The sequence below is a fragment of the Flavobacterium sp. RSP15 genome (assembly GCF_003968755.1).
In the GTDB taxonomy this organism is placed as follows: domain Bacteria; phylum Bacteroidota; class Bacteroidia; order Flavobacteriales; family Flavobacteriaceae; genus Flavobacterium.
In genome coordinates, this window is the sequence record NZ_RYDL01000001.1 from 1 (window position 1) to 115,343 (window position 115,343).

The 115,343-nt window shown below is 34.0% G+C and carries 97 protein-coding genes, 1 tRNA gene and 1 pseudogene; 44 read left to right on the forward strand and 55 right to left on the reverse strand.

Features of this window, described 5'->3' with window-relative positions:
• Positions 1–89: 89 nt before the first annotated feature.
• Both EKM00_RS00005 and EKM00_RS00010 read right to left on the reverse strand, forming a co-directional pair.
• The gene (locus EKM00_RS00005; protein ID WP_126451435.1) at positions 90–530 is read right to left on the reverse strand and encodes a KTSC domain-containing protein; all 441 of its coding nucleotides are present in this window, start codon (positions 528–530) and stop codon (positions 90–92) included.
• A gap of 172 nt (positions 531–702) precedes the next feature.
• Complete coding sequence (locus EKM00_RS00010; RefSeq protein ID WP_126514804.1) at positions 703–948, reverse strand: hypothetical protein; 246 nt, start codon at positions 946–948, stop codon at positions 703–705.
• A 266-nt stretch (positions 949–1,214) separates the two neighbouring features.
• On the opposite strand from EKM00_RS00010, the gene EKM00_RS00015 reads away from it, so the two are divergent.
• Complete coding sequence (locus EKM00_RS00015; RefSeq protein ID WP_126514805.1) at positions 1,215–2,837, forward strand: amidase; 1,623 nt, start codon at positions 1,215–1,217, stop codon at positions 2,835–2,837.
• 472 nt (positions 2,838–3,309) lie between these two features.
• On the opposite strand, the gene msrB (EKM00_RS00020) is transcribed toward EKM00_RS00015, so the two are convergent.
• Together msrB (EKM00_RS00020) and EKM00_RS00025 are read right to left on the reverse strand one after the other, a co-directional pair.
• Entirely contained in the window at positions 3,310–3,699 is a 390-nt protein-coding gene (gene msrB / locus EKM00_RS00020) for a peptide-methionine (R)-S-oxide reductase MsrB (protein ID WP_126514806.1), read from the reverse strand.
• A gap of 38 nt (positions 3,700–3,737) precedes the next feature.
• Positions 3,738–4,604 (reverse strand): alpha/beta fold hydrolase, encoded by an 867-nt coding sequence (locus EKM00_RS00025; RefSeq protein WP_126514807.1) that lies wholly within the window; start codon positions 4,602–4,604, stop codon positions 3,738–3,740.
• A gap of 153 nt (positions 4,605–4,757) precedes the next feature.
• On the opposite strand from EKM00_RS00025, the gene EKM00_RS00030 reads away from it, so the two are divergent.
• The 6 genes from EKM00_RS00030 to EKM00_RS00055 all read left to right on the forward strand — a co-directional run bounded on the left by EKM00_RS00030 (position 4,758) and on the right by EKM00_RS00055 (position 14,546).
• Positions 4,758–6,179: a glycogen synthase gene (locus EKM00_RS00030; RefSeq protein WP_126514808.1), complete on the forward strand. Its 1,422-nt coding sequence runs from the start codon at positions 4,758–4,760 to the stop codon at positions 6,177–6,179.
• Complete coding sequence (locus EKM00_RS00035; RefSeq protein WP_126451441.1) at positions 6,176–7,456, forward strand: glucose-1-phosphate adenylyltransferase; 1,281 nt, start codon at positions 6,176–6,178, stop codon at positions 7,454–7,456. Before EKM00_RS00030 ends, EKM00_RS00035 begins: the two co-directional genes overlap by 4 nt.
• 68 nt (positions 7,457–7,524) lie before the next feature.
• Positions 7,525–9,432, forward strand: coding sequence for a 1,4-alpha-glucan branching protein GlgB (glgB, locus tag EKM00_RS00040; protein ID WP_126514809.1), 1,908 nt, complete (start codon positions 7,525–7,527; stop codon positions 9,430–9,432).
• Between the two features lie 308 nt (positions 9,433–9,740).
• Positions 9,741–12,140, forward strand: a complete 2,400-nt coding sequence (locus EKM00_RS00045; RefSeq protein WP_126514810.1) for a glycoside hydrolase family 31 protein — start codon at positions 9,741–9,743, stop codon at positions 12,138–12,140.
• An 87-nt stretch (positions 12,141–12,227) separates the two neighbouring features.
• Positions 12,228–13,043 (forward strand): M48 family metallopeptidase, encoded by an 816-nt coding sequence (locus EKM00_RS00050; RefSeq protein WP_126451444.1) that lies wholly within the window; start codon positions 12,228–12,230, stop codon positions 13,041–13,043.
• Between the two features lie 183 nt (positions 13,044–13,226).
• Positions 13,227–14,546, forward strand: coding sequence for an MFS transporter (locus tag EKM00_RS00055; protein WP_126451445.1), 1,320 nt, complete (start codon positions 13,227–13,229; stop codon positions 14,544–14,546).
• Positions 14,547–14,564: 18 nt separating this feature from the next.
• On the opposite strand, the gene EKM00_RS15035 is transcribed toward EKM00_RS00055, so the two are convergent.
• Positions 14,565–15,008 (reverse strand): head GIN domain-containing protein, encoded by a 444-nt coding sequence (locus tag EKM00_RS15035; RefSeq protein ID WP_126451718.1) that lies wholly within the window; start codon positions 15,006–15,008, stop codon positions 14,565–14,567.
• Entirely contained in the window at positions 15,002–15,322 is a 321-nt protein-coding gene (locus tag EKM00_RS15040; RefSeq protein ID WP_126514811.1) for a GIN domain-containing protein, read from the reverse strand. The genes EKM00_RS15035 and EKM00_RS15040 overlap by 7 nt, the downstream gene beginning before the upstream one ends.
• Positions 15,323–16,040: 718 nt before the next feature.
• Between EKM00_RS15040 and lon the strand changes: the two genes are divergently transcribed.
• The 6 genes from lon to EKM00_RS00095 all read left to right on the forward strand — a co-directional run bounded on the left by lon (position 16,041) and on the right by EKM00_RS00095 (position 24,957).
• Entirely contained in the window at positions 16,041–18,491 is a 2,451-nt protein-coding gene (lon, locus tag EKM00_RS00070) for an endopeptidase La (RefSeq protein ID WP_126514812.1), read from the forward strand.
• 165 nt (positions 18,492–18,656) lie between these two features.
• Positions 18,657–19,679 carry a type IX secretion system protein PorQ gene (gene porQ / locus EKM00_RS00075; protein ID WP_126514813.1) on the forward strand — a complete coding sequence of 341 codons (1,023 nt, stop codon included), beginning with the start codon at positions 18,657–18,659 and terminating at the stop codon, positions 19,677–19,679.
• Positions 19,680–19,713: 34 nt separating this feature from the next.
• On the forward strand, positions 19,714–20,409 hold the full coding sequence (gene cmk / locus EKM00_RS00080) for a (d)CMP kinase (protein WP_126514814.1): 696 nt from the start codon (positions 19,714–19,716) through the stop codon (positions 20,407–20,409).
• A 75-nt stretch (positions 20,410–20,484) separates the two neighbouring features.
• The gene (locus EKM00_RS00085; protein WP_126451450.1) at positions 20,485–21,861 is read left to right on the forward strand and encodes a nucleoside permease; all 1,377 of its coding nucleotides are present in this window, start codon (positions 20,485–20,487) and stop codon (positions 21,859–21,861) included.
• Between the two features lie 385 nt (positions 21,862–22,246).
• Positions 22,247–24,031 carry a 30S ribosomal protein S1 gene (rpsA, locus tag EKM00_RS00090; RefSeq protein ID WP_126451451.1) on the forward strand — a complete coding sequence of 595 codons (1,785 nt, stop codon included), beginning with the start codon at positions 22,247–22,249 and terminating at the stop codon, positions 24,029–24,031.
• Positions 24,032–24,402: 371 nt separating this feature from the next.
• Positions 24,403–24,957 carry a fasciclin domain-containing protein gene (locus EKM00_RS00095; protein ID WP_126514815.1) on the forward strand — a complete coding sequence of 185 codons (555 nt, stop codon included), beginning with the start codon at positions 24,403–24,405 and terminating at the stop codon, positions 24,955–24,957.
• 179 nt (positions 24,958–25,136) lie between these two features.
• Here the strand turns inward: EKM00_RS00095 and pheT are convergent, their stop codons facing one another.
• Complete coding sequence (pheT, locus tag EKM00_RS00100; RefSeq protein WP_126514816.1) at positions 25,137–27,557, reverse strand: phenylalanine--tRNA ligase subunit beta; 2,421 nt, start codon at positions 27,555–27,557, stop codon at positions 25,137–25,139.
• 266 nt (positions 27,558–27,823) lie between these two features.
• On the opposite strand from pheT, the gene EKM00_RS00105 reads away from it, so the two are divergent.
• A complete protein-coding gene (locus EKM00_RS00105) occupies positions 27,824–29,329 on the forward strand; it encodes an aldehyde dehydrogenase family protein (RefSeq protein ID WP_126514817.1) in 1,506 nt (501 codons plus the stop codon).
• Between the two features lie 251 nt (positions 29,330–29,580).
• Positions 29,581–29,955, forward strand: coding sequence for a DUF779 domain-containing protein (locus EKM00_RS00110; RefSeq protein ID WP_126451455.1), 375 nt, complete (start codon positions 29,581–29,583; stop codon positions 29,953–29,955).
• On the opposite strand, the gene EKM00_RS00115 is transcribed toward EKM00_RS00110, so the two are convergent.
• The 6 genes from EKM00_RS00115 to recG form a co-directional block, all read right to left on the reverse strand.
• Positions 29,956–30,879: an AraC family transcriptional regulator gene (locus EKM00_RS00115; protein ID WP_126514818.1), complete on the reverse strand. Its 924-nt coding sequence runs from the start codon at positions 30,877–30,879 to the stop codon at positions 29,956–29,958. It abuts the gene before it with no gap.
• A gap of 75 nt (positions 30,880–30,954) precedes the next feature.
• On the reverse strand, positions 30,955–31,818 hold the full coding sequence (locus EKM00_RS00120) for a bestrophin family protein (protein WP_126451457.1): 864 nt from the start codon (positions 31,816–31,818) through the stop codon (positions 30,955–30,957).
• A gap of 153 nt (positions 31,819–31,971) precedes the next feature.
• Entirely contained in the window at positions 31,972–33,285 is a 1,314-nt protein-coding gene (locus tag EKM00_RS00125) for a TolC family protein (protein ID WP_126515093.1), read from the reverse strand.
• 52 nt (positions 33,286–33,337) lie between these two features.
• Positions 33,338–36,433: an efflux RND transporter permease subunit gene (locus EKM00_RS00130; protein ID WP_126514819.1), complete on the reverse strand. Its 3,096-nt coding sequence runs from the start codon at positions 36,431–36,433 to the stop codon at positions 33,338–33,340.
• Positions 36,434–36,493: 60 nt separating this feature from the next.
• Complete coding sequence (locus EKM00_RS00135; protein ID WP_126514820.1) at positions 36,494–37,564, reverse strand: efflux RND transporter periplasmic adaptor subunit; 1,071 nt, start codon at positions 37,562–37,564, stop codon at positions 36,494–36,496.
• A 375-nt stretch (positions 37,565–37,939) separates the two neighbouring features.
• A complete protein-coding gene (recG, locus tag EKM00_RS00140) occupies positions 37,940–40,048 on the reverse strand; it encodes an ATP-dependent DNA helicase RecG (RefSeq protein WP_126514821.1) in 2,109 nt (702 codons plus the stop codon).
• Positions 40,049–40,187: 139 nt separating this feature from the next.
• Here recG and EKM00_RS00145 point away from each other — a divergent pair, with 139 nt between their 5' ends.
• Positions 40,188–40,733, forward strand: coding sequence for a DUF1697 domain-containing protein (locus EKM00_RS00145; RefSeq protein WP_126451462.1), 546 nt, complete (start codon positions 40,188–40,190; stop codon positions 40,731–40,733).
• 408 nt (positions 40,734–41,141) lie between these two features.
• On the opposite strand, the gene EKM00_RS00150 is transcribed toward EKM00_RS00145, so the two are convergent.
• A complete protein-coding gene (locus EKM00_RS00150; protein WP_126514822.1) occupies positions 41,142–41,879 on the reverse strand; it encodes a diphthine--ammonia ligase in 738 nt (245 codons plus the stop codon).
• A gap of 97 nt (positions 41,880–41,976) precedes the next feature.
• On the opposite strand from EKM00_RS00150, the gene EKM00_RS00155 reads away from it, so the two are divergent.
• The 3 genes from EKM00_RS00155 to EKM00_RS00165 all read left to right on the forward strand — a co-directional run bounded on the left by EKM00_RS00155 (position 41,977) and on the right by EKM00_RS00165 (position 45,446).
• Entirely contained in the window at positions 41,977–42,306 is a 330-nt protein-coding gene (locus EKM00_RS00155; protein ID WP_126514823.1) for a transposase, read from the forward strand.
• Between the two features lie 129 nt (positions 42,307–42,435).
• The gene (locus tag EKM00_RS00160; protein ID WP_126514824.1) at positions 42,436–44,496 is read left to right on the forward strand and encodes a M1 family metallopeptidase; all 2,061 of its coding nucleotides are present in this window, start codon (positions 42,436–42,438) and stop codon (positions 44,494–44,496) included.
• A 50-nt stretch (positions 44,497–44,546) separates the two neighbouring features.
• Entirely contained in the window at positions 44,547–45,446 is a 900-nt protein-coding gene (locus tag EKM00_RS00165; protein WP_126514825.1) for a patatin-like phospholipase family protein, read from the forward strand.
• 3 nt (positions 45,447–45,449) lie between these two features.
• On the opposite strand, the gene EKM00_RS00170 is transcribed toward EKM00_RS00165, so the two are convergent.
• Positions 45,450–45,971, reverse strand: a complete 522-nt coding sequence (locus EKM00_RS00170) for a DUF7935 family protein (protein WP_126514826.1) — start codon at positions 45,969–45,971, stop codon at positions 45,450–45,452.
• Between the two features lie 129 nt (positions 45,972–46,100).
• On the opposite strand from EKM00_RS00170, the gene EKM00_RS00175 reads away from it, so the two are divergent.
• The 14 genes from EKM00_RS00175 (at position 46,101) to EKM00_RS00240 (ending at position 64,454) form a co-directional block, all read left to right on the forward strand.
• Entirely contained in the window at positions 46,101–46,868 is a 768-nt protein-coding gene (locus tag EKM00_RS00175; protein WP_126515094.1) for a sulfite exporter TauE/SafE family protein, read from the forward strand.
• Between the two features lie 119 nt (positions 46,869–46,987).
• Positions 46,988–49,324, forward strand: a complete 2,337-nt coding sequence (locus EKM00_RS00180; RefSeq protein WP_126514827.1) for an ATP-dependent helicase — start codon at positions 46,988–46,990, stop codon at positions 49,322–49,324.
• Positions 49,325–49,338: 14 nt separating this feature from the next.
• Positions 49,339–49,959, forward strand: coding sequence for an L-threonylcarbamoyladenylate synthase (locus EKM00_RS00185; protein ID WP_126451469.1), 621 nt, complete (start codon positions 49,339–49,341; stop codon positions 49,957–49,959).
• 1,012 nt (positions 49,960–50,971) lie between these two features.
• A complete protein-coding gene (locus tag EKM00_RS00190) occupies positions 50,972–51,190 on the forward strand; it encodes a hypothetical protein (RefSeq protein WP_126514828.1) in 219 nt (72 codons plus the stop codon).
• Positions 51,191–51,205: 15 nt separating this feature from the next.
• Positions 51,206–51,670 (forward strand): DUF2064 domain-containing protein, encoded by a 465-nt coding sequence (locus EKM00_RS00195; RefSeq protein ID WP_255416606.1) that lies wholly within the window; start codon positions 51,206–51,208, stop codon positions 51,668–51,670.
• A gap of 43 nt (positions 51,671–51,713) precedes the next feature.
• A complete protein-coding gene (locus tag EKM00_RS00200; RefSeq protein WP_126514830.1) occupies positions 51,714–54,689 on the forward strand; it encodes a TonB-dependent receptor in 2,976 nt (991 codons plus the stop codon).
• A 68-nt stretch (positions 54,690–54,757) separates the two neighbouring features.
• The gene (locus tag EKM00_RS00205; RefSeq protein WP_126451472.1) at positions 54,758–55,747 is read left to right on the forward strand and encodes a phosphotransferase; all 990 of its coding nucleotides are present in this window, start codon (positions 54,758–54,760) and stop codon (positions 55,745–55,747) included.
• Between the two features lie 6 nt (positions 55,748–55,753).
• The gene (locus EKM00_RS00210; RefSeq protein ID WP_126514831.1) at positions 55,754–56,716 is read left to right on the forward strand and encodes a nucleoside hydrolase; all 963 of its coding nucleotides are present in this window, start codon (positions 55,754–55,756) and stop codon (positions 56,714–56,716) included.
• A gap of 197 nt (positions 56,717–56,913) precedes the next feature.
• Positions 56,914–57,552 carry a peptide-methionine (S)-S-oxide reductase MsrA gene (gene msrA, locus EKM00_RS00215; protein WP_126514832.1) on the forward strand — a complete coding sequence of 213 codons (639 nt, stop codon included), beginning with the start codon at positions 56,914–56,916 and terminating at the stop codon, positions 57,550–57,552.
• A gap of 4 nt (positions 57,553–57,556) precedes the next feature.
• A complete protein-coding gene (msrB, locus tag EKM00_RS00220) occupies positions 57,557–58,087 on the forward strand; it encodes a peptide-methionine (R)-S-oxide reductase MsrB (RefSeq protein WP_126451474.1) in 531 nt (176 codons plus the stop codon).
• Between the two features lie 313 nt (positions 58,088–58,400).
• Positions 58,401–58,805 (forward strand): hypothetical protein, encoded by a 405-nt coding sequence (locus EKM00_RS00225; protein WP_126451475.1) that lies wholly within the window; start codon positions 58,401–58,403, stop codon positions 58,803–58,805.
• A 149-nt stretch (positions 58,806–58,954) separates the two neighbouring features.
• Positions 58,955–62,050: an efflux RND transporter permease subunit gene (locus EKM00_RS00230; protein WP_126514833.1), complete on the forward strand. Its 3,096-nt coding sequence runs from the start codon at positions 58,955–58,957 to the stop codon at positions 62,048–62,050.
• Positions 62,051–62,055: 5 nt separating this feature from the next.
• Positions 62,056–63,138 (forward strand): efflux RND transporter periplasmic adaptor subunit, encoded by a 1,083-nt coding sequence (locus EKM00_RS00235; protein ID WP_126514834.1) that lies wholly within the window; start codon positions 62,056–62,058, stop codon positions 63,136–63,138.
• Positions 63,139–63,143: 5 nt separating this feature from the next.
• Positions 63,144–64,454, forward strand: coding sequence for a TolC family protein (locus tag EKM00_RS00240; RefSeq protein ID WP_126514835.1), 1,311 nt, complete (start codon positions 63,144–63,146; stop codon positions 64,452–64,454).
• A 185-nt stretch (positions 64,455–64,639) separates the two neighbouring features.
• On the opposite strand, the gene EKM00_RS00245 is transcribed toward EKM00_RS00240, so the two are convergent.
• Both EKM00_RS00245 and EKM00_RS00250 read right to left on the reverse strand, forming a co-directional pair.
• Positions 64,640–65,326: a haloacid dehalogenase type II gene (locus EKM00_RS00245; RefSeq protein WP_126514836.1), complete on the reverse strand. Its 687-nt coding sequence runs from the start codon at positions 65,324–65,326 to the stop codon at positions 64,640–64,642.
• 74 nt (positions 65,327–65,400) lie between these two features.
• Complete coding sequence (locus EKM00_RS00250; protein WP_126514837.1) at positions 65,401–66,087, reverse strand: hypothetical protein; 687 nt, start codon at positions 66,085–66,087, stop codon at positions 65,401–65,403.
• A gap of 275 nt (positions 66,088–66,362) precedes the next feature.
• On the opposite strand from EKM00_RS00250, the gene EKM00_RS00255 reads away from it, so the two are divergent.
• Positions 66,363–66,605: a hypothetical protein gene (locus EKM00_RS00255; RefSeq protein ID WP_126514838.1), complete on the forward strand. Its 243-nt coding sequence runs from the start codon at positions 66,363–66,365 to the stop codon at positions 66,603–66,605.
• Here the strand turns inward: EKM00_RS00255 and EKM00_RS14670 are convergent.
• The 17 genes and pseudogenes from EKM00_RS14670 to EKM00_RS00335 all read right to left on the reverse strand — a co-directional run bounded on the left by EKM00_RS14670 (position 66,602) and on the right by EKM00_RS00335 (position 81,047).
• A complete protein-coding gene (locus EKM00_RS14670) occupies positions 66,602–66,766 on the reverse strand; it encodes a hypothetical protein (RefSeq protein ID WP_158614710.1) in 165 nt (54 codons plus the stop codon). The genes EKM00_RS00255 and EKM00_RS14670 overlap by 4 nt on opposite strands.
• A gap of 80 nt (positions 66,767–66,846) precedes the next feature.
• Positions 66,847–67,398: a carboxymuconolactone decarboxylase family protein gene (locus tag EKM00_RS00260; RefSeq protein WP_126514839.1), complete on the reverse strand. Its 552-nt coding sequence runs from the start codon at positions 67,396–67,398 to the stop codon at positions 66,847–66,849.
• Between the two features lie 88 nt (positions 67,399–67,486).
• Entirely contained in the window at positions 67,487–68,341 is an 855-nt protein-coding gene (locus tag EKM00_RS00265; RefSeq protein ID WP_126514840.1) for a helix-turn-helix transcriptional regulator, read from the reverse strand.
• Positions 68,342–68,747: 406 nt separating this feature from the next.
• Positions 68,748–69,014 carry a hypothetical protein gene (locus EKM00_RS00270; protein ID WP_126451485.1) on the reverse strand — a complete coding sequence of 89 codons (267 nt, stop codon included), beginning with the start codon at positions 69,012–69,014 and terminating at the stop codon, positions 68,748–68,750.
• A 28-nt stretch (positions 69,015–69,042) separates the two neighbouring features.
• The gene (locus EKM00_RS00275; RefSeq protein ID WP_126514841.1) at positions 69,043–69,627 is read right to left on the reverse strand and encodes a sigma-70 family RNA polymerase sigma factor; all 585 of its coding nucleotides are present in this window, start codon (positions 69,625–69,627) and stop codon (positions 69,043–69,045) included.
• A 20-nt stretch (positions 69,628–69,647) separates the two neighbouring features.
• The gene (locus EKM00_RS00280; RefSeq protein WP_126514842.1) at positions 69,648–70,994 is read right to left on the reverse strand and encodes a mannosyltransferase; all 1,347 of its coding nucleotides are present in this window, start codon (positions 70,992–70,994) and stop codon (positions 69,648–69,650) included.
• Entirely contained in the window at positions 70,991–72,463 is a 1,473-nt protein-coding gene (locus EKM00_RS00285; protein ID WP_199734565.1) for a cellulose synthase family protein, read from the reverse strand. The genes EKM00_RS00280 and EKM00_RS00285 overlap by 4 nt, the downstream gene beginning before the upstream one ends.
• Before the next feature lies 1 nt (position 72,464).
• A complete protein-coding gene (locus EKM00_RS00290) occupies positions 72,465–73,154 on the reverse strand; it encodes a glycosyltransferase family 2 protein (RefSeq protein ID WP_126514843.1) in 690 nt (229 codons plus the stop codon).
• 3 nt (positions 73,155–73,157) lie between these two features.
• Positions 73,158–74,749: pseudogene (locus EKM00_RS00295) on the reverse strand (4Fe-4S binding protein).
• Positions 74,746–76,047 carry an NAD(P)/FAD-dependent oxidoreductase gene (locus tag EKM00_RS00300; RefSeq protein WP_126451490.1) on the reverse strand — a complete coding sequence of 434 codons (1,302 nt, stop codon included), beginning with the start codon at positions 76,045–76,047 and terminating at the stop codon, positions 74,746–74,748. Before EKM00_RS00300 ends, EKM00_RS00295 begins: the two are co-directional and overlap by 4 nt.
• 88 nt (positions 76,048–76,135) lie before the next feature.
• Positions 76,136–76,891 carry a hypothetical protein gene (locus tag EKM00_RS00305; RefSeq protein WP_126514844.1) on the reverse strand — a complete coding sequence of 252 codons (756 nt, stop codon included), beginning with the start codon at positions 76,889–76,891 and terminating at the stop codon, positions 76,136–76,138.
• Positions 76,892–77,004: 113 nt separating this feature from the next.
• Entirely contained in the window at positions 77,005–77,697 is a 693-nt protein-coding gene (locus tag EKM00_RS00310) for a TIGR04283 family arsenosugar biosynthesis glycosyltransferase (protein ID WP_126451492.1), read from the reverse strand.
• Positions 77,690–78,493 (reverse strand): DUF547 domain-containing protein, encoded by an 804-nt coding sequence (locus EKM00_RS00315; protein ID WP_126514845.1) that lies wholly within the window; start codon positions 78,491–78,493, stop codon positions 77,690–77,692. The genes EKM00_RS00310 and EKM00_RS00315 overlap by 8 nt, the downstream gene beginning before the upstream one ends.
• Before the next feature lie 59 nt (positions 78,494–78,552).
• Complete coding sequence (locus EKM00_RS00320; RefSeq protein WP_126514846.1) at positions 78,553–79,425, reverse strand: sterol desaturase family protein; 873 nt, start codon at positions 79,423–79,425, stop codon at positions 78,553–78,555.
• Complete coding sequence (locus EKM00_RS00325; protein WP_126514847.1) at positions 79,418–80,035, reverse strand: TIGR04282 family arsenosugar biosynthesis glycosyltransferase; 618 nt, start codon at positions 80,033–80,035, stop codon at positions 79,418–79,420. The genes EKM00_RS00320 and EKM00_RS00325 overlap by 8 nt, the downstream gene beginning before the upstream one ends.
• Complete coding sequence (locus EKM00_RS00330; protein ID WP_126451494.1) at positions 80,025–80,525, reverse strand: rhodanese-like domain-containing protein; 501 nt, start codon at positions 80,523–80,525, stop codon at positions 80,025–80,027. The genes EKM00_RS00325 and EKM00_RS00330 overlap by 11 nt, the downstream gene beginning before the upstream one ends.
• A gap of 448 nt (positions 80,526–80,973) precedes the next feature.
• Positions 80,974–81,047: transfer RNA gene (locus EKM00_RS00335), tRNA-Arg, on the reverse strand.
• Between the two features lie 93 nt (positions 81,048–81,140).
• Between EKM00_RS00335 and EKM00_RS00340 the strand changes: the two genes are divergently transcribed.
• Positions 81,141–81,653 (forward strand): adenine phosphoribosyltransferase, encoded by a 513-nt coding sequence (locus EKM00_RS00340; RefSeq protein ID WP_126514848.1) that lies wholly within the window; start codon positions 81,141–81,143, stop codon positions 81,651–81,653.
• Here the strand turns inward: EKM00_RS00340 and EKM00_RS00345 are convergent.
• From EKM00_RS00345 to EKM00_RS00360, 4 genes are all read right to left on the reverse strand, one after another.
• Positions 81,650–81,790: an SsrA-binding protein gene (locus tag EKM00_RS00345; protein ID WP_091170625.1), complete on the reverse strand. Its 141-nt coding sequence runs from the start codon at positions 81,788–81,790 to the stop codon at positions 81,650–81,652. The genes EKM00_RS00340 and EKM00_RS00345 overlap by 4 nt on opposite strands.
• 79 nt (positions 81,791–81,869) lie before the next feature.
• Positions 81,870–83,543 (reverse strand): M56 family metallopeptidase, encoded by a 1,674-nt coding sequence (locus tag EKM00_RS00350; RefSeq protein ID WP_126514849.1) that lies wholly within the window; start codon positions 83,541–83,543, stop codon positions 81,870–81,872.
• Positions 83,544–83,566: 23 nt separating this feature from the next.
• Positions 83,567–83,935 (reverse strand): BlaI/MecI/CopY family transcriptional regulator, encoded by a 369-nt coding sequence (locus EKM00_RS00355; protein WP_126459340.1) that lies wholly within the window; start codon positions 83,933–83,935, stop codon positions 83,567–83,569.
• Between the two features lie 283 nt (positions 83,936–84,218).
• A complete protein-coding gene (locus tag EKM00_RS00360; RefSeq protein ID WP_126451500.1) occupies positions 84,219–85,436 on the reverse strand; it encodes an MDR family MFS transporter in 1,218 nt (405 codons plus the stop codon).
• 94 nt (positions 85,437–85,530) lie between these two features.
• Between EKM00_RS00360 and EKM00_RS00365 the strand changes: the two genes are divergently transcribed.
• The 5 genes from EKM00_RS00365 (at position 85,531) to EKM00_RS00385 (ending at position 89,184) form a co-directional block, all read left to right on the forward strand.
• Positions 85,531–86,133 (forward strand): DUF1684 domain-containing protein, encoded by a 603-nt coding sequence (locus EKM00_RS00365; RefSeq protein ID WP_126514850.1) that lies wholly within the window; start codon positions 85,531–85,533, stop codon positions 86,131–86,133.
• Entirely contained in the window at positions 86,133–86,798 is a 666-nt protein-coding gene (locus EKM00_RS00370; RefSeq protein ID WP_126514851.1) for a TatD family hydrolase, read from the forward strand. The genes EKM00_RS00365 and EKM00_RS00370 overlap by 1 nt, the downstream gene beginning before the upstream one ends.
• 17 nt (positions 86,799–86,815) lie before the next feature.
• Positions 86,816–87,529 carry a tRNA threonylcarbamoyladenosine dehydratase gene (locus EKM00_RS00375; RefSeq protein ID WP_126451503.1) on the forward strand — a complete coding sequence of 238 codons (714 nt, stop codon included), beginning with the start codon at positions 86,816–86,818 and terminating at the stop codon, positions 87,527–87,529.
• An 82-nt stretch (positions 87,530–87,611) separates the two neighbouring features.
• Positions 87,612–88,286 (forward strand): HAD family hydrolase, encoded by a 675-nt coding sequence (locus EKM00_RS00380; protein WP_126514852.1) that lies wholly within the window; start codon positions 87,612–87,614, stop codon positions 88,284–88,286.
• A gap of 52 nt (positions 88,287–88,338) precedes the next feature.
• Positions 88,339–89,184 carry a DUF2911 domain-containing protein gene (locus EKM00_RS00385; RefSeq protein ID WP_126514853.1) on the forward strand — a complete coding sequence of 282 codons (846 nt, stop codon included), beginning with the start codon at positions 88,339–88,341 and terminating at the stop codon, positions 89,182–89,184.
• A gap of 273 nt (positions 89,185–89,457) precedes the next feature.
• Here EKM00_RS00385 and EKM00_RS00390 read toward each other — a convergent pair whose 3' ends face one another.
• The 12 genes from EKM00_RS00390 to EKM00_RS00445 form a co-directional block, all read right to left on the reverse strand.
• Positions 89,458–91,182, reverse strand: a complete 1,725-nt coding sequence (locus EKM00_RS00390) for a sodium:solute symporter (protein WP_126451506.1) — start codon at positions 91,180–91,182, stop codon at positions 89,458–89,460.
• Positions 91,183–91,304: 122 nt separating this feature from the next.
• On the reverse strand, positions 91,305–93,836 hold the full coding sequence (locus EKM00_RS00395; protein WP_126514854.1) for a PIG-L family deacetylase: 2,532 nt from the start codon (positions 93,834–93,836) through the stop codon (positions 91,305–91,307).
• A gap of 163 nt (positions 93,837–93,999) precedes the next feature.
• Positions 94,000–94,539, reverse strand: coding sequence for a hypothetical protein (locus tag EKM00_RS00400; protein ID WP_126514855.1), 540 nt, complete (start codon positions 94,537–94,539; stop codon positions 94,000–94,002).
• A gap of 177 nt (positions 94,540–94,716) precedes the next feature.
• Positions 94,717–95,208, reverse strand: a complete 492-nt coding sequence (locus tag EKM00_RS00405; protein ID WP_126514856.1) for a hypothetical protein — start codon at positions 95,206–95,208, stop codon at positions 94,717–94,719.
• A 176-nt stretch (positions 95,209–95,384) separates the two neighbouring features.
• Positions 95,385–95,702 (reverse strand): hypothetical protein, encoded by a 318-nt coding sequence (locus tag EKM00_RS00410; protein ID WP_126514857.1) that lies wholly within the window; start codon positions 95,700–95,702, stop codon positions 95,385–95,387.
• Between the two features lie 377 nt (positions 95,703–96,079).
• Positions 96,080–97,900, reverse strand: coding sequence for a hypothetical protein (locus EKM00_RS00415; protein WP_126514858.1), 1,821 nt, complete (start codon positions 97,898–97,900; stop codon positions 96,080–96,082).
• A 63-nt stretch (positions 97,901–97,963) separates the two neighbouring features.
• A complete protein-coding gene (locus tag EKM00_RS00420; protein ID WP_126514859.1) occupies positions 97,964–99,193 on the reverse strand; it encodes an AI-2E family transporter in 1,230 nt (409 codons plus the stop codon).
• 180 nt (positions 99,194–99,373) lie between these two features.
• Positions 99,374–99,910, reverse strand: coding sequence for a mechanosensitive ion channel domain-containing protein (locus EKM00_RS00425; protein WP_126451512.1), 537 nt, complete (start codon positions 99,908–99,910; stop codon positions 99,374–99,376).
• A gap of 7 nt (positions 99,911–99,917) precedes the next feature.
• Complete coding sequence (locus EKM00_RS00430; RefSeq protein ID WP_126451513.1) at positions 99,918–100,502, reverse strand: Maf-like protein; 585 nt, start codon at positions 100,500–100,502, stop codon at positions 99,918–99,920.
• On the reverse strand, positions 100,495–101,364 hold the full coding sequence (locus EKM00_RS00435) for a geranylgeranylglycerol-phosphate geranylgeranyltransferase (RefSeq protein WP_233592216.1): 870 nt from the start codon (positions 101,362–101,364) through the stop codon (positions 100,495–100,497). The genes EKM00_RS00430 and EKM00_RS00435 overlap by 8 nt, the downstream gene beginning before the upstream one ends.
• 95 nt (positions 101,365–101,459) lie before the next feature.
• Positions 101,460–101,987, reverse strand: coding sequence for a KdsC family phosphatase (locus EKM00_RS00440; RefSeq protein WP_126451515.1), 528 nt, complete (start codon positions 101,985–101,987; stop codon positions 101,460–101,462).
• Positions 101,971–102,744 (reverse strand): Rossmann-like and DUF2520 domain-containing protein, encoded by a 774-nt coding sequence (locus tag EKM00_RS00445; protein ID WP_126514861.1) that lies wholly within the window; start codon positions 102,742–102,744, stop codon positions 101,971–101,973. Before EKM00_RS00445 ends, EKM00_RS00440 begins: the two co-directional genes overlap by 17 nt.
• A gap of 197 nt (positions 102,745–102,941) precedes the next feature.
• Between EKM00_RS00445 and ccsA the strand changes: the two genes are divergently transcribed.
• Complete coding sequence (ccsA, locus tag EKM00_RS00450; protein ID WP_126451517.1) at positions 102,942–106,160, forward strand: cytochrome c biogenesis protein CcsA; 3,219 nt, start codon at positions 102,942–102,944, stop codon at positions 106,158–106,160.
• 601 nt (positions 106,161–106,761) lie between these two features.
• On the opposite strand, the gene EKM00_RS00455 is transcribed toward ccsA, so the two are convergent.
• The 3 genes from EKM00_RS00455 to EKM00_RS00465 all read right to left on the reverse strand — a co-directional run bounded on the left by EKM00_RS00455 (position 106,762) and on the right by EKM00_RS00465 (position 109,161).
• On the reverse strand, positions 106,762–107,595 hold the full coding sequence (locus EKM00_RS00455; protein ID WP_126451518.1) for an OmpA/MotB family protein: 834 nt from the start codon (positions 107,593–107,595) through the stop codon (positions 106,762–106,764).
• A gap of 52 nt (positions 107,596–107,647) precedes the next feature.
• Positions 107,648–108,649: a glycosyltransferase family 2 protein gene (locus EKM00_RS00460; protein ID WP_126451519.1), complete on the reverse strand. Its 1,002-nt coding sequence runs from the start codon at positions 108,647–108,649 to the stop codon at positions 107,648–107,650.
• 65 nt (positions 108,650–108,714) lie between these two features.
• A complete protein-coding gene (locus EKM00_RS00465; RefSeq protein ID WP_126451520.1) occupies positions 108,715–109,161 on the reverse strand; it encodes a type I restriction enzyme HsdR N-terminal domain-containing protein in 447 nt (148 codons plus the stop codon).
• A 93-nt stretch (positions 109,162–109,254) separates the two neighbouring features.
• Between EKM00_RS00465 and holA the strand changes: the two genes are divergently transcribed.
• From holA to ettA, 3 genes are all read left to right on the forward strand, one after another.
• On the forward strand, positions 109,255–110,259 hold the full coding sequence (gene holA, locus EKM00_RS00470; RefSeq protein ID WP_126514862.1) for a DNA polymerase III subunit delta: 1,005 nt from the start codon (positions 109,255–109,257) through the stop codon (positions 110,257–110,259).
• Between the two features lie 65 nt (positions 110,260–110,324).
• Positions 110,325–110,507 (forward strand): CAL67264 family membrane protein, encoded by a 183-nt coding sequence (locus EKM00_RS00475; protein WP_126451522.1) that lies wholly within the window; start codon positions 110,325–110,327, stop codon positions 110,505–110,507.
• A 71-nt stretch (positions 110,508–110,578) separates the two neighbouring features.
• Entirely contained in the window at positions 110,579–112,273 is a 1,695-nt protein-coding gene (gene ettA / locus EKM00_RS00480) for an energy-dependent translational throttle protein EttA (protein WP_126451523.1), read from the forward strand.
• A gap of 253 nt (positions 112,274–112,526) precedes the next feature.
• Here ettA and EKM00_RS00485 read toward each other — a convergent pair whose 3' ends face one another.
• Positions 112,527–112,943, reverse strand: coding sequence for a thiol-disulfide oxidoreductase DCC family protein (locus tag EKM00_RS00485; protein ID WP_126514863.1), 417 nt, complete (start codon positions 112,941–112,943; stop codon positions 112,527–112,529).
• Positions 112,944–113,036: 93 nt separating this feature from the next.
• Entirely contained in the window at positions 113,037–115,202 is a 2,166-nt protein-coding gene (locus tag EKM00_RS00490; protein WP_126514864.1) for an endonuclease MutS2, read from the reverse strand.
• Positions 115,203–115,343 lie beyond the last annotated feature (141 nt).

Sequence of the window (115,343 nt, forward strand, 5' to 3'; positions counted from 1 at the left end):
CTTGCAAAAACGTTTTTGCAAGTGTTTAATTAAATATTTTTATCTAATAATCTGTATCGGTTATTCAGGACAAGACAACTTAAAAAAAATTAATCTTGATTGATTGTTTTTCTCCAAGTAAAGGAATTCAGGATGTGTCTTTTTGCAAATCTTCCAGGAGATTCAGCATTTACCATTTTTACGTAAGTAGCTTTAGGCACACTAATATATTCGTAAACACTTCCATTTGAAAAATTGATGATTAATCGTCCTTCCACGAACTTATAATCTGTAATTTTTGCAGTTGCAATAGTTTCAGTGTATTCCGGTAAGTTTTGTTTTAGAGTTTCAGGATTGATACTCACTAAGAAATGATAAGCTTCAATAATTTTTTTACTGTTTTCTTCAGCTGCTTTTAAACCAGTTTCATCTCCTTGAAATTTATCAGGATGCGCTTCTTTCATCGCATTACGATATATCGTTTTCAAATCTTTCAGCTCTGCAGTTTTGTCTACATTTAGCAGTTTTCGGTATTCAACTATTTTTTTCATAAATAAGGTAACTACTTGTCTTTTACTATAAAATCAATGTGATTTAATTTCAAAAAGCGACAAATTTTTTGCAAAGGTACACTTTTTTTTATTTTTTTGGTTTCAGACCAATAGATTTTTAAAAAAAAGTCTTTTGAAACGATATATTTAAGGAATAAAAACTAAAAAAGTTTTATTGTTGGGGCTTATTGTTTGCTTTATCGAAATTTTTGGATTTTTTCGGATATTTATTATAACTGATATCACTCGGATTTTCGATGATTGATTTTATCGTAATCCAATCTCCAATACTGTGTTTTTGAGCCATTTTATAGTCCAGAAGATAGGTACCACAGAAAAAATTTTTGTTTTCATCTTTTTCTATGATTCCTGTATAAACTCCTTTTTGCAGCATTTGTTCTTGTGAAGACTTTGTCATATCAATTTGATTTTATATAATTCTAATTGGCAAAGTTAATCAATTATTGAATGTATTGCTACAATTAAGCCTGACTCTATTGCTTTTAGTATTCTAGTTTTTTATTCCAATTTTATTCCACTGTAAACTTTAACTTTTATTTCATTTAATAATGAACTGATTTTATCAAAAAAAAACTAATTTAGAAGTTAAATTGAATGCATCTATTTCAAACAGCGTTCAATGTTAACGAAATTAAAAGTATATAAATATTTATTTGACAATCTATGAAAAGAAGATCTTTTTTAACTACCGCAACACTTGCATCTGCAGGTTTAACTACTTTTTTGATTACAGGCTGTACCTCCGGTACCAAAAAGAACGAAAATTTAGTATCTGTTGAAGATTTTAATGCCGTTTTTGAACTAGACGAAGAAACCATCAGCAGTGTTAGGGAGAAATTAATTTCTGGTAAATATACTTCAGAACAATTAGTGCAATTATACTTAAAACGGATTGAAGCTATTGATACCAATGGGCCTCAATTGCATTCAGTCATCGAAGTCAATCCAGATGCATTGGCTATAGCTCTTGCAATGGATAAAGAGTTAAAAGCAGGTAAAAGCAGAGGTCCTTTGCATGGAATCCCCGTTTTAATAAAAGACAACATAGACACAGCGGATAAAATGCTAACCACGGCTGGATCTTTGGCAATGGCAGGAAATAGTGCTTCAAAAGATGCTTTTGTCGTTAAAAAACTCAGAGAAGCCGGCGCAGTAATCATTGGAAAAACAAATTTAAGTGAATGGGCTAATTTTCGTTCTACCCAATCCTGTTCCGGTTGGAGCAGTAGAGGCGGTCAGACTAAAAACCCCTATATTTTAGATCATAATCCGTGCGGTTCCAGTGCTGGTTCAGGAGCAGCAGTCTCAGCCAATCTTTGTGTTGTTGCTGTTGGGACAGAAACGGATGGTTCTATTGTTTGTCCAGCTTCGGTAAACGGAGTTGTAGGGATTAAACCTACTGTAGGTCTGGTTAGTCGATCTGGGATTATTCCAATTTCAAAAACACAAGATACGGCTGGTCCAATGGCCAGAACCGTAACGGATGCTGCTATTTTATTAGGCGTAATTGCTGCTGTAGACCAAGATGATACTGTAACCCTTGAAAGTAAAGGGAAAGCACAGAAGGATTATACAACTTTTTTAGATAAAAATGCTTTGAAAGGCAAGCGTATTGGTATTGAAAAAAAGCCACAAGGAAATAATAAATACATTAATGCACTTTTAGATGATGCTGTCAATCTGCTAAAAAAACAAGGAGCTATTATTATCGAAATTGACTATTTGGAGAAAATTAATGCTTTGGGTCAGGCCGAATTCGAAGTTTTACAATATGAATTTAAAGATGGATTGAATACCTATTTGGCTACAGCCAATGCAAAAGTAAAAAGTTTGAAAGATGTTATCGATTTTAATACTGCTAATGAAGATAAGGCAATGCCGTATTTTAAGCAAGAAACATTAGAAAGTTCTAATGCTAAAAAAGGATTAGAGGACAAAAAATATCTGGAAGCATTAACCGTAAGTTTCGAAGGAAGTAAAAGTGTGCTAAATACAGTTTTTAAAGAAAATAAATTAGACGCTATTTGTGGAATCACCATGGGACCTGCTTGCAGTATTGATATGATCTACGGAGATCGTTGGGGAGGATATTCTTTAACTTCTCCTGCTGCAGCAAGTGGCTATCCACATATTACAGTTCCTTGCGGACTGGCTTATGATCTACCCGTTGGTTTATCATTTTTTGGTATGCCGTATACAGAAGGGAAATTAATAGGATTGGGCTATGCGTATGAACAAGTATCTAAAAAGAGAATAAAACCGGGACTTAAACCTTCTTTTTTATAATATTTCATAGGTATTTAAAAGGGTAAAAGGGTGAATTACCTTTTACCCTTTTATTTTTTTTATAATACTCACAAATGGAATTAATCGGGCATTCCGGACATTTGTGCTGAGGCCCACAAATTTCTCTTCCTAAAAAGAAAATGGCTCTTCCCAATTTCGTCCCAGATTTCTTTTGGTAAAACTTGCAAGAGTTGTTTCTCAGCTTTGATTCCGTCTTCGGATTCTGGGATTAATCAAATTCTGGGCACTACTCTAACTCCAACGGATGTTTTTTGCCTATATAAGTAAGTCGAAAGTTTAAAAGTCGTAAAGTCAAAAGAATTAACTTTAAGTAAAACAGCTTTAAATCAGATTGTTACATAATTTTATCCTGATTTTAAAATACGACATTATACCATGGTTATTACTTGTTTGTTATAATGATTCTAAATTTTTATCCCATTCCGTTGCATTTTCAAATAAATCCGTATCACTATTCTTTGAAGTCCACTGATAAAGAATTCACGCAATAGCGTTGTCCGGTTTTTGTAGGTCCGTCATCAAAAACGTGTCCTAAATGGCTGCCACAATTAGCACAAAGGATTTCAGTGCGTTTCATACCAAGTGTTACATCAGAAATATATTCTACTTTTCCAGGAATGGATTCGTCAAATGAAGGCCAACCGCAATGGGCATCAAATTTAGAGTTGCTTTCGAACAAAGATTCACCGCAGGCACCACAGCAATAGGTTCCTTTTTCGTAATGTAAGTTATAAGTTCCAGTATGTGGGTATTCAGTTCCTTTTTGTCGAAGAATTCTATACCGTTCTGCTCCTAATTTTTCTTTCCATTCTTGTTCTGTTTTTTCTAAAGGATATTTCATGATTATTTTTTTATTAATTGTATAGTGTTGTATTTCAATTATTTATTTTGGATGAATTGAACTGTTTTTTCAATTACTTTAAGGTTGCCTAGAATCTTTCTATGTCCTAATCCGTCTGTTAATAGTAACTCTCCATTTTTTAAATATTTATGAATGTGAATTCCAGCCTTTACGGAAACTTCAGGATCAAGGTTATCATGTATTACTAAAATAGGAATCGCTGTTTCTTTTGCAGCCAAAAAAGCAGAATAACTATTCATTTTTTCTCCGTATTTTTTTTCGAAATGCAAACGCAAAAGAGTACTTACATTAGGTTTCAATTGTAATTTTGCCACAAAATCATCTATAATATCTTCTACAACATCACCACTGCCAATCACTACGGCATGATTTACTTTTAAACCTTTTTTTATGGCGTTCAAAACGGACATTCCTCCTAATGAATGACCAATAGCTGCTTCAAAGGGCCCAAATTGCTTCTCTATTTCTAAAATTGTATCAATAAAGTCGACCATAATAGTCGTTTTTCCAGGTGATTTTCCATGTGCAGGAGCATCAAAACTGATCGTAGAATATCCGGCTTTAAGCAATTCATCCGCTATTTTGAATAATTGAGTTCCACGTCCTGACCAACCATGAACTAATAAAATTTTCTTGTCACTTTTTCCATATTCATACACAACAACTTCTTTGCCAATTGCCGGAATTGAAATTAATTTTTGTATACTATTTCGATCCATTTCTAACTCTCTTTTTGGAATCTTATGTTTTATGGGTGTAGTAAACAGTTTAGCTGCAAATAATGTAATTAGTTTTGGTGAAATAAAAGAGATTAATTTACTGGTTAATAAAATAATTTTAGGAATTTTCAATGATTGGGTATGATTAGAAGACTTTTTTGTCATTTTAATAAATTTTCAAGCAGGTTATTATATTATAATTTTTTTAGTAAATTTAGAAAAACATAAAAGTAGTATTTTTTAGAAAGTTTTCAGGCGTATTTATATAAAAGACTAAAATAGGGGTTAAAATTAATTAAAAATATCAAAAGTTCATACATGGAAATATTTCATATCAGTGCAGAGTGTTATCCTGTTGCAAAAGTAGGAGGTTTAGCTGATGTAGTTGGCGCATTACCAAAATATCAAAATAATGCAGAGCATCGTGTAAGGGTTGTAATACCTTGTTATGACACAAAGTTTAAAAAAGAAAATGAGTTTGAATGTGTTCATTGGAGTTCTGTAAAACTTGGAAATTTTAATTTTCCGTACAGTATTCTAAAAGAAAAAACAGACCAACTAGGATTTGAATTGTATTTGGTTGACATTCCGGATTTATTCGACAGGAAAGACGTGTATGGTTACGAAGATGATATTGAACGTTTTTTGTCTTTCCAGATCGCCACTTTGGATTGGATTATAGGTAGAAATGAAGTTCCGGATGTAATTAATTGTCATGATCATCATACGGGTATGATTCCATTTATGATGTTGTATTGTCACAAATACGAAAAATTACGAAATATTCCTTCCATGATTACCATTCATAATGGTTTATACCAAGGGCAGTTTGGGTTTAATAAATTATATTATTTACCCGAATTTGATTTGGCTCACGTAAATGTTTTAGAATGGGATAATTGCATTAATTCATTGGCAGTAGCCATAAAATGTGCTTGGGCTGTTACCACAGTTTCTCCAAATTATCTAAATGAAATCAACTATTCAGCAAATGGTCTGGAATCACTATTTAATTTGGTTCGGTATAAGTCTAAAGGGATTTTGAACGGAATTGATATTGAAGTTTGGGATCCGGAAAAAGACGCGATGATAGAAAAAAACTATTCGATTAAAAATTTTGAAAAAGGAAAACAGGAGAATAAAGAAAAATTATGCAAACTCTTTAATTTAGATCCAACAAAACCACTTTTTAGTTTTATTGGAAGATTATTAGAAGAAAAAGGAGGGGATTTATTACCACCAGCCGCAGCTCTTGTTTTATCTGAGAATTATCAACAAATTAATATTTTGATTTTAGGATCCGGAAGTACAATTATTGAAAAACAATTGAATACTTTGCTACAAGATTACAAAGGAAATTACAATACGTTTATTGGTTATAATGAAGAATTAGCACATTTGATTTACGCCGGTTCTGATTTTTTATTAATGCCTTCCAGAGTAGAGCCTTGCGGTTTAAACCAAATGTATTCGTTGCGCTACGGAACAATTCCCATTGTGAGACGAACTGGTGGGTTAAGAGATACAGTTGTTGATTTTGGCGATGACGGAAACGGAATTTGCCACGATCAGGCCACAGTTGGTGATGTTTGTTATTCTATTCAAAGAGCCGTCAATTTATATGATGATAAAGAACATCTGAACAAAATTAGAAAAATAGGAATGAACACAGACCATTCATGGGAGCGTGTTTGTCAGGAATATATAGAAATGTACAAACTAATAAGCAACAAGAAATGAAACCCAAAAAGAAAAATGTTATTGCAATTATTTTAGGTGGAGGACAAGGTTCAAGATTGTATCCCTTGACAGAATCACGATCAAAACCAGCTGTACCAATAGGAGGAAAATACCGATTGGTAGATATTCCTATTTCAAATTGTATGAATTCAGATATTTACAGAATGTTTGTATTGACACAATTTAATTCGGCTTCCCTGAATGCACACATAAAAAACACCTATAACTTTAGTATTTTTAGCCATGCCTTTGTTGATATTCTTGCTGCTGAACAAACTCCTGATAATCCAACCTGGTTTCAAGGGACTGCCGATGCCGTAAGACAATGTATGCCTCATTTCTTAAACCATGATTTCGATTATGCGTTGATACTTTCCGGAGATCAGTTGTACCAAATGGATTTCAACGATATGTTAGAAGAACACATTAAGAACGAAGCTGATATCTCTATTGCTACTTTGCCAGTAAATGCTAAAGATGCGCCTGAATTTGGGATATTAAAAACAAACTCCGAAAGCTGTATTGAATCCTTTATCGAAAAACCAGCGAAGGAATTATTACCGGATTGGGAATCGGATGTGAGTGAACAAATGAAAAGTGAAGGGAAAAATTACTTGGCTTCGATGGGAATTTACATCTTCAACAAAAAACTGTTGGTCGATATCATGTCCAATAAAGAAACCAAAGATTTTGGCAAAGAAATTATTCCGCAAGCGGTAGGCCACAGAAAGATTTTAAGTTATCAATATGAAGGATATTGGACGGATATTGGTAATATAGATTCCTTTTTTGAAGCGAATATTGGACTTACGGATGACTTGCCAAAATTTAATTTATTTGATGATACTAATAAAATTTATACCAGACCAAGATTATTGCCGCCATCAAAATTCCAAAAAACAATGGTTGATAAATCATTGATTTCAGAAGGTTGCATTTTGAATGCCAAAGAAATTAATCGTTCTGTAATTGGTATTCGATCCAGAATAGGGGAGGGAACTATCATTCAAAACAGCTACGTAATGGGTAATGATTTCTATCAGAATATTGATGATATGAATGAAGATCTTAAAAGCGACAGACAATTGGTTGGAATTGGGGAAAGATGTTTTATAAGTAATGCTCTCGTGGATAAAAACTGCAGAATTGGTAATGATGTATATATCAATGGTGGAAACCATCTAGAAGATTTTTCTAATGAGTTGTATGCCATAAAAGATGGAATTGTTGTTATCAAAAAAGGAGCAGTTATACCAGACAATTACATTATTAAGTAACACTAAAAACTGTTTTTCTTACACTAATATTCTGATTTTTACACAAAGCAGAAGCATACAATTGTTATATGAGCAAAGTTATCTCGCATTCCCTTTTTACCGATTTCGATATTGAATTATTCAAATCAGGGAAACATTTTCGTCTGTATGAAAAACTAGGTGCACATCTTCTTTCAGTTGATGGAACAGACGGTGTTTATTTTGCGGTTTGGGCGCCAACAGCTCAGTCTGTTTCTGTAGTTGGGGATTTCAATTTCTGGACACAAGGTAAACATCTGTTGGAAGTTCGCTGGGACTCCTCTGGCATTTGGGAAGGATTTATTCCAAACATCAAAAAAGGGACAACCTATAAATATAAAATACAATCTAATAATGGTGGAATCATAACAGAGAAAGCGGATCCGTTTGCTTTTTATTGTGAAAAACCACCACACACTGCCTCAGTAGTCTGGGATTTAGAGTATCAATGGAAAGACAAAAACTGGATGAAAACGCGTCAGAACCACAATGGTTTAGACAAGCCTTATTCAGTATATGAAGTCCATTTAGGATCCTGGAAACGGCATGCAGAAGAAAATCGGTTTCTGACGTATCTCGAATTTGCCGAAGATTTAGTATATTATATAAAAGAAACTGGATTTACGCACGTGGAGTTCATGCCCATCATGGAATATCCATACGATCCGTCTTGGGGCTATCAATTAGTGGGATATTTTGCACCAACTTCCCGTTTTGGGAATCCACAGGAATTCATGCATTTAGTAGATAAATTGCACGAAGCAGGAATTGGGGTAATCCTGGATTGGGTACCCTCTCATTTTCCAGATGATGCACATGGTTTAGGATTTTTTGACGGTTCCAATCTTTTTGAACATCCAGATCGTAAAAAAGGCTATCATCCGGATTGGAAAAGTTTAGTTTTCAATTATGGACGAAATGAGGTTCGCTCTTTTTTGATTAGTAATGCGTTATTTTGGTTACACCATTACCATGCGGATGCTTTGCGGGTAGATGCCGTTGCCTCGATGTTGTATCTAGATTATTCCAGAAAAGAAGGCGAATGGGAACCTAATATTTATGGTGGAAGAGAAAATCTAGATACTATTAGTTTCCTGAAAGAGTTTAATGAAGCCGTGTATCTAAATTATGAAGGCGTTCAAACCATAGCTGAGGAAAGTACTTCGTTCCCAATGGTTTCGAGACCAACATCTATCGGAGGTTTGGGTTTTGGAATGAAATGGATGATGGGTTGGATGCACGATACTTTGGAATATTTTCAAAAAGACACGGTGTACAGAAAGTATCATCAAAATGATTTGACTTTCTCGATGACCTATACTTTTTCGGAAAATTTTATGTTACCGCTTTCGCATGACGAAGTAGTGTACGGAAAAAAATCTATAGCAGGAAGAATGCCGGGAGATGAATGGCAGAAATTTGCGAATTTAAGATTACTTTATGGTTACATGTTTATGCATCCCGGATCTAAATTATTGTTCATGGGAAGTGAATTTGGACAAAGCAACGAATGGAATTTTGAAGGAAGTTTAGACTGGCATTTATTGCAATATCCCTATCATGAGGGCGTAAAAAAATTAATTACGGATTTGAATAAATTGTATAAAGTACATCCTGCATTACACGAAAAACAATTCAGTCCGGAAGGTTTTGAATGGATTAATTATTCGGATCATCAAAATGCGGTGATGTCTTTCATTCGAAAAGGAAATGATCCAAAAAACGATATAATTGTAGTGTGCAATTTCACGCAAGTGGTGCGCCCTGATTATCGAATTGGTTTACCTAAAAAAGGAAAATTAACAGAGATTTTTAACAGTGATGCTTCAAATTATGGAGGAAGTGGCGTTTCTAACACTACTAAAACAGCTATTGAGGCATTGCCTTATGATGGAAGAGATTATTCTGCGGAATTGCTATTACCGCCATTAAGTGTTGTTGTTTTTAAAATTAGATAATTTTTAACAAAGTGATTTAGAGGTTAAAAGAATTTCAGATTACAATGAGAATTAGATGTTAAGAGCATTTAAAGATTAATTATGTAGATGTAACAACTAATTTAAATTTAGTGTTGATTTATCGTTTTTTTGATTTTGACTCCCAATCTCTTACCTTCTTTGTTTTAAAACACACACCTATTTATCTCTAAATTTAAGCGTCTAAAAACTATAACGTTTTCGTTAATAAACCACACACATATAACTGTTTACAAAGTAATTTCGTAAGTTTGAAGGCTAGAAAAAGATTAAAATTAATACCATAAAACATGATTACAAATACAGAATTAGAATATAAAGGAGATTTATATCCCACAAAAATAATTTCTTTTGAACAGGAAGTTGATTCAATCTATTTTCATACCGATAATAGTGTCATCTTGAAAGTAACCATATTAAGAGATAGTTTAATCCGATTTAGATTTACAACAAAAGGGTATTTTAGCAATGATTTTTCTTATGCAATTGATAAAAGTCATTCTCATGGTTATAATTTTCTGGAAGTTTCTGAAGCAGAAGAGTATTATCAGATAAAAACCAGTAAGGTACAATGCAGGATTCAAAAAATAGACATGAGAGTATCTATTTATGATCTAGAAGAAAATATTATTTTAGAAGATGAGCTCGGATTTCATTGGGAAGAGAGCTATGAATATGGTGGCAACATTGTCAAAATGAGTAAGGCTTCAAAAGACGGGGAATGTTTTTACGGACTTGGTGACAAAGCAACCCAAATGAATTTGAAAGGAAAAAGACTGGAAAATTTTGCAACAGATCAATATGCCTTTCAAAAAGACCGAGAGCCCTTATACAAAGTTGTTCCATTTTATATTGGATTACGAAACAAGAAATCCTACGGTATTTTTTTTGATAATACTTTTAGAACCTATTTTGATTTTTGTCACGAAAGAAGAAATGTAACCAGTTATTGGGCTGAAGGTGGAGAAATGAATTATTATTTCATTTACGGACCCCAAATGCAAAATGTGGTTACTACATATACCGATTTGACCGGTAAGCCAGAATTGCCACCACTTTGGGCACTTGGATACCATCAATGTAAATGGAGTTATTATCCGGAAAGTAATTTAAAAGAAGTTGCAGCTAAATTCAGAGAGTTGAAAATTCCGTGTGACGCACTGTATTTGGATATTGATTATATGGAAGGTTTTCGATGTTTTACTTGGAACAAAGAATTTTTTCCGGATCCAAAAAGAATGGTGGCTGAGTTAGCCGAAGATGGTTTCAAAACAGTTGTAATTATCGATCCTGGAATAAAAATTGACAAAGAATATTCGGTATATCAAGAAGCTTTAGAAAATGATTATTTCTGCAAAAGAGCTGACGGTCCATACATGAAAGGAAAAGTATGGCCGGGAGAATGTAATTTTCCGGATTATACAAACCCTGCGGTAAGGGAGTGGTGGGCTGGATTGTTCAAAGAATTAATTTCGGAAATTGGAGTAAAAGGAGTTTGGAATGACATGAATGAACCCGCAGTAATGGAGGTTCCTAACAAGACATTTCCAATGGATGTGCGCCATGATTACGACGGAAACCCTTGCAGTCATAGAAAAGCACATAATATTTATGGTACACAAATGGCCAGAGCAACCTATCATGGTGTGAAACGATTTGCATATCCAAAAAGACCTTTTGTAATAACAAGGTCAGCATACGCAGGAGCACAACGGTACACCTCTTCTTGGACTGGAGATAATGTAGCCACTTGGGAACATTTATGGATTGCAAATATTCAGGTGCAACGCATGTCTCTATCTGGTATGGGTTTTACAGGATCAGATATTGGCGGATTTGCAGAGCAACCATCAGGCGAATTGTATGCCCGTTGGATTCAATTGGGTGTTTTTCATCCTTTTTGCAGAACTCATTCCTCAGGAGATCACGGCGATCAGGAACCATGGGCTTTTGATGAAGAAGTGATCGATATCACGAGAAAGTTCGTGAATTTAAGATACCAATTATTACCTTATTTATACACCATGTTTTGGCAATATATTGAGGAAGGAATTCCTATGTTAAAGCCATTAGTGTATTATGATCAGGAAGATATTCAAACGCATTATAGAAATGACGAATTTGTTTTTGGAAATCAAATTCTTGTTTGTCCTATTTTAGAACCTAATTCAGTAGGAAGGCGCATGTATATTCCTCGTGGACAATGGTATAATTATTGGACCAACGAATTGGTCAAGGGCGGAAAAGAAATATGGGTCGGTACTAAGTTTGATGAAATTCCAATTTTTGTAAAAGGAGGAGCAATCATTCCTAAATATCCGGTTCAACAATATGTTGGCGAGCTGGAGTTTGATGAGTTAACACTTGATATTTATTATCACGAAGGAAAAGAGAAATCAGTGGTTTATGAAGATGCGCAAGATGGATATGATTATAAAAAAGGACGGTATAGCTTTTTGTCCTTTCAAGCAACCGGAAAAGAGAAGGAACTGATCATTCAGTTGCATAAAGAAGGAAAATACGACACTAATTATTCTAAGTATAAATTAAATTTGATCGGACTTCCTTTTAAAGTCAAAACAATAGAAATTGATAACGTTGAAGTTGTATTTGATAAAATTACTTTGGATAATGAAGGCTATTTAATTGTTGATAAAGGCTTTACAGCTTTGTATATTCTTGGTGAATAACAAAAAAATGATACTTTTAAGTTTAATTTTATAAATTATAAAGTATTAATAATTGTATTTTTGTATGACATTTAAAATAATAAAATCATGAAAAAGCATTTAATAGTAGGGGTTTTATCTCTTAGTATTTTATCCTCTTGTGCAACTAATCCGCTTACAGGAAAAAAAAGCTTAAATTTTGTTTCCAATAGTGAGTTATTTCCAACCTCATTTCAGCAATATGGTACTTTTTTAAGCGAAAACAAAGTAATTACTGGAACTGTTGATGCAAAAAAAGTGGAAACAGTTGGTCTTCGAATTAAAGCTGCTGCAGAAAAATATTTAATATATTTAGATCAATCACAATATTTGAAGGATTACCGTTGGGAATATAAATTAATAGACAATAAAGAGGTGAATGCATGGTGTATGCCAGGAGGAAAAATTGTAGTGTATACCGGAATACTGCCAATAACTAAAGATGATGCAGGTTTAGCTACCGTAATGGGACATGAGGTTTCGCATGCATTAGCCAATCATGGAGCTCAACGTATGAGTGCTGCTCAATTACAACAATTAGGTGCTGTAGGAGTTGCTGTTGCAACGGGAGGAAAAAGTGCTGAGAATCAACAAATTTGGCAACAGGCTTACGGAGTAACCACACAATATGGCGGAATGTTACCTTTTAGTAGAGGTCACGAAACGGAGGCCGATAAAATAGGACTTACTTTAATGGCTATTGCAGGATACAATCCAGAGGAATCAGTTGTTTTTTGGCAAAGAATGTCAGCGCAATCCGCTGGGCAAGCACCGCCAGAATTCATGAGTACACACCCCTCTGATGCTACCCGAATTGCGAATTTGAAAGCATTAATTCCTGAAGCAAAAGCATTAGCGGCTAAGGTGGGTATCATTTCTAAATAACAATTTAAAATCAGATTGTTATTATAAAACAGCTAAAAGAAGGCTATTCTCACTGAGGGTGGCCTTTTTTATTTAATTATGTGATAGATAAAAGACATCAAAATACTGTAATAATTTATTACTATCATTTTTTCTGAGTATGGTAGTCAAAAATTAAATAAATTCGCGTTATAAAAATAAAACATGACAGATTTACCTAAAGGAAGTAAAAAATTATTAAATGCTTGGGCCTTCTATGATTGGGCAAATTCAGTTTATACACTTACTATTGCATCTGCAGTATTTCCAATTTTTTATGAAGCTTTGTTTTCTGAGCGAGATCATTACATCGATGTTTTTGGTTTGCATCTCAAAAATTCAGCTTTAATCAGCTTTGTTACCGCTTTTGCCTTTTTACTAGTGGCTTTTATTTCACCTTTATTGTCTGGTATTGCGGATTATGTGGGAGACAAAAAATCATTTATGAAATTCTTTTGTTACCTTGGAGCATTGTCTTGTATGGGGTTGTATTGGTTTAATCTTGAAAATATATACATTGGATTGGCATTCTATTTTCTGGGATTGATTGGATATTGGGGAAGTTTGGTTTTTTATAATTCCTATTTGCCAGACATAGCTTATGTGGAGCAACAAGATAAAATTAGTGCCTATGGGTATTCATTGGGATATATAGGGAGTGTTATTCTCTTGATTGTGAATTTAGCGATGATTATGAAACCAAAACTTTTTGGAATAACAGGAACCGAAGGTGAAGCAGCAATGAAAGCCATGCGATATTCCTTTGTTATGGTCGGATTTTGGTGGATTTTATTTAGTCAGTACACCTATTATTTTTTACCTAAAGGTAATAAAAATGCCAATCGGAAAGTGACGCATCATGTTGTTTTTAATGGTTTTAAAGAGTTAAAAAAAGTATGGTTTTTATTAAATGAAAACAGTACATTAAAGCGATATTTAGGAAGTTTTTTTGTTTCAAGTATGGCGGTGCAAACAGTGATGCTTGTTGCTACTTATTTTGGAGCTCAAGAAATCGCTTGGTCATCTAAAGCGGAGAGTACAACGGGATTGATTATTTGCATATTAATAATACAATTAGTGGCAATTCTTGGTGCAGTTCTAACTTCTAGAGCTTCAGAAAAATTTGGCAATATTCCCACTTTAATAGGTATTAACTGTATTTGGGCCGTATTTTGCGCACTTGCATATTTTATTACTTTACCCATACATTTTTATGTAATGGCCTCTATTGCAGGTTTAGTGATGGGAGGAATTCAGGCTTTATCACGTTCTACTTATTCTAAATTATTACCAGAAACAGAGGATACGGCCTCTTTTTTTAGTTTTTATGATGTTGCTGAAAAAATTGGAATTGTAATAGGAATGCTGGTATATGGTATTATTGACCAGATTACCGGCAGCCCAAGGCTTGCCATTGTGTTTCTGGGGATATTCTTTGTTTTGGCAGTTGTGTTGTTAAAAAGAGTTCAAAAAAAAGGATTCTAAATTAATAAAAACCCTATGTTATAAAAGTATACAGCCAAAGTCAAGACTTTGAAATATGACGCGAGCCGTCCACTTTAGTATCTTTTTTTTTGGATCGCCTTTGTACTCTATATCTCCCGATCCTGAAACTCTTGCATAAATACTTTTGGTACAATATATTTTACTGTCTCCAGAACCAGAAATAGTTGAAGTAACATTTTTAGCTTTCAAACCAGAAGCGTCTATATCTCCAGAGCCATTTAACGAACTATCAAAATTTTCTGCCAGACCTTTTAAAATAATATCTCCGGAGCCACTTAAATTGATTTTGAAGTCAGTGGCTTCAAAATTTAAATGTAAATCTCCAGAACCATTTAATTGTGCTGAAAATGATTTTGATTTGATGTTGCTTTTACTGATAATATCACCTGATCCCGCCAGTGAAACTTGACTAATACTTTCAAATGAGACACTGGTTACAATTTATTTTCCTTTGCTGGTACTGATGTATTTATTTTTTTCTCGGCAGCAATTTTCAATACTTGATCAATAACTTCAACTTTGATATTAGGCAATAAATTTTCTTCGCCTTTTATCGTAATGTTTTTTTCATTTGCTAAAATTAATTCGACATTAAAAAATCCTGCAACTGTAATTTTATAATATGAGGTGGTGGTTCTTTTTTCAGAAATAAGGGTTCCGTTTCCTTTTATATTTGGGTTAGACACCCATTGTGCTTGAGTCATTGTTGTTACTAAAAAAATGCAACTGATAAACAATTGGATTGATTTTTTCATAAATTACGTTTTTAGTTATTCGTTAATTGATTTAGTTTAACAGCTTTTAATCGGGGATTATAGTCCAATTAAGAAGTTTTTTTTTAGAAAAAACTTTTTTTTTGAGTTTGATACCTATTCATTATAATTAAATTCTAATTTAATGGCATATTTTAAACTATTTTAAAATTAAAAATCAGTAGCGGATCCACTCTTTTTAATCATGCGCGAAAAGCAACTTCTTATTTGTAATCATTTATTTTAATAAATGTCTTCAGGAAATCTTACTGAATTCCATTTTCAGCAAAATGAACGTATGTTACAATTGGGTACAATAGTATATATATTGCTATTGCAAAGCGATGATAAACTTTGCACTATACTTTGTGATTTATATTGCAGCAGTCCAAAATCAATTCTTTTGTATTTTTTTTGGGGGGGGGTAAATTCAAATAGCGCCATATAAATTATTTGTTTGTTACACCTTTATGAGGTTAACATTATTTTTTCTTTTGAAGTATTTTGTGTTGTTTTATTTAAGTGCTCAATACTGTTTGTAAAATATCGCTTTCCAATTAATGATGTGGTATAAAGATTATATTTTGGCACAAAGATTGCCTCTTATATCGCTGTGCAAATAATCAGATGTAAACGTGGAATTTAGATAAGAAACTACTTTGAAACCTTATGTTTGTCTAAAGAACGAATTTTTTTAATGACAAAAAGACTTAAATACTATATGTCAAATCATAAAATACTTACTATTGACAATCTGTCACTTCAGGAATTTGATTCGGAAGCAGATTTAATTCCACTTTTGACGCCCGAAGACGAGGAGGAAATGAACAATGAGGCTTTACCTGAATTATTGGCTATATTGCCTTTGCGAAATATGGTTTTATTTCCAGGAGTTGTAATACCAATTACTGCGGGACGCGATAAATCGATTAAATTGATCAATGACGCTAACGTTGCAGGGAAAACTATTGGAGTTGTTGCTCAAATCAATGAGGAAGATGAAGACCCAACCAAAGCAGATATTCATAAAATAGGTACAGTAGCCCGTATTTTGCGTGTACTGAAAATGCCTGACGGGAATATAACGGTAATTCTTCAAGGTAAAAAACGTTTTGAGATTGAGACTGTTATTGACGAAACATCTTATATTACTGCAAAAATCAAGGAAGTTCCAGAGAAAAGACCTAAGAAAAACGATACTGAATTTGTAGCCATTCTGGATTCAATCAAAGAATTAGCGATTCAGATTATAAAAGAAAGTCCAAACATTCCCAGTGAAGCTACTTTTGCCATCAAGAACATTGAAAGCCAATCGTTTTTAGTCAACTTTGTGACTTCGAATATGAATTTGACAGTTAAAGAAAAACAAGATTTATTGGCGATTAATGAATTGAAAGAAAGGGCTTTAGAAACGCTTCGCTACATGAATATTGAGTTGCAAAAACTCGAATTAAAAAATGATATTCAATCTAAAGTTCGGTTTGATTTAGACCAACAACAGCGTGAATATTTCCTGCATCAGCAAATGAAAACCATTCAGGAAGAATTAGGTGGCGTTTCTCAGGAAGAGGAAATGGACGAAATGTTACAGAAGTCCTTGACCAAAAAATGGGATGAAAAAACTAAAAAACATTTTGACAAGGAATTGTCTAAAATGCGTCGCATGAATCCCCAAGCGCCTGATTTTGGCACTCAAAGAAACTATCTGGAGTTGTTTTTGGAATTGCCCTGGAATGAATATTCTAATGATAAATTCGATTTAAAAAGAGCACAGAAAATATTAGATAGAGATCATTTTGGTCTTGAAGATGTTAAGAAAAGAATGATAGAACATTTGGCAGTTTTAAAATTGCGAAATGATATGAAATCCCCAATTATTTGTTTGACAGGACCTCCCGGAGTTGGAAAAACATCTATTGGACGCTCTATTGCAGAAGCTTTAGGCCGAAAATATGTTAGAATTTCTCTTGGTGGGTTGCGTGATGAAGCGGAAATTCGCGGACATAGAAAAACGTATATAGGTGCCATGCCTGGACGAATTATCCAAAGCTTGAAAAAAGCCGGAACCTCAAATCCTGTTTTTGTTTTGGATGAAATCGATAAATTATCAAACAGCAACCAAGGGGATCCGTCATCAGCATTATTGGAAGTTTTAGATCCGGAACAAAACAATTCTTTTTATGATAATTTCCTTGAAATGGGATATGATTTGTCTAAAGTGATGTTTATTGCTACATCGAATAATATGGCTGCGATTCAACCTGCGTTGAAAGACAGAATGGAAATCATCAAAATGTCAGGCTATACGATTGAAGAAAAGGTAGAAATTGCACGTCAGCATTTGTTTCCAAGACAATTGAAAGAACATGGTTTGACAACCAAAGATTTAACTATTGGTAAAAAACAATTAGAAAAAATTGTCGAAGGATACACACGTGAATCCGGAGTTCGTGGCCTAGAAGCTAAAATTGCTCAAGTAATCCGTAACGCAGCAAAATCCGTTGCAATGGAGGAAGCGTATAATAAAAAAGTAACGGATGACGATATCATAAAAACACTAGGTGTTCCAAGGCTAGAAAGAGATAAATACGAGAATAATGATGTTGCCGGAGTAGTAACTGGTTTGGCCTGGACCTCTGTTGGCGGTGATATTTTGTTTATAGAATCGTTGCTTTCCCCGGGAAAAGGAACCATGACAATTACCGGAAACTTGGGTACAGTAATGAAAGAATCTGCCACCATTGCTTTAGAATATATTAAGGCCAATGCATCATTTTTAGGATTGGATTCAGAGCTGCTTTCTAAATATAACATTCACTTACACGTTCCGGAAGGAGCCACTCCAAAAGATGGACCAAGTGCAGGAATTGCAATGCTGACGTCCTTAGTTTCGTTATTTACACAAAAACGAGTGAAGAAAAACTTAGCCATGACAGGAGAAATTACTTTACGTGGGAAAGTATTGCCAGTAGGCGGAATCAAAGAAAAGATTTTGGCTGCAAAAAGAGCCAATATTAAAGAAATTATTCTGTGTCATGAAAATAAGAGTGATATTGATGAAATAAAACCTGAATATCTGGAAGGACTTTCTTTTCATTATGTAAAAGAAATGAGCGAAGTATTGAAATATGCTCTAACTGATCAAAAGGTTAAAAACGCTAAGGATTTGTAATAAAAACAAATTCTAAATTTAAAATCCAACTTCTAAAACTTGATTTTCAAGCAAAGGAATTTGGATTTTTTTATTTGTAATTACCAGTTTTAAAGTTGCCATTTATTGTATTTATAATTTTATCTTCGCAGTTGCGTTTTACTTATACAAACTCCAATTTAAAGCATGCTAAAAAAAATACATCTGTACTCTTTTCTTTTTGTTTGTGCTTTGTCTTACAGTCAAATAGGAGGAAAGTATGCCTATCAGTTTTTAAATTTAGTGACCTCACCAAGACAGGCAGCTTTAGGCGGGAAAGTGATTACGATTTATGATGAGGATGTCAATCAGGTCCATTTTAATCCGGCTACTATAAATGCAGAAATGGACAATCATCTGGCTCTGAATTACGGGAGCTACTTTAATGAAGTGACTTATGGAACTGCTTCGTACGCGTATACATACGATCGTCATTTACAGACCTTTCAGGCGGGTGTAAACTATGTAAATTATGGTAATTTTGAAGGATTTGATGAAAATGGCCAGCCTACGGCAGCATTTACTGGAAGTGAAATAGCGCTTTCTTTCGGGTATGCCTATAATATTCCCTATACGAATATTCATATTGGTGCGAGCGCTAAATTGATTTCTTCAAATTTAGACATTTATAATTCTTTTGGTGGTGCGTTAGATATAGGCGCTCTTTTTATTGATGAAAAAAATGATGTCAATTGGGCTTTGTCCATTCGAAATATAGGCACACAGTTTTCAACGTATAATGGTACAAATGAAAAACTGCCACTAGAAATAATCGCAGGAGTGTCACAGGAATTAGAAAATGTCCCTATTCGCTGGCATCTTACTTTAGAGAATTTACAGCAATGGAATATTGCTTTTTCAAATCCAGCTAGAGCTACATCTTCATTTAATGGAGAATCAACCGAAGAGAAGGTGTCATTTGTAAATAATGCTTTGCGTCATGTAATTATGGGAGTAGAGCTTTTTCCTAAAAGAGCCCTTAATTTGCGATTGGGATATAATTTTAGACGAGCCGAAGAATTACGCATTGTCGAGCAACGTAATTTTTCAGGAATTTCATTGGGTTTTGGACTTAAATTAAATAAACTTAAATTTAATTATTCATATTCAAGATATACCTTGGCAGGAAATACAAGCCTTTTTGGATTGACAATTAATTTTCAAGAATGATTTTGATATAACATTGAACTTTAAATTTTACATTTTGAACAAAAAAATCACCATTGCGATTGACGGTTTTTCATCAACCGGAAAAAGTACTTTAGCCAAACAACTCGCAAATCATTTTGGATATGTATTTGTAGATACCGGAGCAATGTATCGTGCCGTTACTTTTTTTGCGATGCAAAAAGGATATGTTAGCGCCACTTTTTTTGATAAACAAGCATTGATTAATAGTTTATCAAATATTAAGTTGCAATTTAAATTCAATACTGATTTGGGTTTTGCCGAAATGTATTTGAATGATGTGAATGTCGAAACTGAAATCAGAACGATTGAAGTGTCTAGTTTTGTCAGTAAAGTAGCCGAAGTTTCTGAGGTTCGCAGTAAATTAGTCGAACAGCAAAAAGAAATGGGAAAAGACAAAGCAATTGTTATGGACGGCAGAGATATAGGCACCGTTGTTTTTCCGGATGCCGAACTTAAAATATTCATGACCTCCAGTGCAAGTACAAGAGCAAAAAGACGCTATGACGAGTTAGTTCAAAAGGGCGATAGTATCACGTATGAAAAAGTTCTCAAAAATGTAGAAGAGCGGGATTATATTGATACTCACCGGGAAGATTCTCCCTTGATAATGGCCGATGATGCGATAGAAATTGACAATTCACATTTAAATCGTAAAGAGCAATTTGAGCTTGTTTTAGAATTGGTAAATGAAATTACTAAAACGATATAATTAGTTGCAGATTTAATTTTTAATAGTAGATTTACGCCTTGTAAATTTTTTAAAATAAAAAAAACAATTCATCGCATGGGAATTAAAAATAGATTGGTAATAATGAGTTTTCTTCAGTTTTTTGTTTGGGGAGCTTGGTTGATTACCATTGCAAATTATTGGTTTGGCACCAAGAATTGGGAAGGAACTCAATTTGGATTGGTTTTTGGAACTATGGGAATTGCTTCTTTATTTATGCCGACACTAACCGGAATTATTGCTGATCGATGGGTAAATGCTGAGAAATTATATGGAATTCTTCATATTTTGTATGCTGCAGTATTATTTTTTATCCCACAAGTTACTACTCCGGAAACCTTTATTTATAGTATGCTTTTAGCAATGTGTTTTTATATGCCAACGATTGCTTTGAGTAACTCAATTTCTTACACGGCTCTAAAATTAAACAATAAAGATGTAATCAAAAATTTCCCTCCAATACGGGTTTGGGGAACAATCGGTTTTATTGTTGCTATGTGGATCACTAATTTGACCGGAAATAAAGCAACGGAATATCAATTTTATATTGCAGGTTTAGCAGCGGTACTTTTGGGAATTTACTCTTTTACGTTACCCAAATGTAAACCGCAGCGCTTGTCTAAAGAGAATGCTTCTGTGATGGAAACACTAGGATTAGAATCCTTTAAGTTATTCGCAGATTATAAAATGGCTTTGTTCTTTGTTTTCTCCATGTTTTTAGGAGGCGCATTACAATTAACAAATGCGTACGGAGATGTTTTCTTGGATGAATTCAAACATTTTCCAAAATATGCTGATTCTTTCGTAGTGGAATATTCAACTATTATCATGTCGATTTCTCAAATATCGGAGACTTTATTTATTCTTGCGATTCCTTTTTTTTTAAGACGTTTTGGTATCAAACAAGTGATGTTGATCAGTATGCTGGCTTGGGTATTGCGTTTTGGATTATTTGCTTACGGCAATCCTACAGACGGGTTGTGGATGATTATTATGTCCTGTGTGGTATACGGAATGGCATTTGATTTCTTTAATATATCAGGATCATTATTTGTGGAAACCACCACAGATCCAAAAAATCGTTCTTCGGCACAAGGATTGTTTATGATGATGACCAATGGTTTTGGAGCGGTTTTAGGAAGTTTTACTTCGGGATGGGCTATTGACAAATACTTTACAAAATCATTTAATAATACTACAGATTTAGCTGGTTTTCTGGAAACAGAAACGACGAATTCAAAGATGTTAGAATTTATTTCAAATCAAGGAAATACAATTACATCAGACGGTTTGTTTAGTAAAGCCATTTTTATGAAAGACTGGCATACCATTTGGCTGGCTTTTGCTATGTATGCATTGATAATTGCCGTGGCTTTTGCCGTTTTATTCAAGCACAAACACAATCCTGTAGATTTTGAAAATGTAAGTCATTAGAAAGGAAAGAAAAATAAAAAAAACCGATAACTAAAAATAGCTATCGGTTTTTTTATGCTGGGAATCAAATATTTGTATAACTAGCCCCGAGTGAAGCGACATCCTTTTATACAGCATCCAGCCTTTTGAAGGCTGGATGCTGTATAAAAGATATAGCGGAAAGCGGGAGTAATCGTCATAAAAATCCCAAAACGTACTGCTCCTAAAAAACAATACATTATCTCATTTAAATTATTTTGCAAATTAAGATAAATGTGTTACTTTTGCAGTCCTTTTGGTGAATAAGAGTTTCCTTCAGGTATTACACAATTATACAAACAACTTCTGTTGTTTTCTAGCACATTAAGAAACTCGAGAGAATACAGAATACAAATTTTCAATCAGCATGTCTGAACAAGTAAAATCACAAGAAGAGTTTTTAGCAAATTTTAACTGGCACAACTTTGAAGAAGGTATTGATGCAGTGGATCAAAAAAACTTATTAGAATTTGAAGAACTAGTTTCAAAAACATTTATCGCTACGGATCAAGAAGAAGTAGTAGATGGAACAGTTGTTAGAATTACAGATAGAGACGTTATTGTTGATATCAACGCAAAATCGGAAGGTGTTATTTCATTGAACGAATTCCGTTATAACCCAAGTTTAAAAGTAGGTGATACTGTTGAAGTATTAATTGACATCCGTGAGGATAAAACAGGTCAATTAGTATTGTCTCACAGAAAAGCACGTACTATCAAATCATGGGATAGAGTTATTTCGGCTAACGAAACAGGAGAAATCGTTAATGGTTTTGTAAAATGCAGAACTAAAGGTGGTATGATCGTTGACGTTTTCGGAATTGAAGCGTTTTTACCAGGATCTCAAATTGATGTTAAACCAATTAGAGACTACGATGTATATGTAAACAAAATGATGGAATTCAAAGTGGTAAAAATTAACCACGAATTCAAAAATGTTGTTGTTTCTCATAAAGCGCTTATTGAAGCGGATATCGAAATCCAGAAAAAAGAAATCATCGGTCAATTGCAAAAAGGACAAGTATTAGAAGGTGTTGTTAAAAACATTACTTCTTATGGTGTCTTTATTGACTTAGGTGGAGTTGATGGATTGATTCACATTACTGACCTTTCTTGGTCAAGAATCAACCACCCATCTGAAGTATTGGAATTAGACCAAAAATTAAACGTTGTAATCCTTGATTTCGATGACGAAAAAACAAGAATACAATTAGGATTGAAACAATTAAACGCACACCCTTGGGATGCTCTAGATGCTAAATTAGCAATTGGAGACAAAGTAAAAGGTAAAGTAGTTGTAATCGCTGATTACGGTGCATTTATTGAAGTGGCTGAAGGTGTTGAAGGTTTAATCCACGTTTCTGAAATGTCTTGGTCTACTCATTTACGTTCTGCTCAAGATTTCGTAAAAGTAGGAGATATTGTTGAAGCAGTTATCTTAACATTAGACAGAGATGACCGTAAAATGTCATTAGGTATCAAACAATTGTCTCAAGATCCTTGGACTGATATCACTGCTAAATATCCTGTAGGTTCTAAACATTCAGGTATCGTTAGAAACTTTACAAACTTTGGAATTTTCGTAGAACTAGAAGAAGGAATTGATGGATTGATTTACATCTCAGACCTCTCTTGGACTAAGAAAATCAAACATCCATCTGAATTTGTAAATGTTGGTGAAAAATTAGATGTAGTAGTATTAGAATTAGATGTTGATGGACGTAAATTATCTTTAGGTCACAAACAAACTACTGCTAATCCTTGGGATCAATATGAAGATTCATTTGCAGTTGGAACAATCCATAACGGTGAAATTTCTGAAATTGTTGACAAAGGAGCTACTGTAGAATTTGGTGATGATATCGTTGCTTTCATTCCTACACGTCACCTTGAAAAAGAAGACGGAAAGAAATTGAAAAAAGGCGAAACAGCTGATTTCAAAGTTATCGAATTCAACAAAGAATTCAAAAGAGTGGTTGCCTCTCACACTGCTATCTTCCGTGAAGAAGAAGAGAAAAATGTGAAAGCAGCTACTGAAAACACATCATCTTCAGCATCTACAAGTAACAATGCTTCGGCATCAACTTTAGGTGATAGTAATGATGTATTAGCAGCATTAAAAGCTAAAATGGAAAAATCAGAGAAAAAATAATTTCTTGATTTTTTTGAATATAGAAAGCTCCACAGTAATGTGGGGCTTTTTTTGTGTAAAATCAAATTCCGATTTGACTTTTTCTTAGAAGTGAAACATTCTTAGACACAAAAAAAAGATCCTCCCGCTGTACGGAGTATGTTACTTGTATAAACCCATCACAAGTACTAATTTACATAAGTAACTCGTTCTACAAAAGACACTTCCTGCAATCTGGTCTCATTGGCACCTTTTAGATTAGTAAAGACGCATTAAAATATATTATATATATAATTGATTACTAGTAATTTGTGAAATAAGTGTGTGTTTTTAAAACCAAAAGCAATTTTACTGCGTAAATCCTACTATATAACTTAAAAAAAATAGAATTTATGAAAACAAGAAAATTTTTATCAATTGCATTAATGACATTGGTATTTGGAACTGCATCTTTCGCTCAAAAAAGTGTTATGGTTGGAGGAGCAGCTATGTATCCAACTAAAAATATTGTTGAAAATGCGGTGAACTCTAAAGACCATACTACATTAGTTGCTGCAGTAAAAGCAGCTGGTTTAGTAGAAACATTACAAAGTAAAGGACCATTCACTGTTTTTGCTCCAACAAATGCCGCATTTGATAAATTACCACAAGGTACCGTTGACACTTTATTGAAGCCTGAAAACTTAAAAATGTTGCAAACAATATTGACATATCATGTTGTTGCAGGGAAAATGAATGCGATGGATATTGCAAAAGCTATTAAAAAGGGGAATGGGAAAGCTACAATGAAAACGGTTAGTGGTGGTACTTTAACTGCTTGGATGAAAGGAAAAGATTTATATATTACGGATGAAAATGGTGGAAAATCTAAAGTTACAATTGCTGATGTGAATCAATCAAACGGTGTTATTCATGTGATTGATGCCGTTGTATTGCCTAAACAATAGTTTTTAAGATAGAGGTTAAATTGTTGGTTAGATGAAAAAGAGCCCTGCTAATTAGCAGGGCTCTTTTGTATATATGAAATCCCAGGATAAAACCGGGATTTCTCTTTTAATTATTATGTTAGAATGCATCTAAGATAATTGATAAAGTTGAATGAAAATGTATCGTTATTTTTAAAAAACTATCTTAAAGTAGCTCCAAGCTCCGTTTCAAAATGATGTTGTAGTTTATTCATTATTTTGTCAATTTGTGCATCAGTCAGTGTTTTAGAATTATCTTGAATGATAAAACTTAATGCGTATGATTTTTTTCCTTCAGGAAGGTTTTGACCTTGATATACATCAAATAAATTAATATCTTTTAAAAGTGTTTTTTCTGTCTGCCGTGCAATGTTATAAATACTTTCATAAGTTATGTTTTGATCTATAAGCAAAGCCAAATCCCTGCGCACTTCCGGATATTTTGGAATCTCGGTATATTTTATTTTCGCAGAAATTAATTTTAAAATTAGAGCCCAATTAAAATCCGCAAAAAATACTTCTTGTTTGATTCCAAAATGTTTCAATATTGATTTTTTTACCACCCCAAATTCTACCAAAGTATCTTTGAGACATCCAATTGCAATTCCTTCAGAAAAAATATCAGATGTAACAGGTAAATTTTGTGTTTTTTGAATCCCTAATCTTGAAAGGATTCCGTGGACATAGCCTTTAAACAAAAAGAAATCAGAGGGTTTTTGAGCGTTAGTCCAATTTTCTTGATTTCTGTTTCCGGAAAGAAATAAAGTCAAATGTTTTTTCTCTTCATAACCAGCAAGATAGTTGTGGTATGATTTTCCAAATTCAAATAATTTTAAATCGGAATTTTTACGATTAATATTATAGGAAACAGCCTCTAATCCGGAGAATAACAGGGATTGTCGCATTGTTGATAAATCAGCACTTAACGGATTTAGCATTGTTACGTTGTGTTCTTCTTTAAGTATTTCACTCAGCGCTACATAAGAAGCGGTCGTCAGTGAATTAGCCATCATCTCATTAAATCCTTGAGAATTTAATTGTGTGGCAATCAGATTTTGTATTTTATAGTCTTCGTTTCTGGGAGAATTAGAAACAGTAGCATTCAATTTTTTTGAAAATTTAATGTTATTGTAACCATAAACCCTTAATATTTCTTCAATTACATCAATTTCTCTTTGTACATCAACCCGGTAAGCCGGAATGGTTAAACCTAAACCTGCGTCAGAAACACTATTGATTTTAATTTCTAATGACGCTAAGATTTGTTTGATCGTATCTTTTGGTAATTCCTGACCAATTATTTTAGCGACTTTACTAAAATTTAAAAACACTGAAAAGTCTTCCAATTTTTTTGGATACATATCCACAACATCAGATGTTATTTCGCCTCCTGCTACTTCTTGTATTAATAGAGCTGCTCTTTTTAGGGCGTATGCGGTAATGGTTGGGTCAATTCCTCTTTCAAATCGAAAGGAAGCATCCGTATTCAATTGATGTCTTTTCGCTGTTTTACGAATACTTACGGGATTAAAATAAGCACTTTCCAGAAAAATAGAATTGGTATGTTCACCTACTCCTGATTTTTTTCCGCCAAAAACACCGGCAATACATAAAGGTCCTTTTTCATCACAAATCATTAAATCTTCTTCGTGTAAGGTTCTTTCTACATCATCAAGAGTAATGAATTTAGTTCCGGCAGGAAGTGTTTGTACGAGTATCTTTCCATTAATTTTTGCAGTATCAAAGGCATGAAGTGGTTGACCCAGCTCATGTAAAACATAATTGGTTACATCTACAATATTATTTTTAGGATTGATTCCAATAGCTTTCAATCGGTTTTGCAACCAAGCTGGTGATGGTTTTACCTCTATACCAGAAATGGTTACACCACAATATCTAGGAGCCAGTTTAGACTCTTTGACATCAATATCAATTTTTAAGGTTCTTTTATCTACTCTAAAATTACTTACCGAAGGGGTGATCAGTTCTACATTGACACCGCTTTGCAGCATTCCTGCTCTCAAATCCCGAGCAGTTCCCAAATGGCTCATGGCATCAGCACGATTGGGTGTCAATCCAATTTCGAAAACTTCGTCATTTTCAATTTTAAAAACGGTGGATGCAGGAGTTCCTGCTGCTAAAGCATCGTCCAGTATCATAATTCCGTCATGGCTATCGCCTAGTCCTAGTTCATCTTCTGCACAAATCATTCCGTGACTTTCTTGTCCGCGAATTTTTCCTTTTTTTATTATAAAAGCAATTCCCGAGGCGTCATATAATGTGGTTCCAATAGTAGCAACCGGCACTTTTTGTCCTGCAGCAACATTAGTGGCACCACATACAATCTGTACAGGAACGCCATTTCCTAAATCGACTGTGGTAATTTTTAATCGGTCAGCATCCGGATGTTGGATGCACGTAAGCACGTGTCCCACAACAATGCCTTCTAATCCGCCTTTTACGGATTGGTATTTATCAACAATTTCTACTTCTAATCCTAAATCAGTTAGTAATGCTGCAGTTTCCTCGGATTTCCAGTCTATTTTAATAAATTGTTTTAACCAGTTGTAAGATATTTTCATCTTTTAATTTTAATGAGACTGCAAATATAAGGATTGCAGTTTGGAGTAAAAAACAATTTTTTTGGTTTTTTACAACTCATTTATATGGATTGACTACGAATTAAAAATACAGATAAAGGAATCTTAAATATAATTATATGTGAATTAAATAATAAAATCAGGTTAAAAAAACACATATTTAAATTTAATGCTATTACTTGAATGAATTGTGCTATTCTAAAGAGAAATAGGTAACTATATTTGATAAAATATAAACAGAAAACAATATGGATAACGTAGCACAAAGACCTGAATTTAAGGCAAAATATGATAATTATATTGGGGGAAAGTTTGTTGCACCAATTAAAGGGGAGTACTTTGATGTTGTTTCTCCTATTGACGGAAAAGTATTTACACAAGCAGCACATTCCAGTAAAGACGATTTAGACTTGGCGGTCAACAAAGCTCATGAAGCTTTTCAGACGTGGGGTAAAACATCAGCTACAGAACGCAGCAATATATTGAATAAAATTGCTCAGGTTATGGAAGACAATCTGGAATACCTCGCTATTGTTGAAACTATTGATAATGGGAAGGCCATTCGAGAAACATTAGCGGCCGATATGCCCCTAGCAATTGATCACTTTCGTTATTTTGCCGGAGTAATCCGTGCAGAAGAAAGTTCAATAACTGAATTAGATTCGCAAACCGTTTCGATAGCTTTAAGTGAACCTTTAGGGGTAATTGCCCAAATCATTCCTTGGAATTTCCCTATTTTAATGGCTATCTGGAAATTAGCTCCTGCATTGGCCGCAGGAAATACTGTAGTTTTGAAACCAGCTGAAAGTACACCAATTTCGATTCTTGTTCTGATGGAATTAATTGGCGATTTACTTCCTCCGGGAGTCATTAATATTGTGAATGGTTTTGGTGCTGAATTGGGAAGAGCTTTAGTAACCAACAAAAAAGTTTCTAAAGCAGCCTTTACCGGATCAACCACAACAGGGCGTTTAGTGATGCAATATGCCACCGAAAACATTATTCCTGTAACCTTGGAATTGGGAGGAAAATCACCAAATATTTTTATGAAATCAGTAGGAGATGCGGACGATGATTTTTTTGATAAAGCCATTGAAGGTGCCGTCATGTTTGCTTTAAATAACGGTGAAATTTGTACTTGTCCGTCCAGATTATTAGTGCATGAAGATATTTATGATAAATTTATCTCCCGAGTAATTGAAAGAACAGCAGCTATAAAACTAGGAAATCCGTTAGACAGAACTACAATGATGGGAGCACAAGCTTCATTAGTTCAAAAAGAAAAAATCCTAAGTTATATAAAATTAGGAAAAGAAGAAGGGGCAGAACTCTTGATAGGTGGTGAAGAAAATAAATTAGAAGGTGATCTTGAAGGAGGATATTATATCAAACCAACACTTTTCAAAGGACACAACAAAATGCGTATTTTTCAGGAAGAGATCTTTGGACCTGTTTTAGCCGTGACTACTTTTAAAACAACAGAAGAAGCGATTGCCATTGCAAATGACACGATGTATGGCTTAGGAGCCGGACTCTGGACACGTGATGCACACGAAATTTATCAGGTTCCTAGAGCGATTCAAGCAGGTCGCGTTTGGATTAATCAATACCATTCCTATCCTGCAGGGGCTCCTTTTGGAGGTTATAAACAATCCGGAATTGGTCGCGAAAATCATAAAATGATGTTGGGACACTACCGTCAGACAAAAAATATGCTGATTTCTTATGATAAAAACAAATTAGGTTTCTTTTAATAAACTTCTGATTATTGGTTAATTTTAAATCTGACAGATTGTATAATTTGTCAGGTTTTATCTTTAAATAAATTTCACCAAGAGCCACAATGATTAATTAGAAATTTTTGTTCTGAAAAAAAATCCTTTGAACCATGAAGAGATTAATGCTTACTAAGGTTAAAAACGTAACTTTCTTAAGTTAATAATGCTCTAAAAAGATACTGAAATTTTAGTATCACTTAACGGATATTTTATTAAATAATTTTATAATGACAAAACGAATCGATGCCACAGAAAAAGCAATAGCATTAATCAAAATTTTACAGGAAAAACATGGCGATTTAATGTTTTATCAAGCGGGGGGCTGTTGCGAAGGAACACAGCCACAATGTTTTGAAAAAGGGGGTTTTTATCAACGCATGGGCGACGTATGTATTGGAACTATCGAGAATACGGAGTTTTGGGTGGATAAGGATTTATTTGAATATTGGAAACATGCCCATTTTACTTTGGATGTGATTGATGCATTTGGCGTAGGAGGTTTTTCATTAGAAACACCATTGAAAAAAACATTCCGAGTCGAATACAGAATTTTTACACCTGAAGAAGAACTATCACTTGAGCCAGTAACCTTTATTGAATGATCAATTTACGCATAATAATTGGTACTGTTTGGGGGTAATTCCTTCGTGTTTTTTAAATAACCGAATGAAATAATTACAATCTTCAAACCCGGATAAATAACAAACTTCATTAATTTGTATGGTTGGGTTTTTGAGCAATTGTTTCGCACATCTCATTTTTTCGCTAATCACAAATTCAATCGGACTCATTCCTAGTTCTCTTTTGAAAAACCGATAGAACGAGGCGGTACTCATACAGGCTTTTTCACTTAAATGTTTCATACTGAAATTTTCTTTCAGATTCAATCGAATGTATTCTACCACTTGTGTAATGGGATTTTTTTGGTCAATAAATAAGCCATCATCAATAGCTTTTGCGGTTTGGGTTTGTATTATTCGGATCAATAATTCCTGTAAAGTCAAATCAGCCAGAGCATCTTTAGTAATAGACGTACTCATGCATTCTTTGATTAATTTATTGATGGTACCTGCCAGCTCTACATTGTTGTAGAAAAAATAATTTTGGTAGTTTAATTGCCAAAATTGGTCGTTTCCGTCTTTAGGATACCGTTCGTTCAAAAACTGTAAGGTATCTATAATCTTAGTTTGCTCTATGGCCAAAGCCAAACACTGTGTTGGATTTTTTCTTGTAGCCTCCGGGAAATCAATTTTCATTTCTACATTTGAGGGAATCACTACTGTTTCTCCTGGTAAGTACACAAAGCTCGGATCATCAAAAAGATGCATCACTTTTTTACCTCTGAGCATGCTGGTCACTACAAAATCATTAAATTTTAGAGGGACTAATGCCGATGATTCATAAGTTTCAAAAAGATTTAGTTCGCAATGGTTCAAAGAGTAAACCGTTCGGTTCTCCACTAATGTTTTTAACGATTTCTCGTTTGATAAATGCGGCGGAATGATGAAGGTACGATTACTATTCATAAATTTAAACTTTAAAAAAGGAAAAGTCTAAATTTAAAGTAAATAACTTAAATTTTAGTGCTATTTATGGAATATTTAAATTAATTCTTCGACGTGTTTTTTTATGTTTTCCGCCATTTTTTTAGTGGGCAGATCATTGGCATCCATGCCAAAAGGATCTTCAATTTCTTCGGCAATCAGCTCTAAACTTGCTAAAACATAAAAGATAAATACCACAACCGGAATTACATAATATCCCAAACTAAACACGTATCCAAAAGGCAAAGTCAGTACATAAATAAAAATAAATTTTTTGATAAAAGCACTGTATGAATAGGGGATAGGAGTGTTTTTTATACGTTCACAGGCACCACAAATATCAGTAAACGAATGAACTTCAGCATTTAAAATCAAGAGTTGGTCGCCTGTTATTTTTTTAGAAACATACAAATCATTGATTTTTTGAAACATCATTTTTGCGACCTGATTGGGCTTGTGTTTGTGATGATCAATGTCTAAATCCAGATCGTCAAAAAGTTGCAGGCTGGTGTCACGGTCGTTTAAATGTTTATGTAAAATTGAGGCATACCCGGGAATTATTTTGCGAAAGAAATTACGATCTTTTTCGTCCTGCAACATTGCAGACAATTTAATGGATAAATTACGACTGTTATTTACCAATGATCCCCATAATTTTCTTCCTTCCCACCAGCGATCATAAGCTGTATTGGTTCGGTAGGCTAATAATAATGAAATTACAAAACCCAACATTCCGTGCATTATTGAAATGTTTTTTACGGGACTGTTATCCGGCAAATGCCAATATTCAATTTCAAAATACCCTATTACACCGGAATAAATACCAATAAGTAGCATCATTGGTATCAATTTCCGAAAAGTATCGGCTTTGCTTAAATGGAAAATAAAACTAATCCAATCTTTAGGGTTATACGAAGTCATTCAGATTTTTTATTTGCAAAAATAAACTAAAATGAACTTTCTGGTTCTAAATAAGGAACCAAAATTTTTGACTGTAAACTACCATTCATTTTGTCTTTAAAATTCGAAAATTGAGCCATGGAAAAAAGAACAAAATTGTGAATTATTGTCAAATTAAAAAATAAGATTTCCCGCCAATTCTCGAAGTGCAATTTCAGATAATTTGCCTTGAAATTGGGCGTTACTATAGCGAACCTTTGCATTAACATAATTCAATTGTGCGGTTCTGAATTCTAGAGTGGTAATGGTTCCAATGCGAAATTTATCTAAAGTTATAGTCAAATTCTGTTGGGCTATTGCTTGATTTTTTTCTTCCAATGTTATCAATTCTAAATTGGTCAAATAGGTTTGATAGGAGGTTGCCAATTGAGCATTTAGGATCAAATTTTGTTGCTGAATTGATATTTTGGAATTTTCAATTTGAATTTTTGCTATTTTTTCATTTCTATTTTGAGAAAATCCATCAAACAGGTTTAATGTTGCTGTAAAGCCATAATTAAAACCTCTGGATTGCGATTGTGTGACGAAACCAAGACTGGATTGACTTTCTGAAAAGTTATAGGCCGTATTAACTCTGATTGTAGGATAACGTCCTGCTTTGATTTGCTTCAATTGCAATTCAGCTACTCTTTTATTGATGATCTGAGCTTCTAATTGTGGGTTTTGCTTTTCGGCCAGCACAGTAAGTTCCGGAAGAAATAACAGTCGGTCTACTGCAAGTACATCGATTACTTTAAAATTAATTTTAAGATCTCTAGCCATAATTTGATTCAGCAGGATTTTGCTGTTAGCATAGAGTTCTTTTTGTCTTAAAAGTGCGACTTGGTCTGTATTTAAATCTACCTGAGCATTCAAAACCTCTAATTTAGATGCTTTTCCGATTGTAAATCGGTTTTGTGCTAAAATTAGTCTCTGATTTGAAATAACAATTGTCGTATCCAGAGCGGCCAATTGTTGTTGCTGTTGCACTAAATCATAATATGCAGCATTTACGTCACTAATTTTAGTAATTAAGGTCAGCTTTAATTGGGCTTCCCCAAGTTTTTGTAACTCTTTGAGCTGGTTCATTCGAGCAAACATTCGGAATCCGTCAAAAATGGTCCAGTCCAGACCGACACCATAACTCAAACTGTTATTTTTAGCATTGTCTAATTCCGTTTCTGCACCGTCTTGCCTGGTTTGGGAACTATTTTGAACGCTGTTATTGTCCACTACAGAAGCTGTTACGATGGGTAACATTCCTGCATTTCCAACCGCTACGTTTGTTTTTTCTATTTTTAAATTATTGGCTGCAATTTTTATTTCGTAATTATTTTCCAATGCTATTTTTATGGCACTTTCCAATGTTAGCACTTCTTGTGCTTGGGTATTTAAAATACAAAAGAAAATTAAAATTAAACTGCGAAAGAGTATTTTAGTATTTGTCATAATTGTTTTTTTTGTCACAGATAAATCCTTGTCATTTGTTGCTCCGTTCACATTATTGAACTTCTTTTTCATATTCTTCAATATGATCAAATTCAGGATAATGTTTTCTAGCTTTAGACCACATTAAGTACATGGCAGGGATTACAAATAAAGTTAGAATTAAAGAGAAAATTGTTCCGCCAACAATGACAACTCCCATTCCAATTCTACTGGTAGATGCTTCTCCTAAAGATAAGGCAATAGGCAAAGCTCCCAATGAAATAGCTAAACTAGTCATTAAAATAGGACGAAGTCTGGATTCAGAAGCTTCTAAAATAGCCTCCAGTTTTGGTTTTCCTTCTTCTCTCAGTTTATTGGCAAACTCAACTATCAAAATCCCATTCTTCGTGACTAATCCAATAAGCATTACCGTTCCAATTTGGCTGAAAATATTCCACGTCTGATCAAACAACCAAAGGGAGAATAAAGCACCTGCAACAGCCATTGGAACTGTCAAAATAATAATTAAAGGATCGATAAAACTCTCAAATTGTGCTGCCAGAATCAAAAATATTAACAGTAAAGCCAATCCAAAAGCAAAAGAGGTATTAGAACTACTCTCTACATAATCCCTGGATTCGCCCCCTAAATCAGTGGTAAAAGTGTCGTCAAGTACTTTCGCTTTAATTTCATTCATGGCATCAATTCCATCACTGATACTTTTTCCCGGGGCTAATCCGGCAGTTACAGTGGCTGACATGTATCGGTTATTGTGGTACAATTGTGGCGGATTGCTCTGTTCTTGAATACTAACAACATTATCCATTTGGATTAATTCTCCACTACTATTTTTTACATACATAGCAGTTAAATCCAAAGGTTTGGATCGGTCTTCTTGTTCAAATTGTCCAATGACCTGATATTGTTTTCCATTGCGCATAAAATAACCAAAACGCTGTCCGCTCAAAGAAAGTTGTAAGGTTTGTGCAATATCCATAACAGATATACCTAAACTTTTCGCTTTTTCCCGATCAATAGTAACATTGATTTCGGGTTTGTTAAATTTTAGGTTAACATCGGTAACCGAAAACGTAGGGTTTTTGTCAGCCTCATCCATAAATTCAGGAATCTTTTTTTCCAATTGTTCAAAATTAGGAGCCTGAATAATGTATTCAATTGGTAGACCTCCACGTCTGTTTACTGCAATAGTAGGTTCCTCAATAACTGAAGTCTTAATTTCGGGATATTTTTTTGTTAATCTGTTTAATTTTTCTGCAATTTCCTTTTGAGATTTTTCTCGTTCTCCTGTTTCTGAGAGTGCCAGTCGAATCATTCCACTATTTACAGAGGAGGAACCCCATCCCGGTGATGTAATTACCAAAGCAACCTCTTTTTCCGGAATAGAATCATCTACTAATTGTGATAATTCTTGCATAAAGCGGTCCGTGTATTCGTAGGACGAACCCTCAGGAGTTGTCATTCTCATGACAAGAGCACTACGGTCATCGTAAGGAGCAGTTTCTTTTTGCAATAAATTAAAAAATACATATATTAATCCAAAACAAGCTATAAGAATGGGAAAACTGATCCATTTTCGTTTCATAAAAGTACTTAATGCACTGGCATAACCACTATTTAATCTTTGGTAAAATGGTTCCGAATAAATATAGAATTTTGATTTTTTTTGTTCCCCGCCTTTCATCAAATAGGCATTTAACATCGGTGTTAATGTTAATGAGACAAAAGCCGAAATTAATACTGCGGCTCCTATGACAACGCCAAACTCCCGAAATAGCCGCCCAACAAATCCTTCCAGAAAAATTACCGGTAAAAATACGGCTGCTAAAGTTATTGAAATAGAGATTACAGCAAAAAAGATCTCATTAGAGCCTTTTATAGCTGCCTCAATTGGAGACATCCCTTCTTCGACCTTCTTAAAAATATTTTCCGTGACAACAATTCCATCATCAACGACCAGCCCTGTAGCAAGAACAATAGCTAATAAAGTCAGTACATTTATCGAGAAACCAAAAAGATACATGATGAAGAACGTTGCAATTAGCGAAACCGGTATGTCAATTAAGGGTCTAATGGCAATAGCCCAATCTCTAAAGAATAAATAAATGATCAGAATTACCAGAATGATAGAAATTAATAAGGTTTCAGCCACTTCAATAACGGATTTTTTTACAAAAATAGTGCTGTCAATAACAATGTTTAATTTAATATCTTTGGGTAAATCCTTTTTTAATTTATCGTATTCTAGGTAGAATTCTTTTGAAATATCTAAATAATTTGCACCAGGAAGCGGAACTATAGCTACACCCACTAACGGTAAACCGGATTGCGTCATTTTTGTTTCCAGATTTTCAGGTCCTAAAACCGCTGTACCTATATCACTAAAAAGAACCGTTTTTGCTCCTTCGGAACGAATGATAATATTATTGAACTCTTCGGCTGTAGATAAATTTCCAGCTGTTTTTACTGTTAATTCCGTATTATCGCCCGTTATTTTTCCAGAAGGGAGTTCTACATTTTGTTGATTTAAGGCATCTCTAACTTCGGCTACGGAACATCCGTAAGCGGCTAATTTGACAGGATCAATCCATAAACGCATGGCAAATCTCTGTTGTCCCCAAATTTGAACTCCACTGACTCCAGGGATTGTTTCTAATCTTTGGGCAATAACATTTTCAGCATAATCACTTAATTCTAGGGAATTTCTGGAATCACTTTGAACTGTCATCGAAATAATGGCACGACTATCGGCATCTGCTTTAGAGACAACAGGAGGGGAATCAATGTCTTCTGGCAAATTTCGTACTGCCTGAGATACTTTATCCCGGACATCATTTGCGGCAGCTTCAAGATCCTTACCTAAATTAAATTCAATGGTTATGCTGCTGTTTCCTTGGGTACTCGACGAAGTAATGTTTCGAATTCCTTCAATAGAATTGATTGCTTTTTCTATAGGCTCGGTAATTTGTGACTCAATAATATCCGCATTTGCTCCGGCATAATTGGTTCGAATCGAAATTTGCGCAGGATCAATAGAAGGAAATTCCCGGACTCCCAAAAAACTATACCCAATTATTCCAAATAACACAATGGAAAGGTTCATTACTATAGTTAATACAGGTCTTTTGATACTTAAAGTTGATAAACTCATTGTTTTAATTTAGTTTTTAATCCCAATAAACAAAGGGATTTAATTTTAAGGGTATTGACCTTAAATATTATTTTTAGCGACAGTTACTTTTACAGGAACATCATTTTTTAAGGACATAATACCACTGGTCAATAAAGTATCACCCGCCTTAAGTCCTGAAAGTACTAAGATGGAAGCATCCGTTCTGGTGGCGGTTTCGACCATCACTTGCTTTGCTATTCCTCCACTGGAAATAAAAACTTTTTTACCGTTTTGAACCGGAATGATCGCTTCTGTTGGGACTAAGATCGCATCTTTGATAATATCCAAAGGCATTTCTACATCGGCAAAAAGTCCCGGTAATAAGTTACCGTCTTTGTTTTCTGCTAATGCTCGTACTTGTATGGTTCTGGTAGCTACAGACACTCTTGGCTCAATAGCATAAATCATAGCGCTATATTTTTTATTAGATCCGGCTACTGTAAAGTGTAAAGAGGTGTTTTTCTTAATTTGTGTAGCATATTTTTCAGGAATCGAAAAAGTTATTTTTAGCTTGCTGGTGTTCACAAGATTTGCAATTAACATGGAAGGTGTAATATAAATCCCCGGAGAAATAGAGCGCAAACCAATTTTTCCTGAGAAGGGCGCTCGTACAGATGTTTTGGCAATTTGAACTTGAATCAACTGAGTTTGGGCTTCTGCTGATTTTAGATCCGCTCTGGCTAAATCATATTCTTCCTGGCTAATGGCTTCTTTTTGAAGTAATAATTGTGCTCTTCTTGCATTTTCTGAAGCTAATCCTTCTCGAGTAGATGCTTGTCTCAATTGGGCTCTTAACTCTAAATCATTCACTTTAAAAAGTACTTGGCCTTTGCTGACGCTACTTCCTTCCTCAAAATAAATTCGTTCAACAATTCCTGAAACTTCACTCCTGATTTCAACCTGTTCATTGGCTTCAATAGAACCAGACAGCGATAAATTATTATCAAACGTTTGTGGCTCTACAATAATTCCACTGACATTCATTGATTTGATATTTCCTGATTGATCTTTTGAATCGCCACTTTTACTTTTGTTTTCTTTTATTCGGTAACCAATAAATCCAATGATTCCGATTGTTAACAAGGCATAAACTAGGTATTTAATTTTCATAGTTATTAAGTAAGATTAGGTCTCAGTTTTTTAGTTAAAGACAAATTTAGGTTTTAGAAATGAATTAATTGAGGTGTTAATTTTTATTTAACGTTTGTACATACAAATGTCTTGTCCGTAAAAAATACGTTTCTGAATTCTAAATATTTTAGAAATATAGCATTAAAAAAAATGTTTTCGGAAACTCATTAGATTGTAGGACTACAAAAAACGGAAATGGTTTAATTGATAATAGAAAAAAAATATTTAACGAAACTAAATTAAAAAGTACATACGATCAAAAATTACGTTAGCAAGATAAAATATCAACTTCTCGCCGTTTTAGTTTTAATCAAAGACAAAAGTTGAACATTATTCTCAAAATAAGAATTTAGGTTAGCTAATATAATTCCAGATGTTTTTCTTTTTTGTCATTTCTAAGAAAACAACTCTCAAAGCGGTATGCTCCGGTTTTTGCATCCCTGCATCTTCTTTCAGAAGTTTTAAAGCATAATTTCTGGCTAAAGCCAAAGTATCTCTGTCTCGAACTAAATCGGCAATTTGAAGATTCAGTACGCCGCTTTGTTGTGTTCCCATCAAATCACCCGGACCACGAAGCTTCAAGTCGACTTCCGCAATTTCGAAACCATCGTTTGTTTGCACCATCGTTTCCATTCGGGTTTTACTGTCAGAACTCAATTTGTGACTTGTCATCAGGATGCAATAACTTTGCTCCGCACCACGACCCACGCGACCTCGAAGCTGATGGAGTTGCGACAATCCAAAACGTTCCGCACTTTCAATAATCATCACGCTGGCATTAGGAACATTCACGCCAACTTCAATTACAGTTGTAGCAACCATAATATTAGTTTTCCCTTCTGAAAAGCGTTTCATTTCTGCATCCTTTTCCGCTGGTTTCATCTTTCCGTGCAAAATTGAAATCGAATACTGTGGCAATGGGAAATCTCTGGAAACACTTTCGTAACCGTCCATTAAATCCTTGAAATCCATTTTCTCCGATTCCTGGATGAGCGGATACACTATATAGATTTGGCGACCCAAAGCGATTTCGTCCCGAAGGAATTTCCAAACCTTCAAACGGTTGCTGTCAAAACGATGTACGGTCTGAATCGGTTTTCGTCCCGGAGGCAGTTCATCAATTACTGAAATGTCTAAATCGCCATACAAACTCATCGCCAAAGTCCGGGGAATAGGCGTGGCGGTCATTACCAGAACGTGTGGCGGAATCACATTTTTCTTCCATAATTTAGAGCGTTGTTCTACGCCAAAACGATGTTGCTCATCAATTACAGCCAGTCCTAAATTCTTGAATTTTACTTTATCTTCTAGTAAAGCATGCGTTCCGATGAGAATATGTAACGTTGCGTTTTCCAGTTCTTCATGGATAATTCGGCGTTGAGCTATTTTGGTAGAACCTGTTAGGATTCGGATATTTATATTTAAAGTTTCGGCCAATTCGGATAAACCCATAAAATGCTGATTGGCGAGGATTTCTGTTGGTGCCATCAAGCAGGCTTGGAAGCCATTATCAAGCGCCAAAAGCATGCTCATAAAAGCCACAATTGTTTTTCCGGAACCTACATCGCCTTGCAGCAATCGGTTCATTTGGGCGTTGCTTCCCATATCGGTTCGGATTTCTTTTATCACTCTTTTTTGAGCATTTGTCAGTTGAAAAGGCAAATGATGCTGATAAAAATCATTGAAGTTTTCGCCTACAGTTGTAAACGGATGTCCTTTTATTTTATGTTTTCGGATGAGATTCTTCGTGATTAATTGCAATTGGATAAAGAACAATTCTTCGAATATTAATCGGAATTTGGCTTTTGCTAAAACATCAGCACTTTTTGGAAAATGAATGTTGAATAAAGCCGCTTTTTTAGGAATCAGCTTCAATTCGTTAATCAAATAATCCGGTAAAGTTTCCGTGAATAACGCTTGTGTTTCCAGAAACAATTGCTGCATCAGTTTATTAATCACCCGGTTTGAAATTCCGCGATTAGTCAAAGTTTCTGTCGAAGGATACACGGGTTGCATCGCTGAACGCAGACTTTGTTCATGCTCTGTCATCAATTCAATTTCGGGATGCGCCATGTTGAACACATTTCCAAAAGAGGTGCATTTTCCAAAAATTACACACATTTCATTGAGCTTTAAACTCTCCCGAATCCATTTGTGACCTTGAAACCAAACGAGTTCCATTTGTCCTGTATCATCTACAAAAGTCGCTACCAATCGCTTTTGGTTTTTGCCAAATTCTACAGTTTTGATGTTGATAATTTTACCGATAATCTGAACTTCGGCACTATTATTTTGCAGTTCGTTAATCTTGTAATAGCGCGTTCTGTCTATGTATCTATTTGGAAAAAAATTAACCAAATCCACGTACTTATAAATTCCCAATTCCTTACGAAGCAATTCGCCCCGATTGGGACCAACGCCTTTCAAGTATTCGATGGGAGTGAGTAGGAGGTTTTGTTGCATAGTGCGAAGATAGTTTTTTGTTTGGAAATTTGGAAAGTGTAATTGATTCTAAAATGCTTTATTAAAAATGTAAAGTTAAAACTTAACTTAATTGTGAAATTAACACCAAACGCAATACCTTCGTAAAAAAAAGTAAAAAATGACAACTCATCTCGCATTACTCCGTGGCATCAATGTTTCAGGTCATAGTATGATAAAAATGGAGGCGCTAAAAACAACTTTGGAAGCCATTAGCTTTCAAAATGTACAAACGTATATTCAATCGGGCAATGTTTTTGTAGATACAGAAGAAGAAAGTTCAGCTGCTGTTGGATTCAAAATAAAACAGGAAATTTTCAAGGCTTTTGGTCATGAAGTGCCGGTTGTAGTCATTAGCTCTGCAGATTTAGAAGCATGTTTCAAGAATAATCCTTTCTTGAAGGAAAAAGATATTGATACTAAGAAGTTATATGTGGCTTTTATATCGACTACGTTACAAAGTAGCAGTATGAATGATTTGAGAATAAGTCAGTTCAAACCGGATGAAGCCAGTATTGACGGCAGCAGAATTTTTATAAAATACGCTGTTGGCGCCGGAAAAACCCGATTCGACCAAAAATACATCGAGAAGAAGCTAAATGTTATTGCAACAATCCGCAATTGGAATACTGTGACGCAATTACTGAAACTTTACGAGGAAAGATAATAAGACTTTAAAATCTAGTATAACCGCTAATTCGCTAATTTTCAAATGTTATCATCCATTTGAAATTTGCGAATTAGCGGTATTTTTTTAGAGTCAAAACAAGGATGTTTCAGAATCTATTTTTAACTTTAGAAATAAAATATTTATAATTTGACGCAATCTTTTACAGGAAGAATCATTTTAAAAATATCTGTGTAAGCGAAGTCAAATACAATTTTAGTTAAAAAAGTAATTTATAAGTTCTTATTGAACATTTTCATAAGGTTTAGTTTTGGTTAATTTAGGATTATGAAGCATTTTTGCGAAAGAGATCTCAGGAGTTTAAAAATTTTTGGTACTTTTTTTAAAACCTTAATTATAAAAATGAAGCCTATCCGAAAGTACTGAATTTATTAGCCATTAAATAGATTATTTTTCAACCAGATCACAATACCAAAAACCAAAATCAAATGCATCAGAAGCGCTCGTGTCACAAGCAGTATCAGATGAATCTTCCTTTTCTGGTTTTTCGTATTTTCTATAAACAACTTCACCAATTTCGAAATTGATAGGTTTCGAGAAAATGGGACCGTCAAAAGTGAAGGTATGAAATTCTCCGTTTTCTCCGCAAACATCTACATTTTCAGGTAATTCATTGATGAAACTTTGATCAATCACGCGACCAACGAAGCTTTTATCTAAAAAGCGTTCATTGACACAAACCACAATTGTTTTAAAACCTAAACTGATAAATTCTTGAATTAAATCATGTGTTGGGATTTTCCAAAGCGGAAAAATACCTTCAAAACCTATTTCGGCTAGTTTGTCTTCTCTGTATTTACGTAAATCTTCTAGGAAAATATCTCCGAAAATAGAATGGGTTACACCTTGGTTTTTTTGTTTTTCCAATGTTTCCCGCATCACATTTTCGTACACCTCCATGGTTGGCATTTCAGGAATTTGCATAATTTCAAGAGGCAATCCAATGCTTTCGGCCTGTTGTTTCAATAATTCTACTCGGACGCCATGCATCGAAATACGCTGATGTTCTTGGTTCACACTGGTCAGTAAACTGGCAATTTCAATTTCTGGATTTTGTAGCGTTTTATATAAGGCCAGTGCAGAATCTTTTCCGCTGCTCCAATTAAATAAGGCTTTCTTTTTCAATGTAATTATCTTGTAATTTTCTGTAGGTAAACTTACAAAATTTGTCGGATTAGTTTAGGAAACCTTTGTAACTTTGGAAATCATGCAATAATTTAAAATGCCATTATTTAAAATTAGATATCAAACCGAATCAAATCGATTGAAAAATTGGGATTATTACAGTGAAGCTATTTATTTCATTACTTTGGTTGCTCAGAATAGGGAATGCATTTTTGGAACTATTGCTGATGATAAAATGACACTAAACGATAACGGAAAAATCATTGAAACGGAATTGTTGAAATCAATTACAATAAGGGAACGTTGGTTTTTTCATAATTGGGTCATTATGCCCAATCATATTCATTTGTTGATTGAAATTGTTTCGTCATCCGACGTAGAGACGCACTGCAGTGCGTCTCTACCATACAACCGGAACAACCCATGATAAATACCATTTGGCAATCAAATTATCACGATCATATTGTACGCAATTACAATTCATTCCATGCCGTATACCATTACATAAAAAACAATCTTAAAAATTGGAATACAGATTCCATAAATCCAAAATAGAATGAAATACCTATTCTTTTTTATTTCCACGTTCACATTCGCCCAACAAACCCAATTTGTTGATTTTAAATCAGTTTTAGGGAAAATTGTAATAAATCCAATTGAAAGAACTGTTTCTGGTGATGTTAATTATGATTTTAATGTTTTGAAATCTATAGATACCATTAAAATTGATGCCCAAAACATGGAATTTTCAGATGTAAAACTGAACGGAAAACCGATTAATTTTCGCAATACTGAGACACAATTACAAATTATATTTCCGTTCACAAATGGAAAAAACAACCTGACTTTTCAGTATTTGGCAAAGCCAAAACAAACGATGTATTTCGCGGGTTCAGAAGCAAATGATAATTTACAAATTTGGACGCAAGGACAAGGAAAATATACCAGTCATTGGTTTCCGAGTTTTGATGATGTCAATGAAAAAGTGGTTTTCAACCTGAATATTATATTCAAAAAAGAATATCAGGTAATTTCAAATGGAACTTTGAGATTTAAATCTGGATTTGATGGACTTTCGGTTTGGCAATACCAAATGCAGAAACCAATGAGTTCGTATTTATTGATGCTTACCATCGGTAAATTTGAAAAAAAAATCGAGAAATCAAATTCTGGAATTCCTTTAGAAATGTATTTGGGACTAAAAGACGTTTCCAAATTTGAACCAACCTATCGCAACTCTAAAAAAATGTTTGATTTCTTAGAAAAGGAAATAGGAGTGAAGTATCCTTGGGAAATTTACAAACAAGCACCTGTTCGAGATTTCTTGTATGCCGGAATGGAAAATACATCAGCAACGCTTTTCAACACGCGTTATGTGGTGGATTCTACAGGTTTTGAAGACAGAAGTTACACGAATGTCAATGCGCATGAATTAGCGCATCAGTGGTTTGGGAATTTAGTCACTGCCGAAAGCAGCAAGCATCATTGGTTACAGGAAGGTTTTGCTACCTATTATGCGTTGCTGGCCGAAAAGGAAATCTATGGAGAAGATTATTTTTATTCCAAATTATATGAGTCGGCATCACAATTAAAATACGCTTCCAGAACGGATAGCATTCCGGTTTTGAATGCCAAAGCCAGTTCATTGACTTTTTATCAAAAAGGAGCTTGGGCACTTTTTGTTTTAGACAAAGAAATAGGGGATAAGGCGTTTAAAAAAGCGATAAAAAGTTATTTGGAAAAAAATGCATTTCAAAATGTGAATACAACAGATTTTTTTGCTGAAATCAAAAAAGTATCAAGTTATGATTTAGATAATTTTAGTGAAGTATGGCTTGAAACTACTGTTTTCAATACACAACAAGCCAATAGTTTATTGCTTAAAAACAAATCAATTCAGGTGTTGTTTGAAGTCGATAAATTAAAAAACAAACCGTTGTCAGAGAAAAAGGATTTTCTTGAAAAAACAATGCAATCTGACGTTTATTTTTTGGTAAAAGAAGTTATTTTAAATCAATTAAAAAATGAAAACTGGGAAGATAAAAAAGAACTTCTGGCATTGGCTTTAACAACTGAAAATCTCCAAGTGCGTCAGGCAGTAGCTAGTACTTTGACTAAAATACCCGAAGATTTCCGTTTGCAATATGAGACTTTACTCGATGATCATTCCTATCAAACCCAAGAAATAGCGTTGTATCATTTATGGAATAATTTCCCCGAATATCGCTCTCTTTATTTGGATAAATCCAAAGACTGGATTGGTTTTAATGATTATAATCTTAAAACCTTGTGGCTTAGCTTAGCCTTGTCAAGTCCAGATTATGCATCAGACAAAACGGATTTAATCACGGAATTGGTGAATTATTCTTCTTCAATTTATGAAGCGACAACACGCCAAAATGCTTTGAAAAATCTTCTTACTTTTGGAATAATAAACGACACGGTTTTGAAAAACTTGATCAATGCATCAACACATCAAATGTGGCAGTTTTCAAAATTTGCGAGAGACAACATTAGAACCTTGCTAAAAAACAAAGAAATGCAGCTTTCATTCGAAAGGATTTTACCAAATTTGATTGAAAAGGAGCAATTTCAATTGAAAAGATTGATTTTTTAATTACTTTAACGAGATAATAATATAAGATTTATTATTTCAATATAAAATAGATGAAAGCATTAGTCATTTCAGGGGGTGGTAGTAAAGGAGCATTTGCAGGCGGGGTAGCAGAATTTCTTTTAGAAAAAGAAGCCGATAAATATGATCTTTTCGTCGGAACTTCAACTGGAAGTTTGCTGATTCCTCATTTGGCTTTAAATAAAATTGAAAAAATAAAAGAGATTTTCACCTCTGTAAATCAGTCCAGTATTTTTAGTAGACGTCCTTTTTTTGTAAAAAATAAAAATGGGGTATTTGTTATTTCGATAAACCATTTTAATGTACTAATCAATCTCATCAGAGGGAGTAAGACTTTTGGAGAAAGTTATAGTTTGAGAAAATTAATTCGAAAATCCATTACTCGTGAAGAGTTTAAAGAATTAAAAGCCGGGAGCAAAGATGTTATCATTACCGTTTCCAATTTGAGCACTAATGAAGTGGAGTACAAGTCAATTAAAGATTTTGAATATTCTGAGTTTTGTGATTGGATCTGGATTTCATGTAATTATCTTCCCTTCATGAGTTTGGTTAATAAAAAAGGAAGTGATTATGGCGATGGTGGATTTACCAATTTAGTACCAATTCGAGAAGCCATAAATCGAGGAGCAACAGAAATTGATGTTATTATCTTGCAAACAGAAACCCAAATTAGTAAAAAAATTATCAGTAGAAACCCTTTCTCTTTATTGGTAAATTTATTTGGGACTGTTCTCGAACAGGTAAAGAAAAAGGACATTGCCATTGGTCTTTTGGCAGCAAAGAATAATAATGTAACCATAAATTTTTATTATACTCCAACGCATTTGACTGATAATGCGCTTTTTTTTAACAAAACAGAAATGAAAAAATGGTGGAAACAAGGTTACGAATACGCATTGACTAAAAGTGAAATTATGAGTGATATAAAATAACTCTTACCACAATTGTCCCACTTCGTTTTTAATATAAGCCAATGCTGCAGTGCTTGGAGAAGGTTTCTCTAATAAATCTTCAATGATAATTTCCCGCAAACTATTTGCGTCTTTTACTCTTTCATTAGTTGTTGCCAAACGAATCATTTGAATGGTTGCATTTTTGGCTGTAACAATAATGGACCAACACTCATCCGAAATGTAGATTTGCTGTGCTAAATTGTGTTCATACTCTTGTTCGATTTGTGCAATTACAAAATTGCGATACTCGTTTTTATCTTCTGAAAGAGGGGTAATTCGAACTAAAAGTTTTGAAGGATTGATCCGTTCCATAAACAAAGCCATACGCTCATAAGCCTGCAAGCGCAGAGGCAATAAGTCTTTTTGAGCGTCTTTTTGTAATAACCAGCGTCTTGTATTTTGTTGGTCTTTGAAATAAGCGTTAAATAAATAATAAGCAACACCTCCAGTAATTAGGGAAGGTATTGTGTAGCCCAGAATTTCTATGATTTTTGTAGAATCCATTTTGATGTGAAAATTATTTAGCAAAAATATACTTTTTTGAGTATAAATCAATTTCTATTTAATAGCAATAAATGAAACCGAATGCTATTTTTGTTGTTCGTAACAAGAATATTTTAATTGAATACTATGATGGAGACTTACGTTTTGGCTTTACTTTGTATTGCGGCCTTTGCTGCTGGATTTATTGATGCAATTGTTGGAGGTGGCGGATTAATACAAACGCCTATGGGATTGGTTTTATTACCGAATCTTCCTGTTGCAACCGTAATTGGAACCTTGAAAGTTCCTGCTTTTAGTGGTACTTCCTTTGCAGCATATCAATATCTAAAAAAGGTAGATATGAACTGGAAACTATTGTCGATTATGATGCTTTTGGCCTTTCCATCGGCATTTTTGGGTTCTACTTTATTGACGTATGTGAGCAATGATTTCATGAAACCGTTATTATTGGTGGTTCTTTCTTTTTTAGTTGTTTACACGTACGCCAAGAAAAATTTTGGACAACATATTGAAAAAAATCATTCCCCAAGAACTCAAATTTGGAATGCTATCGGAATCAGTTTTGTAGTTGGTTTATATGATGGATTTATCGGACCGGGAACCGGAAGTTTTTTGGTTGTGGCTTTTATCGCCATTATGGGTTTCGATTTTTTGCACGCTTCCGCAAATGCGAAAATGGTGAATCTGGCGACAAACTTTGGTTCTATATGTTTGTTTATTTTAAAAGGAAAAATTATTTGGGCAATTGCACTACCCATGGCTGTCAGCAATGCGTTAGGCGGATGGATTGGAGCAAAAATAGCCATTAACAAGGGAAATAGTTTTATTCGGATTTTTTTTCTAGTTGTAGTTGTTGGGACTTTAATCCGTTTTGCGTACGATGTATTTTTGAGATAATAAACACAAGAATATCTTATTAAGAAGAGTAGCAAAATGAATTAGCCAATTGTTGTTTTTTGGTACTGAAAACCTCATTCAAAATCGCTATTTTTGCATAATAAAATTTAAAAAATTCCATGCACAAATATATCGATCAACTTAATGAAGCCCAACGTGAACCCGTTTTGCAAAAAGACGGACCCATGATAATTATTGCGGGTGCAGGTTCCGGTAAAACGAGGGTGTTGACTATCAGAATTGCTTATTTGATGAGTCAGGGTGTTGATGCGTTTAGTATCTTATCGCTTACTTTTACCAATAAAGCGGCCCGAGAAATGAAAAAAAGAATTTCGGATATCGTGGGAGCCGGAGAGGCAAAAAATCTTTGGATGGGAACATTTCACTCGGTTTTTGCTCGAATTTTACGCTCAGAAGCAGAACATCTTGGTTATCCTTCAAACTTTACCATATATGATTCTCAGGATTCATTGCGTGCCATTTCCGGAATAATCAAGGAAATGCAACTGGATCGTGATGTGTACAAACCCAAACAGGTTTTAAGCCGAATTTCAAATTTCAAAAACAGTTTGATTACGGTAAAAGCATATTTTAATGATCCTGATTTGCAAGAAGCGGATGCAATGTCTAAAAAACCTCGAATGGGCGAAATTTATCAAAATTATGTGGACCGATGTTTCAAAGCAGGCGCCATGGATTTTGATGATTTGTTATTAAAAACCAATGAATTACTGACTCGTTTTCCGGAAGTTCTGGCCAAATATCAAAACCGTTTTCGCTATATTTTGGTAGATGAGTACCAAGATACAAATCACTCGCAATATCTTATTGTTCGGGCTTTATCCGATAAATTTCAGAATATTTGTGTGGTCGGCGATGATGCACAAAGTATTTATGCGTTTCGTGGTGCAAACATCAATAATATACTGAATTTCCAGAAAGATTATGAAGGCGTAAAAACCTTCAGACTAGAACAAAATTACCGTTCGACAAAGAATATTGTTGAAGCAGCAAACACTATTATTGATAAAAATAAAGTAAAACTGGACAAAATCGTTTGGACCGCCAATGATTTTGGTCCCAAAATAAAGGTTCACCGCAGTTTAACAGACAACGAAGAAGGCCGTTTTGTAGCCGGTACGATTTGGGAGCAAAAAATGCAAAATCAAATGCCTAACGGTGCGTTTGCCATTTTGTACCGGACCAATGCACAATCCCGGGCTATGGAAGATGCGCTTAGAAAAAGAGATATTCCGTACCGGATTTATGGTGGACTTTCTTTCTATCAAAGAAAAGAAGTCAAGGATGTTTTGTGTTATTTACGATTGGTTATTAATCCAAAAGATGAAGAAGCTTTAGTTCGGGTAATTAATTATCCGGCACGTGGGATTGGGAATACAACAATCGAAAAACTAACCATTGCAGCCAATCACTACAAACGTTCGATGTTTGAAGTGATGCAAAACATAGAGCGAATTGATTTAAAACTGAATTCCGGAACCAAGCAAAAACTATTAGATTTTGTTACGATGATTCAGAGTTTTCAGGCTATAAATGAAAATCAGGATGCGTTTTATTTAGCGGATCATGTTGCCAAAAAAACAGGATTAATTCAGGAATTAAAAAAAGATGCTACACCGGAAGGAATGGCTAAAATTCAGAATATTGAGGAATTACTAAACGGTATTAAGGATTTTACAGATGGCCAAAAAGAAGTGGATGGAGCCCGTGGCGCTTTGTCTGAATTTATGGAGGATGTGGCTCTGGCAACTGATTTAGACAAAGACACCAGTGATGAAGACCGCGTGGCGTTGATGACCATTCACTTAGCTAAAGGATTAGAATTTCCTCATGTTTTTGTAGTGGGAATGGAAGAAGATTTGTTCCCGAGTGCCATGAGTATGAGCACGAGAAGCGAACTAGAAGAAGAACGCCGCTTGTTTTATGTGGCTTTGACCCGTGCGGAGCACCAGGCGTATTTGACCTATGCACAATCACGATACCGTTGGGGAAAATTGACTGATAGTGAACCGTCGCGTTTTATTGAGGAAATCGACAGTCAATATCTGGAATACATTACACCTCCTGAAAATAATTACAGGTATAAACCAATGATTGATAGCGATATTTTTGGCGATGTAGATAAATCTAGATTGCGTCTGGCAAAACCAGCTAGCGGAACCCCGCCGACCAAATATAATACAGATAATGAACCTAAATCGGATATAAATATTCGTAAATTGAAACCTGTTAGTAATAATGCTGCTTCAGGAAGTGCTAATTTATTCGATAATAAACTGGTTGCTGGTAATATAGTGATGCACGAACGTTTTGGGAAAGGTGAAGTGTTAAACCTTGAAGGAGTGGGAGCCGACAAAAAAGCCGAAATCAAATTTGAAGTAGGCGGAATAAAGAAATTACTGTTGCGTTTTGCTAAACTGGATATTATTGGATGAAAAACTAAAAAAAAATGGCTCAATTTATAAAAATATACGAAGACAAACCTAACGAAGCAGCAATTGCCAAAGTAGTTAAGGTTTTAAAAGAAGGTGGTTTAGTAATCTATCCCACGGATACTGTTTATGGTTTGGGTTGTGATATTACCAATACCAAAGCATTGGAACGCATAGCGAGAATAAAAGGAGTAAAACTGGATAAAGCTAATTTTTCTTTTGTGTGCCATGATCTAAGCAACATATCGGATTATGTGAGGCAGATAGACACGGCAACTTTCAAATTATTAAAAAGAGCGTTGCCAGGGCCGTATACTTTTATTTTAGCTGGAAATAATAGCTTGCCAAAAGAATTTAAAAAGAAAACAACCGTTGGTATTCGGGTTCCAGACAATGCGATTGCTCTAGAAATAGTTAAAGGGTTAGGTAATCCTATTGTTTCTACCTCAATTCATGATGAAGATGATGTGATAGAATATACCACGGATCCGGAACTAATTTTTGAGAAATGGCAAAACCTAGTTGATTTAGTTATTGATGGAGGTTATGGGGACAATATAGGATCTACCATTATTGATTTATCAGGTGATGAGCCAGTTGTAGTTCGAGAAGGCAAAGGAAGTTTGGATATTTTATAAAATTTAATTTTTTGGCAAAATAGTTGCTGATTTACTACGTGTTTTTATTTTTACCAAGAACATATAAATCTATGGATTGTATTATGTAAGCATGTTATTCTTGATTATCATTAAGTGGTTGTCAATTGGATTTCAGATAACATTTTTGGTATTAACTTCAAAAATTCATTCTTTAAAAATCGGACAAATTTATAACTAGAAATCATTAAATTACTGATAAAAAAGTATTTAATAATTTTTATTTATGACCTTGTCGAGACGATTTTAGAACTTTTTTTAGATGATTTAAAGATATTAACCTACTGAGAAAGTTTCTAAAAAACTCATAGGTGTTTTTACTATTTTGCATGGGCTTTAATCAAAATTCGATTCACTAGTATACTAGGTAACAAATTATTTGTCCGATTACTTTTTTGTAAAAAAAACCGGTCTTCGTTAGCTTTTTCGCAAAGAAAAAAAATTTTTTTTTAATTAAAAATGGCAGTCATGAGGTTCGAATTCTACTTTTTAATAAAATAAAAGAATTAGAAAATTGTTTTTATTTTCAGAAGAATTTAGGACAAAATTAGTCTCTCATTTTCATGATTTTTAAATTTTTTTTGTGGTCGATAGGATTCTTTTGAATAATTATAAATTGGCATTACGCGGATAAAAACTGCAAAAATTAATTTGAAATTGCTCCTTCTAAAGGTTTTTGGCTTCATAGAACAACTGGTTTTATGAATGTAAACTTCACGGACGATACTCAGTTTCGGTATTTTTTAATTCGTTAAGTATTACGAAAGTTATTGTTTATAATGTTTAATTTTTGAAACTATTAATTATTAATTATGTGTTTCTTATGTATCAAGGATGACTGTTCAACAGTGCAGTTACAGTAACAGTTACAGTTATTTTTATGTTGATTTAGACTAAATGGAAATGAATTCCTGACAATTGCAATGTAATTTTTTCATTTAAAAAAAAGTAAAAACATTTGTCAGGATTGGAAGATTTTCCTGTCTACAACTTTATGAAATTCATAAAGGATCATTCTTCAACAACTGCGATACTGCTTTTTGCTCAAAGTGAAAAAGTTCAAAGTATTTCTAAATCTATTGCTTGTAAAAAAAAGCAAAACCAATTGTTGTGGAAAAAGATGAATGAAAACGTTTTGAAAACCATCAAAAAAACAAATCTTCCTTATTCTGTAGTTGATGAAAGTATCCAAGTAGGTAACACTTTTGGCTAGAAAATTACGGATGCAATAAATAAAGTTTTTGCACAAGGTTATGATAAAGTCATTGTTATTGGAAATGATTGCATTGAATTGCAAGCGGATCATCTGCTTCTGGCTAATACAAATTTGCAAATTAATGATTCAGTTCTTGGAGCGGATTTTAATGGTGGTGCCTATTTGATAGCTGTTTCAAAATCAAGTTTTCTTGCTAAACAATTTGCCGCTATTTCTTGGCAAACACCTTGCGTTTTTAAAGAATTAAAAGCGCTATTTAGCAAAAAAAAAATGAGTTTACTTCCAGTTTTGAATGACTGTAAAAATGCTTTTGATTTTAAAAAAGCAATTTGTAAATTATCCTTTTCAGATGGATTTAAAAATTTAATTCTTTCCTTACTTCAAAAGGGAATAAATGTAAATTATTATAAAAAATCTCAGGTTCATTACGAATATAAAAGTTTAAATTTAAATAAGGGATCTCCTTTTTCGTTATAAATTACAGCTCAAATTGCATTTATTTATAACTAATTTTTCTCCGATGAAACAATTTTTCATTTGGGCCTTACTTTGCTTTACGACATTTGTATCTGCTCAAGAAGACCTAACGGTTTCTGTTATTGATTTTGAAAATCAAAGACCAATTTCTAATATTACCATTAAATTATCCAATAGTACTCGGAATAGCACCTTGTTGCAAACTACTAATCTTCAAGGGAAAGCAATTTTTAGAAACATTCCTGCTTTAGATGGTTATCAAGTTTCATTTGAAGAAACGGCAGACTATGTTGCTGAAAGATCCGATATTATTAGTATTCGTTCCAATCAAAATCCAAATGTTACTTTGATTTTAAAGAGAACAAATACAGAAGAGTTGGACGAAGTTGTTATTGCTAGAAATTCAACATCAAAAATTAACCGTCGCGATGCCGAGGTTTCTTTTGAATTGAAAGCTGCCGAAATTCAAGAAATTCCGTTCGAAGGGCGAGATATTACTAGAGTTCTGTATCGATTACCAAACGTATCGCAAGCCACAGGATTTTTTGCAGAAGCGCCTAATGTGAGCATTAATGGGGCGAATCCTTTGTTTACGTCTTATCTTATTGATGGAATGGATAACAATGAGCGTTTTTTAGGGGGACAAAAGTTTAATATACCATCTGGTTTTGTAAAGGACATTACGGTTTTGACTAGTAATTTTTCGGCAGAATACGGATTAACAGGAAGTGGTATTATAGACATAACACCACGGTCAGGATCTAATGAAATGACAGGAGAAACCTTTTTTATCACTAGACCTGGTCCATCGATAGATGGAAAATCTTCATTTGCTCAACGTGATTTGTTAGGTAATCAAGTTAAAAATGGCTTTGCTCGTTACCAAGCGGGTGGAGGCGTAGGAGGTGCTTTTGTTAAAGATAAAACGTTTTATTATTTCAATTTTGAACATACAACCGATGTGAAAGATAATTTATTAAAAGTACCCGAATTGGGAGTTGCAGAAACCGTGAGGGGAAACAATACATTTAATTATTTCTCATCAAAAATTGATCAATTATGGAATAAAAATTTTAGATCTTCGGTCCGTGCGAATATAGGAATCGTTGAAGTTGAGCGTCAGGGTGGTGGTTTAGATGGAGGAGCTACATTTGCTTCTGCGGGAAATAGTCAGCAAAGAAACAGTATTTTATTATCACTGAAAAACTCGTATAACTTTGGTAAAATAAGTGGTGAGACCAATATTCAATATAATCGTTTTAGATGGAATTATGCTGATCCTGTCCATGTAAACTCCTCACAAGTTATTGTTTTAGGTATTAATGACGAAACTTTAGCCATTTTAGGTCATCCGGGCTACGTTTTTGATGCTTTGGAAAACACGATTCAAATCCAACAGAAATTCAAATATTATACAGAGAACCATACTTTCAAATCGGGATTGAATTATATACGAGGAAATCACGAGTTATTTGGAGGCGGAAACCCTAACGGCAATTATACCGTCAAACTGAATCAATCCCAAATTGACGGAATTAGAAATAGTGGTGTAGGAAGTAGCCTGGATGTTAGTGATATTCCACTGGATGCTCAGGTAATTAATTATAATGTAGAGTTGCGTCCCGCTTCTTTTGGAACACATCAAGATATTTATTCTGTTTATTTGGAAGATTTATGGTCGGTTAGTGATAAACTGAATATTACATTGGGCTTGCGTTACGATTATGATAATTTATCAAAAGGTGGAGGTAACAAAGGCGATTACAATAATTTAGCGCCTCGATTTAATTTTAATTATAAACTAACAAATAACAGCAGTATTCGTGGAGGCTATGGAATTGCGTATGACAAAATAAATTATGGTCTATATAGCGATGCTTTACAACAAAATACGACATCAGCAGATTATAAAACTCAGCTGCAAGAGTTTATTCGATTAGGAGTTTTGCCAGCTAACACTAATCTGGAAGCGGTGACTTATAACGGAAATATAGCGGCTAATTTATCAAATGTATCCTATTTACAAGGTCCTACCGGAGATCAATTACAAAGTGAGCGGGAAGGTGCTTTTTCGAATGAAAGACGGATTTTAAATCCTAATGGCTACAACAATCCGTACTCACATCAGTTTGCGTTGGGGTACCAACTTCAGGCTGACGGAAATCAATTGTTTTTTGTAGATTTGGTTCATAATCGAGGTGAAAATTTATTCCGTTTGAGAAACCTGAATGCCGCAGCCGAATATCCGATTGATCCTAGTAATGTCATCATCAGAACGCAAGCAGAAGCCGATGCTTCCCGACCAATTCCCATTGTAAACGGAACAGCAACCATTAACGGTCAAACGGTAAGCGGTGTAGCGCGAAATGTTGTAATAAGTGAAACCGAAGGAAAATCTAGATATTATGCTGTAAGCGTAAATTATCAAAAAACAAGGGGGATTGACACGTATTCCTATCGATTAAACTATACCTTGTCTGCCTTAAAAAATGATACCGAAGATATTAATTTTAGAGCCATGGATGGGAATAATTACGCAAGGGAATGGGGATATTCGATTAATGACAGAACGCACAATATCAACGGAATTTATAGTTTTTATCCCTTTAGCGGAACCACGATTACTGTAGCCGGATTATTGCAAAGCGGTCAGCCCATAAATCGGATTCCACTTGGTTTTGGAACTACTGATTTAAATGGTGACGGTTCTGGTTTTAGTGATGCGTATCAAGGCAATAGTGATCGTTTTCCCGGTGAAAGCAGAAACAGCGACCGCTTGCCGTGGAGCACTACTTTTGATCTGGGTTTACAGCATCAATTTAAAATGGCAAAAAATAATAAAATCGAAGTAAGAGCTGATATTTTTAATGTTTTCAATGCTGAAAATTTAAGCGGATACAGTAACAATGCTACACAGAGTAATCAAATTCAAGGCGGTTCAACTGCCAGTGGCTTGTTTACACAACGCAACGCGTCGCCTCCAAGACAGTTTCAGTTTGGAGTACGGTATTTATTTTAAAAGAATAATAGATAAATATACCTCAGTCGTTTTTACAAACTACCGAGGTTTTTAAAACAACAATAATAATGTTTATACTACGGGCAAATGAGCCAAAAGAATTAACCGATTATTTACAAAAACAACAGTGGCTTGGACTTAATGAGACAATTGTTTCGTTAACCAAACCAGGTGAAGGCAATATGAATTATCTTTTGCGAGTGGATACAGGCGCGCGAACTTTTATAATAAAACAATCTCGCGCTTATGTTGAAAAATACCCGAAGGTAAGTGCTCCATCAGATCGGGTAATCACCGAAAGTTTGTTTTATCAGAAAGTTGCTCCGGTACAAACGGTTCAAAATTATATGCCAAACCTCATCGGGCTGGACCGTCAAAATAATGTGATGATATTAGAAGATTTAGGGAAATCCAATGATTTCAACTTTTTATATGATTTGGAACAGCAATTGAAAACAGGCGATCTTATTTCATTAATAGATTATTTGAATGGTTTACATTCGTCTTTTTACAAAGACATTATTGATGATGAATTGACAAATTTAGATTTACGGATGCTCAATCATGAACATGTTTTTAGATATCCTTTTATGGAGGATAATGGATTTGACTTAAATTTGGTTCAAAAAGGGCTGCAGGAATTAGCATTACCGTATAAAAAAGACCTTCAGCTAAAACAAAAAGTTGAAGTACTTGGATCTTTATATTTGTCTCGTGGAAACTACCTTTTGCATGGAGATTATTATCCTGGAAGTTGGCTTAAAACCCAAAAAGGGATCAAAATTATTGATCCGGAATTTTGCTTTTATGGTTCAAGAGAATTTGATTTGGGCGTTTTATTGGCACATTTATATTTAACACAGCAAGAGTTACATCTAGTATCGGTTGTCATAAATGAATATGTGGCTTATCCTGAATTGAATTTAGAAATTTTAAATGGATTCACGGGTGTTGAAATTATGCGACGACTAATTGGATTGGCACAATTGCCTTTACAAATAGATTTGAAAACAAAAGCAAAATTATTACAATTTGCCAATACTTTAATTACAAAATAAACAAAAATGAAATTAAAACTAGTTCTTCTAGCCTTGCTTTTTGCACATCAGATTCACGCACAAACGAAAGTTTGGTTTGATACCGATATCATGATTGGAATGCCAGATAAGGCAGCTCGCGAAGTAGATGATGGCATTACTTTAATAATGGCATTAAAGCAACCACAAATTCAGATTGTGGGGATTAGCAACATAACCTACATAGATTATAGTTACGAAATTATTCATAAAATAGTAAAATGGCACCACAAAGGTGCAGCTATTCCTGTGTACAAAGGATCTCCGGAAGCGGCTGATTTAGGAACTGAAAATGATGCGACGAAAGCGTTGTACCAAGCTTTAAAGAAAGAAAAACTTACTATTCTGGCTCTTGGTCCAATGACAAATATTGCAACATTAATACAGAATCATCCAGATATTATACCCCAGATTGAGAAAATATCAATTTGTGCAGCACGTACACCAGATATGATTTTTAATCCTGGGAATGGAAAGCTCAATGTGTTTGATTACAATTATGAGTTAGACCCTAAATCTATGGATATACTATTAAACTCGACCATTCCTTTGATTTTTGCAGGATATGAACCCAGTTCTTATACCCACATTGGCACTATTGATTTAGCAAGTTTAGATCGAACAAATGAAGCTGATAAATGGTTGTTTGACATTGTTCAACCGTGGATGGCATTAAATGAAGAGTATTTTGGTGTTCATGGTTTTATTCCTTTTGATTGTTCGACTTTGGGAGTAATCACGCATCCGGAATATTTTAGTTATTATGAAAATATTCCGATAAAAGTAACATACAAAAAAAATGATGCTTTAGAAATTCAACCAGATAAACCTTTTAAAAATTTCTTGGAAGTGTCTTATAAATTCAAATCCAAAAAGAAAGTCAAATATGCTCGAAAGGCTTTGCATGGCTTTGAGGAAAAAATTTTAGAAACATTACGTAGTAAGAAATGAGTTTTTCAGGTTAATTATTTTACTAATTAGAAAACAAATAAATAATTATCGGTCATTAACTTAGATAAAATCTAAAATTCAAATCTTAGATAAATTTGACATTCAAATGGTTTTGGTAACCATAGAAAACTAAGGTACTTAAAGTTTTTTAAACCATAACACATAAATTATCGTAAATTAATAAAAATAGATAAAATATGAAAATGAAATTAGCAATGTACGTCCTAATGTTTTTTGCGATTTTAAGTTGCAATTCTAACGCACAAACTAAAAAGCTATCTTTAGAACCTGAAAAAGGTAAAGCTATTGCTGTTTTTGCCGAAGGATGTTTTTGGTGTAGTGAGCACATATTTGAAGCCGTTATAGGAGTTGACAAAGCAGTGTCTGGTTATTCTGGAGGGACAATGAAGAATCCTTCTTATGAGCAAGTAGGCACTAACCGAACAGGACATGCTGAGGCAGTTGCGGTTTATTATGATCCTAAGAAAATCTCTTTTAAAGAATTAGTGACCGTATTTTTTGCCTCACATGATCCAACAACAGCTAATCAGCAAGGACCGGATAGGGGTTCCTCTTATCGCTCTATTGCCTTTTATAAAAATGCCGAAGAGAAAAAAATAATACAGGATAAAGTAAAACAACTTACGGCAACTAAAGTTTTTCCTAATTCAATAGTGACCGAGGTAAAACCCATTATGGATTTTTATGAAGCGGAAAAATACCATCAGGATTATATAGAAAAAAATCCAAACCAATCTTATGTTAAAGCCGTATCTATTCCAAGATATAATCTTTTTAAGAAAACATACAGAGGAAAATTAAAACCTAAATTGTAAAGTCATGAAAGTATACCAACATCTATTATTATGGCCTGCTGTTGCACTAGGATTTATAGCCTGTAAGCAATTCAATGGGGATAAAAGTGAAATCGTTCCAGTCAGCATGGTCCAGGAACAAGCATTGTCGCTGAATGATACTTCTTTAAACAAAGTTATAAAAACAGATAAAGAATGGAAAAGAGATTTAACCGAAAATCAATATTATATTTTGCGTAAAAAAGAGACAGAAGCTCCGTTCCAAAATGAATTTGATAGCAATCATAAAAAAGGTAATTATTTTTGTGCAGGGTGCAAATTACCACTGTTTTCCTCGGAAACGAAGTTTAATTCAGGAACTGGCTGGCCAAGTTTTTATGCGCCAATTAATAATAATCGAGTGATAGAGGTAGTTGATAAAAGCTTAGGAATGGTTCGTGGTGAAATTATCTGCGCCCGTTGTGAAGGTCATTTAGGACATCTTTTTGACGATGGGCCTAATCCAACAGGCTTGCGTTATTGTATGAATTCAATAGCAATGCTCTTTCAAAAATAAATTAAGGATTACTGACTTATATTCTTTTTTCAAATCAAACTCACTTTAAAAAATATTCTTCTTCCAAATAAATAAAGCAATAAGTTTGCTCAGGTTGGCAAGCAAAATGTAAATGCTTTTTTAGAAGAATGAAAATCTTTTATGAGCAAATTTTGACCGCACAATCTGAATCGAAGTGGATGTTAAAATCATTTTTTGAAACTAGTTGTTTTTTATTAAGATTTGATGAGAAGAAATGTGTGGCAGAAAACGTTCAAACAGATAGTCCAACTATTGCTTTTCTATCTAGACAATTTTTGGTAAATTTACCACAATGCAAAAACAAAAATCCATACTATTGCTTTTTTTGATGGGAATAATTCTATTTCCATGGCAATTAATCTGTTTAGCACATCCATTAGGTGAACCGGATCATTCGAGAGATCCAGATCATAAAGAAATTTCAAATTGCGAATTGAGAAGACAATATACGGGTAAACAATCCGTTATTTGGCCACCAATGGACTGCAAACAAGAGGTTTTAAAATCAGCTAAGTTTCAACAACCACAATTTGACAGTCTGATTTTGGCCGTTAGTCCTTTTGTAGTAATCACTTCTAATTTTGAATTTATATTCAATTCAAAAGTAATAAAGCCTCATTTATTTCTTGAAGAACCCAATTGCCGTTCGGCAAGCATTATTTCAAACCATCCGCATCGCGGACCTCCTATAGTTTAATCCCTTTCTACAGATTGGAATAGCCTTTATTCCCTTTACATTCAAAAAGGTGTATCTTTTTATGCCTGTTTCAGTAGTGTTTTACTATTGTTTACAGCGCATTATGCTATGGCATTTATCAAAACAACTTTTAAACTAAAGCATAAATAATGATTAAAATAGCTTTCAAAAACCCCTATTTGGTACTGGTCTTTTCCATTATCGTAGCGGTAATTGCCGGGGTACTTATCCCTCGAATGCCTGTGGACATACTGCCGCAATTCAAAAAATCGGCGATGCAAATTATTACCCTTTATCCGGGAATGCCAGCCGAAGTAGTCGAAAAAGACATTACCAGCCGAATGGAGCGCTGGACCGGTCAGTCGCCCGGAATTGAAAAACAACTCTCTAAAAGTATTATGGGCGTTAGTGTTGTTACCAATTTTTATGGAGAAGATGTCGACCCCGCCGAAGCTATGGCAAACACTTCTTCTTATGCGGTAAGCGATATGTATTATCAGCCACCGGGAACAATGCCTCCAATGATTCAGCCTTTCGATCCTACGGCTTCAAAACCATTGATGTTACTCACCGTAAGCAGTGATGTAAAAAGCGGAAAAGAATTGTATGATGTGGCCTATTTGAACTTACGCCAGATGTTAAGCGGCGTAGAAGGTATCGTTGCTCCTGCGGCTTACGGTGGTTCCCTGCGTATGATTTATGTGTATGTTGATCCTTTAAAAATGGAAGCTTTGGGAATTTCTCAAACAGAAGTTTCGGATGCTATTCAAAAAAACACAACCATGATTCCTTCTGGAATTGCCCAAATTGGAACCATAAGTTATGGTGTAGATGCCAAAGGACTTATTGTGGATGTAAAAGATTTTGACGACATCGTAATTACGCATAAAAACGGAAAACCCATCTTTATAAAGGATATTGGACAAACCAAAGATGCCAGCGCAATTCAAACCAATATTGCCCGAGTGGACGGGAAACAGCAAGTGTATTTGCCTATTTTTAAACGTCCGGGAGCCAATACGATTGCTGCCGTAGAGGCCGTAAAAGCAGCTTTGCCAGATTTGAAAGAACGAATGCCCGAGGATGTCAAATTGAACGTAATTTTTGATCAATCTTCGTATGTAAAAAATGCAATTTCTGGTTTAGAAGATGCGGGTTTGGGCGGTTTGATTTTAGTAGTAATCATTTTGGTCTTGTTTTTAGGAAACTTTAAATCTGCATTGATTGTCGCGATCAGTTTACCACTTTCAGTTTTGTTTGCCTTTATTGTGCTGTCTATTTCGGGACAAGCTATTAACAGCATCACCTTGGGAGGATTGGCTTTAGTATTGGGACTTTTGGTGGATAATTCCATTGTAGTATTAGAAAATATCGACAAGCATTTAAAAATGGGTAAAAGTTCTAGTGTAGCAGCAAAGGATGCCGCACTAGAAGTCGCAAATCCGGTATTGGCTTCGACTTTAGTAATTATAGTCGTCTTCTTTCCGGTATTATTTTTAACAGGAATTACAAAGTTTCTTTTTTCGCCTTTAGCCATAACCGTTGCCGGAGCTATGATAGGTTCTTATCTTTTCGCTCTGACGTTGATTCCCTTGATGGCAGCTTTTTTCTATAGAAATCAATTGCCAAAATCAGATGAAAAACCAAAGAAAAACTTTTTAGGAAAATTTCAACGCTATATTGATCGGTTGGGAGAAAAATACCAAAACAGTTTACCCACAGTTCTGAAATTTAGGATGCCAATTTTAGCGATAACAATAGTGCTTTTTATTCTTTCAATTTTTATACTGAAAAATACCGGATACGAATTATTTCCGCAATCGGATGTGGGTCAAATGGAAATTATGGTACGTATGGAATCTGGTACAACCCTGCAAAATACCAATGCCACGATTGCCAAAATGGAGCAGGTTATTCGAAAGGAAACGGCTGATGATTTGGAACAAATTATTGGAAATGTAGGCGTTTTTTATGATTTGCCGGCGGCTTACACGCCAAATTCTGGAACTCAAGATGCTTTTATAGGATTACAGCTCAAAGAAAGTCATCAAACCAGTACGTTTGAATATGCTTCTCGTTTGCGAAAATTGTTTCACCAAAAATTCCCGGGAGTAGAAGTCAGTTTTAATACCGGAGGCATGATTACCGCCGCTTTGAACGAAGGAAAACCAGCTCCAATAGACATTCAGGTCAAAGGGAATGACTTAAAAGTTTTACGCCAATTGGCCGAAAACATTAGGGATACTATCGCATCACTTTCTGCCACCAGAGACGTTCGGGTGTTGCAGCGATTGGATCAGCCCGCCAAAAATATTAATATTGATCGAATAAAAGCAGCATCATTGGGCGTTGAACCCGTTGATGCAATTAAAAATATGGTTTCGAGCTTAAATTCATCTGTTACTTTCAACAAATCTTTTTGGATCGATGAACGTAACGGAAACCACTATTATGTTGGTGTTACCTATCCGGAGAGTGAAATAAACAATCAATTTGTGTTAGAAAACGTAGGTGTTGGAAGCAGTTTACAAGACAAAACCATTCCGTTTCGCAATTTTGCTAAAATTACCGATGGCTCAAACCCTGTGGAAATAAACCATCACAAGCTTACCCGTGAATTTAATGTCTACGCCAATGTAGAAGGCAAAGATGTAGGAAGTGTTTCTGATGAAATTCAAGAAATAATCAGCAATATGAATGTTCCTTTAGGTTATGAAGTCAATTTTCAGGGAGAAGTTGCTATTATTAAAGAGTCGTTTAGCAGTTTGGGAATGGGATTAGCACTGGCAGTTATACTGGCTTTTTTAATCATTACGCCACTTTTTAGATCGTTCAGAAAACCGTTAATCATCATTCTTAGCTTTCCTTTTGGGATTATAGGAGTGGCTATTTTAATGTGGATTACCGGAACTTATATGAGCATTCAAGCCATTATGGGAATTATTATGATGGTGGGAATTTCGGTTTCTTACGGAAACATTTTGGTCGATCGAATCAATGCTTTATTAATAGAATGTAAATCAAAACAAGAAGCCATTATCGAAGGATCTTCAGACCGTTTTAGACCTGTATTAATGACCGCTTCGACCACTATTTTAGGATTACTGCCAACAGCTTTAGCAACCAACCCAGGTTCAGAAGCGAATGTTCCACTAGCAATTGTAGTCATTGGCGGAACATTTATGGCTATGCTCATCACGCTTTACATTATTCCTATCTTTTATTCCCTTATCGCAAAAAATTAAAAATCATGAAATCACTATTAAATATAAAACAAGGAATCTTTCTGTTACTAGTTGGATTATTATTTTCAGCTTGCAAAAATGAAAATCAAGTCAAAAATAATTTGGATAAAAAAGTAGATAACTTTCAAAAGGTTGCGGTAGAGTTGCCTCAGAACAGATCATTTACAGCTGAGGTTTTAATCACAGGAATAGCAAAACCCAATCAAATGGTCACAATTTATGCTATGGAAAGTGGGGTCTTGTCCCGTATTTCAAAAGATATTGGGGACAAAGTTTCAAAAGGAGAAACGATTGCCGTGTTGAAAAATCCAGTATTAATACAAGAACAAATAAAGTTAAGAGCCAAATTTCAGGCAAAAAAAATAACTTATAATCGCTTAAAAACTGTTTTTGAGAAAACTCCGGCCTTAACACCAATCCAGCTCGTGGAAAGTGCCGAGGCTGACTTTTTAGTTTCAAAAGCAAGTTTAATTGCCATCGAAAGCAGGATTTCATTTCTAACGATAAAAGCACCTTTTTCCGGAATCATCAGCAAGCGTTTTGTGGATAATGGCGCAATGTTGCAAAACGGATTAGAGGAAGTGAACCCCAAAGCCATTGTTGAAATTCAGGAAGTAAATCCTGTTCGGCTCACCCTTACTGTGCCAGAATCAGATGCTGTTGCCATAAAAACCGGTGTAGGGGTGCAGGTTACTTTTCCAGAATTATCAGGTGAAACCTATACGGCAACCATTAGTAGAACTTCGGGAGTACTTGATAGTAGCTCCGGGACGATGCAAGTCGAAATCGACATAGAAAACAGCAAAGAGAAAATAATAACAGGAATGTATGCCAAAGTCTTGCTACGTATTCAAAGTAGGGCCTGTATTTTATCATTGCCTATTATTACCAAAGTAAATACTAACAATGAAGTATTTGTATTAGTAGTAGAAAACAATGTGGTAAAACGTTTGCCTGTTAAAATAGGATTGTCAGACAAGGATTATTTTGAGGTAATCAATGCCGAAATCACTCCAAAAACACAGGTTATCACAAATGGAAAAGGATTGGTAAATGAAGGACAAATTGTCACACCTATTTTAAAATAAAAAAAATGAAAATATCGAAATTAAACTTTATGAAACCAATGCGACAGCTCGTAGGAGTAGTGTTCATGGTTGTATTTTTATCCACGACACATGCGCAAGAAAAATTTCCGATAAATTTGGAAACAGTCATGCAATTATCAGGAGCAAACAGTCTTACTGTTCAGGAATATCAATTAAAATACCAATTGGCAGTTGCCGAACAAGCTAAAGCCAAAGAATGGTGGTTGCCCAATCTGTATGCCGGATTTACTACCCATTATTTAAGTGGTGCCGCAATGAATGCCGATGGCAGAATATTTACTGATGTAGAGCAAAACAATCTTTGGGCTGGATTGGGAATCAGTGCTGAAATAGATTTTAGCAAAGGCATCTACCAGACATTGGCTGCCAAACAAAAAGTACAGGCCGCCGATTATTTTAGTACTGCCGAAAAAAATAAAGCAATACTTCGGACTATTGAAGTGTATTTTGATATGCAAAACAAGCAATTAAAATATGTTTTCTTGCAGCGATTTGTCCATCAAGCCGATACTTTGTCCCAACAGTTAAAAATTCAGGTTGATGCCGGATTGCGGTATCAATCGGAATATTTATTGGCTAGCAGCAACTTCAATCACTTAAAAATTGAAATGTTTCAGGCAAAAATAGGATGGCAAAAAAAATCCGCAGTGCTGTCTAATCTTTTAAATTTGGAACAACAAACCCAGCTGATCAGTACCGAAACAAACTTACTTCCCTTGGCGTTAACTCCGATATTAACAGAAGAAAACACACTTGAAAGGCATCCTCAATATTTAGGATTACAATCAGAATTAGAAGCATTGAAAACCGAAAATAAAACAGTAAATCAAGGATTGTTGTTGCCAAAACTGCGAATTGGTGCTGACAACGGTACATTTGGGAGGTACTCGGATAATTTGTACACAACCTATCAGGTCAACGCGTCCTTGCTTTGGGATATTCCTTTTGGGCGATTTTCATACCAAGGCGATAGTAAAAAAGGAAAAGCAAGAGTTGATTTGCAGCACAATAAAGTTGCCCAATTTAAGAATCAGTATCAGCAGGAAATTACCTTGGCAACTACTGAAATTCAAATGGCAGCAGCGCAAATTCCAGTTGTAAAACAAGCATTGGCCTTTGCAACCGAAGCCGTAAATCAAAGCATTGAACGTCAAAAAATAGGAACGGCAGAACCTTTTGAAGTTTATCAGGCGCAGCAATTTAACTTACAGGCACAACTTGATTATTTAAAAATCATTTCTGATTTTAATAAAGCACAATTCGCTTTGAAAGTGGCAAAAGGAGATAATTTATAGGCCTAAAAAAAGTGCGATTAAGAAATCGTACTTTTCATGAATTAATAAGAAATCAAGCTAAAACTATTTGGATAATTTTTTTAAAAATCCTTTATCGAAAAGACAAAATAAAACACATTAGATAGAGACTAAAAAAAGGGAATTAATTTAAATTAATTCCCTTTTTTATTGGCTTTCGTAAATCGTTATTTGTATTCTTCGATTAGAACCAGCGCCATTTCATAAATATCTTTGGCTTGAAAGGTAGGATTATCCGAAAGGGAATACAACGATTGGCCTTCACGTGCTACGAAACCAGTTTGCAATCCGGCATTTATTGCGCCGGCTAAATCCCATCCGTGTGCTGCAATCATGATTATATTTTGCGGTTCTTGACCTAATTTAGTTGCTGCCCATTCATAGGTTTGTGGGTCTGGTTTGTATTTTTTAATGGTATCAATACTTAACGCAAGCTCAAATACATCTGTCAGATTTGAATTAATTAACTGTTCTTTCAGGGCATTTTCAGGCGAATTTGTCAAAGTGGCTAATCTAAAACCATTTTCTTTCAACAGCTGTAAGCCTTTTAAAACATCGGGATATGCTTTCAAATTCCGAATTACTGAGAGTGTTTTTTTAGTTTCATCTTCGGTTATCGTTTTATTCAAAGAAGTCGCTGTCATTTTGAGCATCGACGCCGCTATAGTGCTAAAATCATGGTATTGATTCGTGCAATTATCCACAAGCGAATGATGCAATACCATTCCGAACCAAATTTTGAACGCCAGCGGTTCTTCCAGTAAAGTGTTGATCGCATTCTTCAGCGGCGTCATGTCTAACAAGGTTTCATTTACATCAAAGAGGAGTACGGGTTTTGTATTTTTTAAGTTCATAGTTGGGATTTTTATATCTTTTTAAAAATTGTTGGTACTGAATTTTCTACTAGTGATTTTAAAATTATTCTGTTTTAAGAATTTGAAATTGTTGGTGTTTTTCTTGGTTTATTTCTTTTGATAAGAAGTTTTGCAATTTGAATTCCTGCCAAAACCAAAAACAATAAAGCAAAAATAACATTTAGATACTGATTTATTTCAATTTTATTTTCAATTAGTACCTGTTTTCCAAAATGAGCAAATAACAGCATGCCTATTGATGTACCTGCCATGGCTCCGATAATAAAAATACTGTTGTCCTTGCAACGGGGATCTAATTTTTTAGTTCCAAAGAGGTAGATGTAAATTCCCGACCAATACGGCCATTGAATAAAATTAAAACTATTCAAAAGTAACCCTAAAATAAAAGGAAACTGTGCCAAGCGAAGTTGCGCCAAGGTAAAATTTTTATCAGAGCCAATGTTTACCAAAAAATAAAAGGCTATTCCTGTAAAGAAAATAATCGTAAAGACTTCAATAAACAGCAATAATTGTTTTTGTTTTACGAGCCATTTTGCACCAAGACTAACTGCTTTTAAAACAAAAAACTCAATAAATACAATTCCTGAAATAAAGGAAATAACTGCTGAGCTTCCTTGTTCCAATAAAATTTGTAGACTTATGACATTGATGTAACCCAATGGCAAAGCACCCATCAAACTGATGCCAAATCCTAACAAAAAAGGATTGTTTTTAGGAATGTATTTGTCTAATAGCTTCATTTGGACTTTCTTTTTTTTATTTCTAAGAAAAGGGTTTGTTAATTGTTTTTTCTTTGGCTAAGCTATATTAATCGTTGTCTAAATAAAGAGACAGAAGTTTTTTTGTTTCCTGACAGAAATGAAAGTTTTTTGTTTCACAATCTCTATATTTATTCAAATTTAAATTTAATGACTTTATAACATTAGATCGATATTCTTAACGCAAAATACAAATTGGGTAATGCAACTGAACATACTTTTAGAGGTGTTTTTTATAAACGAAATTTTCCCTTTTCATGATGTCGGTATTGTTTCCGCCAATGACAAAGTATTGGTTTTACAATAGGATTAAAGCTTTGTTAGTGGCTTTGAATTGCTACATTATTGGTTATCAGACGGCTCGAAAATGGCTCAAAGACCGCAAGGAAAGAAAGCTGGAGTTTGACGATATTGCTCATTATCAAAAAATTATCGTTGCCTTAACTGAAACGGATCAATTGATGACAGCGATTTATAAAATAGGGATCGAGTACGTTTAAAAAAGCAACCGCATTAAAACCGCTTGAGCTAAAGCAAGTTCATCCGACATTAGAGCAAAATTAGAGACAAAACCTCCATTGACTGCTACTATTATGAAAGTCATATAACTTGGTACTAGTAATGCCGTTATGATAGAAAGTTTTAAATCTGCGGTTTTCATAGTTATTTTGAAATATGATTATTTAAAAAAAACCAATGCAGTATTGAAACGGCATTGGTTTTTTTGAAAGGAGAATATTTTTATTTTTTCCATACTCTTCCTGCAAAAGCATCATCTAGTACTGGATTTGTGTTGTGGTTGGAATAGTTGCTGATTGTTTTTACCGCTATTCCGGCAATAATCCCTAAAACATGCGCTTCGGTATACCCTACAGCTAAAAATTCATCAACTTCATCTTGTTCAACATTTCCGCGGTTTACGGTAAGCGAACGCGTAAGTTTTGACAAAGCGGCTAGTTTTAGATCTGGAACTTGTTTTCCGTCACGGATGGCATTGGTTACGTCGGTCGGAACTTTTGACATTTTATCTGCAATAAAACTGTGTGCTGCGGTGCAATATTCACAATTATTTTCATAAGCCACCGAAAGAAAAACAACTTCTTGTTCGACAGAATTAAAACCGGAATTAGCTCTAAAACTATTGTAACCGTAAATATAGGTATCTAAGAGCGCTGGATTTTGTCCCATGCTTTTGTACATATTAGGGACAAAACCTAGTGTTTTTTGAGTGTTGTCAAAAATTGCTTGAGATATTGGAGAAACTGGATTATTTTCTAATTTTAAATGTGCCATAATTTTTGTTTTTATATTAATTAGGATTTGTTATTTATAGGACAAAGGTGTAACTAAAACTGAACTTTAACTTTTGTAATTCGGTCAACTATTTGGCTATTTGGTTCAATCGGAAATTCGATGGTGTTTGACGGTATTTTTCATGGAAAAGTGTCGAAAAATTGGCTAAATTGTTGAAACCACAATCAAAAGCAATGTTTGTAATGCGTTCATCTGAAATCGATAAAAGTTCGGCCGCTTTTTCTAATTTTTTATTTCGAATATAATTCGCCGGACTATCAGTGTAATTTTTTTTGAATTCTCGTTTAAAGGAGGAAAGACTTAAATTCGTCAATTGCGCCAGTTCATCAATGGTTATGTGTTGATAAAAATAGCTTTCTACAACTTGTTTGAATGTAAAACTGGTAGGCGAAAAAAGTTGAGATAAAATTTGTTGAATAACAGGCGCATTTTTGGTTTGGCACAATAACAAAATGATTTCTTTTAATTTGAGGACTAATAAGTCTTCATTGATAAGTATGGGATTGTCAAAGTAAAACAGCAGACCTTCAATGTATTTTTGAATTAGAAAATCAGTATTGATATGGGTTACATCAATAGTTTGATTGATCAATTTTGGTTGCTGAAAAATCTTAGGCAAATCGGTTTCGTAAATTTTTTTGAGTATTTCGGGATGAAAATGAACAAATACGATCTGACTATTTTTAGAAAGCGTATTGCCTTTCATTTGACTGAAATAAGTACCACATTTGAGTAAAACAGCTTCATTTTCGGGTACGGAGATACTTTTCTGTTGTGTTTTGTAGTCTATTTGCCCTTCGAGCATGTATAGAAAACAAGCCTCATTAGGCACTGGATTTGGAATTTTGAAAGGTGCTTCGATTGTCACTTTTTCGAAAATTATATTTCCGAATAGTTGGTATTGTTTTCTTTCTGTAATCATTGTAATGGTGTTAAAAGTAAAAAATGACAGTTTCATTATTTTGTTCTTGACAAAAAAAGTAACATTGTGATACGTTAAAGTAGCATTTTTAATTTATCTGTTTCGCAGTTTAAACTTTTTCAGGATTTTGATTTGCTGTTTTTTGGCTTTTGAGACTCTTTTGGTGAGGTAAAACAATATAAAATTTAGATTTTAATTTTAAATGGTCTCCTCTTATAGGATTACTATCTTTCTTTGATCGCATTGAAACGGCCGCTACGAAACAAATTATGGGGTTCAGCGCTTCATATTTTTGGTATAAAGCTAGGAGTCAATTTTTTAAGATTTTCTTTTGGATTATAGGTTCTGTTTTAAACTAAAGTACCCATGAATCAGCCCTTTAATTCCTGAGAAGAAAACTGAAAAACTAAGCTTCTTTTATTGCTTCAATAATTTTAGCTTTTTTATCTTCTGGCAATTTTACGGTTATTATCGCGCTTCCAGTAAACCATTTACAAATGATACTGTCAATTATTTTTGATTGGTTTTCGTATGCACTACAGGTTTTACACATGGTTTTGTGCACTTGTAATTGCATTTTTTCTTTGACAGATAATGCTGTTAACAGTTGCTTGTCCATTAGCTCTGTTGTTTTCTTACAAGAGTTTACAATCAGATTCATTACTTTTTGCATCAGTGTTTTATTATAATTATTGTACTATTTAGCGCATCCATTTCAGTTCTAAACATTTTTTTAATAATAGTTTAGCCCTATGAACTATCTGCCAATAATTAGACACGGTTATTTCTAATTCCTGACAAATTTCTTCGGCATTTTTATCTGTTAAGTATTTGGAAGTTAGAGCATATTTCCATTTTTGAGGCAATTCGTCCATACAGTTCTGCATAACTTTATTGAACTCAGGATTGTCTAGTAACTCTTCTTCCTGATCCCAAATAGGGTTTATTTCGTTGCTCTTCCAATTTTCGGTTTCGTTGAATAATCCATCGGAAAGTTCATAGCCGCTATTTTCGGTTAAATGGAACGTTTGTTTTGTAGTTTGTGCACTCAATCGATAATAATCGATCACTTTATGGTTTAGAATAGCAAACAACCAGGTTTTAGGATGGCTTCTCCCTTGAAAAGTTTCCAGTTTATGAAATGCGGACAAAAAAGTTTCCTGTACCAAATCTTCGGCAGTTTGCTTTGAAGAGGTTTTGTATAATGCCCATGAAAAAAGTTCGTCTCCGAATTGATTGACCCATTTTTCGAGAACGGTTTTAGAATTTTCTTTGATAATTTCCATAAATAATTGTTACCGTTGTTTTAGAATTTCAAAGATACTGTTTTTTTAGAGCCCAAAAAGATACTGTTTTCAAATTGCAAGAAGAGAAATACAGCAGCATATTCAAAACCGATTAACAAAAAGTTCTCTTTGAAAACTGGGTTGGTGTAGGCACTATAACTTAAAATGACGGTTAAACTCCAAACCAATGGAAAATTGAATTTGGTAAAAATACCCATTAAAACTAAATTAATAATATACCATGGGTGAACAGTTGTGGAAGTAAAAAAATAGAGAGACAGAACGAGTAAAAAACTTTGGAAAAGATTCAACGTGCTACCGTTTTTACCATAAAACGATGTGTACAGTATAAACAAAATCATCAGGAACGGAATGATCTTTCCTGTTATTTGTATGGTATTGTACCCGGTAATCCAAAAACCAATTTCACGGATAAGATAATAAATACTGGCATTGAATTCAAAATTAGTAAACCAAAGACCAATTGTTTTGGAATAATTTCCAATAAGTTCAGGAGATACGAACGGCAAGAATAACAATGCGTTTACTCCAATAACAATGCTGTAAAAACCGACACTTTTTTTCCAACCCAGTTTATGAAAAAATAAAGGCAACAGCAGTAGCGGCAATAACTTGATTGAAATTGATGTGGCTAATAACAATGCTGCTACTTTCCACTTGTTTTGATGCAATAAGTACATGCTCCAAACAAAAAAGAAACCCATTACACCTTCAAAATGCAAGTTTCCCGTGAGTTCAATAATGACTAATGGATTTAAGAGGTACCAAAAAACCCGGTGTTTTTCTAATCCTAATGTAGTCAATAATTTACTTCCAAAATAAAATGTTCCAAAATCAGCAGCGATGATTAGCGTTCGAAGAACAACAGCTGCGCCAATAATAGAGTTGGTACTCAAAAAGCCTGCGATCATAAAAATTAATTGATTGATTGGCGGATAATTGGAGTAGTGGGAAGCACTTAAAGTCCCCATGCCGTTCTTTAATTCTTGTGCTTGAGAAAGTACAAAATCAGGGTTTGCGATCAAATCTTTTGGCAAATGTATGTACGGATTTAACCCTTGTAAAATCAATCTTCCGTCCCAAATAAAGCGGAAATAATCTTGAGATAAATTGGGCAAAGCCAAAATAAAAGTCAATCGAAGTAACAATGCAGCTCCAATTAGAAAAGGCAAATTATCCTTTTGAAAACGAATAATTTGGTACGCCAAAAGAAACAAAAAACAGTATGAAACAACCAAAGAAACAAACTCGGTTCGCTGCAGTCCATAACCAATATAGCCATAAACCAGACTGCTTACAATTAGAAAGAAGTATGATTTTATAGTATTTGAAAGAGTGAAACTCATTTGGTATCAGCAATAGATTTAAGGAATACAAAGCCGAAACCACAAAACAGCATGAGATGTAATAGCAACAAACTATAATCGTTGAGCGTAAAACTACTATAAATCCCGAAAAGAAAATAGGCAGACAAAATTCCTTCGGCGAGTACTTTTTTGGAGATTTTTTTCGAAATATAGGTATTTTTCTGCCAATGGTCTTTTTGATCTTCGATATTTAATTTTGGAGTTCTGATAAATTCACTTTTTTTACCCCATAAACCTTCTAAAACGGCTATTGTATTGTTAAATGAAAAGCCTAGGGCAATGACATAAAAAGTTAAAAATGATTGGATAAATTTAAAAAAATTATTTCCTTGCGTGTTTTTGAACGCTATCCAGTAATAGAAGAAAAAGATTATCGTTGTAATGATAAAAAACAACATGGCATCAAAAAAGGTTTGAAGAGCTGCGTAGTTTGATTTGATGTATAAAACGGGAACGCTCAATAAAGCCATGACAAAAATAGCAAGAAATAGTGAACTATTCATAAGATGTAAAATACCGTGAATTTTATTTTTTGTAGTCATTGTTTTGGCTGTTATGATTCTAAAAAACATTTTTCTGAGATTTTCTGCGCCTCCTTTATTCCATCGAAATTGTTGTGAACGCGCGGCACTAATTATTGCCGGTAGTTCAGCAGGGGTTACAATATGTTCTAAGTACTTGAATTTCCATTTTTTTAATTGAGCACGATAACTTAAATCCAGATCTTCTGTCAGGGTATCACTTTCCCAATTTCCGGCATCAAGAATACATTCTTTTCGCCAAACTCCGGCCGTTCCATTGAAATTTATAAAATGGGTTTGTGAACTGCGTCCGACTTGCTCCAAGGTAAAATGAGCGTCAAGTGCAAATGCTTGTATTTTTGTTAAAACAGAATAATCACGGTTCAGATGTCCCCAACGGGTTTGTACTACACCAATCCTTTGATCCTTAAAATAAGGAATGGTTTGCAGAAGCCAGTCTTTTTGAGGTACAAAATCGGCGTCAAAAATCGCAACAAATGCCCCTTTGGCAGAGATTAAGCCTTCTTTTAAGGCACCAGCTTTGAAGCCCGTTCGATTGGTTCTACAGAGGTACTTGATATTTAATCCATTTTGAGACAGCTCTGCAACTACCTGTTTTGTGATTAGAATACTGTCATCATCGCTGTCGTCTAGGACTTGAATTTCTAGTTTTTCCTGAGGATATTCAAGTTTTGCAATGGTGCGTAGTAATCGTTCCACTACATATTTTTCATTAAATAGAGGTAGTTGAATGGTTACAAACGGAATTTCAGAAGGATTTGTAAAATCAAATTTTTCAGAATGGTCAATTTGTTTTTTACTTTTTAAATAATTGATAAGTAAGTTTAATTGTGCTAGGCCGTAGACAAAAATGATCACAATAGCGAAACTGAATACGAAAAGGATTAGGTAAGAAAGTAGCAACATTTTATTTAAAAGTATATTTAAAAATCCAACTTATTATTTTTATCCCAGCCAACACGGTTCCTTTGATTGTTCCAGAAACTTTAGAAACGCCAATTCTATTTTTATAACGAACGGGAATTTCGATATAGGTAAAATTCTGTTTTAGAATTTTCAATTGCATTTCAACTGTCCATCCATAAGTTTTATCTTCCATTTGCAAAACTAAAAGCGTTTCGTATTTTATGGCTCTAAAAGGACCTAAATCAGTAAATTTTGAACTAAAAAGTAATTTCATCAAGAAGCAGGCTAGCCAATTTCCAAAAACTTGTTGTGGAGTCATAGATCCTCTTTCTCGCAGAGTAGCGCCTCTGGAACCAATAACAAAATCAATATTTTTATCGATAATAGGAGCGACTAATTGCGTTAATTCTTCAGGGAAATCAGAAAAATCGCCATCAAGAAAAACCACTATGTCAGGCTTTATTTCCTGATTTGAAAGGTATTCCAGTCCTTTCAAACAGGCATAACCATATCCCATTTTCTTTTCGGCAAGAACTGTTGCTCCGGCATTTTTGGCAACATTACTAGTATTATCTGTAGAATTGTTGCTGATAACAATTATTTCAGAGACATCCTTGGGAATGGCAGCAATCACCTTTGCAATAGCTTTTTCTTCGTTATAAGCGGGAATGATTACTTTAATAATTGCCATTTACTATTTATTATTTAGTAATTCCATCAAATTCACATCGTTCCCCAATAAAATTTCATTGGTGTTTATTCTTCCGGCAGGAGAGTCATTTTCTAGTTTTAAAACACCACGAGGACAAACGGCAGAACAAATTCCACAACCCACACATGAAGAACGAACTATATTTTCGCCTTTTTGAGCATAGCTACGAACGTCAATTCCCATTTCGCAATGTATAGTGCAATTCCCACAGGAAATACATTGACCGCCATTAGTTGTAATTCGGAATTTAGAGAACAAACGTTGTTGCAATCCTAGAATTGCTGCCATTGGACAACCAAAACGACACCAAACCCGATTTCCCAATAATGGATAAAAACCCACACCAATAACGCCACTAAAAGCGGCACCAATAGCAAAACCATACCATTCACGAAGCGAATTACTGTCGATAAAAAGGATATTTTGATTTCCTGAAAAGAAATTTACCAAGATAGAAATAATGATTATTGCAACCAAGGAAAGCATCGTAAATTTAGCATCAGCATCTAAATCATTGCGTTTGAAAATATATAAAATTCCTGTAAAAACTATCAAAAAAGCCACAATACCGTAGATAAATTGGTCTTTAGTAATAAAACTCATTTCTGGATTATTGGATAAAAATGTAAATAGTACGGCTATGGTCATCACAAATGAAAACACTAAAACCAAATGGATCATCCAGCGTTCTAATTTCCAAACTTTTTGTGTCGAATTTGACAAATGACGGAAACTATCGCCAGCGGTTTCAGCCAATCCACCACATCCGCAAACCCAAGAGCAATACCAGCGTTTACCATAGAAATAGGTCAAAATTGGAGAAATTATGAATATCATAGCAATTCCAAAAATTAACATAAACATTCCCAAATTGCCACCATTCAGTAATGCTTTTAAATGCCAATCATTAAAAAAATAATAGTTCAGAGGCCACATGTTTTTAATGTCTTTGGCAAAATAAGCCTTCTCCGGATTTAGTTTTTCGAGAATTTCAGGTATCAAAAAAGCGAAACCCAATTGAAAAAACATGACCGATATGGTTCGTACCAACTGGTATTTATTATGACGGTATTTCAAAATGAATTTGTATCCCAAGCCCACTATGGCCATGGTGTAGAATGTTCCGTACACAAACCACTGGCTGGCTGGTTTTCCGTTCAAAAGCAAACTAAAAGGATCAAAAAAACCAATAATTCCATTGTTTACAGTTCCATTTTCTCCCAGACCTAAATATTTTGGAAACCAATAAAGAACAACATAAAAGAGAGTCAACACAATGCCAATACACCAAGCAAATGTTCCTCTGTTAGTCAACGATTGATGAAAAAGTCCATTGTTACTGATGCCTTTTGGTCGTTTTAGATAAGTTGCGTTGGCGTAAAAACAATACCACCCAATATGGCTACTATTGAAATAGTCAACCAAAGTGTTTTATTGGGAAATGAAACATTAAATAAAGCTAATGCCAAAATAAAAAGCCCAATAAAACCAGCTGCTAAACCTAGCTTTTGAACGCTGTTTAATTCATTATTCTGATGTGAAGCTAGTGAACTATTTTTTATTGATTTGCTCATTGTTGTATTTTTTGGATCCCTTCGAATTGGGTTCTAAATTGTTTTTTGATTTCTTTTTCGTGAGCCGTAAAAAATTCTGGATCGAAATTGGCTTTCGCCAAATGATGAATTACATAATCTACGGTTTGATTATCGGTAAGAATTTTGTCAAAAAACTCATGTCGCATTCGAATTCCAAAAGTATTAATACCTAAAAATACCCTTGTTTCTTTGTGAAACGAAATGCGAATGGCTTTTTTGCCATCAGTATGTTCCCAATAAAATTGCTTTTCGTAATCTTTAGGTTTTGCCCAGACCCATCCGTAGGTTTGGTATTCAATGTCTAAAAATTTTGCGGAGTTGAACCAATGTCCAGGATTATATTGTATTGGATTTCCGGTCAATGTTTGTGCGAGCGCTTCGGCCATCATTCTACCAGTGTACCACACCGCTTCAATGGGGCGCCGCAAGCCAATGGCTGCGTGTTGTTCGGCACAATCTCCAATGGCAAAAATGTCTTTAATGTTGGTTTCTAAAAAACGATTTACTTTTACACCATGACCTAATTCAATTCCAGAATTTTTAAGAAAATCAATATTTGGAGAAACGCCTGCGGTTAAACCCACAATTTGACATTCTATTGTCTCGTTTTTATCGGTTACGATGGCTCTAGCGTGGCCTTTTTCATCGGATAAGATTTTGACTAAATTGGTTTCTAAACGTAAATCAATTTCATGCTCGATAATGTGTCGATTGATGATTTGGCTTTCGCCGAAAGGTAAAATACCATCCCAAAAACTTTTTTCACGAACCAGAAAAGTAACAGGAATATCTCGGGAACGGAGCATTTCGGCGAGTTCAATTCCAATTAAACCGCCGCCAACAATTACCGCTCGTTTCGTAGTAGGTGCCCATTTTTCCAAATGGTCTAAATCTTGTTTGCTATACAAACCTGTTACTCCGCTAAAGTTTTGACCAGGCCAGCCAAATTTATTTGGTTTTGAACCAGTTGCAAGGACCAATTTGTCAAACCTAATGGTTGAATTGTCGGACAACAATAGTGCTTTTTCTTTTGGAAAAACTTCATCCACACTCTTGTGAATTAAGTCGATATTGTTTTTCTTCCAAAAGTCATTTTCATAAGGTTGAGTATGTTCAAATTTCAAATGGCCCATAAACACATACATCAAAGCAGTTCTCGAGAAGAAAAATTCAGTCTCTGAAGAAATAATGGTGATTTTTGAATTCGATTTTGTCCGAATGTGACGCGCGAGTGTAGCACCTGAAATTCCGTTACCAATGATGACTATGTCTTCCATATTAATCTAATTTGGTGCTAGTGTAGTCGAAAAAAAAAGAAAATCTGACTATTGAGTTAAAATAATAAGTGATCACGACAAAATATTTCTATTTCGTTTTAAAATTAGCTCCCGGCCTAAAAGTGTCTTTGTCAACTGAAACGAATTGGATATCAGATAATGTTGCTTTTCCAATTTCTTTCGTAAGACCTTCTTCTTTTTTCCATTCCCAAAACAACCATTTTGTCGCAATTGGAACACCATCTACCTCTTCATACTCTAAATATTGGATGGCATGAGGGTTTTTTTCGGCTTCTTCTTTATTTCCTTTTACTGTTACAATATAAGCTGCTTTTTCAATTAAATTATCAGATTTTTTCGCATAAACAACATACCAATCATCTGGTGCGTCCCCAGTTCCGGATTCGAAAGTTAATTTTTGAGTCAAATAATCATTATGATCAATTTCTTTATTTTCATAAGGATTCCATTTGGTACCGCGATCGCTTAGTTTAAAAGGGAAAAGAAAAAAGTACTCCCATGTAAAGGCATCAAAGCGAACGGATTCCTCGTTAGGAATAGCAGCTGAATAGAAAACTTTATCTTGGTCAAATATGATTTTCGATTTATTTTTAAACTCTAATACGCCTTTGCTTGAATTCGTGAGTACAATCATTTTAGCATTTAGCCTTTCTTTCCCCCCAAATTCTAATTTGATATTGAATTGAATGGCTTCTTTTGAAAGGAATTGCTGCTTATGATGCGCAAATTCGATTTTGTCTGTAAAATCTTGTTTTTCAGTTGTTGATTTACAGCCCATAAAAGCAAGTGTGGACAGTATGGCAGTAGCGAGTAATTTTTTCATTGTTTTCTCTTTAGTATTTAGTTCTATTTGTGTTCAATTCTATGAAAATTTATATTCAAAATTGAAGTATTATAAAAGCAAAGCAGCTATTGTAATGCAAAGAATCAGATCGTTTATTTTATGTTTTTTTTATAATACCGCAGCAAGCCTTCTGCAGAATGTCCCAATCTCCGCTTGAGATGAATAATTGTAAAATGGTATTGCAAGCGATAAACCCCATTTTTTTGATATTTTCTGGCCGAGGTGATTACGTATTTTGGAATTACAGTAAAATGTTTTTTATCATATAGTTTTTTTATGATCTCATTGTCTTCATAAATAGTAAATTGTTCATCATATCCGTCAATTTCTGTAAAGAGCTTTTTGGTCACGAATAAAGATTGGTCACCACCGCGGCATGAACTGAAATTGAAACGGGTAAACCATTGCGAAACTAATAATACTGGGTGGGCAAAGTCAAATTTCATACGGAAGCAACCTGCTTTATTTTCTTTTCGAATTTGTGCTATTATATCTAAATCGAAATTTTCAGGAGGAAAACTATCACAATGTAAAAAATAAAAGAGGCTTCCCGTGGCTATTTTTGCACCTGCATTCAATTGTTTTGCCCGACCTTTTTCGGTATTAAATAAAACGATATTCGGGTATTTTTTAACCTTATTTTGAGAACCATCCGTACTACCGCCGTCAACGATAATGATTTCATAGGGTATTGTTTTGGAAATGCTGGTGTAAAGATGTTCTAAAAATCGATCTATAGCATTGACTTCATTGAAAATGGGTATTATGATCGAAATCTTATTCATTCAGGGTCCAATTGTATTCTTTGAAACTAATTTTTGCTTTCGGGTGTATCTTAACAGTACTGTACTGACTAATAAAATCAATTATGGACCCTTTTTTCTTGAAATCTCCTGAAAACCAATCGAATATTTTAGAAATTACAAGTTTGTCTTTTGTTATCGTATTTTTGGTATTATCTGCCATAAAATTTCTTGCGGCATCAGTTAATTGCTTGTCTAATGTGGCCGATTTATAAGCTTCATTTGATAAATTAGGACATGAAAACGATGCACAATTGATGGCAAAGTGAATACGCGGCTCATTCATTTTACGTAAAATTTCGTGTTCAATTTCTTCCAGACTGTATTTTTTTGCTCCTAATGTAATAAACTTTTTACTCCAAGGATTGTTGATGTCTTTGATACTTATTAGCGGATAATTATCTAAAATTAATTTTACTGTAAAGGCGTTGTACGCATTAATCCAATATGCGAAGACAGCATTTTTTGGCCAGGATTTTGTAGGGACATTTTTACCTAATTGATCTAAATACGATTCTAATTCGACAGCATCTTTTTGGAAACCTTTATAGTCGACACTTCCTTTATTAGAAACATGTTTTTGTAATAGAGCATTCCATTTAGCATGATTTATTATTGTTTGAACGGTTGCTTCAGTATTGTTACCATAAGCTAAATCTGGGATTTCTTTGGTCGATTTGGCACAAGAAATCAAAGGAAGTATTAAAAGTATTAAAAGGCATTTTTTAGTCCTATTTAGTATCGCTTTTTGTTTATTTTCGTGAATCTTCGATTTCATTTTATACTAATTTAAAATTGTTTACCAAATAGTCGGAGTTTATGACTAAACCTGACAAGTTATTTTTTAAAAGGATACAATTCTTGTTGCAGGAATGAAGCCGGAAATTGGTTTTCATCGTTAAAACCAAGTTCAATATCTCTGCCATCCGCAGGAATATAATTAGTTTTGAAAAGATAATCCCAAAGGCTTAATGAAATTCCGAAATTTACTCCGTATTTGTTTGGCATTTTTTTACTGTGATGCCAAATGTGCATTTTTGGATTGTTGAAAATATATTTTAAGTAACCGTAATCCCAACCCAAATTAGCATGGTTCAAATGTCCAATCGCAATAGAGACAAAATGAACTATGAACACATCCTTAAGATTAAAACCACCAATTAAAATAATTGGGATGTAAAGAATCGTTTTATAAATGATGGGTTCTATCCAGTTGTACCGAAAATGTGCCGCAAACCCCATCTCCTTTACAGAATGATGTGTTTTATGTATTTTCCATAAAAAAGGGACAATGTGCAATAAACGGTGTGTATTCCATTGAATAAAATCAGCAATCAAAAAGAATAGTACTAAGGAGATTGGTTTTGGTAATTCTGAAATGGAATACAGCTTGATCGATGTTAGTTGTAAACCAAAAATAGCTGCAAAATCATTTAAAGCCTGCTCCGTTATATTAGATAAAGCAATAAGAAGAACCAGATTTAGCAGAATAAAATTGAAGTACAAATAGAATAAATCCAACCAGAAATCCTTTCTAAAAATGGGTTGCTTTTTTCGCCAAGGAAAAACAATTTCTAAAAGCCAAACGACCAAAGAAATGACTAATAATCCGTAAAAATAATTATTCCAATTGGGAAAAATAATTTCATTTTTTAAGTAATTGAAATAACCTCTGTAAGAATTTAAAATAATATCGATATACTTATCCATTATTTAAGTTGCTTTTTAAGGTTTTATAATAACTGCTTTTTTCTAAATCTTCAAAGGTATCACTATCATTTAACGTTTCTGTAAATTCCATTTTGTAATTTTCTAAATCTTTCATAGTATCCGATAAAACTGCAGCTGTTCCCCAGTTTTTGTTTTTAAAAAGAGAAGGAATCACTTTTTTTAACCCTAAAAGGTAATAACCACCATCTTCTGCAGGACCAATCACATCAACATTATACTTTAATTTAGAGAAAGCTTCGTTGATGTGAGAGTCTTGTAAATCGAACAGGTCACTCCCAATTATGATGCAATTCTGGTATCCCAATTCAAATAATTGCTGAAAAGCATCTTGCATGCGAACTCCCACATCAGCTCCGGATTGAAGTCTTTCTTTATATGAAAAACCAGCCCATAAGTCATTATAATCAATTGTTTTATCGTAAAAAACAAATTTATCGTAATCTAAACTTTGGGTGACTTTCATCGTGTGAAGGAGTAGATCCTTATATGTTTTTAATGCTTTTTCATCACCAATAGTTTTGGCTAATCGAGTTTTTACTTTTCCTAATTCCAGATTCCGGGTAAAAATCAGTAATGCGTTATTTTTCATATACTTTTATCCCTTTTTTTAGATAGATGCTCCATTCTTTATTGTAAGTATGGACTTCGTTTGTTTCTGTTTTTTTGTTATCTACTATTTTTTTATCGTAGTTTTTCCATTCAACGATACCACCATATAAATTGAAAACATTCTTGTATCCTAATTTTAATAATTTGTCTCCAATGATTTCACTTCGCACACCAATAGAGCAGTAGACTACTATAAGTGCATTTTTATCTTTTATAATTGTTGTCACTTTTTTACCGTCAAACTGATTAAAACCAACCGCTATGGAATTTTCAATATGACTCACGTTGAATTCTTTTGGTTCTCGGGCATCAAGAAAAACAATATTGGTTTTTGATTTTATTTCCGTCACTTTGATATAAGGAACGGATCCTTTGTTCCATTGTTTCAGTACTTGTGGAATCGAGTTTTGCGCAAACACGAATGTTGAAAAAAAGAAACAGCTTAGGTATACAAAGATTTTCAGTATCATTTTATGCAATTATCCGTATTAGACGCAACATAGTTTTTTCCTGACACGCAGATTGACAAATATATAATTAAACATATTGGGAAACGGGAGACCGTTTTATTGTCCGTGATGATTTGTAATAATTATTTTGTTAAGGACGAAGCGGTCTTTATGGAGTACAGATTTTAAGTAAATATATTCTGTTTTTAAGAGGATTAAGATTTTAAGTAAAATTGACCTATTTTAAAGTATATTAGATTTTTAGTAAAACAATCCTCTTTTATGGAGTAAAAATTTCAGTTAAAAATTCCCTGTTTTTAAACAGTAAAATATATATTTACAAAAGGGGGTAAGAATGGGGGTAATAAAAATGATAAAAGATGATAAAAGATTAAAGGTATAAAAAAGAAAAAACCCCTATTTTACAGGGGTTTAAGTATCTTCGAAAGCTGGCTACTTTCATATTTCGTGACCTTGACTGGATTCAAACCAGTAACCTCTTGAGCCGTAATCAAGTGCGCTATTCAGTTGCGCCACAAGGCCATTTGCAAACCGTTATAATAACTTCATTGCGGGTGCAAATATAAGTATAAATGTGTAATTTGCAAGTCTATAATTATAAAAAAACAAAAAAACATGCCATTAAAAAATTATATACGTGATATTCAGGGATTTCCTAAAGAAGGAATTTTGTTTAAAGACATAACTCCACTGTTAATCGATCCCGAAGCGAGGAATAAATGCCTTGAAATACTGGTTTTGTCCTTGAAAGGCAAAAAAATTGATAAGGTAATAGGAGTGGAAAGTCGTGGATTTCTCTTTGGAATGTTGATCGCACAGGAATTAAATGTAGGTTTTATTCCGGTTCGAAAGCCAAACAAGTTGCCTTACGAAACTATTTCAGCAACATATGATTTAGAATATGGAACCGATACTTTAGAAATCCATATTGATGCGATTAAAAAAGGAGACCGAATCCTAATTCACGATGATGTATTAGCCACCGGAGGAACAGCCAAAGCAGTTTGCGAATTAGTGGAGCAATTGGGCGGTGAAATTGTACAATGCAATTTCTTGATGGAATTAGCTTTCTTGAATGGAAGGACAAAAATCAAAGGAAATGAAATTTTTGCCGCAATTACGTATTAATCCAATGCACGTGTGGTTACGTAATATCTAAAACCAATAATAGCCATTTGCCATTTCTTGGCTTTAGCCAAATCCAATCGCTGTTTGGTGAAACTAGGTAAAATAACTTTGTTAATTTGGGCTAGGATTTTATACATATCATTTTGTTTGGTGTAAAGATATAAAAAAAGACGATCTTGATCTGGACCGTCTTTCTGGGTTTTTAAATGTTTAATTCTATTTTGATTTTTTATTGGAGGATTTTAATAAATCTACATTTCCTTTAGTGATAATTTCAATTGCACCATTTCCCCCACCATTACCATATTTCTCTTCAGCATTTATCTTTTTTAAAACAGTCATACTTTCAATTAAATTTTGATCTGTTTTGTTTAAATCATCCAGAGTGGTATTTGTTCTTTTACCATTGATGAATATAATTGGGTTTTTCAATTCTCTTTTCAAGTTTTTGGTTGTTATCTCAATAGCTCCATTTTTTCCTTCATCTCCATATTTTTCTTCGGCAGCTGATCCTTTTAAAACAGTCATAGTTTTAATTGAATTTTGATCCATTTTGTTTATAACTTCCATTACGAGGTTTGTTTTTTTGCCATTGATAAAAATAATTGGTTTTTCAGGACTATCATTTTTCAATATTTCTTTTGTTTTTATAGTCAGTATAGACGCTCTTCTTTTACCTGTGTCAGTAACTACATCTATTTTTTTAGCTTTTTTCTTTAGATCAGCATTGAAAAAACCAATATTGACATTATTCAATTTATCTTTCTTATAAAAAAATACAAATCGATTAATAGGAGTGTTTCCTTCCTGTGTATATTCTTCTTTATTCCCTTTGTGATCATCATAAGAAGCACTAATATTTACAATTTCTCCTAACGAATTCCTTTTGATATTTGAGAATATTAAAGTAACATTATGTGTTTTTTGAACAATTTCACAATTTTCTCTAATTTCAATATCTGTAGTTGATTTGTCAGTATTAAATTTTGACATTTCGATAATTTCATCTATCTTAATTTTTTTTTCCTGAGCTATCACATTTACTTGGAAAAGCATCACAAATGCAACTAAAGCAGGAATAACGACTGCGTACTTCCAGGAATTCGATTTTTTTGATTGATTTTTGTTTAACATAACGATTCGTTTTTTGATTAATGATTGATAAAAATGATTAGTAATGGCAACACAATTCTCCTGTGTTGTTATTTTTAAAAGTGTGAACTGATACGCTTTTTTGTCGGATATCTTTTTCGTGGCTTCGCTGTCAGCAATGAATTCCAAGTTTTGGATAATTGCTTTTTTATAAAACCAAATGAATGGATTAAACCAAAACACAATACAAAACAATCTTGAAATTAATACATCAACAGTATGATTTTGCTCACTATGAACTTTTTCGTGTTCCAAAATATTTTCTAATTCGGAACTGCTGTACAAAGACGAATTGTAAACGATAGTATTAAAATAAGAGAAAGGAGCGAGGTTGTCTTTTAAGTCTATAAATTTAAAATTCGCTTGACGTTTTATGGTTTTTCCTTTTACTATTTTTTGTAAACTGTAAAATTCAAAACCAAATTTAGTGAAAAGGCATAATGTGCCAATGCAGTACAGCACTGCTAATGCCAGAAAAATATATTCTTGCGTGTGGTCTTCATCAATAATTGTACTTTTGGGCAATGATGACCAATCATAATTTATAGGAGTAGGTTCTACCCATATTGTTTTAGTAAAAACAACTAACGGCAAAAGAATGGAAGTGAATAATCCCAATAACAAAAACCAACGATTGCTTGTGAAAAAAGTTTCTTTTCGCAACATAAAATGATACGCCAAATAAAACAAGGCAATTAATCCGCTGGATTTGATGAGATAAATATAAAATACTTCCATAATTGATATTGTTAATCTAAAGTTTATATTTCCTCTTTATGACTTTCAATCATAGCCAAAATTTCCCGTAATTCAGCTGCAGATATTTTCTCTTCTTTGGCAAAATGCGATACCATATTTTTATATGAGCTGTTGAAATAATTATCAATAGCAGTATTCATGAATCGTTTTCTATAATCTTCTAAACTTATAATAGGAAAGTATTGGTGTGTGTTTCCAAAGGCATTGTGCGACACAAATCCTTTTTCTTCCAGATTGCGCACAATGGTTGAAAGTGTGTTATAATGGGGTTGATCTTCTGTGATTTCTGCAAGGACTTCTTTTACGAATGCTTTTTTGAGCTTCCATAAAATGTGCATGATTTCCTCTTCTTTGTTGGTTAACTTTTGCATAATTTTTTATTTAAACCAAATTTACAACTATTTTTTTAGTTATCAAACTACAAATGTAGTTTTTTAACTATTTTTATAGTTTTGACGTGTTTTTGCAGTTTTTTGGAAATTAATTATCCTTTTAATCAAAAATGTTATCACCACAAGGAGACTGCGTGAGGGGTAGAAGCTAGCTACCGAAGTAGCGCGTATAACCCGACGCTATAAAGAAAAGGGGCTAATAACGATTTTGTTGATAAGCCCCTTTTTTTTATAGGGTCACGCCCAAAGAATGATAATGGAATTAATTGTGTTCTTTTTGAACGAGTTTTTGCAGCCAGATACAACCTACCACAGCTAAAATACCTAAACTTCCCATGACAAACCAGTTAGCTTGGTAGCCAAAAGCGGCTATGATTTCCAGTCCAGTTTTAGAACTCGCAATGTGTGCTAAGCTGAAGCTCATGGTAAACAAAGCCATGTAGCGGCCTTCATGCCCTTTTGGAGCCCGGCTCAACGCAAATGAATTGGAGAAAGGGAAGATGAACATTTCGCCAAAAGTGATAAAAAGAATACTAACAATTAGTATTCCAGCCCACATATTGATGAGTAAAACATAAAAACTCAATGACATTAGCAATGCGCCCCAAAGAATAATTTTGAGTATACTGATGCCTTTTCTTTGAGTGAAACTTACAATTGGCATTTCCAGAAAGAAAATTAACAGTCCGTTTAAAGACAATAAAAGTCCACTTTGAAACTCGGTTAATCCAAATTTTTCATTATGATATAAGGGTAAAGTGGTGAAAAGTTGAAAGAAAAGCATGGCTGTTATGAAACAAACAAAAAGGAAGATCCAGAATATTCTGTCTTTGAAAACAGAGGCTGGCATCTCAGTTTCACTATTGGCGGAGGCTAAATCGGCAGGTTTTTTGCGTTCTTTCACTAATAAAGTAAAAATTAATATAGATACGATACATGAACTTCCATCCACCCAGAATAATCCGCTGTACCCTAAATTCATAATAATTAAACCTCCTAAAGCCGGTCCTGCAGTGAAGCCTAAATTTACCGCTAATCGTACTAAAGTCAGTGCTCTGGTGCGATTCTCAGGTTTAGCATAAGTCGCCAAGGAGACAAACATGGCGGGACGAAACATATCAGCAACGGTCATTATGACAAACATTCCAATGCACAATCCCCAGAAGGTCCGAATGTATTGTACAAAAAACAAAAGGATTCCGCTGGTGAATAAACTGAAAACCATGATTTTATAAAAGCCTATTTTATCGGATAATTTGCCACCAAGCCAAGATCCCAGCATAGAACCAAAACCAAAAGCAACCATAATCCATCCCACTTGTGCGTAGGATAAATTCAAATCTTCTTTTAAATACTTAGATAAAAAAGGCAAAACCATCGTACCGGCGCGATTTATAAAAGTGACGAGCGTTAGAATCCAAATTTCTCTGGTAAAGCCTTTGAAATTATTAATGTAGCGTTGAAAAGCAGTTTGAAACATGTATTTGTTATATTTTGCAAAGGTAGAAAACTTTGTACCGATGCGTCTTTGTGTCCTAGTAACTTTTAAACTATTTTTGCATAAAAATAAGAACATGAGAACGCTATTTACTTTATTTCTTTTGATTCAATTGAATTTAGGCTTTGGCCAATATAAATTTGACGTTTCGGCTGTAGCCAAATTTCAAAAGGAATTAAATTCAGAATATGCCGATGCAAAGACAAGTCCGTTGACTCCGAAAGATTTAGCGGAATTCAAAACACTTGATTTTTATCCTGCAAACGAAACTTTTTATGTGGTCGCTAAGTTAGTAAGAACAAAAAAAGAGAAGCCTTTTGAAATGAAAACGTCAACGGACAGGAAACCATTGTATGTAAAATATGGGGAACTTTCTTTTACAATTGACGGTCGGGATTTGAAACTGAATGTGTACAAGAATATGGAGCTCTCAAAAAAAGAGGAATATAAAGACTATTTATTTTTACCGTTTTCAGATCTGACTGCAGGAAACGAAAGTTACATTGGCGGGAAATACATTGATTTGAAAATCCCAAAAGGAGATGCTATTGTGATTGACTTTAACACGTCATACAATCCGTATTGCGCGTATAATTTTACATATTCCTGTCCAATAGTACCATTGGAAAATGATTTGAATATCGAGATAAAAGCGGGAGTTAAAAAATTTCACAACTAATGGATTTCTTTAATCTGCATACACATAAAGATACGAATCAACCCAATGTGTTGGAATTAGTGAATCAATATCCACAGGAATTTGATGCAACAATTCCGTATTATTCCATCGGGATTCATCCGTGGTTTATCATTGAAGAACGAATAGAAGCTGATTTGGCGATAATCGAAAGTAAATTACAAGAGGGGAATTGTCTCGCTGTAGGTGAATGTGGACTGGACAAACGCATCGAAGTTTCAATGGAATTGCAACAGTTGGTTTTCGAAAAGCAATTGCTTTTGGCGCAGCACTATCAAAAACCAGTGGTAATACACTGTGTCGGTGCTTTTCAGGAAGTGATTGCAATTACGAAAAAATTGAATATTTCAGTTCCAATGCTGATTCATGGGTTTTCCAAAAATGCCCAAGTCGCTAAACAATTAGTGAACAATGGATTTTATATTTCGTTTGGGAAATATTTATTGCTAAATCAGGACCTAGAAGCTGTTTTTAAAAGCGTTCCTGATAATCGATTTTTTTTGGAAACAGATACGGTGGATGAAGGGATTGAAGCAGTTTATGAATTGGCAGCAAAATACAGAGGAATTTCGCTGGAAGAAATACAGGAACTTGTGAATAGTAATTATAATGAAGTTTTTGATTTCAGAATTTTTCAAAAACATTAAACTTTAAACAAAAAACAATGGCAGAATGGACAGAGAGAGCCGAACTTTTATTCAAAAAAGAAGGTTTAGATAATTTAAAAAAGGCAAATATATTGGTTGTAGGATTGGGTGGTGTTGGTTCTTTTGCGGCCGAATTTTTGGTAAGAGCAGGAGTGGGAACGATGACTATTGTTGATGGTGACGTAGTTGATATTACCAATATAAACCGACAATTGCCTGCTTTACATTCAACTGTAGGACAACCAAAAATTACTGTTGTCGGGGATCGATTGATGGACATTAATCCAGAATTAAAATTGACGCGTGTACAGGAATTTCTTTCGCCAGAGCGTGCTTTCGAAATTGTATCGGAGGAATTTGATTATGTTTTGGATTGCATTGACAGTGTGACTCCAAAGCTGAATTTGATTATTGGAGCCAAACGAAAAAGAGTAAAAATCATCAGTAGTATGGGCGCAGGTGGGAAAATGGAAGCTTCAAAAGTGAAAGTGACTGATATTACCAATACCGTGAATTGTTATTTTGCCAAAACCATTCGAAGACGATTGAAAGAATTTAAAATTGATAAACTGAAAGTGGTTTTTTCTTCGGAAATTCAAGATGAAACGAGTTTAAAAATGACAGATGGATCTAATTTCAAAAAATCATTTTATGGAACCAATAGTTACATGCCTGGATTATTTGGTTTGTATGCTGCAGAAACCGTGATTCGTTATTTACTTAAGAAATAATGGTTAGAATTCAGTTTCTTAATGTTCCGTTCTAAAAAGTTAAGAAGTCTTAAAATCTATAAAGTCTAATAATTTAACAAAAATGATACAAACCGTAATTTTTGACATGGATGGTGTAATTGTCGATACTGAACCAGTACACCGTTATGCTTATTTCAAACAATTCGCTGAACTAAATATTCCTGTTACGGAAGATATGTACACTTCATTTACAGGAAATTCTACTCGGAATATATTTCAGAAATTGAAAGAGATTTTTGAAATTGAACATGAAGTAGAAGATTTGATTCAAAGAAAACGAACTATTTTTAATGATGCGTTTGATAGTAAAGCAGATCTAGAATTACTACAAGGCGTCGAACATCTTATTAAAGAATTACACCAAAACGGAATACAATTGATTTTGGCTTCTTCGGCATCCAAAGTGACTATTGAACGCGTGTTTAGCCGGTTTAAGTTACATGATTATTTTACACATGTGGTAAGTGGTGAAGATTTCCCTAAATCAAAACCACATCCTGCTATTTTTGAATATGCGGCAAGTTTATCAGTTGCACCAAAAGCAAATTGTATCGTTATTGAGGACAGTACAAATGGAATAAAAGCGGCTAAAGCTGCTGGGATTTTTTGTGTGGGCTACAACAGTATTCATTCTGAAGCACAAGATTTATCGGAAGCAGATGTAATGATTAATCATTTTAACGAATTGGATTTTGAGGCAGTTAGAAATATTCAATCTAAATTAAGGAATAATTAACAGTACAAAGGCATTGAATTTGTAAATTTGGAAAACATTTAAAAATTACAATATGAAAAAAATAATCATTGCACTGGCTTTATTCATGGCCGGTTTCAGCGCTGAGGCTCAGTTAAAAACACCTCAATCAAGTCCGAAAATGACGTTTATGCAAACAGTTGGTTTGACTGATGTAGAAGTTAACTATTCAAGACCAAGTGCCAGAGGAAGATCCGTTTTTGGAAATTTAATTCCTTTTGGAAAAGTATGGAGAACTGGAGCTAATGAAAATACAACTGTTTCCTTTAGCGATGATGTGATTATTGATGGTAAAACATTGAAAAAAGGAAAATATTCATTGTATACTATTCCGAAAATAGAAAGCTGGGAGATACTATTTTATAAAACTACTGATAACTGGGGTAATCCAGAAGAGTGGAAAGAAGAAAATGTAGCGCTTAGAGCTACTGTTACCCCTGAGACAGTGAATAAAAGTGTGGAAACATTTACTATTGGAATTAGTGGTTTAGACAATAATTTTGCTTTTTTAGAAATCTATTGGGAGAACTCCTATGCTGCTTTAAAATTTGAAGTGCCAACACAACAAAAAACAACGGCTAACATCGAGAAAGCATTAGCTGGACCAGCTAGTGCAGATTATTTTTCTGCTGCCCAATTTTTATTCCAATCGAATGGCGACAATGCAAAAGCATTGATTTATGTAAACAAAGCGTTAGATATGTCTAAAGACAAACCGTTCTGGTACAACAGATTGAAGTCATTAATTCAAGGTAAACTGGGAGACAAAAAAGGAGCAATTGAAACGGCTAAAGCATCACTTGCAGCAGCAGAAATTGCTAAAAACCAAGATTACGTGAAAATGAATAAAGACAGTATTACAGAGTGGAGTAAAAACTAATTACTCTAACGTTTTTATATAAGAAGATCTCGTCTCCATTTAGAGACGGGATTTTTTTTTGAAATTTTGGACTGTGTAATTTATTGGACTGAATAATTTATTAGATGTTTGCGTATATAGTATCCATGGGATTATTATTACTTCGCCAGTTCGCTCTTGCTCGTTTCTGCGGAAGAAGAGATTTTTATATAAGAACTTCTGAAGTAAAAAAAATAACCGCAGATTCACAGATTTTTATATTGATAATCCGTGAATCTGCGGTTATTTTTTTATTTAGGCTGTTATCGCTCTCTGTTTTCTAAAAATGGTCCATTGCAACAATAATGAAATTACAATTGTAAGCATTGCACCAATGAAATTCAGCCACAAATAACCCAGTTTTTCTTCTCCGCTCGGGAAAATATAAATGGCGTAATAGTAGATGATAAAAATAGTAATCTGACTTACTACAGCGCTATAAAAAATGGCTTTAGATTGTACTTTATGGATGTAAAAACCAACTAAGAAAATTCCAAGGACTGTTCCATAAAATATGGATCCAATGATGTTTACCAGTTGAATTAAATTTTCAAAAAGCGTTCCAATACAAGCAAATAGGATGGCTATAACTCCCCACAGTAAGGTAAAGAATTTTGTAGCATACAGGTAGTGCCGTTCTGATTTTTCTTCTTTTAGATTGCGTTTGTAAATATCAATTGCGGTGGTAGAGGCCAGTGCATTCAATCCCGAAGCGGTAGAGGACATAGCAGCCGAAATAATTACGGCCAGTAACAAACCAATAAGCCCTTTGGGTAAATAGTTGAGAATAAAGTGAAAAAACACATAATCTTTATCATTGGTCTCGCTATTACTATCAGCTTTGAGAATTATTTCTTTGGCTCGATCTCTTAAATCTTTTTCTTTATTGGATAAAGTCACTAATTCTTTCCTAAGGGTTGGATTGTCATAATCCTGATTGAGCTGGTCGATGTACAAAAGATTAATTACTTTTTTGTCTTCGGATAAATCGTCTAATTTTTTCTCCAAAGCATTGTATTCGCTTTTGTAAGCTGATTTTTCAATCATGGCTTTATTATTTGGATTAAAATTTAACGGAACAGGATTGAATTGGAAAAAGACAAAAACCATAACTCCGGTCAGTAAAATAAAGAACTGCATAGGTACTTTTAAAAGCCCGTTCATGATTAGTCCCATCTGGCTTTCTCGAACGGATCGTCCGGATAAATAACGTCCTACCTGCGATTGATCGGTACCAAAATAGGCTAATGCCAAGAAAAAACCTCCTGTTATTCCGCTCCAAAAGGTATATTTTTCCTCTGGATCTAAAGAGAAATTAACAATATCCATTTTATCATTTGCCCCAGCAATATGCAACGCACTGGAGAAAGTCATATCATTAGGTAAATAATGCAAAATCAGAAAAAAAGTGATTAGCATTCCGGACATAATCACAAACATTTGCTGTTTTTGAGTTACATTCACTGCTTTGGTTCCACCCGAAAAAGTATAAATGATAACTAATACACCAATAATAATATTCATGTAGGTAAGATTCCAACCCAATAAAGCGGACAAAATAATTGCCGGAGCGTATATGGTCAATCCGGTTCCTAAACCTCTTTGGAACAAGAAAAGGATGGCAGCTAGGGAACGGGTCTTCAAATCAAATCTTTTTTCAAGGTATTCATAAGCTGTATACACTTTGTATTTGTGGTATAAAGGGATAAAGGTCACACAGATTACCACCATTGCAATTGGCAGTCCAAAATAGAATTGCACAAAACCCATACCGTCATGATAGGCTTGCCCGGGAGTAGAAAGAAACGTAATTGCACTGGCTTGTGTGGCCATAACAGAAAGTCCTACAACATGCCAAGGTGTTTCATTACTCCCTAAAATAAAGTCTTCTACATTTTTACTGCCCTTGGTTTTCCAAGCCCCATAAATTACAATAAACAATAAAGTTACTATCAGTATAATCCAATCAAATAATTGCATAATTTAAGCGTATAATTTCATGATGAGACAAAAGATCAGGATGTATATTGCATTGGCTACAAGTACCCAAGTATAATTTTTCTTCCAGGTTTTTATTTTTTTTGTTTCCATTTTAAAGTGGGTTAGTTCTTGATTTTTTGAACAGGAATTTTTTCAGATGATTGTAGCGAAATGATATTAGAAATTAATTTATAGGCACCAGTAACGCCTTCAGGTAATTCTCTGAAAAAACTTAAGCCGGTATAAATATAGTGTCCTTTTCCGTAAGGAGCAATAAGTAATGCACCATTTTTAGGGCTTTCCCCTTTGTCATTTGAAGATAGGATAGGAGTAAAGGCTTTGTCGTACTCATTGGGGTAATACAAACCTTGTTCTTGTTTCCAGCCTTCAAAGTCTGTAGCTGTAATTTGGTTTGGAAAATTCAAAACAGGATGGTGTGGCGCTAAGAATCGGACTTCGGCATCTTCTTCGGTCACTCGGTCACGGGAGAGTTTCAAGGGATAAGGTGCAATAGTATTAGTAACAAGATCTCCTGCAGTATTGTACTGAACGATCATTGTTTTTCCGGATTTTACAAAATCAAAAAGTATATTTTGTTTGTTTGCCAGTGCAGGCAAGATATTATAGGCACGAACACCTGTGATGACTACGTCGTACAATTCTAATTTTTCAGGAGTAATTTCTTCAGGTTTAAGTAGTGTTACGGCATATCCTAATTGCGTCAGGCTACTGGGAACTTCATCTCCGGCACCCATAATATATCCTATTTTTTCACCATTCGTTTTTAAATCTGTTTTGATGCATTTGGCTTCAGCCAATGTTAAAACTTGCTGTTTTGTGATGTGGTCATACTTAATGATAATTTGTTCTTTGTCAAATTGTTTATTGTCAATTATCGCCACGCTTTTGGCTACAGCTTCTTCGGATTTATTTGGTGCAGTTACCTCAAAATAAACAATTTGTTCCGTTCCCTTTTTTTCAATGTTAAAAGGAATCGATTTAGGAAAAACACCCCAGTTTTCAGGTAATTCAAGTTGTAAAATTCCTTTTACGGAGTCTTTTCCAGTTTTGATTTTTACGGCTACAGCTTTCTTTTTTGTGTCTTTAAAAAGCAATACTTTGTCTATAATTGAAGTAGTAACTTCGGGAACAATGTCCAGATAATTATATACTTCCCCTTTTACATCATCGTTGTATTTATACACTACGGTTCGTTCAAATGGAATTTCAATCTCATTGATTTTAATATTAAAAATCACTTTAACTTCCCGAATAATATCTGGAATCCCTATGTTTTGTTGTTGCTTTACTGCGTACATCCCAACTGTTCCTTTTTCTTTTAACCAATATGGTTGTGTGTAGTTAATTGATTCGGGTAATTTTAAATCTAAATTAATGGTGTTTAGTATGTTGTTTTTTAAATCCCGATTTTGAGGTGTAATATTTTGATTAGGTATAGCGGTCACACTCATTAATTGTATGGGTACGGAGCTTCTATTAATGGCTTCGAGTTTCAATTTAATAGTGCTTCCGGGAGTCGCTTCCTGATTTTGGGCAACGGCTTCAAGATACAAACCAGAACAGGCCGATATAATTTCTTTTATGGCTTCTGATTTCAGTGGCGACCACTGATTTTCGTCCAAAGCTTTCATCATAGCATAGGCTTTCGCCAAATCTGGAATGCTTGCCGAAGGATTATTATGGTCGAATTCAGCGGCAATAGTTGTCAATAATTCTCCGATTGATTTTCCCTCTTTTATTCGGTTCCAAGAAGTATCGATTCCTTCAAAAAGTGATTTCTTATCTTTTAAAGCATCTCCATTTATAAACTCTAAATATTCTGTTTCCTCCCCACGGGCTCCAGTGCTACCAAACCCTTGGGATTGATGGCGGCTCCGACTTAATGCGGCTATTTCCTGATTTGATTTTCCTAATCCAGCGTAATAAACTCCTGTTTGCAACGCAATTAAATTCGTTTTAGGGGCAGCATTAAATTTTTCGATACTTCCATAAAACCACCAAGACGTATTAAAAAACTGTCGTTTGGTTTGCCAAGGTGTTACAAATTGCAATTGCTCGGGAAAAATTGATGGGTTATTCGCTAAGTCAAAACTTTCTACGCTTAACATTGCTGATGCCGTGTGGTGTCCGTGAGTGGTTCCGGGCGAACGATGATCAAATCGATTAATAATCACATCGGGTTGAAATTTCCTGATGGCCCAAATAACGTCAGCTAGTACTTGTTTTTTATCCCAAATTTCTAATGTTTCTGTTGGATTTTTAGAAAAACCAAAATCATTAGCACGGGAAAAAAATTGTTCTCCTCCATCAATTTTTCGGGCTTCAATAAGTTCTTGGGTTCGTATTACTCCTAATAATTCCCGTAATTGCGTGCCGATTAAGTTTTGTCCACCATCCCCGCGTGTCAAAGACAAATAGCCGGTTCTGGCCTTTTGTTCATTGGATAAATAAGAGATCAATTGGGTGTTTTCATCATCAGGATGTGCGGCTATATAAAGTACGGAACCAAGAAAATTGAGCTTTTGAATTTGATTATAAATTTCGACAGCATTTAATTTTTTAGGATCTTGAGCAATTGATATTTGAAAACAAAGAAGGAATGCTGCAATAGCTAGAATATTTTTTTTTTGCATTTTTTTAAATTTAATTTGCAATAGCTTCAAATGTAAGAATTAAATATTTTTATGTGAAATGTTTTTAGTTTTCTTTAAAAACAAAAATAATCTAAAAAAGAGGGAGAAAACCAATTTTGATTTTATCCCTCTTTACTATTCTTTTCAAGGATTGAACTACTAATTAGTCTCTTCCTTTACCGCGTCCACGATCATTCCCGCGTCTATCATTTCGATCGTCGTGTTTTTTGTATTCTTTTCGATTGTCGTATTTTCTGGGAGCGGAATATTTTCTTCGGTTATCATTATTTCTATGGTCAACATATACTCTGCGATTGTTAGCATGGTGTCGTATATTTCTTTGTTCTCTTCCGTGATATCCTTTGTAATATTTCCTTTTATGACTATTAAAATTATTGTAAGGTCTTGATCCATGATAATCAGTTAGCACAACTTTATAGCCACGGTTCAAATTATAATTTTGATAATGTCTAGGTAAATTTCTGGATCGGTTCCATCTTCCTCCACCAAAATATATGAATTGCGTTGCTCTTACGTCATAATATGCTTCTATATCCGGCAGATAGTAATATTCTGCATTGGCGTATCCAGCAGGACCCCAAGATGGAGCAGTACCTATATTTAGATTTATGGAAACTTGTGCTTGTATTGAACTGGATGCCAAAAAGATAATTCCTACAGCGATTAATTTTAATGTTCTCATTCTGTCAAATATTTAATTAGTAATAAATTTTTATAATAACTTGTTATTGCAATACTTCTTCTAAAATTCCAACAACTGTGCCAAAACAAAAAAATTAACGTTTAATTAAGGATTCATGTGCTAAAAAAAAGAGTCTCAGCAATGAGACTCTTTTTATAAATTATTATGAAATCAGTATTAATGTTTTCCATTTCCATTATTTCCTTTTCCACCTTTATTGCCATTTCCTTTATTGCCATGTACGTTATTCCCATTACTTTTGTACACTTTATTGTTATTACTGCGGTTAGAACCTATTGATTTTTGTGGTTTACCTTTGTATCCTTTGTAGTATTTTACTTTGTGTGTTTTAAAGTTACTGTATGGTCTTGAACCATGGTAATCGTTCAAGACTACTTTATAACCATTGTATAGATTATAATTTCTGTATTGATTAGGTAGATTTCTTGAACGAATCCAATTTCCTCCACCAAAATAAATAAATTGTGTGGCTCGTATATCATAATAAGCTTGAACATCCGGTAAATAATAATAATCTACAGCTGAATAACCAACTGGCCCCCATGCTGGTGGACTACCTATATTTACATTTACTGAAACCTGCGCTTGCATCGTATTTGCGGATGCAAATAGTATAATTCCTGCAATGATTAATTTTAATGTTTTCATTTTTCGAAATTTTAATTAGTAATTATTAGATAGTAATTTTAGTTACTATTTTATCTCGTTTTGAAGTAAAGCCAACAATTATGCCAATATCAAATAATTAACATTTACTTTGTTATTTTACTTCATAAAAAAAGGAAACGATTATTCGTTTCCTTTTTCTACAGTTATAAATTTATTTACAATAAAAGTATCAATAAAAGAATAATGATGATAATTGCACCTACAGATAAGTATACACCATTTCCTGTAGATTTTAATTCTGCTTTGATAGTACGTACTTCTTTACGTAATTCTTTTTTTTCAACTGAAGTCAAAGACGATCTATCCATCGCTTTTATTTCATCAAGTCTATTAAGCAAAACTTTTACTTCTGCAGGCACTTCTTTAGGAGTATTTAAAATTACATTTGGATTTTTTTCAGCCGCTAACATTTGTGTTGGAAGAACACTAATTGATAATACCATTATCATCAAATAAAAGGTAACTTTTTTCATTTTGTTTGGTTTTTAGTTAAAATTTTAACACAATAAAAGTAAACAATAAAATATAATTTTTTCTTATAAAATTAAGGTTTTAAATTATATAATTCACACCCTTCATTGTGCACTACAAACAGAGTGATTTTAAAGCCAGTACGCGATTTATTTTGTCAAAATATCCAATATGGATATGGGTTGTGTAAACCCCCGTTTTGTTCTCTTTTTAAATCACTTCAATAGCAGGATCAGCATTCAACAGTATTGTGATTTTCTAAAAAAAAGTGTCCTGTAGATCGTGTCTTCAATATAATCCCCTATCAATTGAACTGTTTTTAAACGATATTAGTATTATGTGAATATTTTTTTGGAATAATTTATATTTATAAAACGTATTATTTGTAAAGCACGGTACGGGGTTTTGCCAGTTCGAAATCTTGAAAACCAAAATCAGTTGTTTCAATTGCATTTGTTTTGAAAATATTTTCGCCATTTCCAGGAATGGAAGGATAGTACGAAAGCGAAATTTGAAAAGCACTAAAAACCAGAAAATCATTGTTTATGATGCATCCAATTCCAATTTTTGAATAGGCTTTACTTTGAGTCAATCCCTTATTAGGATTCCCTAGTACGGCAATGGAATAATTAAAATAAGGATTGACTCTAAATCCCCAAAGATCCCACGGCGCATAGGCTTGCGTTTGTATGGTTAAGAGTGCTTTTTGGGTTCCATATTGAGCACTATTAAAGCCCCTAAGTCCATAGTTTTCATTGATATTTAGCTGATCGCCAATAATGTTGACACGGTTTGTACCAATAATTACCTGAGGTTTGATGAACTGTCTCCATTTCCATTTTCCCATACTCATCAAGTTTGTGAAATAATTTGCCTGAAAAGAAAAAGCAGTTTGCTGCGTGATTGATTTTTCAAAAAAGGTACCTATCTCTACATTGGCACTTAAAAAGCCCCATTTATAATAATTTCCAAAAGCCGCTCGGGCAGCTAGGTACAAACGCCCCATATTGTTTTTATATTGAAAGCCAGAAGTGATGCTGTATATTTTGCCAATAGGGACATCTTCTATAATTCCATTTTTGAAAATATAGTTGTCCTGCACGAATTTACGTGAACTAATACCAATCCCGAAAAGAGCAAGTTTTTCACTAGAGTAGAAATCAGTGGCGTCATAGAGGATAGTTGGGCTTTCCAGATATTTTATATTTAAAAAACGTCCTGCCAGAATCAGATTAGTGGTCCGCTGACTTTCTGTTTTTCCTTTAAAAATAGAAAAGGCACGTCCAAGCCATAAATCTTGTGAATTGTATTTGAAATTTTGATAGGCAAATACGGAATTGATATCAGCAAGGGTATCTTTTCTAAATTGCTGGTCTATGTATATTCCCCCTGCCCATTTTGTAAAAGCAGAGTAAAAGGGACGGTCTATATTGAGGCTTTTGCTGTAGTAATTGTCTAAATCTATCCGGTAATTCAGAGTTGTCTGAATGAAGGTATTCTGGATGTTAGGAACGCTATAGGACAATCCATACGCACTTTTTCCGTCGCTGAATCTGTTTTTGAATTCATTTTTGAATTCATGGCCAGTGCCCAGAAAATTACGATCATTGAGTTCAAAATTAGTTCTTGAACTGGAAATGGATCCCTTGGGAATAATACTCCATGTATCTAAAACCCGAAAGGAGACATCTACTGAATCCGGGCTGTTCTGAATTAATTGTGGGGTTACGTCAACGCGACTGATGTATCTTTGAGTTCTAATCAATCGTTCTGATTCTTTTACTAATAGTGAGTCGAAAGGAGTATGTTTTCTTATTAACAGTATATTCTTAATAGCGAGCTTTTTTGTTTTGATATGAATCCGGTTTCCAGTTCGTTCGGCCCAGTTTTTGGGGACTCTTGAGGTATCTATATCAGAATAACCAAAAGGGTCTAAAGTAATAATAGTAATGTTTCTGATTATTTTTCCTTCAAAAGTTTCGTACTTTTTGGGAATTACTTTTTTCTTTGTTTTTTTTATAGTTACAGGTCTGAAAACTAATTTATGAACAAGTGTTGTAAACTTATTTTTTTTAGAATAGGATTGAATTTTTTTGTAAACGGCAGCGGAATCTTTTTCCTTCTGGTTTACTTGTGAAAAAGAAATCAGGTGGCAACAGACGATCAAAAAGAATAAAATCAGCTTTTGCTTTTTAGTCATTATACAAAATTAATTTAAAAATTGAGAAAGAAAAAACCAGCAAAACATTGATAAACAATTGGTTTAAATAAACTCACTTGTTTTATTAAGGTCAGTTTTTGGTTTATTCTCTGTATTGTTTTCCGTTGTTGTCTCAGTAAAAATAGGAACTATAAGATCCGTTTTAATTATGGTTTTTTTAGAGGATGCATCTGAATCGAATAACGGTAATTTGATACTATGCCAAGTATAGGTTTTGGGCAAATGATCTCCCATTAAATACCCCCAAGGTTCTAATGACTCAATTCGGTCAAAAATTACCTTAAGAACCGCAATTATGGGTAATGCTAAAAACATTCCGGCGATTCCCGCAATGGCTCCTCCAATAATGATTCCTATAATGGATATAAAAGCATTTATTTCTACTTTTGAACTTACTATTATTGGGACAAGGATATTATTATCTATTAATTGAACAAAGATGGTAACCACAATTACACCAATAATTATGGACAAATCTGGAGAACCAGTCAGTGAGGCAATTATGCTTAAAATTCCGGCAAAAAGGATTCCTATATAGGGAATTAGATTTAGAATTCCGGTTACAACACCCAGCAAAACAGCATATTTCACACCAATAAGTATAAATCCTATAGTAGTCATTACCGATACTAAAATCGTCTCGATAATTAAACCCACAATATAACTGTTTATAGCAACTCTAATGTTTGTTAAAATATTTTTTAATTGTTCATGATTCTCTTTTTTGAATAGTTTAGACAAAAACAATAAAAAATGAGTCCTGTATAAAAGAATCAAAAAAGTATAAATAGGGATTAAGGTCAAATTTAGTAGCGTATCTGTAAATGACATTAGCGTGGTGCCAATGATTTCTTTCCCTTTTTTCATAGAATCTTCAGTGGCAGTATCCAGATATTGTTTTTGTTCCCAAGAACTCAAATTGAAATGTTCCCTGAGAAACCGTTGAATATTACTAATATGAATAGTTATGTTTTTTTCAATTTTATCAAAATCATCTGCAAAATCACTGATTTGAAAGGATAGAAATACAAAAAGGCCTAAAAAAAGCAATACAAAAAGCAGTACCGCCAGCATAACGGCTAACACATGGGGAAAGTAGAGTTTAGATTTTAAAAACTGAACGATGGGATACAACAATATCGCAAATAAAAAAGACATCATTATGGGAACCAATATATTTTGACCAATATAAAATATAAAAATAATAGCAATTAAGCTCAATAAAACGAGCGTAAGTTTTGCGTAAAATGGAAATTTTAAAAGGTCATTCATATCTTTTTATTTTTTTTAAAGACAAAAACAATTCAATAGTAAATTATTTATTTCTAATTGACAAATATCCAGCATTTAAAAAAGTAAAACATTATATATTTTTCAGCAATAGTTATATAATTTCCACTTCAATAGAATGTTTTGCAGGATGATGATTGACCATTCTCAGCAAAAGTAAACTCAATCCGTAAATTCTTTTTGATCGGCATAATTGTTTAGTATCGAAATTCCTTTTTGCAAAAGCAAGTTGTTCGGATAGATAATTTTTTCTCCATCTGTAGTTTTTAAATATACATGAAAAGCCCCAATATCTTCAATTTGCGCTTCAATCGGAAAATCTTTATCATGAATTTTTATCGTATCTCCAATTTTAAACGGAAAAGAAAAAAACAAAATAACTCCAGATGTGATATTGCTCAATATAGACCATTGAGCAAACATAGCAACACCTACAACGGTGGTAATAGAGGAAAGTGCAATACTAATATCCTTTGTCTGGACGCCCCAAATTAGTATGACTGCTATAGTTGCAAGAATATTTATAAATAAATGAATGTATTTGATGACTAAATTGGTTCTATGCTCCAGTTTTTGGTCTGATTTAGCATAGTTGCGAACTAATTTTGCAGCAATAATTCTCAAAAAAATCAACAGTAATCCCAAAATTCCTGTGGCCACCAGTTCCCTGGAATACTCGTGAAATATAAATGTATCCATAATGCAATCAGTCTAATTTAGTTAAGTAGTCATATACCTTATCCGTGGGCATTCCCATCACATTAGCATAAGAACCTTCAATTTTTGAAACACCAATAAAACCGATCCATTCCTGAATACCATAAGCACCCGCTTTGTCATAAGGCTTATAATTTTCTAAATAGTAGCGAATGGATTCCTCACTCAACGTGTTAAAAGTGACTTTTGTTATTTCATGAAGCAGGACTACTTTTTCATTTGTCTTAAAGCAAACAGAAGTAATTACTTCGTGAGTAGCATTCGATAATGATTTCAAGATTTCAAAAGCATCCTGTTCGTCTTTTGGTTTGCCTAGCGCTTTGTTGTTGTACCAAACAATGGTATCACTGGTGATTAGGATTTCATTGGACTGTAATTCACCGTCAAAAGCACTGGCTTTTAATTCAGCCAAATAGTTCGTGATTTCGTACGCTTTTAACTCAGGAGGATAAATTTCTTCGATTTCTTTCAATCGAATTTCAAAATCTAAGTCCAAATCTTTGAAAAACTGCTGCCGTCTTGGCGATCCTGAAGCCAGAATAAGGGCGTATTTTTTTAATTTATTTTTAAGCATTATATTTTATATTTAAACGAATAACAATAACGGATAAAATTCCTAAAAGAAGGATGAATTTTAACAATACACTCAAGATGTGGCACTCTCTTTTTGATTTTGCAGACCAAATTTTTAAAGTGAAATAAAACAACGGACCTACAACAAATAACAACATATATAATGTTGCAAACACCAATTCTAACAAGTACTGATGAATATAACATACGATAAAAAATAGCGGAATCAAACTTAAACCGAAAACTATTTTTGCCGTTCTGGATTTCCCAATTACAATAGGTAAGGTACTCATTCCTTGATTATAATCGCCATCTGTATCTTCTATGTCTTTGACAATTTCCCGAAGTAGATTAATCATAAAAGCAAAAATAGCATAATCTATCAGGATAGAAAAAAACAAGCCCATTTGTTGCTGATTATTTATTGTTGTTGCAGGAAATAAATCGAAAACTCCAATGATAATCACACTAAAAGAAAGTAGTGATGCCACAATGATATTACCAATAAGCATCATTTGTTTCAGACTGGTTGCATACAAATAAAGTGTTGCGGCAACCAAAATAAAAATAGAGGCAAAACCTGGTTTCCGTATGACATTCGACAAATAAAAACCAATCATTACCCCACTTGACGTAAGCCAAATATACAGATTATAGGCTTGAATTTCTGAAATGGTTTTGCCCACATTCGCAGCATTTGGTTTATTGACGGAATCTGTTTTTTGGTCATAGATATCATTGATCACATAGCCGCCTGCAGCGATCAAAGCAGTTGATAAAATTAATAATCCATACTGCCAATCCGATAACGCCAAAGAAATATTCTGAACTTGTAAAAAACCATACCTGAAAACAAATTGCATAAAAGCAAGCATTAACAAGTTCTGGTATCTAATTAGTTTAAAAAAAGGAATCACAGATGTTATTTTAAATTTATAATTTAACATTTAAAAAAGTACTAGTCATGCTTCCCGTCAAAATGTGCCATCCATTTCCCTTGTGCTTTCATAACTTGTTCAATGACATCTCTGGCCGCTCCTTTTCCTCCGTTTTTATGCGAAATATAGCGGGAAATAGCTTTGATTTCCGGGCTAGCATCTTGGGGACAAGTTGGTAATGAGACTAACTGCATCACATGATAATCAGGAATATCATCGCCCATGTATAACACGTTTTCAGGTTTAATGTTGTAGAGTTCCACATATTCTTTAAAAGTTTCTACTTTGTCCGGCGTACCTAAATAGATGTCTGTAAGTCCCAAATTTCGTAGCCTTACTCGAACCCCTTCATTGCTTCCGCCGGAAATAATACATACATTAAACCCACTTTCTATAGCAGCTTTCATAGCATATCCATCTCTAATATTCATGGTTCGCAATATTTCTCCTTCATTAGTTACAAAAACAGAGCTGTCAGTTAGTACCCCATCGACATCAAAAATAAAAGTAGTGATCTCGTTCATTATTTCTTTATAACTTTTTGCCATTCTCTTGTATTGATTGTGTTAGTGTTTTATAAATAGTCAGATGATTTTCATTTGATAAAAAAGCTTCGTGGGCTTCAATCGTTGAAGTGTCATTGCGTTTTGCAGGACCCGTTTGTGCATCTTGCGGCGAAAGTACCATTATTTTTTGAACTGTTTCTGCAATTAAAGGTCTTAAGATTTCAAATGGAACCTGATGTTCCTGGCAGATTTCCTGACCTATTTGGTACAAATGATTGGTAAAATTGTTCACAAATACGGCCACCACATGCAAGGCTTTTCGTTGTTCAGAGTTGATTGCATAAACGGTTCTTGAAATTGATTTGGCCACTTTATCTATTAAGTGGTAATCAATCCCATTTTCGCTTTCTAAACAAATAGGAATGATATTGAAATCGACAGCTTTGTTTTTGGTAAACGTTTGCAAAGGATAAAAAACGCCTCTTCGATTATTTTCGTCTAATGCATGCAAAGAAACACTCCCGGAAGTATGCACCACTAAGCGATTCTTGAAAGTAAGATTAGAGGAAACTTCAGCAATAGCATCATCAGAAACTGAAATGATATACATGTCGGCTTCAACTAAAGTATTGAAATTGTCAGTGATTTTTCCCAAGTCTATTAGATGGGAAACACTTTTTATTTGTCTCGAATATACCTGAACCAATTCTATTTCTGTCCCTGGTTTATGGGGATTTTGAAATGCCGCAATTAAATGCTGTGCTACATTTCCGGAGCCAATTATAACTACTTTGATCATGGAGTAAAATTAGCAAAAAAATATGAAGTGTTTTATTCAATTTTCAGAAAGGTTTCAAATAGAAAACAGCCAAAAAAAAGCTCTTAAGCCTTCATGAAAAAGACTTATTTTTAGTTTAAATTAACAAATGTGCGAATATAGAAGTCAGTATTTTTAAGTACTTTTGTGCCACTTTTACAAAACATAATCCCATAAAAATGGATAAAAAAATATTTTCTTTTTTGTTTTCTACACGATTAATGGCCTTTCTGTTTATTTTATATGCCGTTGCCATGGCCACAGGAACTTTTATCGAAAGTAAATACAATACGGATACGGCAAAAATTTTAATTTATAATGCGTGGTGGTTTGAGGCTATTCATGTCTTTTTTGTGATTAATTTCATCGGGAATATCAAGCGATATCAACTCTTGAAGAAAGAAAAATGGGCTACTTTATTGTTGCATTTGTCTTTTATTCTTATCATTCTTGGTGCTTTTGTAACGCGATACATCAGTTATGAAGGAATGATGCCAATTCGTGAAGGGGCTGCTGAAAATCAGATATTTTCTGATAAAACCTACCTGACACTTTTTGTGGATGGTGAATTTAAAGGAGAAATGAAGCGCCGGGTTTTTGAAAAAAAAGTACTGCTTTCTCCAGCCACGAATAATAATTTTAGTATTTCTGGAACGTTTGCTGATACCCCATTTGAGGTGGAATATGAAAATTTTATAATGGGAGCAAAAGAATATGTCAAACCTGATCCAAAAGGAATTTTGTATTTAAAATTAGTTGAAGCAGGAGATGGTGGTCGTCATGAACATTTCTTGAAAGAGGGCGAAGTACAAAATATTCATAATGTTTTATTTTCGCTAAATAAATTTACGGATGGTGCCATAAATATCAATACTACAGGAAACGCGTATACAATTCAAACTCCTTTTGAAGGTGATTTTATGCGTATGGCAGATAAACTACAAGGAAAAGTGACTAAGGATAACGCGCAACCATTGATGATGCGTTCGTTATACACAATAGGTGAAATGCGATTTGTGCTCCCGGATCCTGCTGTAAAAGGAGTTATCGATTATGAATCGAATAATGATTTTAAAGCTAAAAATCATGAAGATGCACTAACAGTAAAAATAACGGCTGACGGACAAGAAAAAACAGTAACCGTTTTAGGCTCCAAAGGTAAATTAGGAGATGTAAATTCAGTGAAAATTGGGAATATAGAGTACTCGATTTTTTATGGAAGTAAGGCGTATGTTTTGCCTTTTAAAATTAAATTGAATGACTTTATTGCACAAAAATATCCAGGAACAGAGAAAAGTTATTCTTCATTTGAAAGTCAGGTTACTGTTGAGGATAAAGAACCCTTTGATGCAAGAATATATATGAACAATGTTTTGGATTATAAAGGATATCGCTTTTTTCAATCCGGTTTTGATCCCGATGAAAAAGGAACTATATTGTCTGTAAATCACGATTTCTGGGGAACAGCAATCACTTATGGTGGATATTTCATGCTGTATTTTGCCATGATGGCCATTATGTTCACTAAGTATTCTCGTTTTGCAGATATTAAGAGAAAATTAGAAGAGGTGAAAATTAAGAAAGCCAAATTACTGACTATTTTAATTCTGCTATTTAGTTTCAGCAGTTTTGCACAAGAACACGACCATGCAGATCACGAGGGACATGACCACGAACAAACCCAAACCGCATCAAAGACCCAGACCGCGCCAGAGACCCATGCAAATCATACTAAGAAGGTGTTCAGTCAGGATGAATTACAGGCACTAATTACAAAATTTAAAGTGCCAGAAACGCATGCCTCAAAATTTGGACGATTAGTCATTCAAGATGCTGGTGGACGAATGAAACCTATCAATACTTTTTCTTCAGAATTGTTGCGAAAAGTAAGTCATGATGATACTTATAAGGGAATGAATTCAGATCAGGTATTTTTGTCTATGACACAATATGCGAGTTACTGGATTGAAATTCCTATTATTTATATTAAAAGTGGGAATGACAGTATTCGTAAAATTATAGGAATTGATAAGAAAGCTAAATTTGCTCCTTTCGTATCTTTCTTTGATGCAAAAGGAAATTACAAGCTTTCAAAATATTTAGAAGAAGCTTTTAAAGTTGCAAATCCTAACCAGTTTGAAAAAGATTTTATCGAAACGGATAAGAAAGTAAATCTGATGGAATCAGCTTTGAGCGGACGAATTTTAAAAATTTTCCCAATACCGGAGGATAAAAACAACAAATGGGTTTCTTATTTAGAGCTCAATGAAGCCGGTTTCAAAGGAATGGAAGCGACGTACACTAAAAACGTATTGCCTTTATATTTTGGATCTTTGGCAAGCGCTGCAGCATCCAATAATTATGCTACATCCGATGAATTACTGGGGAGTATTAATGGTTTCCAAAAACGTTTTGGCAGCAAAGTGATGCCAAGCGATGAAAAGATTACGTCGGAAGTGTTGTATAATAAATATGATGTATTCAAAAAACTTCCGTATTGGTATATTTTTGCGGCTATTTTAATGTTGTTCTTCACGATTTTACAAATCTTCAAAGAAAGAAAAGTATTAAATTATTTAGTCAATTTTATGCACATCGTCGTGATTGGATTATTTGCATTACACACCTTTGGTCTAATAGCCAGATGGTATATTTCAGGTCATGCACCATGGAGTAATGCGTATGAATCTATTATTTATGTAGCCTGGGCAACCATGTTTTTTGGTTTGGCTTTCGATAGAAAATCAAAGCTTACTGTGGCATCATCCGCTTTTGTAACCGCTATGATTTTAGCGGCAGCGTATATGAACTGGATTGATCCGGAAATTGCAAATTTACAGCCGGTACTGAACTCGTATTGGTTAATGATTCATGTGGCGGTAATTGTGGCCAGCTATGGACCGTTTGCGCTAGGAATGATATTGGGTGCGGTTTCATTATTACTGATTTTGTTTACCAATGAAAAAAACAAAGCCAAAATGGATTTGAATATTCAAGAGATCACTTACATCAATGAATTAGCCTTAACGATAGGTTTGATAATGTTAACTATTGGAAACTTCCTTGGAGGACAATGGGCCAATGAAAGCTGGGGACGATACTGGGGCTGGGATCCAAAAGAAACTTGGGCATTAATCAGTATTATGGTCTATGCTTTTGTAATTCATGCCAGATTTGTTCCATCACTACGCGGGAAATGGGTATTCAATTTAATGAGTATGTTTGCTTTTATATCGATATTATTCACGTATTACGGTGTGAATTTTCATCTGGTAGGATTGCATTCCTATGCGAGTGGCGAAGCCCATTCCTTAAATTGGATTTGGTATTCACTGGCAGTAATAACATTATTTGGTGCTGTCTCCTATCCAAAATATAAGAAGTATTATAAGAAATAAGTTGGATTATTTTCCAATAACAAATAGACTGTCTCAATATAAAAATGAGCCAGTCTCTTTTGATTGTATTTCTAAAAGAGAAAACCTACTAGTTCCTAAAATCGATTTCACTCTCGAGAAGATGAAGTTGTAAAAAAAGTAAAAAGCAGCTCATGGAGTTGCTTTTTTGCATAAACAACCAAAACGGCTTGCATACAGGGCAAAATGTATGGATATAATGGTTGTGTCTGTCGTGTTGGAAGGGATGGTGTCGTGAATAAAGTATTTGATTGGAAGTAGAAATGTATGCAGTATAAGCCACTTTGAGTTAGTCATTTAGCATCTGATTTTCCTTCTTATGCATAAAATCAGCATCGGTAGGTTGGTATGGAATAGGAATTTATTTCTCCCGGAATAAATTTTGTTCTTCGTATTCTATGGTTTGATAGTAGTTTGATGAGATGCCTTAAAAGTGGTGTTTTTAGACCGCTATGTAATTATATTAATACAACCTAAAAACATGTAAATCTTTTAAATAAAAAAAGTCCATTTGTCATTTTTTTATATAAAAAAGAGGCTGTCTTTTTGAGACAGCCTCTATAATTTCAATTTAAATATGAAATTATGGTCTTTGTTTTTTCATTTCTTTTTCAATCATTTCGTAGAATTGATCAATTTTTGGTAAAACAACAATACGAGTTCTTCTGTTACGAGATCTGTTTTCAGCCGAATCATTTGCAACTAAAGGAATATATGAACTTCTTCCTGCCGCTATTAATTGCTCTGGTTTAACACCCAATTGATTCGTTAAAACACGAATAATAGAAGTAGAACGTTTCACACTTAAATCCCAGTTGTCAAGTATCACACCGGAACCATTGTAAGGAACATTATCAGTATGACCTTCAACCATACATTCAAAATCGGGTTTGTCATTGACTACTTTGGCAACTTTAGCCAAAACTACTTTAGCTCTGTCAGTTACTTCATAACTTCCACTTTTGAACAATAGTTTGTCAGCTATAGAGATAAATACAACTCCTTTTTCTACATTTATTTCGATATCCGGATCAGAGATACCTACTGAACTTTTTAAACTAGTAACTAACGCAAGTGTTACACTGTCTTTTTTAGTTAAAGCATCTTGCATTCTACTAATTTTTAAATCTTTCTCTTTGATAGATTCTAACGCTTTTTCGATATTTTCAGCTCCTTTAGTAGACAGAATGGTCATATCTCTAGAAGTACTGATTAAACCTTGATTTTGGTCTTTCAAACCACTCACAGTAGCGATAAGACCCGCTTTTTCTTCTAAGCAAGAATTTAATTTTACAGTTGCTGTATTTAATAAATCCTGAGTTTCTTTGTTTCTAGCTTCTAAATCAGTGTATTTCTTTTTAGACACACATGAGGATAGTACAGCTAAAACGGATAAGGCAATTACTATTTTTTTCATAAATTGTTTAGTTTTAGTTTTAATGTTAATTACAAATTTAACTTTTTTATATTTATTTTATTCCAAATAAATCGTTAAAAACAACGATATTCCTGATAAAATAAATGTAAACGATACTTTTTGTAGTATAGTATTTTTGTTTTTGAAATTTTGCTCTTTTTTTGCATTGTGATGAAAACAGGCTGTAAAAGGACCCATGGGCTTTTAGTATTGCGAAAAAATGTTTGAACTTTCCTTTGAAAATAAATTGTAAACCTGCAATTCCGTCTAACACCATTCGGATTAAAAGTATCCAAAATAATTGATTTTTTGGAATATTTTTGGTTAGCATTAACAATGAATTTCTAAAGTTCAAAAAAGTTTTTTTGGAATTCCCTTGTTGCAAAGTAGCCCCGCCAACATGGTAAACAACGGACTCATAATTGTATTTTATTTTATACCCTTTGTTGAAAGCACGCCAACATAAATCAATCTCTTCTTGATGTGCAAAAAAATCGCCGTCAAAGCCATTTAATTCCTTATAAACAGAACTTCGGATAAAAAAACAAGCTCCGGAAGCCCAAAATATTTCTCGGTTGTCATCATACTGACCACAGTCTTTTTCTACGGTGTCGAAAATTCGTCCTCGACAATACGGATATCCAAATTTATCAATGAATCCACCGGCAGCACCAGCGTATTCAAAATATTCTTTGCGTTTGAAATCTAATATTTTAGGCTGAATAATGGCAGTTTCAGGTTCTTTTCTAAAAGTTTTAAGTATCGGTTGCAACCAATTTTCAGTCACTTCAATGTCAGAATTCACCAAGGCAAATAGTGTAGCATCTATGTGTTTTAAGGCTTCATTGTAGCCACTGGCAAAACCCAGATTGCTTTCGTTTTTAACAATTTTAACCAAAGGAAAAAAAGCTTTTATATAAGAAATCGAATCATCTGTAGAGGCATTGTCAGCCACATAAATGGTAGCTTCCGGTGAATATTTAACCACAGACGGCAAAAATTTTTCTAATAATAAAATTCCATTCCAATTCAGGATGACGACAGCTACTTTCATTCAGATTTTTAGATTTTCAGATTTTTCGACATTTTAGACCATTACAATCTAAGAAGTTTAATATTCTAACTATTATAATTTGGTAGATTCTCTAGAAAAGCATATCTCTCGTTTTCAAAATCCATTTCGCAAAAGTAATGATTCAATCCATTGGTCACCATTAAAAATTCAGACTTTAGTGTCATATTATATCTTGCAATTTGGTCGAAAGTCGCTTGGGTAATTTTTACTTCCGGCGCTTTGCATTCGATTAAAATAAAAATAGAACCATCCTTATTAAAAACAACAACATCGTATCTTTTGCGCAAGCCATTGACTTTAAGTACTTTTTCGACATTAATCAATGATTTTGGGTACTTTTTTTCTTCCAATAAAAATTGAATTACATGCTGGCGAACCCATTCTTCGGAAGTAAGAATGATGAATTTTTTCCTGATTGCATCAAAAATAGAAACTTTATTTTCGCTATTTTTGAACCGAAAAGTATAGGAAGAAAAATTTAATTGCTGCATGAAGCAAAAATAGTTATTTTGTTTAAAATTTAAGGTGTAAAGTTTCATACGATTCAACAAACTTTAAACTTTAAACTTCAAACAAAAAAGAAAATGGATGAAGTATTAAAAATTGTAAATGATATAAAAAACGGAACCATCAGGCCCCTATATTTTTTGATGGGAGAAGAGCCATATTATATTGATAAATTAGCGACTTATATTGAGGAAAAAATATTAACAGAAGAAGAAAAAGGATTCAATCAGACCGTTTTATATGGGAGAGATGTTACGATAGAAGATATTATCTCGACCGCAAAACGCTATCCAATGATGGCGGAACGACAGGTGGTAATTGTCAAAGAAGCACAGGATTTGATTCGCACGATAGACAAACTGGAGAGCTACGCTGAGAATCCAATGGCAACAACCGTTTTAGTTTTTTGTTACAAATACAAAACGCTAGACAAACGTAAAAAACTATCCAAGTTATTGACTAAAAACGGAGTGGTTTATGAAAGTAAAAAACTGTATGAAAACCAAGTTGGGGACTGGATTAAACGTGTTTTAGCAGGTAAAAAGTATGCTATAGAGCCTAAAGCTAGTGCCATGCTAGTGGAATTTCTAGGAACGGATCTAAGTAAAATAAACAATGAACTCGAAAAATTACAAATTATTTTGTCAGCGGGAAGTACCATAACTCCTAAACATATTGAGGAAAACATAGGGTTTAGCAAAGATTTTAATGTGTTTGAATTGCGAAAAGCAATTGGCGAACGCAACCAATTAAAGGCGTATACGATTGCTGAAAACTTTGCCCAAAACCCAAAAGATAATCCAATGATGGTGACTACCAGTTTGGTTTTTGGCTTTTTTATCCAATTACTAAAATACCACGGTTTGAAAGATAGAAATCCTAAAAATGTAGCTGCTGTACTAAGCGTGAATCCATTTTTCTTGAAAGAATATGATGTTGCTTTGAAAAACTATCCCATGAAAAAAGTGAGTCAGATTGTTGGTGCTTTAAGAGATATTGATGTCAAAAGCAAGGGTGTTGGCGCCAATGCAATGTCGCATTCTGATTTGTTACGAGAAATGCTTTATAAAATATTTAATTAAAGGGCAAAAAATTCCGATATTTGCACTCCCGATACTTCGGGTTATTAAAAATAAATACCACAATTATGGCAATGAATAAAAATACTATTTTAGGTTGGGCTACTTTGATAATGATTGTAATGGGTTTATTGCTTATCGCATTAGGTGCTTTTAGATATGATGACGTAGCAGGCTGGGGATTTGCAGCTGTAGGTGTTGGCTTTTTGGCTAATGCTTGGGTGTTTAGCTCACTTAAAGGCAGACTTTAGTAGTTATTTTTAATGTAGATATGAGACTTAAGAGCAAATAGATAATATAATTTAAAATTAAAAAAATAGAGATGGCAGACGATAAAAAAGTAATATTCTCAATGTCAAAATTGAGTAAAACCTATCAAGGAGCAGATAAACCAGTACTTAAAAACATCTATTTGAGTTTCTTTTATGGAGCTAAGATTGGTATTTTGGGTTTAAATGGTTCCGGAAAATCTTCTTTATTAAAAATTATTGCTGGTGTTGATAAAAACTACCAAGGCGATGTAGTGTTTGCACCGGGTTATACGGTAGGGTATTTAGAACAAGAACCTATTTTAGATGATACTAAAACGGTTATTGAAATTGTAAGAGAAGGAGTTGCTGAAACAATGGCAGTTTTAGAGGAATTCAATAAAATCAATGATAGTTTTGGTTTGCCGGAAGTCTATGAAAATGCCGATAAAATGGAGCAATTGATGGATCGTCAAGCACTTTTACAAGATAAAATTGATGCATTGGGAGCGTGGGAAATCGATACTAAACTGGAAATCGCCATGGATGCTTTGCGCACTCCGGAAGGCGACACGCCAATTAAGAATTTATCTGGTGGTGAGCGTCGTCGTGTCGCTTTATGTCGCTTGTTGTTGCAACAACCTGATGTATTACTTTTGGATGAGCCTACAAATCACTTGGATGCCGAAAGTGTACTTTGGTTAGAACAACATTTAGCACAATATGCCGGAACTGTAATTGCAGTAACGCACGATAGATACTTCTTGGATAATGTGGCCGGTTGGATTCTGGAATTGGACAGAGGGGAAGGAATTCCTTGGAAAGGGAACTATTCTTCTTGGTTAGACCAAAAATCAAGCCGTATGGCATTAGAAGAAAAAGTAGCTTCAAAACGCAGAAAAAACTTAGAACGCGAGTTGGATTGGGTTCGTCAAGGTGCCAAAGGGCGTCAAACAAAACAAAAAGCGCGTTTGCAGAACTATGATAAATTACTAAATGAAGACCAAAAACAATTAGATGAAAATCTGGAAATTTATATTCCAAATGGTCCACGTCTAGGAACGAATGTAATTGAAGCCAAAAATGTTGCTAAAGCATTTGGAGATAAATTATTGTACGATAATTTAAATTTCACGTTACCACAAGCAGGAATTGTTGGGATTATCGGACCCAATGGGGCTGGTAAATCAACAATTTTTAAGATGATAATGGGTGAGGAAAAACCAGATTCAGGAGAATTCTCAATAGGAGATACTGTAAAAATTGCTTACGTAGATCAAGCACACTCTAACATAGATCCTAATAAATCGATTTGGGAAAACTTCGCAGATGGTCAGGAATTGATTATGATGGGCGGAAAACAAGTAAATTCAAGAGCATATTTGTCACGATTTAATTTTGGTGGTGGAGAACAAAATAAAAAAGTTTCTATGCTTTCCGGTGGAGAACGTAACCGTTTGCATCTAGCAATGACTTTGAAAGAAGAAGGAAACGTACTTTTGCTAGATGAGCCTACGAATGATTTGGATATCAATACACTTCGCGCATTAGAAGAAGGTTTGGAGAGTTTTGCCGGTTGTGCGGTTGTTATTTCTCACGACAGATGGTTCTTAGATAGGATTTGTACACACATTCTAGCTTTTGAAGGAAACTCTGAAGTGTATTGTTTTGAAGGTGGCTTCTCAGAATATGAAGAAAATAAAAAGAAACGTTTGGGTGGTGATTTAACACCAAAACGATTGAAATACAGAAAATTAATAAGAAGTTAGTCTTTCTGAAATAAGTTAATAACAGCAAGAGGATGACTAACAGACATCCTCTTTTTTTGTTCTGTCAGAATTCATCATAATGAAAACTGCTAAAAAATTTCTACGTTGACTAAACCAAATTTGACAACCATTATAAAAGTTCCTTTGTCCCAAGAAAAAAAGCGCAGTGTCTTTTATGATCCATTTATTTTAAGTTGGTCTAATTTAGACTTCCCATAAAATAAAAGGCATGATAATTATTATAATTAGTCTTTTAGTCTAAAAACTTAGCTTTTAACTCCTTTGTGGGAATCATACAATTTTCCTTTTTTCCAAACCATTTATATCGATTTGTGGCGATATAATCATAAAAGAAATTGTTGAACGATGTGGGGAATATCGAAAATATAGTGACGAAATAAAATAGTCCGCCTAGGTTTTTAGCTATTTCTAAAGCAGCTTCTGATTTATAATAATAAGCAAAACCTGGCTGATATAGAATAATACTATCCGTTTTTTGCGTATCAATTCCAAGTTGTTTGATAATTTTTTGACCCAAATCAGATTGTAAGGCAACGAATCGGAAAACATCTTTAGTGTCATGTTTAATGATCATTTGTACTGCCGAATCACACAGATTGCAAACACCGTCAAAGAGTATAATTTTTTTGTCTTTAGGAATATGGAGCATAATTTAAAATTTAAAATTCAACCGTATTGAGATTTCTCCTTCGTCGAAATGACAAAAAATGAGATGAGACTGAAAACTGCAAACTGAATACTTTCATTTTTTCCCGGCTTCCACAAATTCCAATGCTTCCAGACTCACTTTTGAAGTGAATACACCATAGTTTACGGTTGCTTTATTTTTTTCAATAGAATCTATAGTTCCCACCGCTTTTCCATCAAACATTCGCACGCGATCACCAACTTTTAGGATTGGTTTTGGTTTTTCAACCACGACTTTTAATTTCTTGTCTTTCTTTTCTTTTCTTATTTCCTCCACCTGAACCGTAACTTCTTCAATGATTTCTTTTTTCTTTTCAATCAGCGCTTTCGACTCTTTGGTTGTGGCTTTCTTACGCTTTGAATTTTCAATTTCAATGATTTTCAAAAATTCGCCGAGCAGTTCTTTCTTATTTTTATTATTGAAATATTTCTCTGAAATATCTTCGATTTTTTGCCCAATGTATATCGTTTTCTGATTGCTGTCGTATAATTCCTGATAGCTTTCTAGTTTTTGCTTGATCTTTACATTGATAGTCTCCATTTTCTTGCCTTCTTCACGTGCTTTTATTTCCTCTTCTTTCAGTGTTTGCGATGTTTTTTCCATCTTAGAGCGCTCTTTCTGAAGGGTAGCAATTGTTTTATCGAAACGTACTTTTCCAACTTCAATTTTCTTTTTGGCTCGATTGATTAAGCTGAAAGGAATTCCGTTTTTCAGAGCGACTTCAAAGGTAAATGAACTTCCGGCTTGTCCCAAAGCCAATTTGTACATGGGTTCCAATGATTTTTCATCAAAAAGCATATTAGCATTAGTGGCAAAAGGCAATTCATTAGCAAGAATTTTTAGATTTGAATAATGCGTTGTAATAATCCCGAAAGCTTCCCGATGGTAGAACTCTTCAAGAAAAATTTCGGCTAAAGCACCTCCTAATTCAGGATCTGAACCCGTACCAAATTCATCAATAAGAAACATAGTTTTTCTATTACATTTCTTCAGAAAATAGTTCATGTTCTTTAATCGGTAACTATACGTACTCAAATGATTTTCAATAGATTGATTGTCTCCTATATCTGTTAAAATCCGATCAAATAAAAACGTTTCACTGCGTTCGTGTACTGGAATTAGCATTCCGGATTGCAGCATTAATTGCAGTAATCCAACGGTTTTTAAGGAAATGGTTTTTCCTCCGGCATTTGGTCCGGAAATTACAATAATTCTGTTTTCTTGGTCTAATTCAATAGTTTGCGGATGCGTGCTTGCGTTTTTCTGTTTGTTGTTCAAATATAAAATAGGGTGATAGGCTTCTCTAAAATAAAGACGGCGGTTTTCTGTAATGGTTGGTAAAATTCCATTGATTTTATTCGCATATTTTGCCTTTCCAGCAATGACATCAATATCACTCAGAAAATCCTGATATTTGATTAACAGCGGTAAATAGGGACGTATATAATTGGATAATTGTTTTAATATTCTGGTGATTTCTTCTTTCTCTTCGTATTCTAAATTACTCAATTCACGAGAATATTGTAAGGTAGCTTCCGGTTCAATATAAGCGATACTTCCAGTTTTTGAACTGCCCATAATAGAACCTTTAACTTTACGACGGTACATGGCTAAAACGGCCAAAACACGTCTGTTTTGAACAAAACTTTCTTTTATATCGTCTAAATATCCTAATGAGTTGTATTGTGTCAATGCTGTTCCAAAACTTTGATTCACTTTCCCGCGAACCGCATTCATATTCCTCCGGATGTTTAATAAATCCGGTGATGCATTGTCTTTTATTTCACCATATTTATCGACTACTTCATCGACCATCGTAATAATTTCTTTGGTCAGTTCAACTTGGTTTGCTCTCGCGTTTAAATTTGGATAATAATCCTCGAATTTTCTCAAAAAACTCAACAGGAAATTTACCGTTGATGAAATGGTGGCAATTTTTCTAAAACTCCCCACTTCCAGAAAACTGTCTTCAATAGCCAGAAATTTAATTTCATGCGTTATAGCGTCAAAACCATGATTGGGAATGGCATTGTTATTTTGGAAAGACGAAACATATTCTGAGGTTTGCATTAATGCTTGCATCAACGTTTCCTTGTCTTTAAATGGAGTGATTTCTAATGCTTTTTGTTTTCCAATGTCAGTATTACAAATAGTCGAAATTGTTTCGAGAACAGTTGGAAATTGTAAATCTTGTAATGTTTTTTCAGTGATGGATATCATTTATGGTTTGGTTGTTTTCTAGACAAAAATAGCTAATAGTTAAGACTATTTAACAGACTTTCACAAAGAATTAATGAATGTTTATTGTACTTTGCATGATTCAAAAAGAATATTCTCTCAGTATCTTTGCTTTGTAAATAC

Excerpts from the sequence above, each read along its gene's own strand:
- EKM00_RS00475 (WP_126451522.1), top strand. The coding sequence starts at position 110,325 with ATGGCAATGAATAAAAATACTATTTTAGGTTGGGCTACTTTGATAATG.
- EKM00_RS00105 (WP_126514817.1), top strand. The coding sequence starts at position 27,824 with ATGGATAACGTAGCACAAAGACCTGAATTTAAGGCAAAATATGATAAT.
- EKM00_RS00250 (WP_126514837.1), bottom strand. The coding sequence starts at position 66,087 with ATGAAGCTATTAGACAAATACATTCCTAAAAACAATCCTTTTTTGTTA.
- EKM00_RS00085 (WP_126451450.1), top strand. The coding sequence starts at position 20,485 with ATGGGAATTAAAAATAGATTGGTAATAATGAGTTTTCTTCAGTTTTTT.
- EKM00_RS00240 (WP_126514835.1), top strand. The coding sequence starts at position 63,144 with ATGAAAATATCGAAATTAAACTTTATGAAACCAATGCGACAGCTCGTA.
- EKM00_RS00445 (WP_126514861.1), bottom strand. The coding sequence starts at position 102,744 with ATGATCAAAGTAGTTATAATTGGCTCCGGAAATGTAGCACAGCATTTA.
- glgB (WP_126514809.1), top strand. The coding sequence starts at position 7,525 with ATGAGCAAAGTTATCTCGCATTCCCTTTTTACCGATTTCGATATTGAA.
- EKM00_RS00430 (WP_126451513.1), bottom strand. The coding sequence starts at position 100,502 with ATGCTTAAAAATAAATTAAAAAAATACGCCCTTATTCTGGCTTCAGGA.
- EKM00_RS00175 (WP_126515094.1), top strand. The coding sequence starts at position 46,101 with ATGGAGACTTACGTTTTGGCTTTACTTTGTATTGCGGCCTTTGCTGCT.
- msrB (WP_126514806.1), bottom strand. The coding sequence starts at position 3,699 with ATGAAATATCCTTTAGAAAAAACAGAACAAGAATGGAAAGAAAAATTA.
- EKM00_RS00320 (WP_126514846.1), bottom strand. The coding sequence starts at position 79,425 with ATGGATAAGTATATCGATATTATTTTAAATTCTTACAGAGGTTATTTC.
- EKM00_RS00275 (WP_126514841.1), bottom strand. The coding sequence starts at position 69,627 with ATGGAAATTATCAAAGAAAATTCTAAAACCGTTCTCGAAAAATGGGTC.
- EKM00_RS00440 (WP_126451515.1), bottom strand. The coding sequence starts at position 101,987 with ATGGCAAAAAGTTATAAAGAAATAATGAACGAGATCACTACTTTTATT.
- ettA (WP_126451523.1), top strand. The coding sequence starts at position 110,579 with ATGGCAGACGATAAAAAAGTAATATTCTCAATGTCAAAATTGAGTAAA.
- EKM00_RS14670 (WP_158614710.1), bottom strand. The coding sequence starts at position 66,766 with ATGAAAACCGCAGATTTAAAACTTTCTATCATAACGGCATTACTAGTA.
- EKM00_RS00210 (WP_126514831.1), top strand. The coding sequence starts at position 55,754 with ATGAAATTAAAACTAGTTCTTCTAGCCTTGCTTTTTGCACATCAGATT.
- EKM00_RS00260 (WP_126514839.1), bottom strand. The coding sequence starts at position 67,398 with ATGGCACATTTAAAATTAGAAAATAATCCAGTTTCTCCAATATCTCAA.
- EKM00_RS00340 (WP_126514848.1), top strand. The coding sequence starts at position 81,141 with ATGCCATTAAAAAATTATATACGTGATATTCAGGGATTTCCTAAAGAA.
- EKM00_RS00465 (WP_126451520.1), bottom strand. The coding sequence starts at position 109,161 with ATGCAGCAATTAAATTTTTCTTCCTATACTTTTCGGTTCAAAAATAGC.
- EKM00_RS00025 (WP_126514807.1), bottom strand. The coding sequence starts at position 4,604 with ATGACAAAAAAGTCTTCTAATCATACCCAATCATTGAAAATTCCTAAA.
- EKM00_RS00005 (WP_126451435.1), bottom strand. The coding sequence starts at position 530 with ATGAAAAAAATAGTTGAATACCGAAAACTGCTAAATGTAGACAAAACT.
- EKM00_RS00045 (WP_126514810.1), top strand. The coding sequence starts at position 9,741 with ATGATTACAAATACAGAATTAGAATATAAAGGAGATTTATATCCCACA.
- EKM00_RS00125 (WP_126515093.1), bottom strand. The coding sequence starts at position 33,285 with ATGACAAATACTAAAATACTCTTTCGCAGTTTAATTTTAATTTTCTTT.
- EKM00_RS00400 (WP_126514855.1), bottom strand. The coding sequence starts at position 94,539 with ATGAGAACATTAAAATTAATCGCTGTAGGAATTATCTTTTTGGCATCC.
- EKM00_RS00170 (WP_126514826.1), bottom strand. The coding sequence starts at position 45,971 with ATGGATTCTACAAAAATCATAGAAATTCTGGGCTACACAATACCTTCC.
- EKM00_RS00350 (WP_126514849.1), bottom strand. The coding sequence starts at position 83,543 with ATGGAAGTATTTTATATTTATCTCATCAAATCCAGCGGATTAATTGCC.
- EKM00_RS00435 (WP_233592216.1), bottom strand. The coding sequence starts at position 101,364 with ATGCAATTTGTTTTCAGGTATGGTTTTTTACAAGTTCAGAATATTTCT.
- EKM00_RS00110 (WP_126451455.1), top strand. The coding sequence starts at position 29,581 with ATGACAAAACGAATCGATGCCACAGAAAAAGCAATAGCATTAATCAAA.
- EKM00_RS00235 (WP_126514834.1), top strand. The coding sequence starts at position 62,056 with ATGAAATCACTATTAAATATAAAACAAGGAATCTTTCTGTTACTAGTT.
- EKM00_RS00380 (WP_126514852.1), top strand. The coding sequence starts at position 87,612 with ATGATACAAACCGTAATTTTTGACATGGATGGTGTAATTGTCGATACT.
- EKM00_RS00460 (WP_126451519.1), bottom strand. The coding sequence starts at position 108,649 with ATGAAAGTAGCTGTCGTCATCCTGAATTGGAATGGAATTTTATTATTA.
- rpsA (WP_126451451.1), top strand. The coding sequence starts at position 22,247 with ATGTCTGAACAAGTAAAATCACAAGAAGAGTTTTTAGCAAATTTTAAC.
- EKM00_RS00160 (WP_126514824.1), top strand. The coding sequence starts at position 42,436 with ATGAAATACCTATTCTTTTTTATTTCCACGTTCACATTCGCCCAACAA.
- EKM00_RS00120 (WP_126451457.1), bottom strand. The coding sequence starts at position 31,818 with ATGACTTCGTATAACCCTAAAGATTGGATTAGTTTTATTTTCCATTTA.
- msrB (WP_126451474.1), top strand. The coding sequence starts at position 57,557 with ATGAAAGTATACCAACATCTATTATTATGGCCTGCTGTTGCACTAGGA.
- EKM00_RS00365 (WP_126514850.1), top strand. The coding sequence starts at position 85,531 with ATGAGAACGCTATTTACTTTATTTCTTTTGATTCAATTGAATTTAGGC.
- EKM00_RS00395 (WP_126514854.1), bottom strand. The coding sequence starts at position 93,836 with ATGCAAAAAAAAAATATTCTAGCTATTGCAGCATTCCTTCTTTGTTTT.
- EKM00_RS00145 (WP_126451462.1), top strand. The coding sequence starts at position 40,188 with ATGACAACTCATCTCGCATTACTCCGTGGCATCAATGTTTCAGGTCAT.
- EKM00_RS00225 (WP_126451475.1), top strand. The coding sequence starts at position 58,401 with ATGCAAAAACAAAAATCCATACTATTGCTTTTTTTGATGGGAATAATT.
- pheT (WP_126514816.1), bottom strand. The coding sequence starts at position 27,557 with ATGAAAATATCTTACAACTGGTTAAAACAATTTATTAAAATAGACTGG.
- EKM00_RS00300 (WP_126451490.1), bottom strand. The coding sequence starts at position 76,047 with ATGGAAGACATAGTCATCATTGGTAACGGAATTTCAGGTGCTACACTC.
- EKM00_RS00415 (WP_126514858.1), bottom strand. The coding sequence starts at position 97,900 with ATGACTAAAAAGCAAAAGCTGATTTTATTCTTTTTGATCGTCTGTTGC.
- EKM00_RS00095 (WP_126514815.1), top strand. The coding sequence starts at position 24,403 with ATGAAAACAAGAAAATTTTTATCAATTGCATTAATGACATTGGTATTT.
- EKM00_RS00485 (WP_126514863.1), bottom strand. The coding sequence starts at position 112,943 with ATGCTCCATATTCCTAAAGACAAAAAAATTATACTCTTTGACGGTGTT.
- EKM00_RS00420 (WP_126514859.1), bottom strand. The coding sequence starts at position 99,193 with ATGAATGACCTTTTAAAATTTCCATTTTACGCAAAACTTACGCTCGTT.
- EKM00_RS00180 (WP_126514827.1), top strand. The coding sequence starts at position 46,988 with ATGCACAAATATATCGATCAACTTAATGAAGCCCAACGTGAACCCGTT.
- EKM00_RS00115 (WP_126514818.1), bottom strand. The coding sequence starts at position 30,879 with ATGAATAGTAATCGTACCTTCATCATTCCGCCGCATTTATCAAACGAG.
- EKM00_RS00390 (WP_126451506.1), bottom strand. The coding sequence starts at position 91,182 with ATGCAATTATTTGATTGGATTATACTGATAGTAACTTTATTGTTTATT.
- EKM00_RS00325 (WP_126514847.1), bottom strand. The coding sequence starts at position 80,035 with ATGAAAAATAACGCATTACTGATTTTTACCCGGAATCTGGAATTAGGA.
- EKM00_RS00205 (WP_126451472.1), top strand. The coding sequence starts at position 54,758 with ATGTTTATACTACGGGCAAATGAGCCAAAAGAATTAACCGATTATTTA.
- EKM00_RS00370 (WP_126514851.1), top strand. The coding sequence starts at position 86,133 with ATGGATTTCTTTAATCTGCATACACATAAAGATACGAATCAACCCAAT.
- msrA (WP_126514832.1), top strand. The coding sequence starts at position 56,914 with ATGAAAATGAAATTAGCAATGTACGTCCTAATGTTTTTTGCGATTTTA.
- EKM00_RS00310 (WP_126451492.1), bottom strand. The coding sequence starts at position 77,697 with ATGAATAAGATTTCGATCATAATACCCATTTTCAATGAAGTCAATGCT.
- EKM00_RS00490 (WP_126514864.1), bottom strand. The coding sequence starts at position 115,202 with ATGATATCCATCACTGAAAAAACATTACAAGATTTACAATTTCCAACT.
- ccsA (WP_126451517.1), top strand. The coding sequence starts at position 102,942 with ATGGATAAAAAAATATTTTCTTTTTTGTTTTCTACACGATTAATGGCC.
- EKM00_RS00360 (WP_126451500.1), bottom strand. The coding sequence starts at position 85,436 with ATGTTTCAAACTGCTTTTCAACGCTACATTAATAATTTCAAAGGCTTT.
- EKM00_RS15040 (WP_126514811.1), bottom strand. The coding sequence starts at position 15,322 with ATGAAAAAATCAATCCAATTGTTTATCAGTTGCATTTTTTTAGTAACA.
- EKM00_RS00165 (WP_126514825.1), top strand. The coding sequence starts at position 44,547 with ATGAAAGCATTAGTCATTTCAGGGGGTGGTAGTAAAGGAGCATTTGCA.
- EKM00_RS00200 (WP_126514830.1), top strand. The coding sequence starts at position 51,714 with ATGAAACAATTTTTCATTTGGGCCTTACTTTGCTTTACGACATTTGTA.
- EKM00_RS00190 (WP_126514828.1), top strand. The coding sequence starts at position 50,972 with ATGAAATTCATAAAGGATCATTCTTCAACAACTGCGATACTGCTTTTT.
- EKM00_RS00050 (WP_126451444.1), top strand. The coding sequence starts at position 12,228 with ATGAAAAAGCATTTAATAGTAGGGGTTTTATCTCTTAGTATTTTATCC.
- EKM00_RS00130 (WP_126514819.1), bottom strand. The coding sequence starts at position 36,433 with ATGAGTTTATCAACTTTAAGTATCAAAAGACCTGTATTAACTATAGTA.
- EKM00_RS00270 (WP_126451485.1), bottom strand. The coding sequence starts at position 69,014 with ATGCAAAAAGTAATGAATCTGATTGTAAACTCTTGTAAGAAAACAACA.
- EKM00_RS00345 (WP_091170625.1), bottom strand. The coding sequence starts at position 81,790 with ATGTATAAAATCCTAGCCCAAATTAACAAAGTTATTTTACCTAGTTTC.
- EKM00_RS00410 (WP_126514857.1), bottom strand. The coding sequence starts at position 95,702 with ATGAAAAAAGTTACCTTTTATTTGATGATAATGGTATTATCAATTAGT.
- EKM00_RS00010 (WP_126514804.1), bottom strand. The coding sequence starts at position 948 with ATGACAAAGTCTTCACAAGAACAAATGCTGCAAAAAGGAGTTTATACA.
- EKM00_RS00255 (WP_126514838.1), top strand. The coding sequence starts at position 66,363 with ATGATGTCGGTATTGTTTCCGCCAATGACAAAGTATTGGTTTTACAAT.
- EKM00_RS00285 (WP_199734565.1), bottom strand. The coding sequence starts at position 72,463 with ATGTTGCTACTTTCTTACCTAATCCTTTTCGTATTCAGTTTCGCTATT.
- EKM00_RS00135 (WP_126514820.1), bottom strand. The coding sequence starts at position 37,564 with ATGAAAATTAAATACCTAGTTTATGCCTTGTTAACAATCGGAATCATT.
- EKM00_RS00290 (WP_126514843.1), bottom strand. The coding sequence starts at position 73,154 with ATGGCAATTATTAAAGTAATCATTCCCGCTTATAACGAAGAAAAAGCT.
- EKM00_RS00305 (WP_126514844.1), bottom strand. The coding sequence starts at position 76,891 with ATGAAAAAATTACTCGCTACTGCCATACTGTCCACACTTGCTTTTATG.
- EKM00_RS00330 (WP_126451494.1), bottom strand. The coding sequence starts at position 80,525 with ATGATACTGAAAATCTTTGTATACCTAAGCTGTTTCTTTTTTTCAACA.
- EKM00_RS00015 (WP_126514805.1), top strand. The coding sequence starts at position 1,215 with ATGAAAAGAAGATCTTTTTTAACTACCGCAACACTTGCATCTGCAGGT.
- EKM00_RS00185 (WP_126451469.1), top strand. The coding sequence starts at position 49,339 with ATGGCTCAATTTATAAAAATATACGAAGACAAACCTAACGAAGCAGCA.
- EKM00_RS00245 (WP_126514836.1), bottom strand. The coding sequence starts at position 65,326 with ATGAACTTAAAAAATACAAAACCCGTACTCCTCTTTGATGTAAATGAA.
- EKM00_RS00385 (WP_126514853.1), top strand. The coding sequence starts at position 88,339 with ATGAAAAAAATAATCATTGCACTGGCTTTATTCATGGCCGGTTTCAGC.
- EKM00_RS00405 (WP_126514856.1), bottom strand. The coding sequence starts at position 95,208 with ATGAAAACATTAAAATTAATCATTGCAGGAATTATACTATTTGCATCC.
- EKM00_RS00315 (WP_126514845.1), bottom strand. The coding sequence starts at position 78,493 with ATGAAATCGAAGATTCACGAAAATAAACAAAAAGCGATACTAAATAGG.
- EKM00_RS00280 (WP_126514842.1), bottom strand. The coding sequence starts at position 70,994 with ATGAGTTTCACTCTTTCAAATACTATAAAATCATACTTCTTTCTAATT.
- EKM00_RS00425 (WP_126451512.1), bottom strand. The coding sequence starts at position 99,910 with ATGGATACATTTATATTTCACGAGTATTCCAGGGAACTGGTGGCCACA.
- EKM00_RS00375 (WP_126451503.1), top strand. The coding sequence starts at position 86,816 with ATGGCAGAATGGACAGAGAGAGCCGAACTTTTATTCAAAAAAGAAGGT.
- lon (WP_126514812.1), top strand. The coding sequence starts at position 16,041 with ATGTCAAATCATAAAATACTTACTATTGACAATCTGTCACTTCAGGAA.
- EKM00_RS00055 (WP_126451445.1), top strand. The coding sequence starts at position 13,227 with ATGACAGATTTACCTAAAGGAAGTAAAAAATTATTAAATGCTTGGGCC.
- EKM00_RS00455 (WP_126451518.1), bottom strand. The coding sequence starts at position 107,595 with ATGAAAAAAATAGTAATTGCCTTATCCGTTTTAGCTGTACTATCCTCA.
- EKM00_RS00155 (WP_126514823.1), top strand. The coding sequence starts at position 41,977 with ATGCCATTATTTAAAATTAGATATCAAACCGAATCAAATCGATTGAAA.
- EKM00_RS00355 (WP_126459340.1), bottom strand. The coding sequence starts at position 83,935 with ATGCAAAAGTTAACCAACAAAGAAGAGGAAATCATGCACATTTTATGG.
- porQ (WP_126514813.1), top strand. The coding sequence starts at position 18,657 with ATGCTAAAAAAAATACATCTGTACTCTTTTCTTTTTGTTTGTGCTTTG.
- holA (WP_126514862.1), top strand. The coding sequence starts at position 109,255 with ATGGATGAAGTATTAAAAATTGTAAATGATATAAAAAACGGAACCATC.
- EKM00_RS00230 (WP_126514833.1), top strand. The coding sequence starts at position 58,955 with ATGATTAAAATAGCTTTCAAAAACCCCTATTTGGTACTGGTCTTTTCC.
- recG (WP_126514821.1), bottom strand. The coding sequence starts at position 40,048 with ATGCAACAAAACCTCCTACTCACTCCCATCGAATACTTGAAAGGCGTT.
- EKM00_RS00030 (WP_126514808.1), top strand. The coding sequence starts at position 4,758 with ATGGAAATATTTCATATCAGTGCAGAGTGTTATCCTGTTGCAAAAGTA.
- EKM00_RS00265 (WP_126514840.1), bottom strand. The coding sequence starts at position 68,341 with ATGATTACAGAAAGAAAACAATACCAACTATTCGGAAATATAATTTTC.
- EKM00_RS00035 (WP_126451441.1), top strand. The coding sequence starts at position 6,176 with ATGAAACCCAAAAAGAAAAATGTTATTGCAATTATTTTAGGTGGAGGA.